Below are 115,343 nucleotides of genomic sequence, written 5' to 3'. Positions count from 1 at the left end.
ACGGATTACTGTATCTGATGGGCTAGACTGCGTTTGACGCAGTTTTCCGACGATTTCATGTCTACGAGCCCGGGGGGCTCCCGCCCGTTGTCGATGTCCCTATCGGGACACCTCATCCAGTTGGGCCCAGCCTCGCTCCGCTCGGTGATTGGCGATTGTCGCGAAACAGGCGCCCCAGGTGGAACCGCGCCGGGCTTTGCCCGGCGCCGAGCCCAAAGCCGCTAGCTATGCCGACAAAGTCGGGATCGCTCGGGTGCGGGAGCTTTGTGAATCCAGCCCTGGTTCATCATGGCAACAAAGGGGTTTCGTACCGCCAAATAGAGGTGATCAACCGCCCGCCGCTGCTTGAGCGTTTAACTTGGCGTTGTTCTCTGCCAAACCCTTTTGCAGGTCAGCATCATCGTTTTCGTAATACCGCTCAGTCTTCACGCCAGGCATCTGCTCGAACTGAGCCGACAGGCTGGCTGGCTGGAACCCCGATTTCACGCCCTCAAACCCTGGTACCTGCTGCAACAATTGCGAGGTCGCACTGGCGCAGAACGCACCCGGTACCGGTCCCATCTGCTTTGCCAGTTGATATGCAGTTTCAGCCTGCTCGGGCGTCACTTCGATCTGCTGCACCACGACGTGGTGGGTCGAGCGTGCGTGAGACTTGCGATAGGCCTGCTCAACACCCGGAGTGATGCCGTAGAGCACGTCATTGCGCTCGGGCACGAGGTCAGCCCGAAACGAGCCAGCGGGGTCAAAAATGATCCGCTCGCGTGCATTGATCATGAGCGAGGTGTGCGCCCCGCTCCCCGACCGATTATTAATCATGGTGTAAAGCGTCAGCGTCGCAGGGCCGGGATCACGATAGGATACCGCCGCAATTTGTGTATCGCTGGCCTGTGGGCCGCGCGTCGAAGCGCAGCCAGAAAGCCCAAGCGCGAGTGCGCCGACTAGAACAAGACGTAACACGCTTTGCACCGCAATCAGGTCAGGACGCGAAAACTGCGAGGAACAGCAGGATGCCGAGGATGACAACGCAAGACCAAGTACAGAACTTGATGAACGCGTTGTACATTGCGGTTTGATCGGTGATGTCCATTTCGCCGTGCTTGTGATCCGCCATGAGTCTTTTCCTATTCGTCAGAATTTTCCGTTGGATACTGGATTTGAATGCGCCTGTCACCACGTCATTCGCGCGCAGGGCTTATGGCGTCCAGAACCGTGCACCCCGGATAACCAAAGCCCCACCGCCACGGCAACCCTGAACAAGGGGCACCACCAAAGCGCACGGCCAAATACATCGCCTCGGCAATAGCCTCATAAGCGGTCGCCACAGCATCGGTGCCCACTTCGTAATGCGCCGCAACATCTTCAACACGCAAAGCACCCGTTCGTTTTACGCAGCTTTCCAAGGCTTTATCAGCCGTCAATCGCGCGTCATAACTGTCTTCGGCCGTCTCCGCGCCACCCGCGTTGTGATAGGCGCGATCGTGGATAACACAGCAATTTTCCCACGGTGGAATCTGGTCGTGAGCCTCGGCAAAGTCAGGGAAACTGCGCGCTACAACACGCCAACTATATGACAACCCGCCCGAACAACCATCAGTTTCAAACGCACTCAACTCTGCATCCGTGCGAATCGACATCAAGGCACGGTGAGTCGGAATTTCAAAGGCACGGGTCACGCCGCCGTCATCGGCGGCTACGGGCAGTGCTTGAACCAAAAGCGCCGTGATGATCAAGCTACGGGCTGGAATCACGATAATCTCCGGTCGACAGATCAAGACCCAGTTCCTCGCTCATCCAAAGCAACATTCGTTCCGTCGGTGTGAGGCCCGCGCGAAACTCCAACACTTGCCGCGCCAGTGCCGGCTCGTCCGTGATCAAACCGTCAACGCCAAGCGAAATCATTTTTGACATCTGCAGAGGATCATTCACTGTCCAAACATAAAGATCTTTGCCTGCTGCATCGGTGGCATTAACCATCGACACATTGGCCATACCCGCATTCACAGCAAGAAAATCACCCTCAAGCGCGGTCAAATCACCCACTGCCGTTGCCGCCAGTACGCCAGTCCGCCAGTCCGGGCGCAGCCCGCGCATCTTGAGCACAGCCGGGTATTTCAACGACATAAGCGCGATCTGGTCCTGCATCCCCAATTCTTCGACAATCGCGACCACGCGGTTTTCCAGATCCACATCATGGCCGTAGTACTTCAATTCGATCAACACCTTGGACGTGCCGCGCGCAGCTTGTAAAACCTCGTGCAAGGTGGGCGCGCGCTCATCCGAATACGCCGGATCAAACCAGCTGCCGATGTCGATCTCTGTCAGGTCCGCCATTGTCGCGTCCCAGATCGTCAGGTTGACGCCCGCCAGTTTCATGAAGTCGCTGTCATGCATAACGACAACTTCGCCATCTGCGGTTTCCTGCACATCAATCTCGACCCAATCGGCACCGTCCCCGATGGCCTTGACGACCGAAGCCATCGTGTTTTCGGGACGCGATCCCGCAGCCCCCCGATGGGCGATGATCTCGACTTCATCGTCTGCCTCGACGGCTTCGAGCAACCCGTTGCCCATCCAGATTCCACCGATCACCGCCACGGCCCCAACGCCGACAGTCACTGCCAGTTGCAATCGCAAACCCCCACCACCAGAGGTTTCGGCGGCTTGCATTCTCTGCCCGCCGAAAAACCCGTCAAGCAACACCGCAAGAGCGCCGAGCGCCACTGCGGACAGGACGATTCCAGCCAGCCCCCAAAGCAAAACGATAGCCATCGAAAAGGTCAGAGCCGACTTCAAATGTCCCTCGGTGATCGGTATCAGGTTGATGGCCAACCCCGCGACAAAGGCAATCGCAACCGAAATCGCCAACCTCAGGGCGACCCAGATCACCAGTTCGATCTTAAGTCGTGTCTGCTTGCCCTGCATCCGAGAACGGCTTTCAACAAAGGCCTCACTGGGGCGGATGCCTTCAAACAGAACAAGATGAAGTGCGAGCGCCCAACTCGACAGACGCAGCAACAACACCAACGCCAAGGCCAAAAGGATCACGGCGACAATACCAGCAGCAGCCAAGAACGAGGGCGGCTTGTACGTCAGATAATAGTTGATGTCATAGTCACCGGTAACCCACAGCATGATAACACCAGCAGCCAGCGCAAAGGGCGCGATCAACAGAAGCACCCGCACCACAAACAGCAGGCCAAAGACCAGCAATTCCTTGAAATGACTGACGACAAAACCAAAAGCCGCCCAGGAGGAGCGCCAACGGTCAGGGCCGTCATAGCGCAGACTCGTGCTCATGACCGCAAAGCTCATCACTTCCACTGCGAGCAGGATGCTTAGAACAATCAACGTCGCCAGAAACCCGACCGGGGTCAGGATGAAATAGGCAATGTCCTGATCTGTCAGCGCCGGTTGGTTCGAGAGCGACACCGCCAGATTTATGGTCGCTGCCATGCCCGGCGCGATCAACGCATAGGCCATCAGGCGCAGCGCCATGTAGAGCGGCACAAATACACGCCGCCTGGCCCAAGCCTGCGCATAAGCCTCTGTTACCGTGGAAAAATGCGACACGAAAAACTCCCTTCAATGCAGCCATTGAACGATGGGAAACGGCACAAGGCAAGGGGGCGTCAGAATGCCGACTGCTTTCCAACCTTAGCCTTTGCCAGACCCGAAATCTTCTGGCGCTTGAGCACAGCCCATTCTACGCGACTTTAAAGCGCCACCTTCACGTTCTGCGGTGCCTCGCCTCGCGTCAGCGAGGCGCCCGGCCCAACGGGAGGAAGGCATCTTTGATGCCTGCTCGACCGGCGGGAGCCTTCCGTGAATCGAAGGAGTGAAGCAATTCGAGCTGACCTCAAGTCACGCCTCGTCCGACGTCTCCAGGTCTGCGGCCAATCGAAACCCGATGCGCGCGGCTGGGGTGTCTTCTTTTGGTTTGGGCAACGCTCGCAGCATCACGTTCAACTGGCTGACATGCTGTACCAACTGAGTGCGCACGCCATTCGAATCCGAGCCATAAAAGGTGATGATATCCGGGTCAAAATACCCCATCCCCTCGATCCGCAGCACACCTGCGTCCCCGCCAGTGAACCCCATGGCAACCTCATGCTCGCCATCCAGCTGCTCTTCAAAGCTGCGAATGTAGACGATCAGCCGCTCATACGCCCAACGCGACGGGCTTTTTGCGCCCGCGGGCTTTTGCATCTGTGCTGGCACCGGTCCCAGTTTGGCCTTGCGCTCGGGATCTGCATGGACCTCGTGATGGCGTGGCAGCGCCGCTGCTTCGGTCGCCTCGGCCGTCGTTTCGATTTTGTCGTCCATGTTCTCGTCCATGTTCTCGTCCCTGATCTTAGTCTTTGCGCTGATAGAGCCAGGCCCCATCTTCGCGTCGGGTCCGGGTCACCGCACCGATATGGTAGAGATGGTTCACATGCGCAACGGCCTCGACCAGGGCCAGACCGTATTCCCCTTCACCAATGGTGCGTTTGAACAACGGTGCAAAGCATTCCGACGCTGCTTTGGGTACGTCCAAATGGTTCAACAGGCGCTTGAGCGCGCCGTGGTGATTGTCAATCAGTTGCCGCATCCGAATGGGCAAACCGGTAAAGGGCAACTTGTGACCGCCCAAAGCCAAATGATCTTCGCGCGCCAGCGGTGCCAGCCGTTCGCAGGCTTCCAGCCACTCCGCCAGTGGATCGGCCAGTGGTTCTGTAGCATAAACGCCGATATTGGGGCTGATCGAGGACAGAATTTGATCGCCGGTGATCACCAGATTATCGTCGCGGCTCCAGAACGTGGCATGCTCGGGCGCATGGCCGTTGCCCATGTGGATATCCCAATCGCGCCCACCCATGCGGAACACGTCACCCTGCTTGATCCGCCGGAAACCCAGCGGCATCGGGTACACCATGTCCGAGAAGTTGAACGGTCTATCGGCCACCCGCTTGGCAAGGATTTCAGGCGCCATACCAGCCGATCGGTAATAATCCAGCGTCTCTTCCGGCCAGTTTTCCTGCACATCCAGCGTCAGCATTCTGGAAAACAACCACGCGGTGCGGGTTGTCACCAGCTCGGCCCCATGCTCGGACTGGAACCAACCCGCCAACCCCATATGATCTGGGTGGTGGTGGGTGACGACCACGCGAGAGATCGGCTTGCCGCCAAGCGGACCCGCCATCAGCTGTTCCCAAATACCACGCGATTTCTTCGATGCGAATCCAGTGTCGATCACCGTCCAGCTGTCGCCTTCATCCAAAGCGTAAACGTTGACGTGGTCCAGTTTCATAGGCAGCGGCAGGCGCATCCATAGTACGCCTTCAGCTACTTCGATGGCTTCGCCTGGTGCCGGTGGTGTGTCCCAAGGGTATCTCATCGCAAGTGTCTGTGCCCCGTCCATCACGCGACCAACTCTTCGATGGTCAAACCGAATACATCCGCCGATCCGTTCTGAGCCTGCACCAGCAAGCCTGCGTGCTCAGGCAAAAGCGCGTTAATGTAAAAACGCGCCAGTTTCTCGCGAGGGCCGCCCGCATCGGCAAGCGCTGCCATCAGGTGGTAGTGCCCCCCCAACACCCGAGCAAAAGCGTTCAGATAAGGAACCGCGCCAGCGAAACGGTCGTTCATATCGCCTTGGGCCACCAGCCACTCTGTAGCCTCGCGCAATGTCTCAGTCGCTTCCCATACAGGGCCAGCCAATTCAGGAACCGTGGCACGCGCGCGTTCGGCGTGATCTTCGATCTCGTCCAGCAGCTTGGCCGCAGCCTCGCCGCCATCCATCATCTTGCGTGCCACCAGATCCATGGCCTGAATACCGTTGGTACCCTCATATATCGCGGTCACGCGAACGTCGCGGTAGAATTGCGCCGCACCCGTTTCCTCGATGAAACCCATGCCGCCGTGGACCTGCACCCCTGTTTCGGCCACGCGAATACCCGTCTCGGTGCCAAAGGCTTTGGCGATCGGCGTCAGAAAAGCTGCACGAGCCGCCCATTCCGCGTCTCCGGTTGCTGTCTGCATGTCGATGGCCACCGCGCAATTCAGCAAGATCGCGCGTGAGGCAAAAACATCGGCCTTCATGCTCATCAGCATCCGACGCACATCAGCATGATCGATGATGGTCCCGCTAGGTGTCTTGCCTTGCTTACGCTCCATCGCATAGGCCAGCGCGTGCTGATAGGAGCCTTCGGCCACGCCAACACCCTGCCCCCCGACACCCAGACGGGCGTTGTTCATCATGGTGAACATCGCAGCCATGCCACCGTGTTCCTTGCCCACAAGCCAACCCTTGGCACCATCAAACTGCATCACGCAGGTGGGCGAGCCATGCAGGCCCATCTTGTGTTCCAGGCTAACGACTTTCAGGCTGTTGGCCACGCCCGCCCCGCCATCTTCGTCTGGTAGATTGCGCGGAACAATGAACAGACTAATGCCTTTGGTTCCCGCCATCCCATCGGGCAGACGGGCCAGCACCAGATGGCAGACGTTGCTGGCGAAATCGTTGTCGCCCCACGAGATAAAAATCTTCTGGCCGGTCACCGAATAGCTGCCATCGCCATTGTCCAAAGCCTTGGAACTCAGCGCACCTACATCAGATCCGGCCTGTGGCTCGGTCAGGTTCATGGTGCCTGACCACTCGCCTGACATCAGCTTGGGCAGGAACAGCTCTTTGATCGCATCGCTGGCATGGTGTTCCATCGCTTCGATCTGGCCTTGGCTCATCAGTGGGGCCAATTGCAGCGACAGGCACGCGGCGCTCATCATTTCATTAACAGAGGTGGTCACCGTCATCGGCAATCCCATGCCGCCGTATTCCGGGTCGCCGCTCATGCCGATCCAACCTCCTTCGGAAATCGCTTTCCACCCGTCCGCATAGCCGGGCGAGGTGCGTACAACGCCGTTTTCCAGGCGTGCAGGCTGCAGATCCCCAGGGACCTGCAAGGGCGACATCACCTCTTCGCACATCCTACCGGCTTCGGTCAGGATTGCATCGACCACGTCGTCAGAAGCTTCCGAAAATTTCTCGGTTCCCGAGACTTGATCGAATGCGACGACATGGCGAAATAGAAATTGATAGTCGGTGACTGGTGCGCGATAGGGCATTGGTTCCCTCGGAAGGTTGACGATCCATGGCCTTGGCAACCAAGGCAGGCATCGGTAAAGACAGGGTTTGGACGATTACCTATCCAGCGCCCCCTTGCAAGCAACCAAAACGCCGCGTCACCGACCATGAATCGTAAGGACACAACCTATTTGACAGCCAAGCCGGGCGACATCGCCACGGCGGCTGATCTGCTGCGGGCGGGCGATCTGGTCGCCTTTCCGACCGAGACGGTCTATGGCCTGGGCGGTGATGCACGCAATGGTGATGCGGTCGCCGCGATTTATTCGGCCAAGGGTCGGCCAAGCTTCAATCCCCTGATTGCCCACGTCGCCAGTATCGCGGCAGCGAAACGTTATGTTGTTTGGTCAGATGAGGCGGATCGCCTGGCACAAGCATTCTGGCCCGGACCGCTAACGCTGGTATTACCTCTCAAACCCGATCACGGAATCTCGCCATTGGTCACCGCCGGATTGGACACCCTGGCAGTGCGGGTTCCGGCCCATGAAACGGCCCGCGCGCTTTTGACAGAATTCGACGGCCCGGTGGCGGCCCCATCGGCCAACCCATCCGGTCGGATCAGCCCGACCACGGCAGACCATGTCCGCGGCGGATTGGACGGACGTATTGCGGCCGTTCTGGATGATGGCCCTTGTGGCGTTGGCTTGGAATCCACCATTGTTGGGTTGGCGGACACCCCTGTTTTGCTCCGTCCAGGCGGCCTGTCGGCGGATCTGATTGAGGCTTGTCTGGGCCAACCTATCGGCGCTTACAAACAGGGCGATGCGCTGTCTGCACCAGGCCAGTTGCTGTCACATTACGCCCCCGACTCGAGCGTCCGGTTGAATGTCGTAACCCCGGCAGGCGATGAAGTTTTGCTGGGTTTCGGCAATGTGGCCTGCGATCTGAACCTGTCTGCCACGGGGGATCTGACCGAAGCTGCAGCAAATCTGTTTTCGGCCCTGCACCGGCTGGATGCCTCCGGACGACCCATCGCAGTGTCACCGATACCGGAAAAAGGGTTGGGATTGGCGATCAATGATCGACTGCGCCGCGCCGCAGCACCCAGGGGGATTTAATCAGGCGTGACCTGCGCTGGCTGATAGGGTCAATGGGTCAATGCCCAGTGACTTCAGCGCAGCTTCCCATTTGCCGCCGTCATCCAGATCAAAGACAATTCCCAGATCGGCATCTGCCGTTAACCAGCCATTTGCCGCAATCTCGTCTTCCATTTGGCCCGGGCCCCATCCGGCATATCCCAGCATCAACAACCCACGCTCCGGTCCTTCGCCATTGGCAATATCTTCGAGCACATCCAAGGTCGCTGACATGCTGAATCCATCACCGATTTCCAGCGAATGCAGGTTGGCCTCGTAATCTGATGAGTGCAGGACAAACCCTCGTCCGGTTTCCACAGGCCCGCCAAAGCGTACAGGCCTCGCACCGATCCGGCGCGAGGGGCAATCTATGTCCAGTTGGTCCAGCAGCGCCGACAGGGGCAAGTCGGCGGGTTTATTCACGATCAGGCCCATGGCACCATCATCGCCATGGCTGCATATGTAGACCACCGAATGAACAAAGCGCGGATCGCCCATACCGGGCATGGCAATCAGCAGCTTGCCGGTCAAATTCATCTTAGTGTTCTCTTGCTTCATCTACTTCAAGAATGGACACGCCCCAGCGAGGGCGCAAGACCCCAGGTCACAAACAGGGGAAATTTTCCTGGCTAACCCGAACGTGACTTGGATTTCAGCGTTGAAGAGAGCATCTAGTAGACATGCTTAAATTTGTTGCCTTGGCCGCTTGCCTGACTGTTCCTTCTCTCTCTTCCGCCCAGGTTGGTGGGTTGGATGACATTGTTCAGCTGGAAATTCTGGACGGCGGCCAAACTGAACGCGGCACATATATTGGAGCGATCAAGATGACCCTGGCCGATGGGTGGAAAACCTATTGGCGCGCGCCTGGTGATGCAGGCATCCCGCCACAGTTCGATTGGCGCGGATCGCGCAACGTGGGAGAGGTATCGTTCACCTGGCCCTCGCCCAAGGTCTTTGATCAGAACGGGCTGCGCACCATCGGTTATGAAAACCAGTTGATCCTGCCGGTCGAGATTACGCCAAAGCGCGCCGGCAAACCGGTGCAATTGAAAGGGCAGATGTTGTTTGGTGTGTGCAGTGACATCTGCGTTCCCGGTCAGCTGAAGTTCAACCACGATCTAAACGCGACTGCAGGTCGGAACCCGGCAATTGCAGCGGCCCTTGCCGCCCAACCCTATTCGGCACGCGAGGCAGGCGTGAAATCCGCTACGTGCCGCCTGTCCCCCACCAAGGACGGGATGAAGATCGAGGCCAAAGTGCGCCTGCCGTCGACCGGCGGGTCCGAGATGATGATCATCGAACCGGGCGACCCATCGCTTTGGGCGTCCGAGTCACAAACGCGGCGCGAGGGAAATGTTCTAACCTCAACCGCCGAGCTGATCAGCGACGGCGGCAATGCCTTTGCGATTGATCGGTCCGAGATTCGCCTAACAGTTCTGGGTGGGGCGCATAGTGTCGACATCCAGGGTTGCACGCCGGGCTAGCGCATGACCTCACCAATCCCCAAACTGGGCGCTTTGGCCGTCGTCATCCGAGACGGCCATGTTTTGTTGGCGCAACGCAAGAAACAGCCTGATGCTGGATTGTGGGGTTTTCCCGGTGGTCACGTCGAATGGGGTGAAACCGCGTTGACTGCCGCCACCCGTGAGCTGCGCGAGGAAACCAGCGTCATCGCTGATCCGGTGGAGTACCTAACGAACTATGATCTTATCCGGCAAGACAAGACGGGTCAGACCGTTACGCATTACCTGCTTGTAGGCGTGCTGTGTTCTTTTGTCGAAGGCACCCCGCGCGTGGTGGACGAAATTGCCGACGTGAAATGGGTGCCCTTTGAGGTGGTTCAGGCAGGCGACCTACCAATGAGCGCGCGTGTTGCCGACCTTTTGGATTTGGCGCTTAAGCGCGCGATGTAGACCCACGCGCAAGGATCACAAGGCCCAAAATCATGGCGACAATCATGATGATCAAAGCCCCCAAGAAAAACAGCACCATTCCGGCCTGCAGGACGGAGAATCCAGTTAACACAGGTGCGATTGCACTGAGTTGAGGTGGCAGCACGCCGTTAAACAGTGGCCAAACCATTGTTGTGCCCAGCCAAGCCAGCATCGCGGTCCACGCCAGATAAACCACACCGCGCACTCGGCGATCTGGGCCCCGCATCGCACGGCGCATCGCAGTCAGCGGACGAGAGACATCGCGCTGAATAGCAACCAGGGCCGGAACCACAAGCAAGACAAGGAACATGCCAAACCCTAGGCCATAAACCAACGTGATCACAGTAGGTTTTAGGAACTGCGCCTGTTGCGATTGCTCGTACATCAGCGGAGCGAGCCCCAACACGGTGGTCAATGTGGTCAGCATCACCGGGCGCAAACGGTCAGCGGCCCCATCAATGATCGACGGCGTCAGCCCTCGTTCCTGCGCGTACTCATCAATGGTCGTGACCAGAACAATCGAGTCATTGATGATGATCCCCGTCATGCCCAGCAGGCCCACCACGGTGAACATGCTCAGTGGCACTTCCCACAGGTAGTGGCCCCAGATCGTGCCAACTAGGCCAAAGGGAATGATCGCCATGACCACCAAGGGCCGCGTCCAGCTGGCAAAGACCCAAGCCAACACCAGATAGATGCCTGTCAGACACAGTATCAGGCCGGTGCGGGCGTCGTTCAAGAATTCGTCCTCCTGCTCGCTGAGCCCTGACATGCGCCATTCGACCTGACGTTCGCTGGCGATCTTTGGCAGAATCTCTTCACTTAGCGCTCGGTTGATCTCTTCGGCACGCGCCGGATCATCCTCGGAAATGTCGCCCGTCACTGACACCTGCCGCACGCCATTCTCGCGGCGCACGGTTGAAAAGCCGGTGCGCTGATCAACGCTCACGATGTCGGCCAGCGGCACATAGACGCCTTGTGGGGTACGCATCAAAGTACGCTCCAGGAAATCAGCGGTCAGCTCGCCTTCGGGCAGTTCCACGCGAATCTCGGCGCTGCGGGGGCCGTCGGGATAGGTCGCCGCCTCGATCCCGTTCAAGCGGGATCTAAGCGCCCGACCCAGCGTTTCGATGGTAAAGCCAAGAGCCTGCCCCTGCGCGGTCAGGTCCAGCACCACCTCTTCCTTGTCATAGGCCAGGTTATCCTCAACCGCCGACACTTCGGGATAGCGCAGCAATGCAGTTTGCAAATCCTCGGACGCCTTTTTCAGCGTTGTAACCTCGGCACCGTAAAACTGCACGTCCAGTGCATCGCCACCCGGGCCTGAACGCCAGCCCCGGAAGCTGACCGTTTCGACCAGCGGAAGCCGGGTTACGAAATCCTGTAGCTCGCCCACAAATGCAAAGCTGGAATAGGGCCGTAGGTCTGCATCAATCAATTCGATCGAGATGCCGCCCAGCAGGTCCTTGTCTTTGGTATCGACACCCGACAGACCCCGCCCTGCATTGCCACCAATTTCGGCCAGGACATAGTCCAGCGGATTGCGGCCATAACGTTCTTCGTACTGCTTGCCCAACTCCTCGGTCGCGCGCTGCATTTCGCGCATCATTTCCAAAGTGTCAGCCCGCGTAGCCCCTTCGACCATAGCAAAGTTACCGGTGACCGAGCCCCGTTCAGGTGCGTTGAAGAATCGCCATTTGACGTCGCCCTGAATGAACAAGGCGATTTGGCTGGCCAGAATAACCACCGCGCCCGCCAGCACCACATAGCGTGCCCAGACAACCCAGGCCATTAATGGGCGGAACAGGTGATCGCGCACCCAGCGAAAACCTCGGTTCACCACCCGGTTGGGCATGTCGTACCAATGTTCCTTGGCCGAATGCGCGATCGCGTGGCTCATGTGGTTGGGCAGGATCAGGAAGCATTCAACAAGCGAGGCTGCCAGAACGGCAATCACAGTGAAAGGAATATCGCGGATCAACTCGCCAAAGCGTCCACCGACAACCGTGAGCCCGAAAAAGGCAATGATTGTGGTCAGGGTTGCCGCAAATACCGGCATCGCCATTCGCCGCGCAGCGCGTTCCGAGGCGACAACTGGATGTTCGCCTAGCCGCCGCGCCCTGAAATCCGCATGCTCTCCGACGACAATGGCATCGTCCACCACAATCCCCAGAGTGATGATCAGACCAAAAAGTGAGACCATGTTGATGGTCAGGCCACCAATGTACATCAGCGCAATCGCGGCAAACATGGCCGCAGGGATACCCGCGGCCACCCAAAACGCGATACGCGCGTTGAGGAACAGGAAGAGCAGCAAGACCACAAGGCCAAGCCCCATCAACCCGTTGTCGACCAGAATGTTCAAACGCCCGGTGATAGCCTCGGCGCGGGTTCTGATCAGCTCGATCGTAACACCCTGCGGCAGGCTCAGCTGCATCTCGTCCACCACATCTTCGACAATGCGTTGAATGCGGATTGCGTCCCCCCCGTCCGAGCGGTCGATGCGGATCGACATGGCCGGGTGTTCATCAACGAAATAACTGCGGATGCGGTTCACGCCTTCGACCCGGATCGTGGCAACGTCTCCGATCGTCAACTTCGAACCGTCCGCATTAGACCGCAGCACGATCCCCTCGATGTCCTCGGGCGTGCGTTTGGCCACCCCGGTGCGCACCCGCGCATTGGCCCCGGCCACGTCGCCTGCAGGGTCCGCGTCCACCTCAGCCGAGATGGCCGATGCAATGTCGGTCATGCTGACGTCGTTCGAGATCAGCTGAGCCGATGGCACCTCGACAATCGTACGCGGTGCCGCAACGCCCCGGATCGTGGTGCGGGTCACACCGACCTCGAACAGGCGCACCACAAATTCATCAGTGAACAGCCCCAATTGACTGGGATCAATTGGCCCGGTGATGACCACATCTGTCACTCGGTCGCGCCAAGCGCCCCGGCGCACGGTCGGGTCTTCTGCATCATCGGGCAGGGTTGTGATCGCATCGACAGCAGATTGCACATCGTCCTGGGCGCGGGCCATTTCCCAGCCCGGCTCAAACTCCAGCCTCAGCGAGGCGCGCCCTTCGCGCGACGTCGATGTTGTGCTTTCAACACCATCCACCGCCAACATCGTCGGTTCCAGAACCTGAACAATGGCGCTGTCGACGTCTTCAGGGCCTGCGCCCTCCCACGTGACATCCACATTGACGTTCTCGACAATCACATCGGGAAAAAACTGCGCCCGCATATTGGGCATGGCAGCGGCCCCCAGCACCAGCAGCACGACCAACAGTAAGTTGGCCGCCGTGCGGTGGCGGGTGAAATAGCTGAACAGTCCGCTGGCGACTTCGGGGATCTCGCGGGCCATGACGGATTACCCCCCCATCCGGGCTTCGATCCGTTGCACCAAGGCGACAGGCACCTTGGCTTCGGCCAATCGCGCCAAGACGCGCTCCTTCATCTCGTTCGGCATGCGCTGGTTGTTCTCGACAAAGGCCACCAGCTTGGCACGGCGCTCGTCTGTCAGTTCCAGCATTGATGCAGCCGGTTCTGCCTCGGCCTCCTCGCGCAGCGGGCGGACCCGGATACCGGCGCCCAAAAGCGGCGTACGCCCGACAACCACTTCGCGTCCTTCCAGACCTTCGCCACGCAAGAGCACATGATCACCCTGACGCCGAACCAGTTGCACTTTAAGCGTTTCCAATCTGTCGTCGGCTCCAACAACTAACACAGTACGATCCGCTGCATAAGACGAGGCCGGCAGGCGCGCGACCCCATCCAACGGAGGTTCTTCGACGGACACGGTCACAAAATCCCCAGGTTTGAACCCAAGGGCCGCGTCCAGCCGAGCAAAAATCAAACGACCCGACTGCCCTTCTCCCGCAGCTGCGCTGTCACGGCTGATCGTTCCCCGCGCGAGCAGGTTCGATCCGGCGGCATCCAGAGAGGCGATCACCGTGGCATTGATCAAACGACCATCATCATCCAACAACCGCGCATATTGTGTCGTCGAGACACGAAACGCCACCTCTAACGCCTTGGGGTCTACAAGCTCGGCCAGTTTTTCGTTTGCCGATACAAGCCGCCCCTCGACAAGATGCACCCCGGACAGGGTGCCGTCGAACCGGGCCTTGATGGTGGTTTCAGTCAAGTCCCGCTTGGCTGCGTCCAGTGCGATCTGCGCGCGCGCCAGTCGCGTGATGGTCTGATCCACCCGCGCTTCGGCCTGTGCCTCGGCAATGCGCCGGGCCAGAACCGCTTGCCGGGCCGAGGCCGCTGCGAGCTCGGCTGTTTCTACGGCGGCTGCGGTGCCCACGCCACGCTCAGCCAGATCCTGTTGTCGCTTCAGTGCGCGATCCCTCAGTTCTGATTGATCCTTGGCAGCCTGCAATTCATTGCGCGCCAGATCCAGAGTTCGTTCAGCGTCACGCTCTTCGGCCTGAGCATCCAGCAAATCCGATTCTGTCCGGTCCAACGCCGATTGCGCGTCGGCCGGGTCGATACGGATCAACACCTCCCCCGCGTGGACAACACCGCCTTCTTCGACATTTTCGGCCAGTTCAACCACGCGACCAGCAGAGGCTGCGCGCAGTTCCAGCGTGCGACGACTTTGCACCTGACCAAAAGCCTCCAGCTCGGGCACGACAGTTCCAAACTCGGCCCGCTGCACGTTGACGGCAAACACGCGTTCTCGGGCCTGTGGTGGCTTTTTCTCATTGGTCAAGCGGCTTTGCACCGCGCCCATCACCAACTGTCCGGCATAAAGCAAAAGCGCCAGCGTCATTGACGCCAGAAATACCCCAACCAGGCTTTGTCGCAGAAAACGCATCTAGTTTACCCTGTCTCGGTCGCTTGTTGCTGTCATACCCATAATCTAGCAACGCCAACGGCATTGCCAAGCCACAAGGCAGTTATCCCGGGTGTAACGGGGTTCTAGTCTACTTCCGTCGCTGATGTTCGTCCAATCGTGGAAAAATCTCGACAAAGTTGCAGGGGCGATGACGGTAATCCAGTTGTTTGACCAGGATCTCGTCCCAAGCGTCCTTACAGGCCCCCGGACTGCCGGGCAGCGCAAACAGATAGGTGCCCCCGGCGACCCCACCCGTGGCGCGCGATTGCACTGCAGACGTGCCGATCTTTTGCATGGACACGATGGTGAATACCGTCCCGAAAGCGTCGATTTCCTTTTCATAGACATCCCGGTGCGCTTCGACCGTCACATCCCGCCCGGTCAGGCCCGTCCCACCGGTCGAGATTACGACATCAATTTCAGAGTCCGCCACCCAGGCCCGCAACTGATCAGCGATCTCGGCCCGTTCATCGCGCAAGATTTTGCGATCTGCCAGTACGTGACCAGCCTGGCCGATCCTATCAACCAGCACCTGACCGGACCGATCATCCTCTAGCGAACGGCTGTCCGATACAGTGAGCACTGCAATCCGGGTGGCGATGAAATCCGTGGTTTCGTCGATGCGCGACATTTAAGGGCCTTTCGGTAGTCTCGACTCAGCTGCCCATCAGCTTAGCCTTTAGTTCCAGCAGATCAGCCCAGGCTTGACGCTTGGCCTGCGGTTGACGCAGCAAATAGGCAGGATGGAACATGGGTATCGCGGGCAGGTTCAGAGCCGTATCCCATTTACCCCGTAGTCGAGTAATGCCGCGTTTTGCCAGCACCGCCTGACAGCTGATATTGCCCATAAGTACCAAGACTTCAGGCTTCACCAGTTCCACATGCCGTTCCAGAAACGGTTTCAACATGCCAATTTCATCAGGCCGCGGATCGCGATTCTGCGGCGGGCGCCAAGGCAACACATTGGTGACGTAGACCGAGCTTTCGCGGCTAAGGTCGATGGCCTCCAGCATTCGGTCCAACAATTGGCCCGCGCGACCAACAAATGGCCGACCTTCGCGGTCCTCATCCCGACCCGGAGCTTCGCCGATGATCATCACACGCGCCTCGGGGTTGCCGTCGGCAAACACCAGGTTGCGCGCGCCTTTCTTAAGCTCGCAAAGTTCAAACGCCGCCATCGCCGCTTGTAGGTGTTCCAGTGACGTCACCGCCTTGGCCGCGCGGCGCGCAATGTCGACCGGGTCAACGTCCCTGGGTTTTGCAGGTACGATCTGCTCTGCTTTGGCTTTCTTCGGTTTGGTCGCTTTATCTGGCAAGCTATATCGGTCCACCGGGCTGTCCCCGATGGTTTCGGACACGCCCAGTTCTACCTGCCATTCCAGCAGGGTCCGCGCCGTGTGATAGTCCAATGCCGATTCCATAGCGCACACTCTACCCTGCCCAGCGGCAGGGGAAAGCGGATTACCACTTGTCACCGATTGATCGTTGTCCGACCATCGCTGCGATGTTGCGGTTTCTGTTCCTCTGTCTGGCTATTTTCTTTGGCACTGCGGCCCAAGCTCAGTTGGGCAATCCATTGGGGGGCACCCGGTCAGAATGCCCCGTCGGCACACAACAATGCGGTTTTCGCAATTGCTGTCGTGTCGGCAGCACCTGCAGCTGGGACGGGCATTGCGTCCCACTTGGCGGCACCTATTGCGGCGGTGGCCGGTCCTGCCCCCGCGGGCAACTTTGCGTCAATGGCGGATTGAGTTGTTCGGCCCATGGATCAAGCCAATGTGGCAACGGTAAGATCTGCCCACCAGGAACGACCTGCACCGCGAGTGGCGACTGCCGTAGAAACACGGATCAGGAACAGCTCAAAGTTCCGGGCGCCGATCCCACAACGGGCTGTTTGCCGGGTGGCGGATGTTCTTCGCCGGGTTGGTATCAGTGCGAGGACACGGAATCCGAATGCCGCCCCGGTTTCAAATGCTCCAAGGCCCGCGGATGCGTCCCGATCAATGCAATCGACTGCGGCTTTGGCAAATGGTGTAAGCCCGGCGAACAGTGCTTGCCAGAGGGCGGATGTGCGTCTCAATAGCGCCCGCTTGCGTATTGCCCCGACCGAGCGACCTTTCTATAAGCGCTGAAAATGTCAGACCGGAGTCCAGCCCATGAGTTTTGCGCACCGTCACCTTCTTGGCATCGAACAGCTTTCCCAAAGTGACATCACCGCGATCTTGGATCTGGCCGAGACTTACGTGGATCTGAACCGGCAATCGAGCAAACACGCCGATGTGCTGGCGGGGCTAACGCAAATCAACATGTTCTTTGAGAACTCGACCCGCACGCAGGCGAGTTTCGAGATTGCCGGCAAGCGCCTGGGTGCGGATGTGATGAACATGGCGATGCAGGCCAGCTCGATCAAAAAGGGCGAGACACTGATCGATACGGCGATGACGCTGAACGCGATGCACCCCGATCTGCTGGTGGTGCGGCACCCGCATTCGGGCGCAGTGGACCTGTTGGCGCAAAAGGTGAACTGCGCCGTGTTGAACGCGGGCGATGGCAAGCACGAACACCCGACGCAGGCCCTGCTGGATGCATTGACGATCCGCCGCGCCAAGGGGCGTCTGCATCGATTGAACATCGCGATCTGTGGGGATGTTGCACATTCGCGCGTTGCGCGCTCGAACCTTTTCCTGCTGGGCAAGATGGAAAACCGCATTCGCCTGATCGGGCCCCCGACACTGGTCCCCGGTCAATTCGCCGAGTTCGGCGCCGAGATCTATGACGACATGCGCGAGGGTCTAAAGGACGTCGACGTGGTCATGATGCTGCGCCTTCAACGCGAGCGGATGGACGGGGGATTCATTCCGTCAGAGCGCGAGTATTATCATCGCTACGGGCTGGACGTCGAGAAACTCAGCCTCGCCAAACCCGACGCCATCGTCATGCACCCCGGCCCAATGAACCGGGGCGTCGAGATTGACGGCACTCTAGCCGACGACATCAACCGCTCGGTCATCCAAGAGCAGGTCGAGATGGGCGTCGCCGTCCGCATGGCCGCGATGGAGCTGCTGGCCCGCAACCTGACCACCGCCGCATGAGCAACCCGCTGCATATCCGCAAGGGTGAACAACGCATTCTGCGCCTGTTTGCGCTGGATATGCACCCCGAGCAGGCCCGATTTCTGCAAGAACCAGGCGCTGTGGCGCAGGTGTTGAAAATCGCGCCGCTGGATGACGAACAGGTCAAAGTATTTCCTGTCACAGACTTGGAAGACTTGGGGCTTTTTGGCTACCTGTCTGAAGGTTGCGGTGTTGACCCTGCGCAATTGGACAAGCTCGCGCTGGACGCAATCAAAGGTTGGGTTCTGCTCATGCGCAGCAAAGCATTTTGTGGGAACGAGGCCGAGCTTGCTCCGGGTGATGGTTTCAACTTGATCGGCATCTACACCGAAGACGGTACGGATTGGTCAGCCGAGCCGATCCAAACGTCCAGCGCAGCCCCCTACTCCGCGAAACAGCCCGCTGGCACGGCCGAGGGACGACGGACGCGACAATTGGCCCTGACCATTCTGGTTGGGCTTTCTCTTGTGATCACGCTTGTTCTGCTCAAGGTGCTGCTATGACCGAATTTCCCGCCAACCGCAGCGCCTATATCCGCAGCCACACCTGGATGGCCGCCGCAGCCATGGCTGGCGCGATGCTTGTGTTGTGGCTGATGGGCAACCCCTATGCCTGGACCGGCGCCCCGGCAGGTCTGGCCGCCATTGTCTTGCGCGGCTGGTACTTGGCCTCTGAAGAATTGAACTTTGTCTGGACCATCGAGGGCGATGACCTGGTCGGCCCTGGTCCACGCCGCGTGGCACTGAGCATTATAGATAAGGTCAACATCATGGGCAGCTACGTTCAGGTCGTGACCAAGCCCGGCGACAAACACCTGATAAAATACCAAGCCGACCCAGCGGCCACCAAGGCCGCCATCGAAAGGGCCATTCCATGAGCGACACACTCTTTACCAACGCACGTCTGATTGATCCCGAAGGCGGCAGCGACACGATTGGCTGGCTACATGTAACCGACGGGCGGATCATGGCAACAGGTGAAGGGGCAGCGCAGCAATCGGATACCGAAACCGTGGATTGTGGCGGCAAGTGTCTGGCCCCCGGTATTATCGACATTGGCGTCAAGGTTTGCGAGCCGGGCGAGCGGCACAAAGAAAGCTATAAATCCGCAGGCCGTGCAGCCGCAGCGGGCGGCGTAACAACCATGGTCACGCGCCCCGACACGACGCCCGCTATTGACACCCCCGAGACGTTGGAGTTTGTGACCCGCCGCGCCCAGGCGGACACGCCGGTGAACGTGCTGCCCATGGCTGCTCTGACCAAGGGTCGCGAAGGGCGCGAGATGACCGAGATCGGGTTCCTGCAGGATGCAGGTGCCGTGGCCTTTACCGATTGCGATCACGTGATCAGCGACACCAAGGTCTTTACCCGCGCGCTGACTTATGCCCGCTCGTGTGGTGCCTTGGTCATGGCGCATCCGCAAGAACCGATCCTGAGCAAGGGCGCTGCTGCCACCAGTGGCAAGTTTTCCGCACTTTATGGTCTACCCTCGGTCTCGCCCATGGCTGAACGGATGGGACTGGACCGCGACATCGCTTTGCTGGAAATGACCGGCGCCAAGTATCACGCCGACCAGATCACCACTGCCCGTGCCCTGCCCGCGCTGGAACGCGCCAAGCTCAATGGGTTGGACATCACCGCCGGAACGTCGGTCCACCACTTGACACTGAACGAGCTGGACGTCGCCGACTATCGCACCTTCTTCAAGGTCAAGCCGCCGCTGCGCTCCGAGGATGACCGTTTGGCGGTGGTCGAGGCTGTGCGCACGGGCCTAATCGACACCATCAGTTCGATGCACACGCCACAGGACGAAGAAAGCAAACGCCTGCCGTTTGAAGAAGCCGCAGCCGGTGCCGTTGCTTTGGAAACCTTCCTGCCGGCCGCGCTGCGACTGGTGCACGCCGAATATCTGGACCTGCCGACATTGTTCCGGGCGATGTCCCTGAACCCGGCCAAACGGCTGGGATTGGACGCAGGTCGATTGAGCGTCGGCGCGCCTGCCGATCTGGTACTGTTCGACCCCGATGTGCCCTTTGTGCTGGACCGCACGACGCTGTTGTCGAAATCGCAGAACACGCCGTTTGACGGCCAGCGGATGCAAGGTAGGGTGCTGGCAACCTTTGTTGGTGGTCACGAAGTCTTTCGGAGGAACTGATGCCCCCTATTGATACCCCCTTGGCGGGCCTACTCCTGTGGGCCGCAATCGGTTACGGCCTGGGGTCCATCCCCTTTGGCATGATCTGGGCGCGTGTGATGGGTCTGGGAAACCTGCGTGACATCGGTTCGGGCAACATCGGGGCCACAAACGTTTTGCGCACCGGCAACAAGACCGCCGCCGCCCTGACATTGCTGTTTGATGGCGGTAAAGGCGTGGTTGCCGTTTTGCTTGCCCGCGCGATGGCTGGTGAAGACGCAGTGCAAGTGGCCGCCCTTGCCGTATTTGTCGGTCACTGCTACCCCATCTGGCTTGCGTTCAAGGGTGGCAAGGGGGTCGCAACCTTTCTAGGTCTCTGGCTAGCCTTGGCCTGGCCAGTCGGCATCGCCTGCTGCCTGACGTGGTTGGCGGCTGCCGCCATCACCCGTATTTCGTCCCTTGCAGCCCTTGTTGCCGCAGCCAGCTCGACGGTCTGGGCCATCTTGTTCGGACACGGCACTGCGCTGTTGCTGGGCGTGCTGCTGACACTGCTGGTCTATTGGCGTCACCGCGCCAACATCGCGCGGATCAAGGCAGGGACAGAACCCCGGATCGGACAAAAGACCTGAGCGCCCTGGCCGAAGCGTTGCGCCGTCTAGCGGATTGGCCCGAGGGCACAACAAGGGGTATCTCGGACGGGCGTGGCTACATGGTATCCAAAACCTGTTTCGCAGGCGGGCGATCTACCAAACTGGTCGCGACCGAACTGGGCGGCACAGATTACATCAGCCTGAATGTCTATGATCTGCGGCGGGGTCCACTGTTGAAGCCCTGCGAAATGCCCGAACAAAAAGTCATCGCTTTTCTGGTTGATCTCAGTGCGGAAAAGTGACTTTACCGATCTGTAAACCCACATTTTTGCACAGTCAGTTTTCGCCTCCGCACAATCAAATTGAGTTGCTTTGAACGTGATTGGCGCCTGTCCCATGTCGGTGTCGTGACGGAATTACACGTCATCCAACATCGAAATTTCAGCACCTTGACCGCATTTGGCAGAAGGGTCTGAACCAGTGAGGAAAGCAACATGAACAAAGTAAAATCCCTGATCAGCGGCATCGCCCTGTCGGTAACTCTGGCCGGCGCAACTTTGGCAGCTGGTGTTGACGTTAATGCAAGCAACACCGGCCTGGCCCTGCAAGGGTTTGACCCGGTGGCCTATTTCACCGTAGGCGAGCCGACCAAGGGCGATTATCGCCTCACCTCGGTCTACAACGATGCCACCTATTGGTTCTCGTCTGAGGAAAACAAATTTGCGTTTGAAGCGAACCCCGAAGCCTATGCCCCGGCCTATGGTGGATTCTGCGCCTTTGGCACCGCGATGGGCTTCAAGTTCGACGGCGACCCGAACTATTGGAAAATCGTTGACGACACGCTGTACCTGAACCTGTCCGCACAGATTCAGGAACGTTGGCAGGAAGACGTTCCGGGTTTCATCGTATCGGCCGACACCAAATGGACCGACATAGAAGACAAGACCCCCGAAGAACTGCAAACTCAGTAATCTGATCTACCACGAAACCGGCAGCGCAGCGCGTTGCCGGTTTTTTCTTGCCCGCGCCACACATGTCAGTTATTTCTGTTATTACTGAAATTGCAAGCGAGTCGCGCGATGAACCTGACCCCGGCCATGCAGAACTTTGTCCTTCACTGGGGTGAGATGGGATCAAGATGGGGCGTCAATCGCTCGGTCGCGCAAATCCATGCTTTGCTGCACATTGCACCCGAACCAATGACCGCCGAAGAGATTTGCGAAACGCTCGATCTGGCGCGATCGAATGTGTCGAACGGGTTGAAAGAACTGCAAGGTTGGAAACTGGTGAAATCCAGCCGCCAGCTGGGCGACCGGCGCGATCACTTCACCTCTGTCCGGGACATGTTCGATCTGGTCGATACCGTGATCCAAGGCCGCCGCGAGCGAGAGTTCGCCCCGACTCTGGCGGCCCTGAAAGACGTGGAAAAAGAGGCCGCCGTCGATGGTACGCCCGACGTCGTCAAAACCCGCATGGCAGAAACCTTGCGCGTGATGCAGATGTTCGACGATTGGTATACTGATTTTTCCCGCCTGCCTCGCAGCGTGCATCTGGCCGTTTTGAAACTCGGCTCAAAACTCACGCGATTCTTGCCAAAGGGGTCGTAGTCAAAAAAATTTGCCTAGAGATCTCACAAATAACAGAAATAACTAACAAAACTGAATTGAATTCAGACATTGGGCTCGGCCTGGTCGCTGCCCCTTTCGTCTCACTGTCCGTGCTATTGGCTCTTTTGTGTTTCAACCTTTTGCTTGCCGTAGTCATCGAATGGATCCACGCCGCCCCGGTATTCTTGGTAAGCACCATCGAGTTCTTTGGGTCAGCCTCTTTCTTGGCCTTCTTCGCAATTCCTTTCGGATTCATCCAATTCAACATGGTCGGTGGGTGGGTGTTGCGTCTTTACCTCGCCCACCACTCTCCCAATCCGGCCATGATTGCCCTGTTGGCGCTTAGTGCGAACTCGCTCTTAGTCGGCATGCCGTTCGTCGTATTCAACGCGTCGGGCCTCGACGGCGTCAGCGCCTTTTTGATTATCTTTTTGGGCGTGGGCGGCATTTTTGCCCCGCTTTGGGGCTGCGTCGCTGCTTTGCTCATCCTTCACCGTCAAAAGCAAAGGAGCGAACGCTATGTCTGATGCCCGTATCAAAGAGACCCCACCCAAAGGCGTGAACTGGAGCGACCTGAACCCGGCCAGCAGTGGTCAGACCTTGATTGAACTCACCTTACCTTTGCCCTGGCTGGCGCTGTCGTGGTGGCTCTATGCCTCGGCCTTTTGGCCACTGGGCGCAATTGGCAGCTTTATGTATTTTCTCTGCGCCTTACGTCTGAACCACGAGGCGATCCATGGTAATCTGGGCCTGTCGCGGCGATGGGATATTCTAATTCTGCATATTCTGAGTGGGGCCATGTGCGGCTGCAACTGCTCGGTCGCATGGAGCCACATGCAGCACCATCGCCATGCCATGGGCCCCAAGGATCACGAGGGGAAATGCGGCGAAATGCGCGCGCTCGAAGTTCTGTTTTATGGTCCGCGCTTTCCTGTCGACTTGGCTCGGGCGGCCTGGACCAATGGGGGACCCAAGTGGCGCCGACGGCTGATCATCGACGGGTCGGTCGTGGCGCTTGTTGTCTTGGCAGTTCTTACCTCTGGCCTGACTTTTCTGCTGTTGCACCTGGCCGCGATGGCCGTTGCGCAATGCATGGCCGCCTTCTTCGCGGTCTGGATCACGCATCAAGGCACCGCACGCAGCGGATTGGCGGGACGCAGCCAGCGCGGCCTGTTGGCGCGGGTTGCCTATCTGATGTTCTACCACCGTGAACATCACCTGTTTCCCAAGGTGCCAGTCAGTCGCTTGCCAGAACTGGCCAAGCGATTGGATTCGCAAGTGCCAGGTTATGCCGACACCCGTCAACCAGTTGTCCCGTGGCTGGATGCAAGCGTCACGGCCAAGCGGGAACATGAGAGCCTAGATCGGTCTGTGCCAGGCGATTGAAACTATTGGTAAAGTGACACTGCGCAATTTCGGCAACGATTGCCACCAATAGCGCAGTGTCGAAACCATCGGCCCGGGCCTGTGCCAATTCTTCGTCGCTCCGCTGCCCGCCGGTTTCCGTCAGCCGCCGAGTGAGACGTTGCAGCGTGGGCCACGGGCTTTTGCACCGCAGTCCGCTAAGCGCTTTCGCTCTCAACCGAAGCGATACTTTGGTTCAATAGGCAAACTCGTCGTAGATCTTGGTCAGATCACCGTTCCAGTCGCCATTGTAGCGATCAAGTAGCTCGTCAGCCGGGGTCTTGCCGGTCTCGATACTGTCCTTGAGCGCGTTCAGGAAATGGGTCTCGTCCGGGACCATGCCGCCGGCGCCAGGTTTGGCGCGTGCTTTCAGGCCAGCCTCGGAAATCGCGACAATCTCGCGGGCAAGTTCGTGCATGTTGATGTCACCGACCTGCGCCTGCAGCGCCTGTTCGGACGCGGCAACCCGCAAGGCTTCGCGCGTTTCGGCATCCCACCCTTTGACCAGATCCCACGCCGCATCAAGCGAAGATTGATCATACATCAACCCAACCCAGAATGCAGGCAGCGCGCACAGGCGACGCCAGGGGCCGCCATCTGCGCCGCGCATTTCCATGAACTTCTTGATCCGCGCCTCAGGGAAGGCGGTGGTCAGGTGGTCAGCCCAATCGCTGAGCGTCGGAGTTTCCCCCGGCAACGCGGGCAACTTACCCTCAAGGAAGTCGCGGAACGACATGCCCAACGCGTCAATGTATTTACCATCGCGGTAAACGAAGTACATCGGCACATCGAGGGCGTATTGCACCCAGGCTTCAAAGCCGAACCCCTCGTGAAACACAAACGGAAGCATCCCGGTGCGCGCATCATCAAGGTGACGCCAGACCAGACCACGGGTCGATTTCACGCCGTTGGGCTTGCCGTCAAGAAAGGGTGAGTTCGCAAACAAGGCGTTGGCCACCGGCTGCAATGCCAAAGCCACACGCAGTTTCTGCACCATGTCGGCCTCGGTCGCGAAGTCCAGGTTCACCTGCACGGTGCAGGTGCGGCGCATCATCACCCGCCCCATCGTGCCGACCTTTTGCATGTAGCCGTCCATCAGCTTGTACCGACCCTTGGGCATCAACGGCATGTCTTCGTGGCTCCAGATCGGGGCCGAGCCCAGACCGATAAAACCAACACCGATCTTGTCGGCTATGTCCTTGACGTCGCGCAGGTGTTGATTCACCTCGTCACAGGTTTCGTGGATCGACTCGAGCGGAGCGCCCGACAGCTCCAGTTGCCCGCCCGGTTCCAGCGACACATTGGCGCCGTCTTTTTCCAAACCGATCAGCTTGCCGCCCTCTTCCAAAGGCGCCCAGCCGTGGCCATCGCGCAAACCTTCGAGCACGGCGAGAATCGAACGCTTGCCCTCATACGGCAGAGGTTTCAGCGTATCCTTGCAATAACCGAACTTTTCATGCTCGGTCCCGATCCGCCATTGATCCTTGGGTTTACACCCATCGGCCAGATATTCGGCCAGTTGTTCATGGCGTTCGATCGGCCCACCGCCGGACTGAGGAATGGACATGAGACGCGCTCCCGATCCTAGATTAGCTATGTCTGTTCGTCAGCAGTGAGACGAAATTGCCGGACTGTCAATGCAGCCTGAGCTCGGGCGGTCGCATCGAGCGACGTTCCCAGATCACGACCGGGTGAACGCCCTTGCCGCTCAACTCTGTCAGCATGCGCTCGGTCCGCAAGCCTGGAAGGGTAGCAAAGACATCAAACAACGCCTCGGCCCCTTCGGCATTGACCGGCACGTGCAACGGCGGTTGACCGGGTTGCTCCAAAACCCAATGCGCAGGCTTTGCGGTTGGGTCCAGCGCCAGCCGTTCGATGGCGTCTGTGGCGACGACACCACCGGTCAGTGGCCCGTAGTAGGTAATCTGTGCCTCGTCTACGAGGACCACCCCTGGTCCACCGCTACCCGTGCGAAAACGCGCGCGCTGAAAGCCAACGACTGCAAGACCAAGGCTGACGGCCATCGCGATCCAGCCCAATCCACCCAGCAATCCGCCTGGACCAACAACCCAGGTTGATCCGACAAAGGCCAACAGGCCAGCCGCGATGACTTCGCGCCAGCGCCAAAGGACGGCTTTAGCTTCGGGACGGATGAAACTCATTGCATGCCTCCTTTGGTAGGTTCGGCGCGCCACTCAACAACCAAGTCATTGTGCGCAAGTTCGAACTGTCGGCTAAGATCATGCATTTTTGCTCGTCGCAAAATTATCCCAATTCGTTTGGCAAACCCGGGTGCAGGCCAAGTTCCATATAGTTCCTGATCTTCGATCGCCAACGCCACATATTCACAATTGAGGGCTAAGTTATTTTTGAATTTCTTAGCAAAGTTGTCGCCGTACTTCTCCGTTAGCTTTCGGAAAGCGGCGCCTGAGTGAGTTAGCACAAACTGCTCCGACGCTTTGTGCCAATCTTCCAAATCTTGGTAGTCTCTGAGAGATGGCTTTTCTCGCAACGCCAGTACTCTTTCAATCTCAGGGCGTGGCCTCGCTTCAAGGTCAGTCAAGAAAGCCAAGAAGTCATTCAGTTCGTCTCCCCTGATTTCAAAACTCTCGTTCACCGCTTACTCCCAATCCCCCAAAGCCTGCTGCCAGACAGTCATCGCCGCCACGGCCGCCGTGTCGGCGCGCAGGATGCGGGGGCCAAGGCTGACGACATGAGTAAAGGACAGCGACGCAAGGCGCGCGCGTTCTCGGTCCGAGAACCCGCCCTCGGGGCCGATCAGGATGGCCCAGGGTTGACCCGGCGTGTTGGCGGCCAGACGTTTTGCCGCGCTTACCTCTGCCTCGTCGCAGAACATCAACTGGCGGCCTTCGGGCCAGAGATCCAACAAGCGGTCAAGTTTCTGTAGCTCGGCCACTTCGGGAACGTAAGTACCGCCGCATTGCTCAGTGGCCTCGACTGCATGGGCTTGCAAGCGGTCCTGTCGGATACGCTCGGAATTGGTGAATTCGGTCTGAACCGGCACGATCCGCGCAGCGCCCATTTCTGCTGCCTTTTCAACGATGAAGTCGGTGCGCGCCTTTTTGATCGGCGCAAAGAGCAACCACAGGTCGGGCGGCATTTGCAACGGCTTGGTCTGTTCGACACACGTTAGAAGCCCGGCGCGTTTCCCGGCCTGCACGACATCGGCCAACCATTCGCCATCGCGACCGTTGAACAGCAGCACCTGCCCGCCCGCCGCCAGGCGCATCACGCCAAAGAGGTAATGCGCCTGATCACGATCCAAAGGAACCGATTGCCCATCCCCCAAAGGGTGCTCTACATACAGTCTGATCTTTGCACTCATGAAAGCCTACATATGCAAGGCAATGCCCCAACACCAGATGGTCAGGTCGCCGACGCGCCACAAGACAACTGGGTCGACCTATATGCCCCGGCCTGGACCCGCCCATATTTACGGCTGAGTCGCGCGGATCGACCCATTGGGACATGGCTGCTCTTGATCCCTTGTTGGTGGGGTTTGGCTCTGGCGATCTTTGACGATCAAACACCGCGTCTGCTTGATTTGTGGATTGCTGTCGGCTGTGGCCTGGGTGCGTTCCTGATGCGCGGTGCTGGCTGTACCTGGAACGACATCACCGACCGCGATATTGACGGAAAGGTCGAACGCACACGCTCGCGCCCCATCCCTTCGGGCCAGGTAAGCGTAAAGCAAGCGCTGTTCTGGATGGTCCTTCAGGCGCTGCTGGGGCTGGCGATCCTGCTGACCTTCAATCGGGCCGCCATCGCGCTTGGCGTGCTGTCGTTGCTGCCGGTAGCGATTTACCCCTACGCCAAGCGGTTCACCTGGTGGCCGCAGGTGTTTTTAGGGCTGGCTTTTAACTGGGGTGCGCTGCTGGCCTGGACGGCACATTCCGGTTCCTTGGGTGTGCCCGCGATATTACTTTACGTGGCGGGCATCGCCTGGACGCTGTTTTATGACACCATCTATGCCCATCAGGATACCGAAGACGATGCCCTGATCGGGGTGAAATCCACCGCCCGCCTGTTTGGCACGGACACCGCCCGCTGGATGAAGTATTTCCTCGTCGCCACCGTCGGCCTTATGGGGCTTGCCGTGATCGAGGCAGGGTTGCCCGATGCCCCCTTGCTTGCGATGCTTCTAGCCCTTGCAGGACCCTGGGCCATGGGGTGGCACATGGCCTGGCAATTGCGCGGACTGGACATCGAAGACAACGCGAAATTGCTGCAACTCTTCCGCGTAAATCGCGATACCGGCTTTATTCCGCTCATCTTCTTTTGCGCAGCCATACTCGTGTGATTGCACATAACGCCTGGGGATTGTAAGACATCCGCCAAAGACCGGACGGAAAACGACCCAAAGACATGCGCCTTCCCCTTTCGATTGTGGTCGCTCTGACCTTTGCCCTGGCTGCGGGCCTATGCCTTGTTGCTGCAAGTTTTGCCGTAACAACTGTTGAAGAGAATTCGGAGATCGTGGTGCGCCGCGCTCTGGATCGCAACAGCCACGACTGGGCCGAAGTGCAGGCCAATGGCCTTCGGATCATCGTGACTGGTACAGCCAAGGACGAGGCAACCCGGTTCAACGCGCTGACCGTCGTTGGCGACGAGGTCGATCCCTCGCGCGTCATTGACGAGATGCAGATTGCGCCATCGGCCGACCTGGCCCCGCCCCGTTTTTCTGCCGAGATATTGCGCAACACCAGCGGCATCTCGATCATTGGCCTGATCCCGACGCAATCGGACCGGGATGAAATTGTCGCCGAGCTGAATTCACTGGCCGGAGAGGACAACGTCACCGATCTGCTGGAAACAGCGGATTACGACGTACCCGGCGGCTGGATTGATGCCATGGGCTTTTCGCTCAAGGCTCTGTCTATGTTGCCCCGGTCCAAGGTGTCCGTGGCCGCCGGTCAGGTGACAATCACCGCGATTTCCGACAGCGCTGAGGCAAAACAGCAGCTTGAAGATGCCCTCAACCGTGCTGCCCCTCCGGGCCTGCGGATCGGGATCGACATTGCCGCACCTCGCCCCGTGATCACGCCCTTTACGATGCGGTTCTTGATTGACGAAGCGGGTGCCCGCTTTGATGCCTGCTCAGCTCAAGATCGCATCGCCCAATCCCGCATTCTGGCGGCCGCCCGTACTGCCGGCATAGAAGGCTCGCCCATCTGCACCATCGGCATGGGCGTTCCCTCGCCGAAATGGGCGCGGGCCTCGGAATTGAGCATCGGCGCATTGGCCGAATTGGGTCAGGGCACTGTGACGATCGCGGATGCCGATATCACGCTTGTGGCCGCCCAGGGCACCGACCAGGGCCGGTTTGACCGTGTTGTAGGAGAGCTTGAGGCGGAGCTACCCGAAGTTTTTGCCCTGCATGCTGTGCTGCCGGCCCCCGAACTTGCCGACACCGCCGGCCCTCCCGAGTTCACCGCAACACTGAGCCCCGAAGGACTGGTACAGCTGCGCGGCCGTCTAAATGACGACAACCTGCGCCACATGGTCGACAGCTACGCCAAAGCCGCCTTTGGCACAGATGCGGTCTATACCGCTGCGCGCGTTGTGCCCGATCTGCCAGCGACGTGGCCCGTACGCGTGTTGGCCGGGCTTGAGGCGCTATCAATGCTGACCAACGGCGCGCTGACCGTCACCCCGGACAACGTCATGCTCAGCGGCGTCAGCCAACAGGAAGATGCCAGTGCCCGTATTGCCGGCGTGCTGTCCGACAAACTGGGGCAGGCGCAGACATATGACTTGTCGGTCACCTATCGCGCGCCACCTGAACCCGAAGACAAGGCGCCCGATCCCGAGGTCTGTGAGGCCGAGATTGCCCTAATTCAGGAAGCAGGCAAGATCGCATTCGAGCCTGGCTCGGCAACTATCGCAGCTTCGTCTTTGGATACCATGAATCGAATTGCGGATATTCTGGACGCATGTGGCCAGATTCGCCTAGAGATTCAGGGGCACACCGACAGCCAAGGCCGCGAAGAGATGAACCAGCAGTTGAGCCAGGCCCGCGCCCAATCGGTTTTGAACGAGCTGCGCTCGCGTCGCATTTTGACATCCAGCTACGTGGCCATAGGGTATGGTGAGAGCCAGCCCATCGCCGACAACAAGACCGAGGATGGTCGAGAAGCCAACCGTCGCATCGAATTCCGGTTGATCCGACCTGAAACGTCCGAAGAGGGGGCATCTACCCTGGACGCAATCGCCGAAGAAGCTCCGTCAGAGGTATTCGACGAGCGCGATAGTGATCAGGAAGAAGACACGTCCCAATCCACCGAAGAGGACCAGTGACATGAACCGCACCGAATTCATCATCACCACCGCGATCATCCTCTTTGTGGCTTTTGCCATGGGATGGTTCGCCAATTGGCTGGTGCACAGGTTCACCCGCGTCAGACAAAGCGACGTGGCCGATCTGGACCGGATGAGCCAAGAACTGCACGAGGCGGAAGAGACCCGTGATCAGGCGATCACCTATCTGCAACAGCGCGAGGCCGAGCTGACCAATCAGCTGACCCAGACCGAAGCAGAACTAAGCGCTGCCATGGACGGCCTGCGCGCGGCCCGGCAAGAGGCCGAGGAATTGCGCGCCCACGTCGGCTAAAGTGGTTTTTCTAGACCAGGCCGATACATTCAACTGCCGGACTATTTTTGAATTTCGTAGCTCTCCCGCCCGTCGTCGGTGTTTCTGACGAAACACCTCCTCCCGTTGGGCCGGGCCTCGCTGCGCTCGGCGCTCGATCCAAGCCTGGTAGCTATCGTGACAAAGCCCGACTCGTTCTGATATGGCCCTCAAAGGATTCTCGTGAGGTCAACGCCAGGAAGTGGTCGACAAGACACCGATCAAGTTATCCAGACCATCAGTCATCACCAGCGGTTCAGCGCCACCTCATCCTCGTCCTTGGCCGCAACCCAATCCGCGCTTTTGCCGGTGAATTCCTTTTTCCAGAACGGTGCACGGGACTTGAGGTAATCCATCAGGAATTCCGCCGCCTCAAACGCATCCTTGCGGTGCGGCGATGCCGTGGCCACCATCATAATCTGATCCCCAGGTGCCAGTCGTCCGTGGCGATGAATCACCAGAACATCACCCAGCGACCAGCGCTCTTGCGCCTCGCTCGCGATCTTGTTCAGCGCCTTTTCAGTCATGCCCGGATAGTGCTCGATCTCCATCACGTCGAGATCCCCATGCGCCAGATCACGCACAACGCCAGTGAACGTCACGATGGCCCCGTTTGACATGTCACCATCGGCAAAAGCGTTGGCTTCGGCGCCAAGATCGAAAGGCTCTTTCTGAACCGAAATCTTCACCGGTTCAGCCCCCGGTCATCGGCGGGAAAAACGCGACTTCGCGCACACCAGTCAGCGGGGCATCGAAATCGGACAGTTCCTGATCCAAAGCCACACGCAGGGCGCTCAGATCGGAAAAGGCGACCTCATAACGTTCCTCACGCGCGCGCAGCTCGTGCACCAGCTGAGATACCGTTTCCGCCTTTGTTTCGATCTTTTCCTTGGGCAAGCCAATGCGTTCGCGCACCCAGGCGAAATAAAGAATATCCATGGATTACCCTTCTCTTACGTGTGGCAGGGCCTTACGGAAATAGTCCAACCCAGTGATTGCGGTGAGGCCAGCGGCAACCCACAACAATGTCAGGCCGCCCCACCAGCACAGCTCCATCCCGTACAATTTCCACCGCAACCCCAGCAAATCGTCTTCGCGCCCTGACAGGATGTCGTCGATCATCTGAGGGTTCATTCCCCAAGCGCTCATACCGAGATAGTGTTCAAACACGCCCTGACCAAACAGAATCGCGATCGCCGCCATCTGGGCCGTGGTCTTCCACTTCGCTAGGTTGGTGACTTTCAGCGTCCCCGCGGTATCGCCCAGGTATTCGCGCAGACCCGAAACAAAGACTTCGCGAAACAGGATCAGCGTTGCCGGCAGCACCAGCCATGGCGACATTGAGGAATAGCCAACTATGACCATCAACGCGATCACTACCATCGCCTTGTCAGCGATCGGATCCAGCATCGCGCCGAGTTTGGTTTCCTGCTTCCACGCACGAGCCAAATACCCGTCGAACCAATCGGTAACGGCGGCCACAACAAACAACGTCAACGCAAACCAATCGGCATAAGGGCGGGTGAAATACAAAAACATCACCGCCACGCCGGGGGCGGCAACCAGACGAAGCACGGTCAGGATATTGGGCAAGTTCCACGTCATGAGCGGACACTACATCGCGGGTTAAGAACATGAAAGACAGGCAGCAAAAAATCTGCCAGCTGCGGCGGCGTATCTCAGTTCGGGACACTTTGATGTCGGCGGCAGACATGTTAGCGGCGCTAGACCGCCCTACACAGGACAACCGATGATATCCCACATTCGCACAGATCCTAAGTCCAACCTGATCGGCAGCTTTTGGATGGTTCTGGCAATGCTTGGCTTCGCATTGGAAGACGCCTTGATCAAGAGCGTCGCTATCGCCATGCCCGTTTGGCAAGTTCTGGTGTTTTTTGGGACTGGCGGTGCCATGCTCTTTGCCCTTTGGGCCCTGGTGACTGGAACACCCCTGCTGCATGCAGATGTTCTGTCCCGACCAATGAAAGTACGTGCTCTTTTTGAGGTTCTTGGGCGATTGTTCTACGTTCTGGCCCTTGCAATGACGCCTTTGTCGTCGGCCACTGTGATCCTTCAGGCGACACCTTTGGTCGTCGTCGCAGGCGCCGCACTGTTCTTTGGGGAAACCGTGGGGTGGCGTCGATGGTCGGCGATCTTGCTGGGCATGATGGGTGTCGTGATCATCATCCAACCCACAGGAGAGAGCTTTTCGATCCTGTCCCTGTTGGCCGTAGCAGGCATGTTGGGATTTGCGGGGCGGGACCTTGCAAGCCGCGCCGCGCCTGCAACTCTGAGCACTCAGACTTTGGGGTTCTATGGCTTTCTGTCGATTGTTGTCGCGGGCCTGGGGTATCAATTCTGGGAGGCAGCACCTGCAGTCGGGATATCTGCAGGCTCGGTAACTTACTTGGCCAGGGCCGTTGCCATGGGGGTCATCGCTTATGCCGCCTTGATGAAAGCGATGCGCACTGGCGAAGTGTCGGCTGTCACCCCGTTTCGCTACACGCGGCTGCTGTTTGGCATCGGGATGGGCATGGCTCTGTTCAACGAACGCCCGGATCAATCCGTTTGGTTGGGCAGCGCTTTGATTGTCCTGTCAGGGCTCTACATTCTTTGGCGGGGCCGTCCCCATCAATCCTAGAACTGAAACGACCTCAAAGCGCTCCCGCCCGTCGTCGGCATCCCTGGCGGGACGTCTCCTCCCGTTGGGCCAGGCTCATGCGGGCAAAGCCCGCATGAGCCTGGCCCCCGCCGTCCGCAGGACGCAAGGCCGCGCAGGTGACTAGCCCTTGTCGTGAAAAAAGTCGTAAATCGTTTCGGCCAATGCGTCCGAAACACCGTCAACGGCTTTTAGGTCAGACAGGTTTGCGCGGCTCACAGCTTTGGCGCTCCCGAAATGGGTCAGCAAAGCGCGTTTGCGCGTTGCACCAACACCTGGCACTTCATCCAGTGGCGTGGCGCCGATAGCTTTCGCACGTTTGGCGCGGTGTGTGCCGATGGCGAACCGGTGCGCCTCGTCCCGTAGGCGTTGGATGAAATAGAGCACCGGATCGTTGCGTTGCAGCGCGAAAGGGCGCTGGCCCACGCGGTGGAATTCTTCTTTACCGTGATCTCGATCAACACCCTTAGCGACACCGACCATAGGGATGTCCTCGACTCCGTGCTGCACCATGATCTCATGCACTGCACTCACCTGCCCTGCGCCGCCGTCGATCAACAACAGATCTGGCCACAGCCCCTTGTCTCGATCCGGGTCTTCTTTCAACAAACGGGTGAAACGACGATGCAGCACTTCTTTCATCATACCGAAGTCATCACCAGGAGTCAGATCATCGCCTTTGATGTTGAATTTGCGATAAGAGTTCTTCATCCACCCCTCGGGGCCAGCCACGATCATACCCCCTACCGCGTTGGTGCCCTGGATGTGCGAGTTGTCGTAGACCTCAATCCGGCCTGGCGGTCCTTCCAGATCAAGCGCCTCGGCCAATCCACGCAGCAATTTGGCCTGCGTCGCGCTTTCTGACATGCGCCGGGCCAGCGACTCGCGTGCGTTTCGCAGAGCGCCAGCCACCAGCTCCTGTTTTTCGCCCCGCTGTGGTACCAGAATATCAACTTTACGACCCGCCTTCTCAGACAACGCTTCTTGCATCAGATCAGCGTTTTCAATGGCATCGGATAGAATCAACTGCCGGGGCGGTTCCTTGTTGTCATAGAACTGGCCAAGGAACGCTTCCATTGCCTCGGCCGGCGACACATCCGGACCAACACGAGGATAGAAATCGCGGTTACCCCAATTCTGATTGGCCCGAATGAAAAACACCTGAACACAAGCCTGCCCGCTGTCCATGTACAGACCGATCACATCTGCCTCGGTCACGCCGCGCGGGTTTATGCCCTGGTTCGACTGTACCTGGGTCAGAGCCCGAATGCGGTCACGCAGCCCGGCGGCACGTTCGAACTCCATCGCCTCGGACGCTGCCGTCATCTGCTCGGCCAGCTCCTCTTGTACTTTGGTCGAACGGCCCGACAAGAACCGTTCGGCGTCCTTGACGCTTTCAGCATACGCCTCTTCCGAAATAAGCCCGACACAAGATCCCGAACAGCGTTTGATCTGAAAAAGCAGACAGGGCCGCGTGCGGCTTTCGAACATGGAATCCGAGCAATTGCGCAGCAGGAACGCCTTTTGCAGCTGATTGAGTGTGCGATTCACAGCCCCCGCACTGGCAAAGGGGCCGAAATAGGCGCCCTTTTGCTTTTTGGCACCGCGGTGTTTTTTGATCTGGGGAAAGGCGTGATCTTTGGCCACCAGAATATTGGGAAAGCTTTTGTCATCGCGCAGCAGCACGTTGTACTTGGGCTTGAGCTGCTTGATCAGATTCTGTTCCAACAGCAGCGCCTCGGTTTCTGTACGTGTGGTCAGAAACATCATTGATGCGGTCGCTGCGATCATGCGCTCGATCCGGCCCGAATGGCCTGGGCGGGAATAGTTGGATACCCGCGCCTTGAGGTTACGTGCCTTGCCGACGTAGAGCACGCGGCTATCGGCATCGAGCATCCGATAGACGCCAGGGGAATTGTCCAATGTCTTCAGATACCCCTGAATACAGGCATATCCGGTGGGCGTGGCTTCGTCGGTTGGGCTGTGCGCGTCGGTCATGTAACTGAAATATGATTCTCTGGCTCTGGCTGCAATCTCGGGACGGCTTATTCAAGAGAAAACAAATCCACGATTCCTGTGGATAAGTATGGAGATATCTTTCTCTCAGCTGCAAAAACTCGTTGAAAACTAGGCTTTCAGCGTGTTTGCACAAAAAATGGGCAGTTTCTTAACTCGTTGATTTTGCTTATAACTTTTTGCGATCCGTAGCAAGGCCATGAAAACAAAGGCAATTTTGTAACGCTTTGGTAACAGATTTGGGACCGGTGCAAAACTTGCACGCCAAAGGCTCATTCTGGGCCTAGAACATCCGGAGTTTTCCACCCCAGGTGCTGCCCACCATCTACGCAAAGAATCTGCCCTGTGACAGCTGGTGCATTTAGGAAATAGCCCAGAGCAGCCGTGATATCAGCAGGATTCGCCCCTCGCCCTGAAATCGTATTCGTTCGCTGCGCAGCGAAGTGCCCGGTCGATTGACGGTGCCCCTGCATGGTTGGGCCAGGTCCGATGGCGTTGACGCGAATGGCGGGGGTCAGTGCCTGCGCCGAGGTGCGCGTCAGCGCCCACAATCCCATCTTGGCCAGAGTGTATGTCATGAATTCAGGCGTCAATTTGTTCACCCGCATATCAACCATATTTAGGATCAGGCCCGTCGCAATGGGCTCGCCGTTCTCATCTATGTCCGCCTGCAACCCTTGGTCTGCCATCGCTTGTGTCAGAACAAAGGGCGCTCGCAGGTTGCTTTCCATGTGGCGATCCCATTTGGCGCGGGTCGCGCTGGCGAGAGTGTCATACTCAAAGATCGAGGCGTTGTTGACCAAGCACGTGATCGTCCCACCCAAGGCTTCGGCAGCGCGAGGCAACAAGGCTTGAACCTGCCCCTCGTCCAACAGATCCGCCTGCAAAGCGACCGCGTTTTGGCCTTTGGCGCGAATCTCGGCGACAGTATCAAGCGCAGGTTGCTCTGACGAGGCATAGTGCACCGCCACATCAAACCCACGATCGGCCAGATACAGCGCCATCGCGCGGCCCAGCCGAATGCCAGCCCCGGTCACCAAACAACGTTTCATCTCAGCTCCCTTTCGACAACCGGCTTACACGAGCACGGCGATCACATAGGTAAAATAGAGAAGCGACAGGATCACGCCCCAAATGCGCGTGATGTCGCGTTTGAAGAACACAAATGGAACCAACAGCAAAGACGCGCCCAGCATGACCCACAGATCGAATTCCAAGAATTCCTCGTCTACAGGGATATCCCCTACAAACAACGTTGTAAGGCCCACGATGGCCAGTAGGTTGAACATGTTCGATCCGATGACGTTGCCAAGCGCCACGTCGGCCTGGCGGCGTAAAGCAGCCATGACCGTAGTGGCCAATTCGGGCAACGATGTCCCGACCGCCACCAACGTCAGACCAATCACCGTTTCGCTGACACCATAGGTCCGCGCGATGATCGAGGCGTTATCTACCAGCAGATGCGCGCCCATGGGCAGGCCGATCAGACCAAGGACCAGATAAATCCCGATCCGCCAGTAAGGCATGTTCGGATCTGCGTCTTCCAGGCCATCCAGTTCTTCTTCATTCTCGTCGATGCAGCCCTGCTTGCGGTGAGCGCGCGCCTGACGAAAGGCATTGATAAGAACCAACGCCAATGCCGCCAGCAGGATCGCACCGCTCCAGACTGTGAAGGTGCCGCAGAACGCCAGTCCGATGAAAAGCACTGTGGCAATCAACATAAAGACATAGTTGCGGCGCGTGTTGCACTCACTTGTATGCAACGTCGCCATTATCGCCGGAATTCCCAACACCAGCAGAATATTTGCCGTGTTCGACCCAACAACGTTACCCAGCGCAATGCCCGGCGCGTTTTCCTTGACCGCTTTGATCGCGATCAGCAGCTCTGGTGCCGAAGTGCCAAAGGCCACGATCGTCAAGCTGACGATCAATGCAGGCACACCCAGACGCAAGCTGAGGTTGACAGCGCCACGCACCAGGGCGTCACCAGCCAGAAGCAGAATGACCAGGCCCAGGCCCGAGAGAATCCAGGGCATCATTTTGCGCCTCCACGGCCACAGGCACAGGGACCCTTGCCGATCTTGTAGCGACCGCATTTGCGGCATTTGGCCGAGGCAAGGCGTTTGCCGCCGGGCAACCAGTGCAACTTGCCGAACATGGCCAGCACGACCATGAACACCAGAAATATCGCAACGATCTTAATTATCATGTCAGAGGCCGAACCGCGCGTAAGCTGCGCGCTCCTCTATTCCCGCAACTGCGTCCTGCACGACCGAGGCACCGAAGCGCGACCAGAACGGTTTGCGCAGACCGTACCGGCGGAACCGCACCTTTTCGCCGAACCGCTCTTGCATCTTAGGTTTCAGATGCGCGATCCCGTCGATCAACCCAAGGTCCGTTGCCTTGCGTGCCAACCAGATCTCGCCCGTGAACAAATCTGCTCCAGTGCTCAGCTTGTTGCCTCGTCGAGATTTAACATGGTCGATGAAATTACCGTGGATGTCGTTCAACACGCCTTTTAGACGCTCGACGTCTTCTTTCTTTTCGGGGCTGAACGGATCGAGCATCGATTTGGACTGCCCTGCCGTGTGAACCCGGCGTTCAAAACCTTGTCGCGCCAGAAAGATATGCGCGCCAAACCCGGATGAAATCACGCCGATGGATCCCAAGACCGAACTGTCATCTGCCCAAATCTCGTCCGCTGCTGCTGCCAGCCAGTAGCCACCCGATGCTGCGACATCCTCGACAAAGGCATAAACCGGGGTTTCCAACTCGTCAGACAACCGCCGAATGCGCGCGCCAATCAGAGAGCTCTGAACAGGCGAACCGCCAGGTGAATTGATCTCAAGTGCGACGGCCGCGGGTTTGCCCTTGCGAAATGCCTTTTCCAGCATGGGCGCAAGCGAGGTGTCATTCAGCGCCCCACGTCCGGCCATTCCAATGGCACCAGACAGGCGAACAACGGCCACGAGCGGCGGCTTTTTGACAAACGGAAGGCTTAGTTTCATGACAGCCGATGTAGAATGCCGTCTGCCGACAAACAAGACGCTGGCAGGGACAGAAATGCGACGGCAACAAAGTTCCCACAGTTCGAGGGCAAAATTGCAACGACGCCAGATGGCGTCACTTGCAATTATTCCCTTGGTTTGTGGAGTTTGCACCCGACTTAACTACGGATGCGCCAACCTGTACGGAAAATCAGCCAGATGATCCCAAGGCACAACATCGTGAAGCCCAGAATTGCCAGCAGGCTCATCCCGATTGGCACGTCCGCAATTCCGAAGAATGACCAGCGAAATCCCGAGATCAGATAAACCACCGGATTGAACAAGGTAACGGTTTGCCAGATCGGCGGCAGCATGGAGATGGAATAAAACGACCCGCCCAAAAAGATAAGCGGAGTCACGATCAGTAACGGCACCAGCTGCAACTGCTCAAAGCTCCCAGCCCAAATCCCGATGATGAATCCCAGCAAAGCAAAGCTCAGGCACGTCAACACCAAAAAGGCGAGCATCGCAAATGGATGAGCGATCGTAACATCCACGAACAACATCGACGTTGCCAGGATCACCACCCCGATAAACAGCGCCTTGGTAGCCGCCGCACCTACATAGCCCATCACGATTTCAAGAAAGTTCACTGGCGCCGACAAAAGTTCAAACACCGTTCCGATGAATTTGGGAAAGTAGATGCCAAAGGACGCATTTGAAATGGACTGAGTGATCACCGACAACATGATCAACCCCGGTACAATGAAGGCACCATAAGACACGCCCTCGACCTCCTGGATGCGACTGCCGATAGCAGCACCAAAAACCACAAAGTAGAGCGAGGTCGAAACCACTGGTGAAATGAAGCTCTGTGCCAGGGTACGGAAGAACCGTGCCATTTCAAATCGATAGATGGATGCGATTGCGGTCCAGTTCATGCGTTTTCTCCTGAGACCAGATCGACAAAGATGTCTTCAAGGCTACTTTGGCGGGTTTGCACGTCGTTCAGAACTAGCCCCGCTTGCGACACGTCGTTAAGCAAAGAGGTGATCCCGGTTCGATCGGCCCGTGTATCGTAGGTGAATAGCAATGCCTGCCCATCCCGGATCAGGGTCAGACCATGGTCGGCCAAGGAGGCCGGAATTTCGGCAATCGCCTCAGTCAGCTCGACTTCAAGCTGCTTCTTACCCATCTGGGACATCAGCGAGTCTTTATCTTCGACCAGCAAAATTTGACCACTGTTGATCACGCCCACACGGTCGGCAATCGCCTCGGCTTCTTCGATGTAATGAGTGGTCAGGATGATCGTTACGCCGTCTTTTTTCAGCTCGGCCACGATTTTCCACATGTCCTTGCGCAGTTCGACATCGACGCCAGCCGTGGGTTCATCCAGAAACAGCACACGCGGTTCATGCGACAGCGCCTTGGCAATCAGAACACGGCGCTTCATACCGCCCGACAATTCCTTGATCGCGCTTTTGCGCTTGTCCCACAGCGACAGCTTGCGCAGGATGTCTTCGATCAGCGCATCATTGCGAGGCTTGCCGAACAGGCCGCGCGAGAAGCGCACCGTGTTCCAGACTGTTTCAAACGGCTCCAGATTGATCTCTTGCGGAACCAGCCCGATCATCTGGCGCGCTGCGCGATAGCCTAACTGAATGTCGTGACCGCCAACGGTTACGGAACCCGAAGTGGGCATTGTTATCCCACAAACAGTTGAAATCAGGGTGGTTTTCCCAGCGCCATTTGGCCCCAGCAGGGCCAGAATTTCACCCTCTCGAATGTCGAGAGAGACCCCTTTGAGCGCCTCGAACCCGCCTGCGTAAGACTTACGCAGGTTTGTGATGGACAGGATGTTGGACATATCTGCTCCGTTGTTTAGGCGGGAACACTAGTCGCCCAATACCCAAAGGAACAGAGCGCCCGTGCACAGCCCCCTGCGCGCGGACGCAGGGTCAGTCGCGACCGGTCAGCTTGCCCAACCAAGATTTCTTTTCTTCGGTTGCGCCCTCTTCCGCGTCGTCAGCGGGCCCTTCAAGCTGTTCCTGCAGATTGGCAAAGAACTGATCTGCCATTTTCTTGGCAAACCCATCAATCAATCGGCTGCCCAACTGGGCCAACTTTCCGCCGACCTTGGCCTCAACATCATATGCCAGCTCGGTTCCACCTTCTGACGGCGTAATGGTGACGCTTGCCCCGCCCTTGGCAAAACCAGCAGCCCCCCCTTTGCCTTCGCCCGCGATCGTCAGGCTTTGGTTTTCGACCAAATCCGACATGGTCACCGAGCCTTTGAACGTTGCCTTCACCGGGCCGACTTTTTGCACCACGGTCGCTTCGTATCCGTCCTGCGGATTGCCGTTCAGTTCTTGCGCACCTGGCACGCAAGCCTTGAGCACTTCGGGGTCCAAAAGCGCAGCATAAACCGCGGCGGGCTCTGCCTTGATCTGGCGCGTGTCGCTCATTTGCATGGATCGTGCTCCTTAGGCCGGGTCATTGGATCAACAATGTCTAATCCAGCCGAACATAACCGCCAACCCCACGAAGGTCAGCTATCAAAAACTGAGATAGACAAACGCCCATTCTGTGATAGCGGTGGCAACAGACGCAAGGCAATTAGTCGCCCCGGCGTATCGGAGCGCCACATGACAAGTATCACGCAATCCCGGCCCGGCACGGGAATCGCCTTTATTATCGCGGGTATGATCGCGATTTCGATCAACGATATGCTAATCAAGCAGTTGTCGGGCGACTACCCGCTGCATCAGATGGTGTTTCTGCGTTCCTCGATCGGGATCACGCTGTCGATGGTGTTAGTCTATTTCGAGGGTGGCGTCTCGCTGCTCAAAACCGGCCATCCGATGTTGCACAGTGTGCGTTGCATCATGGTTGTCGCGTCGAACATGAGCTTCTTTGTAGCCCTCGCCGCTTTGCCGCTGGCCGATGTCACCGCGCTTTTCTTTGCGGCGCCGTTGTTTATCACGGTGCTGTCGATTCCGATGCTCGGTGAAAAGGTTGGTGTCATGCGGATCACCGCTGTCGTCATCGGTTTTGCCGGTGTGATCTTGATGCAGCGCCCATGGGAGGGCAGCGATAGTGCTGCCGCTGACCGGATCGTGCTTTTGCTGCCTGTTTTGGCGGCGCTGACCTATGCCATTAACCAAGTGATGACCCGCAAGCTAGGTGCGACCACCAAAGCCTCGGCGTTGGCGGTATACATCCAGGGGATGTTCATTATCGTTTCTATTGGTTTCTATCTCATTGCCGGTGACGGGCGTTACGCCGAAGGATTGGAAAACCCCAGCTGGGTGTTCCTGCTGCGCGCCTGGGTTTGGCCCGAGCAAGGGGATTGGTTCTACTTCATCTGGCTAGGCTTGAATTCGGGCGTCGTCGGATATTGCCTGGCACAGGCCTATCGTCTGGCGGATGCTGCCACGGTTGCGCCTTTCGAATACGTCGGCTTGCCGATGGCGATTTTTTGGGGCTGGCTTTTGTGGGCGGAGATCCCCTCGCTCGAGGTCTGGGCGGGAATGGCGATGATCATGGGCTCGGGCCTATTCGTGTTCCTGCGCGAAAGGCAAAAGGCCCAGCGCGTGACCCGGACCGAGGTCAAAGGACGCTACTGACCAGACGCCACGTCGCACCATTGGAGACTTGCAATCGTGCAGCCGCGCGGAAACCCTGCGCCCAACCAGGGAAGAAGGAACACGAACCATGCTGAACGGCGTCCGCATCATTGAAATCGAAGGGTTGGGACCCGGCCCTTTTGCCTCCATGCTGCTGGCCGACTTGGGCGCTGATGTGATCGTCGTGCATCGCAAGGGCGGCGCTGTGACACCTGGCATGCCGGAACGCTCTCTATTGGATCGCGGCAAGCGTTCAATTGCTCTGGACCTCAAGGATGGCGACGACCTTGATACGCTCAAATCCCTGATCGCCACAGCAGACGGCCTGATCGAAGGCTTCCGCCCCGGCGTGATGGAAAAACTGGGCATTGGCCCGGACGTTTGCCAGAACTTGAACCCGCGCCTTGTATTCGGTCGCATGACCGGTTGGGGCCAGTCCGGGCCGCTGGAAAAAGTGGCTGGGCACGACCTGAACTACATCTCGCTGTCGGGCGCGCTTTGGTACAGTTCTGCCGCCGGCGACGCCCCGCAGACACCTGCCACGATGGTTGGCGATATCGGTGGTGGAGCAATGTATCTGGTGACAGGCCTCCTCGCGGGCATCCTCAACGCACGAACCACCGGCCAAGGCACTGTGGTGGACGCCGCAATCTATGACGGCTCGGCCCACATGATGAATTTGCTGATGAGTCTGCGACAGACCGGCAATCTGTCGGATGCACGTGGCCATAGCCTGCTTGATGGCCCACATTGGAGCCGCACTTATCGCTGTGCGGATGGCGGCTTCATGACAGTGCAATGCCTCGAGCCTAAGTTCTATGCGCTCTTCCTTGACCTCCTCGGTCTTTCGAACGATCCGGAATTCCAACAGCAGTACAACCCAAAGCTTTGGCAAACCCTCACGGATCGCTTGACTGGGATTTTCGCCAGCCATCCACGCGACCACTGGGCCAATATCTTTGTCGGAACGGACGCTTGCGTTGCCCCTGTTCTTAGCCCCGAAGAGGCCCTGACGCATCCAATGAACCAAGCTCGTCAAGCGTGGCAAGACCACGAGGGCACATTGCAAGCCGCAGGCGCGCCGCGCTTTTCGTCCTATAATTGGGAACCACGGCCCAGCCCAGCGCGCGGTGAACAAGACGAAGAAATTCGCGCCAGCCTCAAAGACTGATGCCTTTCGCTTCACACTTTTGAAATACTCTGGGGGGCGTCGCAAGGCGACGGGGACAGAGCCCCCTTATGCGCGCGCGCCTTCGCGCACGGTGTTGATCATCAACTGAACGTTCTCGGGGTCTGCATCTGGCGTGATCCCGTGACCGAGATTGAAGATATGCGGCCCGCCTGAAAACGCCCGCACGATCTCGCGTGTTTCATCGACCAGATCCTGCCCGCCAGTAACCATGTGGCGCGAGGCCAGATTACCCTGCACACAGCCATCCACCTGCACATTCGCCGCCGCCCATTCGGGCGAGACGGAATTGTCCAGCGCAACACAATCGACACCTGTCGCTTTCGCAAATCCCACGTATTTATCACCCGCCTCGCGCGGGAAACCGATGATGGGAATATTCGGGTGGCGCTCTTTCAGCGCCTTGGTGATCACGCGGGCGGGTTCCAGAGCGTATTTTTCGAACGCCTCGCCCTTGAGCGATCCGGCCCAGCTGTCAAATATTTTGACCACTTCAGCGCCCGCCTCGATCTGCATCGACAGATAATCAATCGTGGCCTCGGTGATCCGCGTCAGCAACGCCTCGAACAGCGCGTTGTTGCCTTCGCGCAGCAGATGGGCTGGCCCCTGATCCGGAGTACCGCGACCCGCGATCATGTAAGTCGCAACAGTCCACGGCGCACCAGCAAAGCCAATCAACGTAGCCTCGGACGGCAGTTCGCGCGACAGGATACGAACGGTTTCGTAGATCGGGTTCAGCGTTTCATGAATATCTGTGGCCGGTTTTAACGCATCAAAATCCGCCTGCGAAGTAATGGTCGACAAACGCGGCCCCTCGCCAGTGACAAACCACAGATCCGCGCCCAACGCCTGCGGCACCAAAAGAATGTCAGCAAACAGGATGGCCCCGTCAAAACCGTAGCGGCGGATCGGCTGCAGCGTCACTTCGGCGGCCAATTCGGGATTGTAGCACAACGACAGGAAATCGCCGGCTTGCGCACGGGTTGCGCGGTATTCCGGCAGATAACGCCCGGCCTGCCGCATCATCCAGATCGGCGGTACTTCCTGCGTCTCACCAGCCAATGCGCGCAGCAGTTTCTTCTGTTCAGCCATGCCCGTCTCCGAATGTGCCTCAGTTCCATTTCCACCATCGGTTCTGCCTTCGGCGGCAATTTGTCAAGCAATGCCCCCATTGTCAGGGCAATGTGACGCGATTAAAGCAAGAGCATGACAGCACAGCTTCCAACCCCCGCGTCCCCGCTCAAGATCGGCACCCGTGGCTCTCCGCTGGCCCTGGCCCAAGCGTATGAGACCCGCAACCGGCTGATGGCCGCGCATGATCTGCCCGATGACGCGTTCGAAATCGTGGTGATTACCACCACCGGTGACAACCGTGCCATGATCGACGCAGATAGGCCGCTCAAAGAGATCGGCAACAAGGGGCTGTTCACCAAAGAAATCGAAGAGGCGATGGTACGGTGCGATATCGACATCGCCGTTCATTCGACCAAGGACATGCCGACCGAGCAACCCGCCGGGCTCATCCTGGACACATTTCTGCCGCGCGAAGACGTGCGTGACGCATTCATTTCCTCCGGTGCAAGCTCGATTGGTGAACTGGCAACAGGCGCGGTTGTCGGAACCTCGTCCCTGCGCCGCCGTGCACAGCTGCTCAACCACCGGCCTGATCTGAAGGTGGTGGAGTTCCGTGGCAACGTGCAGACCCGGCTCAAGAAACTCGCCGACGGCGTGGCCGAATGCACGTTCCTTGCGCTTGCTGGCCTAAACCGCCTGGACATGGACGGCGTGCCAGCCACAGCCATCCCGCCCGAGGATATGTTGCCAGCCATTGCCCAAGGTGCCATCAGCATTGAGCGCCGAATTGACGACACACGCGCTGCCGACCTACTGGCTGCCATACATAACCATGAGACTGAGCAGCGCCTGAGTGCCGAACGCGCCTTTTTGGCCGCGCTCGATGGTTCGTGTGAAACACCCATCGCCGGGCTCGCCGAGTTGGATGGCGCCACCCTGCGCCTGCGCGGCGAGGTGCTGCGCCCCGATGGATCGGAAGTGATCCGCGACGACCAGTCCTGCGCCGTCGAAGATGGTGCGGAATTGGGCCGTTCCATGGCGGCCAAATTGCTTGCGCAAGCAGGCAAAGGATTTTTCGAGTGGCGGTCGTGACGTCACTTTTGTTGTGACGCCGCGCCCAATTTGACACAATGTGCATGTGTTGGAACCGTCTAAGACGGAGGAGGACCAACCATGACACCTGGAAAAGCGTATCTGAGCACAGAAGAAATTCGCCCCTTGGCCGAGCGATCGAATGCCATGGGTGTTTGGTTGGTGCTGCATTGCTGGGGAACGATTGCACTCGTTGTTGTGCTGTTCGGTCTCTGGCCGAATCCACTGACGTTTTTGCTTGCTGTCGTCGTGATTGGATCGCGCCAGCTTGGGCTCGCGATCCTGATGCACGAGGCCGCGCACAACGCTTTGTTCAAGAACCGTAGGCTGAATGATATCGTTGGTGAATGGCTCTGTGGTCGCCCGATCCTGGCCGAACTGGCAGCCTATCGCCATTATCACTTAACGCATCACCGGTTCACCCAGACGGACAAAGATCCTGATCTTGTACTGTCATCCAAGTTCCCAACATCTCACGCCTCGCTCAAGCGTAAGTTCAGCCGTGATCTGACTGGGCGCACTGGCGTGAAGCAGTTGATGGGACAGATCCTGAGGTCATTCCAGTTGGCGGGTGACAAAGAGGCGATGGAATCTGCGGCCTCGGATTTCGCGCAAAGCTTCAAGGCACCGCAGTTCTGGAAATCAATGCCGGTGTTTCTCGGCGTCATAGTCATTATGAGCGTGATTGGGGATTGGTGGTGGGGGCTGGCCTTTTGGCTGCTTCCCTACCTGACTTGGTTCCAGTTTGTTCTGCGTGTACGCAACATTGCCGAACATGGCGCGACGGAGCAATCCGAAAACCCCCTGCAAAACGTCCGCACAACAATGGCCGGACCGCTGGCCCGTTTGCTGGTGGCACCCTATTGGGTCAACTATCACCTTGAACATCACATGGTCATGCACGTGCCCTGCCATAACCTGCCCAAAATGCACAAAGTCTTACTGAACAAGGGGCTGGACTCGCAGATGAATACGGCAACCAACTATGGTGCCGCACTGCGTGAAGCCGGGTGGAGGTCGGCCTGAGCCAATAAACTCCGCTCACGATACCGAAGGCAATCTGGCCAAAGCCTCATTTCGGGTTATGCTTTTGCTGACGCACGTACTCAGTATTTTTGAAAGGTTACACCCATGCGTTGGAAAACACCCATGCTGTTGGCTGCCTCGCTGATCATCCCTACCGTGGCAGTCGGGTTTCAAGCGATCAATCGCTTCGAAGTCTATCCTGTCAACAAAAGCGGGGTGTTCGAGGTTGTGAATCGCCATGGTTCAGCGCCAAAGGATTTCTGGTGTGGCGCCGGTGATTATGCGATCCGCGTCCTGCGCAGCAGTGCAACACAGCGCATCTATCTTGTGCAGCCTGTAGGACCGGCGGTGACGGTGCAAGGGCGCAAGGGGGTTCAGTTCGCTCTGAACCCACCGCCAGGAGCAGACACTTCGACCGGCTATTCGGTAACTGTCAAAAAGGTCGGCGACAACATGCCCGCCCATATGGCCCAGAATTACTGCTACGACCGGATCGAAGACGAGCTTTGGCCTTGGTAAACCCTCGACTGTCAATTCGGGGAGCTCCCGCACCCGAGCGACGCCGACTTCGTCGGCACCGCTAGCGGCTTCGGGCCGGGCACTGCGCAAAGCGCAGTGCCCGGCCCGACGGGAGGAGATGTTTCGTCAGAAACATCGACGACGGACGGGAGCGCCTCCTTTACGGATTACCCCCAACTTAGTCTCGGACCAAAAGCAGCTGAAAGAGCTTACACCCACTTTGCCATAGGCGGCAGGCTCATGAGCACCGCATCGGGGTCGTGCCCCGTTTCCAGGCCAAATTTCGTCCCACGATCATAGACCAGGTTATATTCGGCATAGAGCCCCCGGTGCACCAGCTGTGCATCTTTGTCGGCCGCGCCAAACGCCATCTCAAGCCGACGTTCTATAAGCGGCACAAATGCTGGCAGGAAAGCTCGTCCGATATCTTGGGTCAGCTCAAAATCAGCCTGCCAGTCACCGGTGCAATAGTCATCCATGAAAATACCACCCACGCCCCGCGCGCGTTTGCGGTGCGGGATATAGAAGTATTCGTCAGCCCACTGCTTGAGCCGCGGATAATGTGCCAGCCCATGAAGATCAAGGTGACGCTTCTGTTCAGCGTGGAAATGTGCGGTATCCTCGTCGTACTCAAGACAGGGGTTCAGGTCCGACCCTCCACCAAACCACCAGGCATGCGGGGTCCAGAACATGCGCGTGTTCATGTGGACCGCAGGCACATGCGGGTTGCGCATATGCGCCACCAAAGAGATCCCGCTGGCCCAAAACCGCGGATCTTCTTTCATGCCCGGTATGCCCTTGCGTGCGGCCATGGAGGCTTGTGCACGTTCCCCCAGCGTGCCGTGCACTTCAGAGACATTGACACCGACCTTCTCGAACACACGCCCGCCGCGCATGACGGACATCAACCCGCCACCTGCGTCGGACCCATCATCAGCTGTACGCCGGGTTGGGGTTACTTCGAATTGGCCGGGTTCCATCTCGGAAAACGGGCCATTGGTGTGACTCGCTTCCAGCGCCTCAAACCGGGCAACAATCTCATCGCGCAGGCTGCGGAACCAAGTGGAAGCGGTGGTTTTCTCTGTCTCGAACATGAGGCTCATTTCTTAATGTGCGGCGGCGCCGACGGGGTCGAGCAATGTGCGCCCCCCATCGAGCGTCAGTATCTGACCAGTCATGAACGCGGATGCGTCGGACGCCAGATACTGCGCTGTTTCGGTCAGTTCAGTCGGTGAGGCAATCCGCGACAGTGGCGTGTGCTTTTCGATATCGGTGCGCGCGTCACGATTGTCCTTGAGCGCGCTCTGCAGCGAGGCGCTCATTACGGACCCAAGCGCGATGGAATTCACCCGGATACGATTGGGTGCCAGCGCCACGGCCAGCGAACGGGTCATCTGATCCAAAGCGGCTGATGACACAGAGTACCCAAGCAATTCGGGATGAGTGCGTCGCGCGGCAATCGACGACAGGTTGATGATCGACCCGGCAGTGCCATCGTCCTGATCCTCGACCTGTTTGATCATCCGATTGGATACAAGCTGACTGAGCCGCAGCGCCGGGAACAGGTTCTGATCCAACAAGGTCCGGACCGATGCATCATCCGCATCCAACGGATCTGAGGGTGCCACCTGGCGCGCGCCGTTCACCAGAACGTCGATCTGGTCAAAGGCGTCCAGCGTTGCCGAGAGCAGGTTGGCGATCGTCAGTTTTTCGCGTAGATCACCTGCGAAATAGCGCACGTTCCCTTCGTCCGCTTGTTCGCCTAACTCACTGACCAAACTTTTCTCGTCCATGTCGGCGAACATCACATTTGCGCCCACATCGGCAAAATGGCGTCCAATGGCCAGACCGATGCCGTTTGCGGCGCCCGTAATGATTGCGGTTTTGCCTGCTATGGAAAAGGACATGCGAATCCTCCTGATTTCGACACACGTTAACGGCGATCAACGCCGCGCGCGAGCAGGTCGTGTTGCCTGCAAGATTTTGAAGCGGTTGTCGCCGGCCACTTCTTTGACCTGCCCAAAAAGCTCTGCGAGCGCGGTCTCGTACGGTAGGTGCCGGTTGGCCACCAACCACAACTGCCCTGATGGGGCCAGAACGCGTGCGGCCGTGGCGATGAATGCGCGCCCAAGGGCGGGATCGGCTGCGCGAGAGGTATGAAACGGCGGGTTGGTTATGATCATGTCCACAGGTTCTGCGGCGGTCCAGCTTTGCGCATCCGCCCAATGAAATCGCGCGCGCGGGTCTGTGACATTGGCACGGGCACAGGTCAGCGCGGCATGATCAGCCTCGACCAGATCAAGCTGTTCGACCTTGGCGTTTTTCAGCACCTGCGCTGAAAGATACCCCCACCCGGCACCCAGATCGAGCACACGGCGGCCCAGTTTGTCGGGCAATGCTTGCGCCAATAGCGCCGAGGCCGGGTCAATTCCGTCAGCTGAAAAGACACCCGGCGCGGTTTGAAATCCGTCAACGACCTGCCCCTCAGGTGCCCGCCAGTCAGCGAAATCCGCCTCTTGCGCCCGAAACCAAAAAATCTTGCCATGCGCTTTGGAAATTGGCCCGGAAACGGCAACGCGTTTGCGGATGTCCTTAAACAGGCTGTCGATGCCATCTGTCTTGGCACCGTCCACCACGATCCAACCCGAACACCGTTGGCTGGCCCGTGCAACCAGATCCCGCGCCAGCGCCTTGGCGCGCGGCACGAACACGACGGCCAGATCGCACGGATCATCGCTGTTTGGTGCGCAGGGAAACCCCTGCCCCTGAAAATGATCGTGGAAGGGCTTGAACGGTTGTACGATCTGCGCGGTTTTTGGCAGTTCGCTCAGGTCATGTTCCGGGGTCGGCATGACAATGGAAACTGCATCGGACGGCAGCAGGTCGCCCGAATCGAGCGCCAGAGACAGACGGACAGACATCGGCGGCCTTACTCTTCTCGTTCCATGGTGCATTGCAGGGGGTGCTGGTGACGTCGGGCGAAATCCATCACCTGCCCCACCTTGGTCTCGGCGATCTCGTGACTGAAGACCCCGACAACGGCGACCCCTTTTTTGTGCACCGTCAACATAATCTCAAACGCCTCGGCGTGAGTCATTCCGAAAAATCGTTCCAAAACATGGACCACAAACTCCATCGGAGTGTAGTCATCGTTGAGCAGCAAAACCTTGTACAGCGGTGGACGCTTGGTCTTGGGTCGGGTTTCGACGATCACCGACGTGTCGTTGTCGTCGCCTGGGTTGTCCGACATCATCAAGGGTTGTAGCAACATCGCGCAGAACAGTCCGGTTGGGGAGTTGGTTTGGTATTGTGGCTTATATAACCTTCCGTCGGGTTTAGAAAAGGGAAAGCGAACAGGTGTCAACGGATCGCAAACTAACCACTGTCGGTTTTGATGCCGACGACACCCTGTGGCACAACGAACGCTTCTTTCGCTTGACCCAGGATCGCTTTGCCGAACTGCTGACTGACTATGCCGAGCCCAACCATCTGGCCGACCGCCTGCTGGAGGCCGAGCGCCGCAACATCGGGCACTACGGATATGGTGTGAAGGGGTTTGTCCTGTCGATGATCGAAACCGCGATCGAAGTGACCGAGGATCGCGTGCCCGCGTCCGTCATCCGCGAATTGATCGGGGCCGGTCAAGACATGCTGGCACATCCTATCGAGTTGCTGCCCCATGCTCAGGAAACGGTAAAGGCCGTGGCCGAAACGCACCGGGTTCTGCTGATCACCAAGGGTGACTTGTTGGACCAGGAACGCAAGCTTGCCCAATCGGGCCTAGGCGATCTGTTCTATGGCGTCGAGATACTTAGCGAAAAGACGCCCAAGTCTTATGCGGCGATCTTTGCACGCCATGGTCACGGGGCGGAACGGGCGATGATGGTGGGCAACTCCATGCGATCGGATGTTGTTCCCGCAATCCAAGCCGGCGGATGGGGCGTTTATATCCCGCACGGGCTGACCTGGGAAATCGAACACGCCGAAGCGCCCGCCCAAGCGTCACGCTTTCACGAGCTGCAGCAGCTTGGGGGCTTGCCTGCGCTTGTCAGCGAGCTCAGCTGATTTGGCAACTTCCCGCCGCCTCATTCTCGCCACAATCGCCGGTGTTGCGGGCTGTGCCGACGGTGCCCCTATATGTGGATTTCTCATTGCCTGAAAATCAACAATTGCCTGCAACCTGCGGGTTTATTTTGAGGAATCCCTATGCTAGCCTGCTAGCAATCAATCAATGAGTCAGCCGAAAAATCGGCGACCAGAGGCAGACAGAGGCAATGATCGTGCAGGTTCGGCGTACAAAGCCGGCCCGTTTGGGCCTTATTTTTTTGGCAGCCGTTTGGCTGTGCGTTCTGATACCACTCAGTGCGCGAGCGGCCCCCTATGCCGCAATGGTAATCGACGCACGCACAGGTGAAGTTTTGCACGCGCGCAACGCTGACACGCGATTGCACCCCGCATCTCTGACCAAAATGATGACGCTCTACATTGCGTTTGAAGCAGTGCGGAACGGCGAGATTACGCTCGACACTAAGGTTCGCATCACCAGCAAAGCCTCAAGCGAGCCGCCATCCAAGTTGGGCCTGCGGTCAGGCCAGCGTATCGCGTTCCGGTACCTGATCCGGGCTGCCGCCGTGAAGTCGGCCAACGACGCGGCCACCGCCATCGGCATCGCCATCAGCGGGTCCGAAGCCGCATTTGCCCGCCGCATGACACGCACGGCCAAAGCCCTGGGAATGACGCGCACAACGTTCAAGAACGCCCACGGCCTGACTGAAAACGGGCATATGTCGACCGCGCGCGACATGACCACACTGGGGCGGCATCTGCTGTATGATTACCCGCAGTACTACAACCTCTTCTCGCGCAAATCGACGAATGCCGGAATTAAATCGGTGAACAACACCAACCGCCGTCTTTTGGCTGCCTATCAGGGAGCTGACGGCATCAAAACTGGCTATACCCGCGCGGCAGGCTTTAACCTTGTGGCATCGGCAAAACGGGGCAACGAACGGATCATCGCCACCGTCTTTGGCGGCAAGTCCAGCTCGTCGCGCAACGCCAAGGTGGCTGAGTTGCTAGACCTTGGCTTTCGCCGGGCCCCATCGCGCGCACCGATCCGCAAGCCGAATCGTCCTGCTTACGTAGGCAACACCACGACCGGTGGCAGCGGTAAGACGATCCGCCTGGCCGGAGCACCCAAGACCAGCCTGCGCCCGCAGTCTCGACCCGCCGGTGGTGCTGTATTGGTGGCCGAAGCTGCGAAGCAAAACCAAGACACCATTCAGGCCAGCATCAACGAAGTTATCGCCGAAGTTGGGGCATCGACACTGTCCGCACCGGGCACACGCCCCGCTTTGCGACCCGAAAACCTGGTTCTGACATCGACCGAGCCCGAGCCCGCAGCCCCGCCACAACCCGAGCAAGAAGTTGTTACGCGGCTGTCGACATCCGGTGGCCATCACTGGGGCATCAACGTCGGGCGATATACAAACCGCTATCAAGCCGAAAAGGTCCTGTTGCGCACGGCGCTTGCAGAAATGGCAACGCTCGACGGCACGCTGCGCAAAGTTGATCAGTCTGCACGCGGCTTTGATGCTACATTCCAGGGCATGACTCGCGATCAGGCTGATCTGGCCTGTCGCCGCCTCAAGGCGCGCAACGTAACCTGTTTCATGATCGGCCCATCCTAGAAATTACCACCAGCACTACCTCGTAAGATTTGACCGCGGAGTTCCGCGGTCATTTCTTTTGTGGCTGCCCGTGGCGTGAAGGGGCGGAGCACTCCCGCCCGTCGTCGATGTTTCTGACGAAACACCTCCTCCCGTTGGGCTCGGCCTCGCTGCGCTCGGCGGTTGGCCCTTGTGGCAAAACAGTCAACCCAAGCGGGACCGCGCCGAGCCGAAGGCGAGGCGCCCGGCCCAAAGCCGCTAGCGATGCCGACAACGTCGGAATCGCTCGGGTGCGGGAGCGCTCCGAGAATTGGCCTTATCACCTTCTTCGAACTGGAGCGTGGCCTTTGCCGCGTCCATCGGTTACCCAAGTCGCACGCAGGGGGGTCCCACCTAGGGGACTGAGAGGCTGACGGTGCATGCGCACGGTGACGCGACCCTTTGAACCTGACCCAGTTGATACTGGCGGAGGAAGCTAGGGCGCCGCATGCCGGGATAAAGACCCGCCGCGTTGCCTGACACGAGGGGGCCGTACACCCTCTTTTGCGTCCAAGCCCACGTCACCTGTGTCTTTTTGAGTGAAACGCTTGAGGAGCACTGACATGAATGTCCCCAACCCAAAAATCACTACAGGTGGCCTGCCCGCTGCCCGCAAGATCTATGTGTCTGGCACGCAGCACCCTGACATCCGGGTGCCGATGCGCGAAATTTCGGTCCACCCCACCGCAGGCGAGCCTCCCCTACCCGTCTATGACAGTTCGGGTCCCTACACAGACCCTGACGTGCAGGTCGACATCAAGCAGGGCCTGCCAGCTCTGCGTCAAAACTGGATCGAAGCACGTGGTGACGTAGAAGGCTATGAGGGGCGCAAAATCACCGCTGCCGACAACGGTTTTGTCGAAGGTGACCGCCTGACACCCGAATTCCCGGTCAAACCGCGCCCCTTACGCGCCAAAGATGGTAAGCCCGTCACGCAGTTGGCTTATGCCCGCGTGGGTATCGTCACACCCGAGATGGAGTTCATCGCCATCCGCGAAAACCAGCTGCGCGAAGCCGTGACTGAAGACCGCGATGGCAACGATTGGGGTGCCAATATCCCCGACTATGTGACGCCCGAGTTCGTCCGGGATGAGGTCGCATCAGGTCGCGCAATCATCCCCGCCAACATCAACCACCCGGAGAGCGAACCGATGATCATCGGGCGCAACTTCCTGGTCAAGATCAACGCCAACATGGGCACCTCGGCCGTCACGTCCAGCATGGAAGAAGAGGTCGACAAAATGGTCTGGTCGATCCGTTGGGGGGCAGACACGGTGATGGACCTCTCAACGGGCCGCAATATCCACAACACCCGTGAATGGATCATCCGTAACTCTCCAGTGCCAATCGGCACTGTGCCGATGTATCAGGCACTGGAAAAAGTAAACGGTATCGCCGAAGACCTGACATGGGAGGTTTTCCGCGACACGCTGATAGAACAAGCCGAACAGGGCGTGGACTATTTCACCATCCATGCTGGTGTCCGTCTGCACATGGTGCCAATGACGGTGAACCGCGTGACCGGCATCGTGTCGCGTGGCGGTTCGATCATGGCCAAATGGTGCCTGCATCACCACAAGGAGTCGTTCCTTTATGAGCACTTTGAAGAAATCTGCGACATCTGCCGCCAGTATGACGTCAGCTTTTCCCTGGGGGACGGGCTGCGCCCCGGCTCAATCGCCGACGCCAATGACGAGGCACAGTTTGCCGAGCTGGAAACACTGGGTGAACTGACCAAGATCGCCTGGGCCAAGGATTGTCAGGTGATGATCGAAGGGCCGGGCCACGTCGCCATGCACAAGATCAAAAAGAACATGGACAAGCAGTTGGAGTGTTGCCACGAGGCACCGTTCTACACGCTCGGGCCGCTGACCACGGACATTGCACCGGGTTATGATCACATCACATCCGGTATTGGCGCAGCCATGATCGGTTGGTTTGGTTGCGCCATGCTTTGTTACGTAACACCCAAAGAGCATCTGGGCCTGCCAGACCGCGACGATGTGAAAACCGGTGTCATCACCTACAAGATCGCCGCCCACGCCGCCGATCTGGCCAAGGGTCTGCCTGGGGCACAACGTCGAGATGACGCCCTGTCTCGTGCCCGGTTCGAATTCCGCTGGGAGGATCAATTCAACCTATCGCTGGACCCGGACACAGCACGCGAGTTCCACGACCAAACTTTACCGAAACAAGCCCACAAGGTTGCGCATTTCTGTTCCATGTGCGGGCCCAAGTTCTGCTCGATGCGAATTTCGCACGACATCCGCACCGAGGCACAGAAAGAGGGGATGGAAGCCATGGCCGCCAAATTCCGCGAAGGCGGTGATTTGTACGTGCCCTCAAAAAAGCCCGCCGAGTAACGAGTGCAGGGGGTCGCAAGTGTTGCGGCCCCCTTTTCTCAAATCACTGGCTTCAGCGTTCGAACTTGGCCACCTCGACCCCACCATCGGTCAGGCAGCTTTTGACCGCGTGCGCGATCTGAAGCGCCGTCGCCCCGTCGCCATGCAGGCAGATGGTGTCGATCGAGGTCTCCAATCGCTTGCCGCTTGCGGTTATGATCGCGCCCTCTTTGACCATCTCCAGGATGCGCGGGCCTGCGACCTCTGGGTCATGAATCACCGCTCCCTGCAGTGAACGGTCCACCAGCGTGCCGTCGTCATTGTAGGCCCGGTCAGCAAAAATTTCGCCCACCCACTTACAACCTAGCTCGCGCACGGCTTCCTCTTGTTTGGTCACTGCCAACACCATCACGATGATGTTCGGGTCCACATCCAGCGCGCCTTGATAACAGGCCCGCGCCATGTCCAGATCGACCGAACACATGTTGGCCAGCGCCCCGTGCAGTTTCAGGTGCCGTACTTTGGTGCCCACCGCCTGCGCCATGCCGATGGCCGCGCCAAGCTGGTAGCGCACCAGATTGCGCAAGGAGGCATGCGGCACCTTCATGTTTCGCCGCCCAAACCCCTGCAGGTCCGGGAACCCCGGATGCGCCCCGATGCCGACCTCGTTTTCCGCCGCGATTTTCATGGTCTTGGCCATCACATCCGGGTCGCCAGCGTGGAAACCACATGCAATGTTGGCCGAGGTGATCACCTGCAACAGGTTTTCGTCGTCGCCCATATTCCAGGGACCAAAGCTTTCGCCCATATCTGCGTTCAGATCGACTTGGGTCATTTTGGGTCTCCTTTGTCAGCAGCCGATATCACACCGCTGATCAATTGGTAGGACAGCAGATCTGAAATGTCATGCGGGTCGCGCACCAAGGGCTCAACCTTGCTGGGCAGCATTGCCAGATCGCGCATGAAAGCGGCTTGCAACTCAACCGCCTCCTCCAAGGTTACAAACTGGAAGCGGATCGCGCCTCCAGCCGGGGTCTGCACCGCGCGCGGCAAATCGCAGGGCAGCACGGTCGCGATCCGGGGATAACCTCCGGTCGTCTGGCATTCGTTGAGCAAGATAAAGGGGTTGCCGGTTCCAGTCATCTGGATATCGCCGGGTGTGATCACCTCAGACAGGATGTTGAGCTGCCCTTTGGCGGAAAATCCACCCCCTCCGCTCTCAAGCTGCATACCCATGCGATTTGCCCGGGGACCGCGTGTGAAATCAGTCTGCTCAAAACGAGACAGCGTCGTGCCGTCGAACAGATCACTTTGGAAACTGCGCACGGCGCGCAATGTGCCGCCCTGAAACCGGTCGGACAACGTAACCTTTTTCCCTGTGCTACCAGTGCCTTGTCCAACGGGTAAAATGTCCCCAACTGCAACAACCTGCCCCACTTTGGCAGTCAAATGCACGGCGCGCGATCCAAGGAATGGATCTGTCGCAATTCCTCCGCCCACATGCAGATAGCCATAGCTGCCGCGCGATACTGCTCCCAAACTCAAGCGTTGCCCCTTCATCAATTGATGCGAGGCGTTCCAGGCCGCAGATGTCCCGTCGATGGCACAAGCCATCGGCGCGCCAGTCAGAGCGATGCACATGTCTTGCGACGCTTCGAATTCTCCGCCCATTCCCGCCATTTCCAACGCGGCAAATTGCGAGGACTGCCCGAGCAGCGCCGCACCCTCGTGCAAAGCGATAAGATCGGCCGCTCCGGCGCGCGACAGCCCATGATCCAGATAGCTGGCACGCCCCTGGTCCTGGATCGTGCAGGCGGGGCCGATGCGAAGAACACGCAAACTCATGCCTCGATCTCCTCAACTTGGGCGCCGCCAAAACCATCTTCGTTCCGGGCCCGGATCTCGATCAACTCATCAGGTGTGATCGACACGAACAGCATCTCGTCCCCGGGATTGAGCGCAAAGGTGGGCGTGCGTCCCGGCTGAAAACAGCGAAACGCCGTTTGGCCCACATGACGCCACCCGGTCGGCGTCGGCCCTGAAAACAGCACAAACTGCGAGATCGCCAGAACCAGCGCCCCTTCGGGAACCATAGGGTTAAGCTCCTTGAGGCGCGGGATGTCGAACCCAGGTTCCAGCGGCCCAAGATACGGCTGACCCGGAGCAAACCCGATGGTGAGCACCCGGACACGGGACACCGCGAGCCTTTCGACAGCGTCCAAGGCCGACAGGCCCGCGGCCGCAGCCGCATCTTCGAGTTGCGGCGCAAGGTCTGTTCCATAAACCGTGGGCACACGCCAGAACTTGCGCCCCTGTGGTAGACGTGCCGCGAACCAGTCGCGGTCGATCAGCAGTTGGTGCAACCAGGCCTCGCAGTCAATGTGGCTGAGCTGCAGGGGATCAAAGCGCACATAGGCCGACGCAAGAGACGTCGAGGTTTCGATGACGCCGGTCGGGCGCTCGGCCTCCATCATCCCGCGAAAGGCCAATGCCGCGCGGTTTGACGTCTCGGTCATCGTGTCCGCAAAGGTAACGAGCATCCCATCCAGCCCAACATTGCGCACCAGTGGAAAAGGATCAGCGTGGGTCATAAAGCCTCCGCAAAAGTGTTGGGGTCAGGTACATGGGAAACTGGTAACACCCCAGAAAAATCAGCAACGGTTCGGTTATCTCGGGCGAAAGCGCCACAAAGAAAAGAGCAAAGTTTCGGTTGCCCGCAACGATCGAGATTGGCACCGCATCCGGCCTCCCCCTTGCCCGCAACATCACAAAAGCTGCTATCTGCGCACCAATGTTGATGGCAAAGGCCGCGACCAGCCAGAATGCCAACTCTGCCGGATCGCGCGCAAAGGCCGGACGGATCGCCGACATCAGCGCAATCACGATCACTGCCAGCGCGATCACCGTCAGCCCGTCAACGGCGCTGCGGCTGTCATCTGACAGCTTCGGGAACCCGAACTGTCGCAAGGCAAAGCCCAGTGCCGCAGCGATCAGGATCACCACCAAAAGCCGCCCCGCCGCAAGAAGCGTCGCCTGCAACCCACCTAGCTCGGGCAGTAGGTACATCACCGGGACACAGGTCAGCGGCAGGATCGCCGTACCCAGGATCAAGAGCCGCAACGCCGGAGCGGGATCATGCCCCAGCAGGATCGAGAAGTTCGCCGATCCCGTCACCGAAGGCGCAGCCAGCATCAGCACGATGGCCAGTGCCAGAGGCGTCAAAGGCGCCCCGAAAACCCACAGGCCAAACAGGAAGAGCAATGGCAATCCCAGTTGCAGGCACAGCGCAGCCGTCGCCGTTGTCCGCAGATCGCCCAGGTTTCCCACCACCTCGCGCGGGCCAATCCGGAACGCGGTCAGAAAGAGCAGCAGAGCCACCATTTCCGGGATCCAAGGCCTGAGGATGATGGCCAGGTCGGGCAATGCCAACCCCGCCACCAATCCGATGATCAGGCCAAACTTTCCATGCCGGGCAGTGAACGTCAGCCCGTTGCCGAACATTTCAAAACCTCTGCTTTATCCACCCGGCCCTGATCGTAAGTTGTCTGGCAACCAAGTCGCAAGGTCCGGAAAGGCGATAAGGACAAAGACCATCAGCACCATGATCATGAACATCGGGAACGCTGCACGGGCGATAAAGCCCATCTCGTGCTGCGTCATCCCTTGCATCACAAATAGATTGAAGCCAATCGGCGGCGTGATCTGTGCCATCTCGACGACCACCACGATGAAGATACCGAACCAGATCAGGTCGATGCCCGCTTCGCGTACAACAGGCTCCAGCACAGCCATGGTCAGCACCACGGTCGAAATTCCATCCAGGAAGCAGCCCAGGATGATGTAGAACACCAGCAGGACCATCAGCAGCCAAAACTTAGTGAATTCCCAACCCGCAATCAGCTCGGCCAGTTCCTTGGGCAGGCCGGTCTTGGCCATCGCAAACTTCAGGAAGGCAGAACCCGCGAGGATCAGCGCAATCATGGCCGAGGTCCGTACCGCGCCAATGGTGCTGTCGCGGAAAGTCTGCCAATTCAAGGACCCCTGAATAAGCGCCAATGCCCACGCACCAACCACACCAATAGCCGCAGCCTCGGTCGGGGTGGCAAAGCCCAGATACATCGATCCGATAACCATCAGGACAAGCAAGATCACCGGGATCAGAAACCGAGAATTCTTGAGCTTGTCGACAAATGACATGCCCTCTTCCTGCATCGGGTTCCAGCTTTTCGAAACCTTGGAATAGACTGCCACATAAATCATGAACATCGACGCCAGTACGAGACCGGGCAAGATGCCGGCGAAGAACAGCTTGATGATCGAGACGCCATCAATGGTCACACCGTAAACGATCAGCGTCAGGGACGGTGGGATCATCAATCCCAGGGTCGCCGCCCCGGCCAGCGTTCCGATGGTCATCTGCTCGGGGTAATTACGTTTGCGCAGTTCCGGGATCGACATTTTTCCAACTGTGGTCAGCGTCGCAGCGGACGAACCTGATACGGCCGCAAAGACGGTGCAACCGACGATGTTGGCATGCACCAAGCCGCCGGGCAATTTCGCCATCCAGGGCGACAGGCCTTTGAACATGTCCTCGGACAGGCGGGTGCGAAACAGGATTTCACCCATCCAGATGAACATCGGCAGCGCCGCCAACTCCCAGGACTTCGAGGCCGACCAGATCTGACTGACCATGTCCTGCCCGATGGTGGTCGAGTTTGAGAACAGCTCAAGTGCCACCCAAGAAACGCCCATCATGGCGATGCCGACCCAGACACCGCTGCCAAGCAGCATGAACAGAACGCCGAGGAAGATTAGAACAAGAAAGACATAATCCATGATTTAGACCTCTTGCGTTTCGATGTCGTCGCTTTGAATGCGATGTTTGCCAGTAAAGACCAGGTGCAGCAGATGATCCGTCAACGCGACAGCCAGTATGACACCGCCAATGATCATCACCGATTGGGGAATCCACAGCGCTGTACGGTCTTGTGCCTGACTGACGTCATTGAATTTCCAGGACCAGAACACAAACTGGCGCGCGTGCCAGCAAAAGTACCAAACCACCGCGGCTGATACGGCAAAACACCAGATATCAACGTATCGCTTCATATTAGGACCCACTGCATTGAGCAGTAGGGACACACGGATGTGAGCGCCTCGGTTCAATGCGGCCGCAAAGCCCAAGAAAGACGCGGCAGCCATGAAATAAGCGGCATATTCGGGCGCTCCGGGGAACACTTCGGACGACCATCTGGCCAGCATCTGCAAGACAATCAAGCCAAGGATGGCGATCATGCAAAGGGCCGCCAAGAATTCAGAAAACCGGTAGATATAGTCAAGAACGGTCCTTAGACCACGCAGAACGCCCATAATGTCACCCTCCCATCGGATGTAGTTCGGGCGGCACGAAACGCGCCGCCCGGTGATTTAGATGTTACTGAGACGCCTTGAAAGCATCGACGATGGCTTTGCCTTCGTCCCCGGCGGCTTCGAGCCACTCGTTGGTCATGGTAACACCGATCTCTTTCAACTCGCCGACCATCTGATCCGATGCCGGACCAACAGACATGCCACCATCACGCAGGCCCTGAAGCGTGAAGCCCGTGTATTCCTTGGCGCGCCAGTTACCTGCGTATTCGGCCAGTTCAGCGCACCCCTTGATGACATTTTTGTGGGCGTCAGATGTGCCAGACCATGTGTCCGAATTCACCATAACGTAGTTGCGCGGCAGCCATGCATCCACTTCGTAGAAGAAGCCCAGGCTCTCCCACACTTTGCGGTCGTAGCCGGTCGAACCCGACGACACCATGGATTCCGCCACACCGGTGGCAAAGGCTTGGCTGATTTCAGCCGCTTCGATTGTGACCGGCAGCATGCCTGTCAGCTCGGCCAGACGCGAGGTGGCGTTGTTGTAGCTGCGGAACTTGATGCCCTTCATTTCAGCGACCGAGGTGACCTCGTCCTTGAAATACAAACCTTGTGGCGGCCACGGCACAGCATAGAGCAGTGTCAGGTTTTGCTCAGCCAGCAGATTTTCAATCGCGGGCTTGGCCGCTTTCCACAGCTTGTCGCTGTCGTCGAAAGAGGTGGCCAGGAACGGGATCGAGTCAAAGCCAAAGAGCGCGTTTTCGTTCTGGTGACCTGACAGCAGACGCTCGCCAATCGGGGCCTGGCCGGTCTGGATGGCTCGTTTGATGTCGGCGCCCTTGAACAGCGAACCCGACGGATGGGTAACGATCTCAATCTCGCCGCCTGTACCCGTGGTCACACATTGTGCGAACTCCGCGCCGGTCGCCGAGTGGAAGTTCGACGCCGAGTAGGCCATCGGCATGTCCCAGGTTTCCGCCGCTGCAGGCAGCACACTGGCAGCAGTCAGCGCCGTTGCGGCCATCAGGTTGGTAAAGGTTTTCATTGTCTTCTCCCTTGGTTGGACTGTCTTTTTTGGTTCTATCCGGCCTTCGTGTAGCGGGCCGGTGAATAAATGCTCAGGTCGACGTTGGGCCGCTTCCCCGAGATAAGCTGCGCTAGGATGCGCCCTGTTTTGGGGCCTCCGGTCAGGCCAATGTGGTGGTGCCCGAACCCGGTATAGGCCCCTTTGAGATGCGGCAGCTCGCCGATTACCGGGATCGAATCCGCAGGTGCGGGACGATGGCCGAGCCATTCCGTCACATGTGACGCCCGCAGCCCCGGAAACACCGCACTGGCGTTGCGGCGCAACAGATTCAGCGGTGCCTCGGACGGGCCAGCCTCTAGACCGCCGAACTCAACCGTTCCAGCCAGCCGCAAACGCCCCTCCATCGGGGTGGCCACGAACTTGTGGGCGGCGACCATCACGGGCGTCTTGGGCATCACCGAAGGGTCCCAGAATTCCAGATGATAGCCGCGCTCGGCCTCTAACGGAATGTCGATACCCAGTTTTTTTGCCAACTGCCCCGACCAAACGCCCAGCGCGATGACCGCAGTATCACATGCGATGGTGTCGCCACCGGTCCGTACGCCTGTCACCTGACCGTTCTCACGCGCGATGTCTTCGACATCGGCGATGATCAGTTTTCCGCCCTGGGTCACAAAGTGATCGGCCAGATCCTTGATATACTGCCCCGGATCGCGAATGCGCCCGTGATCCTTCAACCGCGCAGCAAATCCCAAGTTCGGGGAATACACATTGTCATATTCGCGAAACGCTTGGCCTTCGAGTTCATCCCACTGAAACCCGTTCTGCTTGCGCACGCCCCAACCAAAAGCATCGGTGCCAAAATGTTCGCGATCATTGTAGGCAAAGATATAGTCTGTCGGCACAATCCAGTGTTCCGCCCCTGTCCCTTCGGCCAGTGCGAGGTGATCCTGCAAGCTGTCGCCTACGATAGGGGTCAAAGCTTCCGCGATTCGCCGGGTGTCGTCTGCATTGGCATGGCTCATGTATTTGGTGAGCCACGGCAATAGCTTGGGAAGATAGCTCCACTTCAGGAACAGTGGTTGATTGGCGCTGAACAGCATCTTGGGCGCCTTGGCCAACAGGCCCGGTCCCGTCACTGGCACAACCGAGCACGACGCCAGGATGCCGCCATTGCCATACGACGTGCCCTCGGCCGGTCCCGCGCGGTCGATGATGACCACCTTGTGCCCTTCCCGCTGCAGCCAGATCGCGGTCGAGACACCAACGATGCCCGCCCCGATCACAACAACGGTCTTGCTATCCTGCATCACACCCCTCCTCCGGCTGTGAATTGACCTGTGCTTGATGATTCCAATGCCGTAAGCATGTCACCTTTTCGCGATACGTCAACAAATTGTTGACAAATCGTCATCGCCTGACATGATTTACCCATGATCAAAACCTCTGACATCCTTGGCCCTGTTGTTTCCTCGGCCCATCTGGCCGAAGGGAGCTTCCCTGAAGTTTCCGAGTTCGAATTTGGCCTGATCATTGCCAACAACGCTTTTTCGCGCTGGACCGAACGCGCCATGGCTGCGGCCGGTCACCCCGAATTGTCGGCGCTGGACGTTCTCGTCCTGCACACTGTGCGCCATCGCGGGCGCCCAAAGAAGCTGGCTGACATTTGCTTGGTGCTGAACGTCGAAGACACGCACAACGTCAATTACGCGGTCAAAAAGCTCAAGAAGTCCGGGCTTGTAAGCGACGGAAGGTTGGGTAAGGAAAAGACGGTCGAGGCGACGGAATTGGGTATTACTGTGTGCGACCGCTATCGCGAGATACGCGAAAGCCTGTTGCTGGAAGCGATGAATGAACTTGGGTTTGAACCTGAACAACTTAGCCGCTTGTCTGCGCTGATGCGTCTTATGTCTGGCCAATACGACCAGGCCGCGCGCGCTGCGACGGCTTTTTGATGCTCTGCCGGTCATGACGACGCCCTGACCGCAAAGCGTTTCATCTTGTCCAGATCAGGTCGCGCGCCCAGGCCCGGAGTGTCGGTCACAATCACTTGCCCGTTTTTCACCTGGAACGGCGTTTCCAGAATGTCTTCGGTCAGGAAGTAGCTGGCCTGATAGAATTCGCACCCCAGCGTGATTTCCGGCGTCGCGGCGATCATGTGGGTTCCCGCCAGATGGGCCAGCCCAGCCTCGAACATGTCCCCGCCATAGGCCATCAACCCGTTGGCTGCTGCGATCCGGGCAACTGACTGACCTCGGACCAACCCGCCAGACTTCATGATCTTGATCGACACCCCATCACAGATCCCCTCGCGGACGGCGCGTGTCATATCCTCGGGGCCGAACACGCTCTCGTCCGCCAGCAGGGGTACATCCATCATCCCCCTCAGCTGTGCCATCATGTCATAGTGATGGAACCTTACAGGCTGCTCGATGAAATCAGGTTGAAACTGCGCGACGTCCAGAACGCGCGGGATCGCTTCTTCGATCTCGAGCCCCTGATTGTAGTCCACGCGCACCCCGAATTCGGGAAAGTCTTGTGTGATCTTTTCCAGGCGCATCAAGTCAAATGCGTGGTCCTTGAACCCGGTCTTAAGCTTAATAAGGCCAACTCCATCCGCCCGCAAACCCTCCATCAAAGCGATATCGGCGTCGAAATCCGGGTTCGCAATAGAGCAACTTAGCGGAACGGTGTCGCGGCATTTGCCACCCAGAAACGCCCAGACCGGTAGGCCGGTAATGTGCCCCGCCAGATCCAGAAGTGCCGATTCCAGCGCTGCTTTCGCCTCTGTACAGTGGGCCACTGCGCGCTGCGCCTTGGCCATAATCGCAGCACGGTCCCCAACCTTTTGACCAACCACCAACGGTCGTAAATACCGATCCAACGCGGCATATGTCGCCTCAGGTGTACCGGTGAACACAGACCAGGGCGAAGCCTCGCCATACCCCTGGTCACCGCCTTCTGCAGTTAGGCGCAGAACAACGATTTCACACGCACCTTCGACCCGGCCGATCCCGTGATCTCGTGCGGAAACCACCGGTACGGCCAAATGCCAAACATCAAACCCCGTAATGGTTTGCGACAATTCCGACATAAAGCCCCCATTCTTTTTCGCGCCCGTGAAGTTTGGGCAAGCATTGACATCATTTCAAATACTATTTTCTACCCAACCCATAAGATGAAATGATATAGTGCACGCATGAACGCTTCTTTCCGCCAGTATCAGGCTTTTCACGCTGTCATCGAGACCGGAACTGTCACCGCGGCCGCAGCTCAATTGGGCATCTCGCAACCCGGCATTTCGAACCTGTTGAACCAGCTCGAACGCGCCACGCGCCTCAAGCTGTTCGAACGCAACCGGGGTCGCCTGGTGCCTACGCCCGAGGCCGCTTTGCTGTTCGACGAGATTGACACAGTCGTGCGTGGCCTTGATCACGTGAACCAAGCAGTGATCGATCTGCAGAACCAGCAGGCAGGACAATTGCAGATCGCCACCAATCATTCGTTGGCGTTTGGATTCATGCCGTCGCAGTTCCGAAAGTTTGCACAAACCCACCCCAAACTGACAATCTCGTTCCAGTCGCAGTTTTCGACCCGCGTGCAGGAATGGGTCATGGCTGGACTTTTCGAGATCGGGATTTGCGAACTGCCCCTGCGTCACGATGGGCTTGAAGCCCGCACTTATCACTTTGAAACGCTATGCGCCGTGCCCGAGGACAGCCCGCTGGCAGAACATGAGGTGCTCACACCCAAGACTTTGGACAATTACCCATTCATCGTAATCGGGTCTGAGCATATGGTGAATCGCCGCGTGCGAGAGGCGTTTCAAACCCACAATGCGAGATGGCGTATTACCTGCCACACAGACCTGTTTCGCAACGCCCTGAATCTGGTGAAACACGGGTTTGGCGCGACCCTTATTGATCCCTTTATTCTCTCCAGCGACGATGGTCAGGGCTATGTCCTGCGCCGGTTCGAGCCGCGCATTCTGCTCGACATCGTCATCGTAACGGCCCGAGACCGTCCGATTTCAGCCATCGGACGACAGTTCATTGAGCAGGTGTCAGAAGAAATGAAGCAGATGGCCGTGCGCGCCGATGGCAGCTAAACAAAAGAGGATTGACCACGAGTTCGCATAACTTGAAAATTCGCCCTTGTCCTTCGTTTCGGAAAACCATAAACGGGTCAGCGGAGACGTGGCCGAGTGGTCGAAGGCGCTCCCCTGCTAAGGGAGTAGGCCCGGAAGGGTCTCGAGGGTTCGAATCCCTTCGTCTCCGCCAGACACCCAAAATTTCCTGCGCAATATCAGATACTTGGGGGAGCTTGACGTTTTCCGCCCCCCAATTCACCCACCATTCTTGATGAGTCGGCTTTGCTGTTTGTTCACTCGAAAGCTGTTCAAACTGCGTTTATCCTAACTCGTCAAAATACTTCCGGCGTTCCTCTGGGCTAAGAACGTGAGCGAATCTTTCGATAAAGAGATGGTTCGCCTTTTGCTCACACCAATCAATCTCAAGTCGCTTGCGCTGGTACGTCTTATGCCACATGCCCTTTGGCCTTTCGGCGACCCAGCTTGCGCTTCCTGGTTCGCCGCCCAGCGCCCTACGCAACTTGTTGGCCCGGCGTAGCAACCGGTCATGCTGAGCTTCAGATTGACTGGAATATGAAACATTATAGCAATGACGGCACAGGAAATATTTGCCTCCCGCGAACAGCTTGCCGACACGCTGCCTACAGTGTTGACTGCTAACAACCCCGGGGCATAGAAAGTAGGGCCGCTGACCGCCGTAGTGGCACTGAACATAAGTAAATGGAACGGTTTGAGTTATCGGCTCCCATTCATCCCCATTTTGCCTGGCGCGATAATCCAAAATCAGACTTGAAGCCGTTGAGGTGTAGCCAATCCTCGCTACCTCTTTTCCTTCACGAGACCAAACCCAGCTGCCACGCTGTCCCGCCCGCAAACACCCCTCGCGATGCAAGCGTGACACCTCTAACGAGCGACAGTCTTCAGCCTTTAGTTTGTAAGATGGTCGGCCTAATCCATATCCACCCATTTAAGGCATTCCCGATTTTTTTCCGAAATCAATAAGCAAGTTTATCTTATCGACACTCAATGAATGTTGTGAACCTTTTTGCCCGCTCCGCGATTGTAACTGGTTCGACTTTGGTACTTGAAACACTCAATTTCGGGTCAATGCCATTTTGCGCCAAGAACAGCTTCGCAATCTCACCTCGAACAGCAAAATTCACATTCTGGGGCACATCCCCTAGTGCCCCTGCGACTTTGAATGCGTCCAGCTTCGAAACAACCACACCCACTACATTTCCACTTGGCCCAAGTAACGGCCCACCTGAGTTACCACTTTGAACCGGCGCAGTTACTTGCATAGTTGTCGCGTTTCCGCCCACACCTTTCAATGAGGAGACAGCACCCCGAGTGACGTTGAGGCCGCCGAGCATTCCGGCATAAGGAAAGCCAACTGCAGTTACGTCAGAATTCAGCTTGGCAGGTGCAGTAGAAAAAATTGCCACTTCCTTTTCTTCCGGCTTGTTAGCTTGAAGTAGAGCGAGGTCAAAGTCTTGAGAAGTATCAATCAGAGAGGCGTTGACCCCATCTACCAAGACTTTACCGCAACCATCGACCACATGAGCATTCGTTAAAACGTGGCCCCTGTCGGAAACGAAAAAACCTGAGCCTGAGCCGCCGCTCACTTTTGGCTTTCGCGCTACTGCGTTTGGCTGTGGTGACTCAGCGTTCCGCTCTTTACGTTTCTCTTCTTCTATGACGCTCAAAGTATCGTTGATTGCCGTCTCTAAGCGACCATTTGGGGTTATGCCAAGTTGAGCGGCCCTACCGATTGTCAAGCTAGAGGAAACGGCACTGAGCAAGGAGGCGTCACGTTTCTGAGCCGACAGCATAACTGTAGACCATGAGCCGTTGATGAAATTCGACCTTGTGTAAAGCAGCGAACCGTCTGCCTTTGTTACAGAAGAAACTGCAAAGTTCTTTTTGCGAACAATATAGGGCTGTGTTGCATGACCATCCGACTTAACCGTGAACTTATGAATTCTTTCCACGAAGGTTTGTCCATGTATGCCCAGTGAAATCGACAGGCTACTTCCAGCGTGGCGCATGTTCACGAAGTTCTCTGTGGGAGGGTCATTGATAGTCGATTTCATTGGCAACAATACGGACAAACCCAAGCTGGGATAGTACTGCATGTCCCAACCATCGCGCTCAAAACGGTCGAAAAAACCAAAGGCGAGCGCCGCCATATGCCACTCTTCAGAGGCTCTGCCAAACTCTTGGCGCGAATAACGCGTCATGGCTTCCCGACTCAAACGCCCCCAATCACCGTCCAGCAACCCATAGTAGTGCCCTTCGAAAGCTAGCGCTGCTTGTAGAAACCGCTTATCAGCCCGCGTTAAATCAACGGCACTGAAGCTTTGAATAAGGTGCTGGTAGCTCTGTGTCTGCGCTATGGCTGGGGAGAATGATGACAACGCCACCAGTAGCCACACAGAGAAAATCAATCGCATAACTATCACCTCGCCAATATCGCAACCGTGCCACACAACTGAGCTAGTTTGCAATTGGGGTGGCGGGTTGAACTGGACGCAAACCAAACACGCCCACGCCTTTGATTTCAGTCAGTCAAACCGCAGAAAGACTCCTCAAGTCACGAAAGGTAGTCGCTAGGTGCGGCACAGAACGATAGCTTTAGAATACGTTTCGTCTCGCCCTCTGAGCAGCCTCATGCCGGAACTGCGTGCCCAGTCCCGAAGCGAAGCCCATTCATCCGATCCGATTTCCGCGACTTTCGCCTGCGCCTGTAGTCCGTCCACCATGCGCTGATCGCGACGGCCTCTCGAAGAACAGCAGAACATCGCAGAATACTTGCAGCGAAAAGAGAGCGTCTTCATGTCCGTTTCGGACAAGACTAAGACGAGCATCGACCACCTCCGCGAATACCGCGCCGCCCTGATCACCGCAGCCGTCGCAGGCCAGATCGACGAGTCCACCAACGGCAACCAGGGTGCAACCGATCGCACCCTCGACCGGATCGAGGAGGAGATGGGAAATGGCTGAGATCACGGAACGAGAAGTCGAATGGTTTGCCAGATCAATCACCTAAGAACAGTGAGCAGTATTTCGATTGGGACCACTCGACGGGCACTATTCAAGACGTTGTTTATCCATTCTGTGGATCGTCTGTATCGATCACGGGCTCCGACACATCGAGAATATCATCAACCGGATCGGGCAGATTCGCTTCATCTGGATCTTGTTCAATGTCATTCACACTGGACGCTTCCAAAACATCAGGATCAACACTGTTTTCTGCTGCAATTGGTAAGTCAGAGTCATCAACGCCAACCGCATCCAAATAGGGATTATCACTTAACTGATTTTGAGAAGCCTGCCCATCTGATGAATGAGTAATACCAACGGCGTCGAAGTAAGGATTGGTTGAAGCACTCCCTATGTCATGATAAGACAACTCTCGATCTCCTACGCTTTCCTCCGCTACAACCGGATGTTCGATCTGGTGCGAGGGATCGATATTCTCACCCTGGTATCCGTCAAGTTGCAGAGTGTCCGGATCTTCTGAAAGAATTGTTACGGTTATCGCATCAAAACCACTGTCAGTCGGCTCGTCGTGGGACACAAGAGGAGTATCCACATGATCGACGTGGCCGTCTGAATGTTGCGTCGTTACGGTCTGCACTCCCATGCCAGAATTGTGCGAAGTCACCACCGTTTCGAAGCCAGGCGGATGCCTTGGGTCCAATTGATGATCCGACACTAAAGTAACATTCGAATGCGCCGGATCGATGGTGTAGCTGCCGTCTCTTGGATTTGCCGTAATCTCTTGCCCTTGCTCGCTCAGCAAACGCAAACCGGCCGGCAAATGACTGATACTAATGGCCGATATCTGACTTCCTGCGGCGTGGTTCGACACCTTGATGTCGATGTCATACTCATAATGGGGTGGCGGTGACGCTTGAAAATAGCTGGCGGCAAGACCATGTGGTGGCCCGCCCCGAACCCATACCCCATCATTGGTCATGATGTTTTCGACATCTTTGATCTCCGGGATGTTGCGCCAGGAATGAGGACCGTGCCGTGTACTGTCATAGCTTCCCAGAATCAGGGTATCCCGCCCCTCTTTGCCTTCGATCTTTTCATGGGTCGTTCCGCGTAAGTAGAAAAGGTCACTGCCCTTTTCCATATTTACTTCTTCATGTCCCATATCATCGAAAATGAAGACTCGATCGTTGTGCTCGCTGCCCTTCACTTCGTCATGAACCCGGGTAACCGTTCGACCACCGTGATCTTGTTGCAATTGATGCATCATCTGATCGAGATAGTTGTTGTAACCGCCGGCTGAATGACCACCGCTGCTGCTACCGGAAACCGTTTGGCCATGCGAGATGTCCACGCTTACAGCGACATCCGGGGGCACATAAGTCTGGATCACATCAATAGAGGCTCTCGCTTGTGTCGTCGTGGTTCCGTCAGACACACCAATATGAATCGGAATATCGTCGCGATGCACACCCGCGGCAGGATGGAAGGTCCAAGTACCTCCGGCCTGATTGTGGGTGACTGTTCCGAATTGACGATCGACCTGAACACTCGCAACGGACAAAGTGTCATGATCGATATCCTGAGCATGTACCAGCGAGAGAAGTTGGGACGCATCAAAGGTTTTAGGTTGTCCTGCGTCCGTCTGGCCCAGGTCTCCGGCTGAGACCGTTGGAGCATCGTTAACGGACGTAATGTTTACATTCGCTCGAGCCGGGTTCGAGTCGACATGTCCATCATTAGTCGTGAACCGGAAATATGTATCACTTCGATGCACATTTGGCGCCGGCTGGAACAATAGATGACCCGCGGAAATGTCTGCTGCCGAGATCTGATCATTGGAGGCCACTTTGACTCCATTTAGATACAGGTTGCCTTGTGAATTGGCATAGGGGACGTCAAGAATGGTGACGTGATCCAACGGATCGCCGTCAGGATCTGTGTATCCCAGATCCGCCAACCGAATTGTCAACGGCGTGTCTTCTGGCGTCGACAACCTTGGAACAGCCACCGTCAGTCTGGGGGCATCGTTGGTTCCAGTGACCTGGACCGTCAGATCAAAGGACGTCGCTGCATTCTCGCTGTCGGTGGCAACGAGATGTATGAGTACGTCCTTGGTATCGCCCTCTTTCATACCGTTGTAGGCTGCAACTCCTGCATCGAAAGAATAGGATCCGTCGCCATGCAAGGTAAATCCGGGCGGTAGTGTTGTTCCTGGGCTGGCCGTGAAAATATGGGTATCGCCGACGTCCGGGTCGGACACGGTAAGATGGCCTGTTGTTGCGCTCCCTTCTGCCACGCTTGCAGTTTGAGCTACAGCGACCGGTGCATCGTTTGCACCAGTTACATGTATCGCAATCGTGTGTTCGGTACCGTCTGCGCTGTGGACCCTGAAAAGGTCATCTTGAGTATCACCCACGTTCAAGCTTTGGGCATTGCTTCCGGGTATGTATTGCCAATCACCGCTGCCAGTGATCAGCAACGTGCCATATGACCCAGGCTGGACGCCGCCAACAAAGCTGGCGAGCGACGGGTCGGGTGCCTGAACATCAAGCTTGCCCCGTATACTGGTATCTTCATCGGTTGTGCGGTCATCTGCTCCGGTGATGACCGACCCATCATCCGCACCGGCAACATCGATAACGACGCGATGCGTCTCGGTTTCGCCGGCCCTGTCCGTCACCTGAACCAGAAAACCATCCCGCACGGTCTGCGAGGTCGCCAGCGCGTCCGTGGCCGGGCGACTGTTATCGAGCGTATAGGTCCATTGACCATTTTGATCGACACTCAACGATCCATAGGTTCCTGCACCGTTTCCAACAACAGACCATGTCTGAACATCGCCCTGATCAATATCGGTTGCTGTCAGGGTGCCAACAGTCGTTGTGGTCGCGGCGTCTTCGGTGACCGAACCTGTATCCGAGTCTCCGGATGCCACGCTGATCACGGGCAGGTCGTTGGTACCTTGAATGGTGACGCTGACCGTTTTCGGCGTGCCGTCAACTGTTGTGACGGTTAGTGTATCAGTGAGTTGGTCATAGTTGTTCAACGACTGGATGGCCGCCTGCTGATTGTTGGCGCTGTATGTCCAGTGACCGTTTGCGTCGATGTTGAATGTCCCGTAGCCGTTTGATCCCGCAACACCGCTTTGCGCAACAAAAGCCGCGTCGCCGTGATCCGGATCAGAGATCGTCAAATCTCCTGAAGTGGAAATAGTACCCAGTGTGGTATGGTGTCCTGGCCCTACGTCCTCGGTAACAGTGCCGGTAGACACGCCACCTATCACTGCCGCGTCGTCCGTCCCATGGATGGTGATGGTAACCCCATAGCTACGGCCACCCGTCGTAGTCACTGTGGCTGTATCGGTCAGTGTATCACCGGTTTTCAGACCCTGAATTGTCGCGTCCGTATTGTCAGCCGTATAGGTCCAGTGACCGTCGGCTGTCATTGCAAACGTGCCGTGCGAGCCGGCAACTGGCGCGGTCGGCAGCGGGTCGTTGGAAACAACACTTCCTAGCACACCGCTGGCCACCAGATCCTGCGTACCCGTCGCGGTTTGATCTTCGGTTACGTCACCGCTGTCAGTTGCGGCAACTGCCTGAAGTACGTTCGCCGAGCCTGTGCTGTCAACGGCCACACGCAGGGTTAGGCTGAGCTGGGAATGATCGCCAAGATTGATGGATTGCGCGACAAAGCTTTCTTCTACAGTCGCTCCGGCGGGGAGCGAGGCGGCCAGTGTAGGATCGACCGAATAGGTCCACGCACCCGTACTCTGGTCAACTTGAAGAGTTCCATACTGGCCCTGAATCGACGAAGACGGCCTGGCGGCGCCACTTAGCATAAACAGGTAACGCGGAGGGCTATCTATGTCGGTGACCTGAAGCTGACCTCCCACCACGGCTGCGGGTCCACGCACGCCCGATCCCGCGGCATCCGTCATAACGCCCGGGTCGTTCTGGCCGGCGATCTGGATCTGCACCTGCATCGTCGCGCCGTCGGTCGTGGTGACAGTCACGTTCTCGTTCACGCCTGCACCAATCAGCACCTGTGCTTTCGTTGTATCAACGGTGAAGCTCCAGTGACCATTGGTATCAATGTGGAAATGGCCATACGGCGTATCGGTGTTTCCGGCTACAAAGTCCGGAGCCACAGGTTTGTTTGTATCGATACCCAGGTCGCCTGTGATCGGTACGACCCGGTCTTCGTCGGTGTGCGCAATCGGTGAACCGGTAATCACAGAGTAAAGTGCACCGGTGGAATCGACGGTGACAGGCACCGGGCTGCTTTGAGCGGTATCGCCAGTTCCAGCGTCTGTGGAGATTGCGGTCACAGACAGGTGCTGCGTCTCCGCGTAAAGTACTGTGAGGCCTCTCGCCTCGGCCTGCGTCACAGTCCAGGACCCGTCCGGATTATGTGTACCTGCGGAAAGCTGCGCCTGGTTAAGCCCATCGATCCGCCAGGAGATGCTTTGATCTGTGTCGCTGCTGTCTGTCGTTGTTCCAGTCAGATCCAGTGCTGTTTCAAACCGGCGCAGTTCAGCCTGGAACATGGACAGGCCGACATTGGTGTTGAATTGCACCTGCGAGTGATGTGAACCCGGGATCGGGTCGGGCGCTTCTGCATGCAATGCGACAAAGGCAAAAGGCTGGCTGGACTGAATGGACAGGTCTTTAAGTCCGGTTGGATTGCTTGTGCTGTCTTCTGCCAAAACGCCCTGAGCGACCGGCGCCCCGTCGCTGCCATAAGCCACCCACCGCAACTTATCGCCTTGTCCACCCAAACCATTGAGTTGCAGAAATGCGCTGGTTGTCGTGCCATGCAGCTCGATCACAAGGGTTTCACCCTGCTGCACGGCTTTGTCGGCCGGATCGACCATGACACTGTCGATGTGACCCTTGTCTCCCAGGGATTGGCTGATTCCAGCCGCACCTGCAGGAACTGGACCATCGACACCGACTGTACCCCAGTTTACCCCAATTTGTGCCGTGGCCGTCGCAGGGTCCACCAAGTGACCGTTGGGCGTCTCATATTCCTGACCGGCCGCAAAGGCGTGGAAGATCAAGCCCGAAGTTGTAGCTGCACTGGCTGCGTACCCCGCAATAGTAGTGGATGCGTGGGTTGGAACGGCTTGCGTCGTACCGACCGACGCACCAACGGTGGGATCATCAATCGCGCCGTGTATCGCAACTGATATGTCATGTGTCGTCCCATCGGCGCTGCTCACGGTGAAGGTGTCGGTCAATGTCTGACCGGGACCAAGGTTTTGAATCGCGGCCTGTTGATTGTTGGCGACATACGTCCAGTGGCCGTTGGCATCGACGCTGAATTGGCCATAGCCATTCGAACCTGCGATGGAGCTCTGAGGGTTGAACACCGCTTCACCGGCGTCAGGGTCCGCAATAGTCAGATCACCACCAGTCTGGATTGTACCAAAGGTCGTGTGATGGCCCGGAGCCACATCCTCGGTCACATCGCCAGTAGAAACCCCGCCAATCACGGCGGCATCACCAGTCGCGGACAGCGTCGTCGTAGCCCCCGTATGCGTCACCCCACCATGGGCATCTTTGACGTCATAGGTGAAGTGGACCGTGCCGTTGTAGTCCTTCTCTGGCGTGAATGTGTAGGTACCGTCCTTATTGTCCAGGATAGAACCGTGATCCGGATGCAGGTTGGCAATGGCCAGCTTGCCGACATCGTTGGCATCCACGTCGACCGTGTTCCCGAGCAGTTGCACGGAGGTAAGCGTCTGGCGCGTGTCCTCGGCGCCGGGGCGCAACACGACCTCGGACGAGCAATAGGGCCGGTCATTGCTGCCATGGATCGTGATCACGATGTCATGGGGGGTACCGTCCTTGGAATGTACCGTGATCGTGTCGGTCAGCGTCTCACCGTCGCCCAACTGGTCAATCGCAGTGCCTCGCGTAGTGGGCCGTCCACCGACAAACCGCAAGCCACCAGCGTCCGCATTGTAATGCCAGGACCCATCAGGGTTCAGAAGAAGATCACCAAACTGGCCTTGATAATTGAAACCAATTCCTTTGCCGTCAAACTCGGCTTCCCCGACGTCAGGATCGATTATGGTTAACTGTCCGTCGACTTTCAGCGTCGCCATTCGAAGATGGGCCATGCCGGGTTGGGCATAATCAGGTGACATATCCTGACCTGCGGTTCCTTCGGTCACGCTTCCGGTATCCACTCCGCCGATCACAGCGGCGTCCCCAACAGCCGCGAGTGTCAGGCTTGCGGTCTGCGCCACAGTCCCGCCATGGCCATCGGTGACGGTGTAACTCAGGCTGACCGGGCCGTTGTAGTTCGGGTCGGGTGTGAAGGTGAACCCATGCACCGCATCGCCGCCGATGGTGCCGTTACTGGCGCTCAGGCCAGTGACCGAGAGCTGGTCCCCAGTGTCGATGTCCGTCGCGTGTTCCAGCAGTTGCGCTGCCGTGATCTGCACCGCCGTATCCTCAGTGCCGCCGGGCAAGGTGACCGGGCCGCTGACGGTTGGCCCGTCATTGGTGCCGGTGACGGTGATGACAAGATTTTCGGTGTCCGTGGCCCCAGCCTTGTCGGTGACCGTGACCGGGATGGTGACCTGCTGCGTCGCGCCCGCTGCGAGGTGCTGGTACGCCGCGTCGGTGGGATCAAAGCTCCACGAGCCATTCACGTTTAGTGCAAAACCTGCGGGTGCTGTTTGGCCGAGCGAATATTGCAGTGTGAAAGAACTGTCATCGACGTCCGTCGCGGACAATTGACCAGTAACGGAATTGCCATCCTCGGTCGCCGAAGCCGTCGCAGAGGACAGGACCGGAGCATCGTTCCTTCCAAGCAGCTGAACTCTCAGACTTCCTGTACTGTTCAGCCCATCCGAATCCGTGACCGTAATGGGTATAGAAATTATCGTATGGTCACCATTGTTAAGGTGGCTATATGCGGCGTTTGATGGATCAAAGCTGTAACTTCCATCGTTATTCAGGTGGAAGCCCGCAACGGGTGCATTGCTTGTGAACGTCAATGACGCTGAATCATCGTGATCCAAATCACCAGCAGCTATATGGCCATTGAAGACATTTTCGCCCTCGAACTTGGTTACGAGATTGCGATAGACGACAGGTGCGTCATTCGTGCCAGCGATGGTGAAATCTACTGGATGAGTTGTGCCATCTACACTGTGAATGACAAAGCTATCCTTTGCTTCTTCACCCGTCTTAAGATGGTCAACGATAGTGTTGGCGAGGTGGTAGATGTACTGCCCATCCGGATTGACCTGAAGGCTGCCCCCCAAAGATCCGGTGTAGGTTTGGAACCCCATATTTGGAAACTGGGATTCAGAGGCGCCATCCGGATCAGTGACATGAAATTGGCCATAAGCGCTCAGCAATCCATGGTCCCCGACACCGGTTCCAACTCCAACATCTTCCTTTAGGGACGCTCCCACACCTGTGATCACCGCCGCATCACCGGTCGCGGCCAGCGTCAGGGCGGCCGTTTGTGAAACTGTGCCGCCGTGGTTGTCGGTGACGGTGTAGCTGAGGCTGACCGGGCCGTTGTAGTTCGGGTCCGGCGTGAAAGTGAAACCAGTGGCCGCATCGCCGCTGATCGTACCGTGGCTGGCGCTGAGGCCAGTGACCGAGAGCTGGTCTCCGGTGTCGATGTCCGTCGCGTGTTCCAGCAGCTGCGTTGCCGTGATTTGAACCGCCGTATCCTCAGTGCCGCCGGGCAGGGTGACCGGGCCGCTGACGGTCGGACCGTCATTGGTGCCGGTGACGGTGATTACAAGATTGCGCGCGTCGCTTCCGTGCCCATCCGAAACCATCACCGGGATTGTGACCCGTTGGGTCTGACCCTCTGCAAGATGCTGATAGGCCGCATCGGTGGGATCAAAGCTCCAGCTGCCATCGGCGCTCAGGGAAAATCCTGCAGGGGCCGCCTGCGGCAACCCGAATCTCAGCGTATCGCCCGTATCCACATCCGTCGCCGACATCTGCCCCGTGACAGAGGATCCGTCCTCCGTCGCCGAGGCCGTCGCCGCACTCAGAACAGGCGCATCATTCGTCCCATGGATGGTGATCTGGATCTGGTGCGTGGTGCCATCGGCGGAGCGCACCGTAACCGTGTCGACCAGAGTTTGACCGGCGCCAAGCGCCTGAACGCGCGGGTCGTCATTATCGCCATCGTAGATCCACCCTCCCTTCGGTCCGATCACCAGAGAGGCACTTCCCCCGAGACTGGTCGGGTAGCTCCCGCGCATCGGGAACATCACGAAGCGGGCCTCCCCGGTGTCCGGGTCGGCGATTGTCAGCTGACCCCGGGTCTGTAACCACTGCATGCCCATAACATTGACATCCTCGGTGACATCGCCGGTATCGACGCCGCCGATTACCGCCGCATCGCCGGTCGCCGCCAGCGTCAGGGAGGCAACTTGTGCGACGGCGCCGCCATGTCCGTCAGTGATGGTATAGTTGAGCGCCACCGGGCCGTTGTAGTTGGCGTCTGGCGTGAAGGTGAAGCCATGGGCTGCGTCGCCCGTGATCGTGCCATGGCTGGCCGTCAGGCCGGTGACTGAGAGCTGATCGCCCGTGTCCACATCTGTCGCATGTTCCAGCAGCTGTGCCGCCGTGATCTGAACCGCCTTGTCCTCGGTGCCGCCAGGCAGGGTGACCGGCCCACTGACGGTCGGACCGTCATTGGTGCCGGTCACAGTGATTACGAGGTTTTGCGTATCTGTCGCGCCGGCGCTGTCGGCCACAGTCACGGGCACGGTGACCTGCTGCGTCGCGCCCGCGGCAAGGCTTTGATAGGCCGCATTGGTGGGATCAAACGTCCAGGAGCCATCTGTGTTGAGGGCAAACCCTGCCGGAGCCGCCGACCCAAGCGAAAAGGCCTGACTGTCACCCGTATCCACATCCGTAGCAGACATCTGACCAGAGACCGCACTACCATCTTCGGTCGCCGAGGCCGTTGCCGCGCTCAGAACAGGCACGTCATTTGTCCCGTTGAGAGTGACCGTGACGGCATGCGTGGTGCCGTCGACGGAGGAGACCTGGAATGTATCGGTCAGCGTCTGGCCCGGGCCGAGCGCCTGTACCGCGCCTTGGCTGTTGTCGGCGACGTAGCTCCATGTCCCGTCCGGCGCAATGGTAAAGCTGCCATAGTTGCCAGTTGCGCCACTCTGGCTCTGGAACGCCTCTTGGAAGCCTGCGAGATCAGGGTCGGAGATGGTCAGCTGTCCGCCAGTGGTCAGCATGCCCGAGGACGAGACATGGCTGTCCTCGGTCACCATGCCGGTGCTGGTCCCGGCGATCACTGCGCGGTCGTCGGTGCCGTTGATAGTGACGGTGATCGCCTGCCGGGTTGTGCCGCCAGACGGGTCGGTTGCCGTGGCAAAGAACTGTTCGGTATGCGTGTCTCCGGTAGTCATCGCCTGAACATCCGGCCGGGTGTTGTCCAGCGCGTAACTCCAGGTGCCATCCGCACCGATGGTCAGCGCCCCGTAGCTGCCGGTCTGCGTCTCTGCGGTAAACACTGGCTGACCGGAATCGATATCCGTTATGTCCAGCTTTCCGCCGGTCGTGGGCGACGTGTCCTCGGTCACGGAACCGGTATGCGCCCCCGTAACCACTGCGCGGTCGTCGGTGCCTGTTATGGTGACAGTGATGTCCTGGCGCACGCCGGGCTTGCCAGAGGAATCGACACTCTCGACGGTGAACTGTTCGATGCGGGTCTCGCCCTGGCCCATCGCCTGAACATCCGGCCGGGTGTTGTCCAGCGCGTAGCTCCAGGTGCCATTGGCATCGATGGTCAGCGCACCAAAGCTGCCGGTCTGCGTCCCGGGCGTGAAGTGCGGCGCCACCCCCGTGTCCGGATCGGTGATGTCCAGCTTCCCGCCGGTGGTGAGCGACCTGTCCTCGGTCACGGAACCGGTATGCGTCCCCGTAACCACCGTGCGGTCGTCGGTGCCTGTCACCGTGATGACAAGGGTCTCGGTGTCGGTGGCACCGGCTTTATCGGTGACGGTGACGGGGATGGTGACCTGCTGCGTCGCACCTGCCGCGAGATGCTGATAGGCCGCATCGGTGGGATCAAAGCTCCAGCTGCCGTCTGAGTTCAGAGTGAAACCCGCAGGGGCCGTCTGACCCAGCGAATAGGCCTGAGTGTCACCCGTATCCACATCCGTAGCAGACATCTGACCAGAGACCGCACTACCATCTTCGGTCGCCGAAGCTGTCGCAGCCGTCAGAACAGGGGCATCATTGGTGCCGTGAATGGTGATGCTGATCTGATGGGGCGTTCCGTCAACCGACCGAACCGTGACGGTGTCTGTGGCTGTCTGACCAGCAGCCAGGTGTTGAATGGCATCCAGACGGTTGTCGATGTAGTAGATGAATTTTCCGTCTTGTTGTAACTGAACATAGCCGCCCAAGCGGGTATCGTATCCCAACCCACGATATGTCTGCGGGCCATAGTTTATGTCGAATTGTGCCTCACCCGGGTCTGGATCAGTGACACTCAGCTTTCCGTAAACCTGAAGTTCGTAGTGTGTGTTGATGTAACCGCGATCCTCTGTCACCGAAGGAATGGTGACATCGGTGATGACCGCTGGATCGCCCACAGCAGCCAGCGAAAGGGACGCGGTTTGCCCAACAGTGCCTCCCTGGCCGTCAGTGACAGTGTAAGCCAGCTGAACCGGGCCATTGTAGTTCGCGTCCGGCGTGAATGTGAAGCCGTGTGCAGCGTCACCACTGATCACGCCATGGCTCGCGCTAAGCCCCGTAACCGAAAGACTGTCGGTTGTGTCGATATCTGTCGCATGGGACAGCAACTGGGACAGCACAATCGGGACAGCTTTGTCTTCCTGCCCAGCAGGGAGTGACACCGGAGCACTGATCACCGCCCGGTCATTGGTGCCGGTGACAGTGATGGTCAGGTTCTGTGTATCCGTCGCAGTGCCGTCTGTGACAGTGACCGGCACCGTCACCACCTGTGTCGCGCCCGCCGCCAGATGCTGATAGGCCGCATCCGTCGGATCAAACGTCCAGCTGCCATCGGCGCTCAGGGCAAATCCTGCAGGGGCCGCCTGGACCAGCGCATAGGCCAGCGTGTCGCCGCTATCCACATCCGTGGCCGTCATCTGGCCGGTGACCGCACTGCCATCCTCGGTTGCCGAGGCCGTCGCCGCGCTCAGAACCGGCGCGTCATTCGTTCCCTGGATCGTCACGCTCAGATCGTGCGTCGTCCCGTCAACAGATGTGATCTGCAACCGGTCCGTCAGACTCTGACCCGCGCCAAGACCCTGCACCAAGGGCTGGCCGTTGTCTGCCGTGTAGCTCCAGTGCCCGTCCCCCGACAGCGTGAAGCTGCCATACTGACCTGCGCCAGCTGCGCCAGACACTGGCGTAAACGCACCCTCGCCCGCATCCGGATCCACAATCGTCAGAGACCCGCCGACACTCAGATCACCGCCAGCAACTCCCCGATCCTCCGTAACTGATCCGACGGCCGTACCGCCAATAACTGCACCATCATCGCGACCATTTATGGTAATGATCACCGGGCGCGTAGATCCATCCAACGTACGAGCCTGAAACGTCTCTGATACGCTGTCAGTAGAGGCCAATGCCTGAACATCCGGCTTGCCATTATCCAGCACAAACCGCCACGCGCCATTGGCATCAATTTCAAATCGGCCATACGTGCCCTGTTGAGTCCCAACGATAAAGGCAGCCTCGCCAGGATCGGGATCCACGACAGTCAACTGTCCTCCAGCTGAAAGCGTCAAGTCTTCGGTTGTTGTACCTGTTGCCTGCCCGGATATCAGGGCTGCATCTGGCGTGTCGACCACATTGAAGGGCAATCGCGTCGACGTGCTTTGCCCATCTGGTTGCGTGGCTGTGATTGACAACGTGCCATGCCCAGACCAGTTCGGTCCGGGCATCATTTGCAATCCAGTCAAGGAGGTTCCCGCCGGGACAATCCAACCGCCCTTGGAATCAGGATGCCCAGCCGAGAGTGTCGCTCCTGGCGGCAATCCTGCAAAATGCGTCATGACGCCGCCAGCATTGGCATGATTATCAGTTACAGACACCAAGAGACTAAGAGGGTGTTCTTCGAATCCGGTCGACGTCAAAGCAGCGACAGCAGGACCACCCGGATGACCGGCAACTGCCAGATGCGACGCAACAGGAGGAACGGCTGATTGTTGACTGCCTGACGTAGGCGTTTGCGACAACTCTAGCGGAACGATCCAGCTGACTGAAGATCCCAACGACGAAAGAGGCACCTGAATTGCGCCACCGATACCACCAACATCGGGAAGGTGAATGGCGCCAGGAATGTTCCCAAACAATCCGGCCAAAGAAATGGCCGGTGCCGGCAGTGTTACACCACCCGAAACACCCGAAGACGGCAACGTGTCACCATCTGCACCCACTAAGTCCTTAATCATAGAAAGGGGAAGAACAAAGCTTCGAGCACCCGCGACATTCGCCTTCTCGGACGGATCTGGGGCACCGCCCTGCAACAAATCTGATTTTTCCTGTGTCTCGACAAACGGATCAGTAATCACCCAACCGAAGCCTTCCTCGGAAAGCTCATCCTTAGAAACTAGCTTCTTGGTGTTTTGGCCACCGGACGCAGGGCTATCAGACATAGAAACCTCGTGGTTGCAGGACCTCAGCGTTCAGTTAATGCGAGGTCGAGATTTGTGAAGACTGGCTTCCAGATATATTGGAAAACCGTCTTGTCACCCGTGATGATATCAGCCTCACCGGTCATGCCCGGCAAGAGGTTAAGTTGATCTTCCGGCTCTCGGAAGTAATCACGCGGCAGCGAAACCTGAACTTCATAAAAAGCCACGCCGCGTTCATCGATAATGGTTGTGGGAGAGAGCTCTTCGACAACGCCCTCTAATGCGCCGTAGCGGCTGAAATCGAAGCTTTCGATTTTGACGCGTACAGACTGGCCGACATCGACAAAGGCAATGTCCCTTGGTGGCAAGCGACCCATAAAGCGAACCCCGCCCTCGGCGGGCACAATCGTTGCAACCATTCCGCCTGCTTCAATCACATCTCCCGAGTTTTCATCAGGCAGGCTTTGAACAAGACCGGAAAGTGGGGCCCGCACTTCTGCTTCTTCGACGCGAGCGCGCAATGCTTCTGCTTCGGCCAAGAGCGCCCGGCGCTCTGCGACTGCATCAACAATCCGATTTCGTGCCGTTGAACTTTGATCCAATTCGACGCGCTCAATTGACGATTGAAGTTCAATAATTGCAGCCTCTGTGATAGTTTCACGACCACCCAGTCGCGACAGGTCGAACCTGTACTGTGCTTCACGTTCGATCAGCTCGACCATACGGGCGCGTGCCGACAATCCACGCTGCACCAGATCTTCTTCGATAGCTCGTTCTTCCTGGGCCACTGCGATCTGCTTTTTCAGCTCAGGGCGTTGTTCATTGATGGCTGCCAACTCCGCTCGTTTCTGACGGATTTGTGCCTCAAGAACATTGCGCTCTGCAGAAACAAAGCTCTCTTGCGATTGGATAGCCGCGTTCTCAAAGGCGACAAGTTCAGGATAGTCAGCTGCGTATTCAGAAAAGTCCGGAGAACGTTTTTCCACAAACGCAGTCAAACGCTCAACCTCCAATGTCAGCCCGGCAATCCGAACCTCTGTCGCAGACAATGCGCTTTGTGCCTCGGTTCGGTTCATCGTGACCAGAACATCTCCCGCTGCAACTTCTTGCCCGGTGCGAACCAAAACCTGTTCGATCTGACCGCCGTGGCGGCTTTCAACTCTTTGGACCAGGGCAATCGGTTCGACTGCGCCTTGCGCCTTGGCGACTTCATCCACCTTCGCTGTGAACGACCAAGCCACGACCGCGGCCAACCCAAGCACAGTCGCCCAAGCAGCTCGCTCTACCCACTTTGCCGTAGGGCCATCATCAATTTGAAATGGCTGTGGCGCCTTTTTATCACTCATGATGTTATCTCCTCGGCGGTCTCTGTGCCAGCGTCGGCAGTACTTTCAGGTGCAGCGACTGGTCCGGCATAAACCAGCGTGCCATGGTCCATTACCAGAGCGATATCTGCCAGCTGCACCAAGTCCGTGTCGTGGGTCGCAATCACGACCGTTGCGCGCCCTTTCTTACTTTCGGTGAAATCAGAAATCTCGGCCCGGGCTTCTGGACCGCTTACTGCAAGTGGATCGTCCAATACATAAATTGGTGCATCGCGCGACGTTGTTAAACGCCATGCGCGTTCTTCCGCTGCAACTTCGTCAATACTCGTCGCCTCTGCAGGAAGATCCGCGCTGTTCACACATTCGCGCGGATCCGAAGGCAAGTACGCAATCCGCTCTGCGAGGCTATCGGGGCTGAAATGGCTCATCGATCGGCCCCCTATCATCAACCGACCAGATTGCGTTTCCAACGTACCTGACAAAAGTCGCAACAACGTGGATTTGCCACAGCCATTCGGGCCGATCACCGCGACAACGCTACCTGCAGGAAGATCAAAACTGACACCGGTGACAGCAGGGTCCGCCCCCGAGGCGTAGCGCATGAACAATCCCTCGGCCTTTATGTCAACCGAGCTGGTCGGCGCAAGATCCTGAGCGTGGCCGGCTGAATGAACAACGGGCATGTTCAACAGCGCCTTCAGCTGCCCCCAAGCCTCGTGCAAAGCTCGCAGCCTGGGCATCGCAAGAAACAGACCTTGTGCCGGTCCAGTGATACGCCACGTAAGTAGCATTGTACCAATCAGCGTCCCCGGAGAGAGACGCCCCTGCAAAGCCAAATCAAGACCAACGACCAGTGTCACAAGAGCCGTGCCGGTGCCGAGCGATGTCCCGATACTCTGAACAAGTGCCGGACGCTGTTGTGCTGCGTGGGTCGCACGCGCCGACGCGCGGCTCAATTGATCAAACCGATCCAACCACGGTTTACTTAGGCCCTTGGTTCGAATGCTCTCTGCGTAAGGAAGATCCGAGACCATCGCCCGATGCTCCTGCGCCAATCCGGAATGTACCGGATTTGTTGCGGAACGAGTCCATCCGAGTACCACGCCGATAAAAAGAAATATGGCCAAATACAGCGCAGGTATCACAGCTAGAACGCCTCCGACCATCACAAGCGCGATCAGCGTCAACAGGATGAACGGCGCATCGTAGATCGCAACAGTGTTGCTGCTGGCAAACAAATCTGCCGTGCGTTCTCCAGTCCGAAGGCGTGCCATAGCTGTCTCAGAATCCAAGCGATCCCGCGCAAGAAAGGGCTGCCGAAACAGACGGTGCGTCAAAGCAAGGCTGACGCTCGCTCCGAAGCGCGCAAATTCCGAAGCAAACATTTGCGAACGCACCCGTCGCAAAACAAACATGATCGCAAGGACAAGTACCGCGCCACTAAGCAAAGCAGGAAGGCTGGACACAGCCGATCCACCGAGAACACGATCATAGACCGCCATAGTAAAGAAAGGCACGGTCAGAGCACAAAGGTTGATTGCAAGTGATTGCCAAACACCGTGGCGTACTGTGCGCCGCGCCCTTGCTGTTAGACTGTTGTATGTAAGGGCCGCTGCATCCTTGGCGGTCACGGGTTCAATATGCAATACGCGCTCACCACGGCGCGGGGAGAATTTGCCGGACTCACCCTCAATCGAAAACGAACTGAGGAGACCATCACGGCGAACCTGCGCGTATGCCTGGCCGTTCCTGATACAGACCAATGCGCCATCGCGCCCATCCCGCCATTCTACTGGTGGCCCGCTGGCAACATGAGCAGCCACCCCAAGCAGGGAAAACACCTCTGCCAATTCGAACACGTCTGGATCGACTGTGTATCCGGAACACGCGCTCTCTGCTGTATCAGGCGAGACAGTCCTACCCATGAGATAAAGGACTTCCACAACAAATGAAGACAAGGCGGCTGTCATACCCCTGCCCTCAGCGTCTTTGCTGCCACGCCAACCTTAACATGCCGCGTTGCGATATCCACGAGTGTCTGCGCCGAGGTAGTCATGATAACGACGGTCTCAGGACAGTGGGATTTCAGGACCACCGCTAGGCGATCCCGCCCATCCACATCAAGCCCTGCGGCCGGGCGCTCTAGCACGACCAATTTTGGACGTTGTACCAATGCCTGCGCAATCAGAGCTCTTTTTACACCGCCTGGCGAAAGGCCTCCGGCTTCGGTTCGACTGACTGAGGTTTGGTATCCCTGCGACAACCTCCCAATCATGGCATCAAGCCCAAGGCCTTTGGCCAATTGCAACGCATCCGGCTCGCTTCGCTTATGAAATCCGGACAGATTTTCCATAAGGGTCCCGCGCAAGAAGCGTGGCCGAGCAGACACAAGAACGGCTCCATCTACTGAGCCAACTTGCCCCCACACCGCCGAAACAAGGGATGCAAGTGCCTTGGCTTCATCTTGCCGGGACGCACCGTCAAGAACGAGAATGTCCCCGCCGTTGATCTCATCAATTGCAAGTGCGTTCGCGGCATCTTTCAAGCACTCAACAGATTCCTCTTCCTGCCGTTGTCCCAATTCACTCACGATTGAAGCCGCTCGGCGTGCATCTGACCGCCGGCCCAATGCAACAAACGCGCCGATACCCTGGCTAGCTGCCCGGCTACCCAAAAGCGTACATGCAGCGAGGCCACCTGTCGTCATTTCTCCGGAAAGCACCTGCGCTGCACCAAACCCAACAACCAAAACGGTAGTTGCCAAACCCGCAGTTTGCATCAAGTCCAGCTGCCGACCAGCGGTGTTTTCTGTCTCTTGTATTGCCTTTGCCCGCTGTCGAAGACCTGCACTGGCAGCTGACAGTGGCGCTCCGATCGCATGCAACGCGCTGGATTCCCCAAAAGAGAGCCTTGAAATCATGGTTTGAAAAGCAGCATTGAATTGAGCCAACTCTGACCGGGCACGTACATCCGACGAGCGCCACATAAGAAAAGCGAGGGTCACCACACAGATAACAACCAGTGGAGCTAGCACAACTCGACCGCCCAGGAACCAAATCAAAACCAGAAAAATGAAAGCAAATGGAGCGTCGTAAAGGCCGACACGCGCTTGACCGGCTTCAGCATCACGCGCTTTGACAGGCGTATCCAACAACAGTCGAGCTTCGTCAAACTTGGTTTTCCGTCCCAGCAGATTTTGCGCAATCGCAGTCCAGTTCTGGTAGTCCGACGTGGCACTGATGCGCGAGAATATGCGCATCCGTACCGCGCGCAGGAAACCACTAAGTAGCAAAGCCACCGCAACCGCTGAAAAAACGACGGCCGCCGTTCCAGCGCTCTGATTCGGCAAAATCCGATCATAGACCTGCAACAGCGCCAAAGGGAGGAGCAGCGCCAGTACGTTAATACCTACGGACAAAACAGCGAGACCGAAATTCATTTTTTGACAATCACCAAATTTGGCACCTCGGTCAACAATACAGAATAGTATAATGATATACGAAATTGTTGTTTCAATGCAGCCTTTAAGCGTCCAGAGGTCGCCTACGCCCATATTTCGACCACCACGCGTCGATCACGACGGCCTTCCAAGGCTCTTTCCTTACGTTCCACCATACCGGTCAGCATGCCTGATCTCACTGCGGGACTTGAAATCGGTCGCTCTCGCAGCGTCGACACATGCCTTCTTCTTTGCCCATTCCGTTGGATTACTACATCCACTTGGTGAAGACAGAAGATGCATGTCTATGGCTTTCCCGTATTGATCGAGAACATCGATCATCGTATCGGGTAGGTCTTGGGCATTCCAATTCTTCTTTGGATCGAACGACTGTTTCTGCCTTCCCTCGTCGCTAACGAGCTTCGCGGTTGCTTAGCAAACCGTATTTGCGCGGAGGCCTCCAGTATATCATGAACCGGCTGCATCGGAGACGATCCGTTCGTTCTTGCGAAAGAAAATCAACTTCGAGAATGCGTCATCGCGGGTAGCATGCCCTAGTAAACTGCGCGTGGTCTCGACAACAGATGAATCTCAACTAGACGAAGCTATGAACACTGAACGGAACCTTAATGCAGGTCGCCGCGACAAGGGCTCGGGGTCTCCCGAGGATGTCCAGTCTCAGTGCCCACGGTCGATCTTCTAGAGGCTTGAAGTCACCGCATTTCAAAAGGACAAAGAAGGCGGCCTTGAAGGAGAAGCTGATCAGGTTTTGCTATACAAAATGCTATACATTTCGCAAAGCGAAAGCAGAAATTTTCTATTGTTTACAATGACTACGTTACATCTCACTGACAATATGGAGGACTTCGTTTCCACCATTATCCTTTGATTCCATTGAAGAAATTGGCGAAATCGCCCCACAACCGGCCAACCTTCCCTCCAATCGAAAAAGCTACTATCGCTGAAAGTTCTAACAGACAGCAAGTGTAGTCGCTAATTCGGAGAGCTTGCCCAGCTCAACGCCATCGGACCAAATTACCGAAACCGTCACGACACGCTAGGCAGGGATGTCGCACCCCACCAATGATAAAGGGCGGCGAACCTTGTGGCTCCGCCGCCCTTTGCAATTTTTCTTGGCTTAGCGCTTTAGAAGTGCACCGACCGGGCACCTGCCGGTTTTTCAATTGGCGGCGCGAATTTGGTCAGGTCGATGCCTTCGACAGAAGTCTTGTATTCCTCAAGCGTGGGCGTACGACCCAGGATTGCCGACAGAACCACCAGCGGGGTCGAGGCCAGCAGCGATTCACCTTTCTTGGTTGCGCTGTCGGCTACAACACGACCCTGGAACAGGCGGGTCGAGGTCGCCAGAACAGTGTCGCCCTTGGCTGCCTTTTCCTGGTTTCCCATGCAGAGGTTACAGCCGGGGCGCTCAAGATAGAGAATATTCTCGTACTCGGTGCGAGCCGTTTCCTTGGGGAACAGATCGTCAAACTCAAAGCCGGAATAACGCTGCAGGATTTCCCAGTCGCCCTCTTCCTTCATCTCGTCAATGATGTTGTAGGTCGGAGCCGCCACAACCAGCGGAGCCTTGAATTCCACCTTGCCGTTGGCCGCTTCGAGGTTCTTAAGCATCTGAGCCACGATTTTCATGTCGCCCTTGTGCACCATGCACGAACCGACAAAACCCAGGTCCACTTTCTTTTCAGCGTTGTAGAAGCTGATCGGGCGGATAGTGTCATGGGTGTATCGCTTGGATACGTCGGCGTTATTTACATCCGGGTCTGCAATCATCGGCTCGACGATCTGGTCCAGATCCACAACCACCTCGGCAAAGTACTTGGCGTTATCGTCCGCCGTCAGCGCAGGCTTTTCACCCGACTTGATCTCAGCAATGCGTTTATCTGCAATCTCGATCAGGTTGGCGAGCATGCCGTTGTCATGCTCCATCCCCTTATCGATCATGATCTGAATGCGCGACTTAGCCAGCTCCAGCGAGCCAACCAAGGTCTCGTCGTTCGAGATACAGACAGACGCCTTGGCCTTCATTTCGGCGGTCCAGTCAGTGAAGGTAAAGGCCTGGTCGGCCAGCAGAGTGCCGATGTGCACCTCGATCACGCGGCCCTGAAAGACGTTGTCGCCATGTTGTGCCAACATCTGCAGCTGAGTCGCGTGCACGACATCGCGGAAATCCATGTGGTCCGCCATCTGGCCCTTGAACGTCACCTTGACCGACTCCGGGATCGGCATCGAGGCTTCACCAGTTGCCAGCGCCAGCGCCACGGTTCCCGAGTCGGCACCGAACGCCACGCCCTTGGACATGCGGGTGTGGCTGTCGCCGCCGATGATCACCGACCAGTCGTCGACTGTGATGTCGTTGAGCACCTTGTGGATCACGTCGGTCATGGCGTGGTATTCGCCTTTGGGGTCACGACCGGTAACCAGACCAAAGTCGTTCATGAACTTCATCAGACGCGGGGTGTTGGCCTGCGCCTTGGCATCCCAAACCGAAGCGGTGTGGCAACCCGACTGATACGCGCCGTCGACGATGGGCGACACAACCGTCGCAGCCATGGCCTCCAGCTCTTGCATGGTCATCAGGCCAGTGGTGTCTTGCGAACCAACGATGTTGACCTTCACGCGCACATCGGAACCGGCGTGCAAGGTCTTGCCAGGGGTGGTACCAACGGCGTTCTTGTTAAAGATCTTTTCAACTGCAGTCAGGCCCTGGCCCTCGTGGCTGATCTCTTTCGACGGCGCGAAAACCAGCGGTGCTTCGACGCCCAGAGTTTCAGCCGCAAATGTCTGCAGTTTCTTACCGAAGACGATAGCGTAAGAACCACCTGCCTTCATGAATTCCATCTTTTGCGGAGTGAAGGCCGACGACACGTCAGTCAGTTCTTCGCCGTCTTCGCTGAGCAGCTTATGGGTCTTGGTGTTGATCCGCAGAACGGTGCCAGTTTCGACCGAGTACTTTTGCTCGAGGATCGGGTTACCGTCATTATTGAGGATCGCCTTGCCGTCCTCATCAACCTTTTTGACCCAATTTTTAAGGTCCAGACCGATACCACCAGTCACGCCAACGGTGGTCAGGAAGATCGGGGAAATACCGTTGGTGCCGGCCACAACAGGGGCGAAGTTCACGAAAGGCACATATGGGCTGGCCTGCTTGCCGGTCCAGAGCGCAACGTTGTTCACGCCCGACATCCGCGACGACCCAACGCCCATGGTGCCTTTTTCGGCGATCAGCATGACGCGCTTACCGGGGTGCTGCAGCTTCAGCGCCTCGATCTCTTTCTGCGCGTCTTCGGTCATCATGCACTTGCCATGCAGTTCCCGATCCGCGCGCGAGTGTGCCTGGTTGCCGGGCGACAACAGGTCGGTCGAGATATCACCTTCGCCGGCGATATAGGTGACCACCTGAACCTCGTCATCAAGGTCGGGAAGCTTGGTAAAGAATTCGGCTTTAGCGTAGCTGTCCAGCACATCCTTGGCGATGGCATTGCCTGCTTCATACGCTTCAGCGAGGCGCGCCATATCAGCGTCATACAAATACACTTGGGTCTTCAGAACTTCGGCTGACAATGCAGCAACAGATTCGTTATCACCCAGAGCCAAATCCAGCAGCACCTCGACCGAGGGGCCGCCTTTCATGTGCGATAGCAGTTCGAACGCGCGTTCCGGCGCAATCTCGTCTACGGTGGCGTCGCCCAGAACGATCTCTTTGAGGAATTTCGCCTTTACACCTGCGGCGTTAGTTGTGCCGGGAAGCGTGTTGTAGATGAAAAACTTGAGCGAGTCCGCGCGGTGCTCGTTCCCGGTGTCCTTGATCTGTTCGATGACCTCAGCCAGCAGCGCACCATCGTCAATGGGCTTGGGGTTCAAACCCTGTTCTTTGCGTGTTTCGATCTCAGTGAGGTAATCTGTATACAGGCTCATGGCTATCCCGGCGATTTGGCGTTTAGACGAAGCTAGAGCCCCGTCAATCGGACTTGTCCGAGAGCCGGGAATGCTCTTTGTATGCGGCGGTATACCATTCAGGTGGGATTTGCAACACGTTCCGCCAGGCGCGCATTGTCCAGACCTTTAGGGTAACAGGATCATCAACACCGAACTGGCGCCGGGCGAAATAGGACCCATTGACGCTGTATGCCCTTGGATTAAGGCGATCAGCGGTACTTTGCAGCGGTGATGAACTCTCCGAATGCCTCGCACCAGATCAGAACTGTGTTGAATTCTGTAACGTCTACCCCATCGGGTATGTCCAGCATCACACCATCAAAGGTTTTGACCGGCCCTATCCTTTGCGCGCTATCCTTGACGGCCCAAAACCCATCCTCGTCTTCGACAAACTGGGGCACAAGATACATCATATAATCTGGTCCGGGCGCCAGTTCTCCTTGATGTACAATTTGAGTGTCGGTGATGCTGACAGTCCCCTCGCCCCAGTGCAGAAAATCGCTGCCCCGCAGATCACGAGTGAAGTCGGCAGTGAACAGCGCACCTTGTGCGTTTTGTTCCAACACGGCAGCATCCGGGGACTTGGGTGCGGTCAGAATGGGTAGAAAGTAGACACCGAGCGCAAATCCCAAGGCCAAAGTCGCAGCGTGCGTGGTAAGCAAGATAGCAGGGCGGAGCATGGTCGCTGGTCCTATCGAGAGACAAATCGTTGTGTTCTGTTTTACACCCCAAACACGCGAGCACCCAGTGCGGTCTCAGACTTTTTGCTGCGGCTTTGATCAATTGATCCGATAGTAGAATGACATCGTACGGCTCTTGCCGCTTGGTGGCTTTGGAAACGGGGCTGCAGCGCGTACCTGCGCCTTGGCTGCATTATCGATCTTGATCGACCCTGAACTGTCAACGATGTTAACCCTTCCCAACGATCCATCCGGATTGATTTCAAAATACACCTGAGCGTGGCCCCTGCCAGGCACATGAGTTGTCGGCGCATTGTTGAGATGGACCAGAACCCGGCCCGCATAATTGGTGGTATCTGAATTGCCCCCGCCACGCGCCCCGGGTTGCGCACCAACGTTGGCATCCGCAAAGGCATCCACACCTTTGCGCCGATAGGTCGTCAACGGCGACTCGATTGCCTGTTCAGGGAAACGCAGACTGTCAAAATTCCGGGCGCTGTTGAATAGAGAGTCTGGAGTAGTATCAATTGGTTTGGATTGTCGTGAAGGTGGACGAGGACGGATAGAGCTGGTCACGGCCAATGCCGAACCAACGCCTGTGTCCGGCTTTTCGGTTTCTTCGGGCTCCACCTGCTCGGCGCTTTCGGGGATTACCGGATCCGTTTCGACAGGAACGACCGGGACGGTGGACTGCTCGATCGGCTCTTGGGCCGCCTGCGGCTTGACCGCCGCCAGCTGCTCGGGCTCGGCGCTTTCACTTGGGTCGGGTGAAACGTCTTCGGTTTCGACCAATCTCTCGACCGGCGGAGCTACTGGCGCCTCTGCCACCGGTTCGGCCTCCAGCGGTGGGGTGACCTCTTCTTCAGCACCGGTCCCTTGCTGCGTGCCAACCTCATCAACGCTGTCGGTCGTCGGCTCGACTGGCTCGGCTGGTTCCGGGCTAACTTCGGTTGCGCTCCCGATATCTGGTGACTCCACCTGCTGGGGATCTGATGAGGCTACTTGGGCCTGACTGGTGGGAATATCGGCCTCTTCCGGCTCAGGCGATGTTTCGACCGGAGGTTCGGGTTCTTCAGCTGGCTCAGGCTCTACCGGTTCCGCGGCATCCTCGGCCAGTTCTTCGAATGTCGTACCAACTGGCACAGCGTCGCCCGCGGAATCGGGCGGCCCGTCTGGCCCGCCAACGCGAAACGTGAGTCCCAATCCAAACAGATGGATCAACATCGACAGCACCAGGGCCAAAGCCGCAATGACAAGCGAGCCGCGTCTCACCGCAGCGCCTGCTCGGTCACGACAAACACTGATGTCGCCCCTGCCCGGCGCAATTGCCCTGTGACCTGTATCAATCGTTGCCCGGACACATTCCGATCCGGAACAATGCGCACAGGACCCGCCTGATGTGAGTCCAAGTAAGCCGCCGGTTCTATTGTATCACCTCGAAAAGTCAGCGTTCCATCCTGCCGCAAAACCAAGGCGTCTGGCGGCTCCCTCCCTTCCAACTCTGACGTGTCTACAAGGGTCAGTTCCGGGTCCAAGGGCGGCGCAATCGTGCCGGTGATCAGGAAAAAGATCAGCATCAGAAAAACGACGTTGATCAGTGCAATCGTCGAATCCCGTTTGCGACGTTTGGCCGGTTGCCGGATCACAAGCTCACTCCAACACCAGAACGTTCAACCCAACACGGCCACGCAGTCGAACCAACAGATCAATCACAGTTTGCGCTGTTACGTTCTGGTCGAGGCTTACTAAGACCTGGCCCTCTTCAATGCTGTCGCCCAAAACATCCAAGGTCATCGGTGCTCCATTCACCAACAAACGCTCGGCCCCAAGTTGAACAAAGGTGCGTTTGACAGGCTCTGAACTGCTTTCTCCGCCAGTTGTGGCGTTACTCAGTTCAATCTCGCTGTATTTCGAAAAGGTTGATGACAGCATGAAGAACAACAACAACAGAAAGATAATATCAATGAGCGGCGTCATCGACAGGCTGCGGCGAACAAATGGGGCTGCGTTACGCATGTTCCGGCACAGCTGATGTAGCAGCGGTCAGTGAAATCGACGTCGGAACCAAAACAGTTCTAAGGGCTTTGTCCGCAAACACTCGTTCCTGAGCCGTTCGACTTTCCAACCAAGCCAAAACCATCGAAGTCGGCATTGCAACGGCCAACCCAACAGCAGTCGTGATCAGCGCAACCCAAATCCCCCCAGCCAAAATAGAAGGATCAACGGTCGACCCGGCCGTCTGTAGACTCTGGAACGCTTCGATCATGCCCAGAACAGTTCCGAACAGACCCAACAGCGGCGCAAGCTGAGCAATAGTATCGAGCAGGCGGAATCCTCGCTCAAGCCGGGCCAAGGCCAGGCCAGCTTCGGCATCCAGTCGCGCGTCCAGGCCCGGAGTATCAGGGGCTTGCATCGCGGTATCAACAAGTGGCGCCAGGTAGCTTCGGCTTTGACCGAGCCGAGCGCGCGCGCCCTGCCAATCGCCGGCTTCCCAGTAAGTCAGTGCATCCGACAGAACCCTGTGTCGCCCGACACCACAAGCCGCAAACTGCCAAATTTTATATAGGGTTACGGCCAAGGTGATGACTGACATCACGATCAGAATACCAACGACCGGACCACCGAGCTCCAGAAGCTCTCGCAAGACGGCAATTGGGCTCATCCCAGCAACTCCACGTCAACCCGGCTTTTGAGGATCAGTGCGCTCTGGCACAGATCGCTTTCCGCACCGCTGACCAGGCACGTGCTAGCACCGTTGATCAAAGCCTGTCCAACCTCCTGACAGCTCATGTTTGACAGATCAAATTGGCGAACGCGTGGACGTTTCATAGGAAGATCGCGGAAATCAAAAAGCTTGAGACTGACCACACCGCCGGTTCCATCAAAAATCACCGTTTCAAAGACAGCCTTGTCGATTGCTGTTCCCGTCATGTTTTTAGCCAAAAATGTCAACCGGCAGGCGGAGCCGACGTCCTGAACCGAGTTGAGCTCCAAAGACAGCGTGTCAATTGAATCGGCAACCGCCTGTGTTACAGATGCAAGCTGCAACGGTATGACCAACGCCACCGCATAAAATTTCATTGCTAACCGCATTCTTCCACCCCTAGCCTAATCGCTCTTGGCGGTAACCTAGGGATATGTCGTACAATATCCAAGCCGAAGGAGAGAAGCTCAACTGACATTCACAGCATTTGGCAAGATCAAGCCGATTAGAGATGAAATCTCCGATCCGGCTGGATGTACGTACATGGCAAATCAAGTTCGTTGAAACGATTTAGTGTGAATCTCATTTGAGATTGATCATCCGGCACCAAAATCTATCAGGTGCAGTACCGTAAAGGTGGACGCACCTGGCGGGCCTCTATTGGCCGCCATGGCAACATCACGGCTGAATATCCGCTGGCACGTTCAGCTTGTAGGTGGCATTGTGGTCATACATGTCGCCGTTGCTGTCGCGCAGACCGGTCAAGTAGAAGGTGCCACCTCCCAGATTCTTGGGCAGGTATGTGATCCAGAAATAGCTGCCGCCGGCGCGGTCATCGACCAATACCTCGGTGTCGGTTTCATAAGGAAAACCGATCTCGGCCTGACCTTCCGCAAAGTCCCAAACAAGCCACTGGGTTTCGAGGCTGCCGTCCTTGTCCTTCCACAGCGGAACTGTTGAAAGGCCCGGTTCCACGAAATAGCGCTGCATGGCGGCATAGGCCAAAACCAGCCCTTCATTCATGGCTTCGCGCTGACGCTCGGTCGGCTCAAACGGCTTGCCTTTTTCGATCCCCATATCTTTGAGGAAATTCACCATGATCTTGTCTTGCGGACGGATCGGGTTGTTCTGGACGTAATCGTTAATGTCCTCAAAGAAGGTGTGGTTGTAGTAAGGCAGCGAGTCGTACCCGCCGGTTTTTGCGCCACGGAGTTTCTCACGTTTGCTTTTGACTGTGGCCGTCTATCTTGGAGCGTTGGCTGGTTGCGGTTCGCTGAGAGGGCCGCTGCAATGTTGCCTGTTTGCTACGCTCTCAAACATCTCAGATTGCTTCCACGGGTTGGAAGCACCAACGCAAAAAGCCACCCGAGGGTGGCTTTTTGCGTTTGTTTTTCATGTAGTAAATTTGGTTGCGGGAGTAGGATTTGAACCTACAACCTTCAGGTTATGAGCCTGCGTGCCGAATACACCAAAACCTCATAAAACCGGCAGTTTTCCCTTTGATTTCCGGAAATTGACAGACTTCTGTTTGACACAGAGGGTCACGAAATGCCACTAACACCCCTCACTTTTCCGGACATAGCACGGACACAATATGCCAAAGATCAATGAGATCTTTTGTAAAGAAAGTCGCCACACCACCCGCTAGTCACAAGATCCATTATGATAGCGAGCACAAAGGATTTGGACTTCGCGTCACCAAAACTGGCACCAAGGCCTTCATTCTGAATTACCACCTCAACAAGCGAGAGAGGCGGATCACGATAGGACAGTCGCCTATTTGGAGCGCCGCTGCAGCCCGTGAGAGGGCCCGTGAGCTAAGTCGCCTGATCGATCAGGGAATTGACCCTCTAGACGAGAAAACTGAGCGCCGTGAAGCTCCCACCGTTGCAACGCTCTGGGTTGAGTATGAAAAAGTTCACATCCCGACATTGTCTCAGAGAAGCCAGGCTGATCAAAAAGGCATGTGGGCAAACTTCATTCTTCCCGAGTTAGGGACCATAGCTGTCAGGCAGCTAAGCAGTCGCCAGATTGACAGTTTGCACGCTAAAATAAGTGAGAAGCCCCCTACCCACGCAAATCGTGTCCTTGAGGTGCTCAGAAAGGCTCTCAACCTCTCAATCAGGTGGGAATGGATCACAAAAAATCCTGCTGATGGCTTCCGGCGCAATACGGAACATTCTCGCGAGAAGTATCTTACCATGGACCAGTATGAACGTGTCTTCAGCGCGCTGGAAATGATGCCGAACCAGAAAGCTGCCAACGCGATCCGATTGTTGATCTTGACTGGTGCCAGACGTGGAGAAGTTCTTGACCTGGAGTGGCAAGACTTGGATCTAGAACTAGGCATCTGGAACAGACCACCCCATAAGAGCAAAGACAGAAAACGAAAAAGAATTCCACTGTCCAACGAAGCGCTAATGCTGCTGCGGGTAATGCACGATGTGGCGGGGGTCGGTTTTCTATTTCCGACTTCTAAGGGAACACACTGCTGCAGAGGCCCTCGGCGTAGACATCGGACGCGGCCCAAAGGCTGACCGAAGTCACGAACAGGAAATTGTGCGGGTGAAAATGCGCAAACTGATCCGTGAAATGGAGAAATTCTCGTTCATCAAAAAATCCAAAATTTACGACAAACGAAACAGCCGAGACGTCCACGTTTACGAAGTTGGCAACAGCATTCACGACGCATTCAATTGCGAGGAACAACCGCAATCGGCTGAGTAGTACGTCTGGCGGCGGGCGGGTGCGAAGCACCGCCGCCGCAGTAGTTTACTATAAGGGCCTGCAGGTGCGGCGGAAGCCAAAGGAAAATAATGACCAAGACTTCTGGCGCAAATCTCTTCAAAGAACCCACCAAATGGCCTCTCATGCCCCCTTGGTGGCTCCTCTCAGCCCCTCAGGCAGCAGCACTACTCAATGTGTCGCCAGCCACCCTCCACACCTGGCGTGTGCTCGGAGAAGGCCCTGAGCCTGTGCCACCGATGTACCTTCGCAAAACCCAGGGCAATCCGATCTAATACCGCTACAGCGACGTCCGGGCATGGGCAGCAACGCGGATCGGGCTCGAGTATTCCCTTGAAGACCAATGTCACGACTTCTTCGAGCGGGTGTTCCCCACAATGAATGGATTCACTGGCTCTCTGAAAGGAGTTTTGAAAATATTCGACGATTTGTTCGCGAAGGAACGCTCAAAGATAAGATCGGGCAACGACCCTTGGCAGTTGGCGTTGACAGATGTTGAGGCAATGGATGTCTACTATTCAAAACAGCCGAGGTGAGTAGGAAAACCCGCGCTTGGCCCTCTGTTATAAGGCAGCTTCTGGCCCAGAGCTGCCATTCATCACGGTCGCGCACGCCGCATCGCAGCTTTCAAAATGGACTCTCAGTGTGTGATAGAAGTGGTCAAACGAGGTCTGCGACGGAGTTGCGCCAAAATTTATTCTATCGCCGCAACAATTCGGACTTTCCGCCTAAATGATCGCCGGCCCCGCCGGGACCATCATGCGGCCAAAATAAAGCGATTGGAAATCTCAGGCGGAAGATGCGCAGATCTGTTGGAGGCCTTCAACTCGAGCGGTTGTCGTTCAATGGCGCCAGCCGCGATGAAAATACAAACCGAGCGGTAGCGAATGCCGTGGCCAATTCGTAATCTACCTTTTTAGATATTCAAGTAGGCACAACTTAGTTTGTTCCCAAAGCGATAGAAGGCGCTTGGGCAGTTCAACTTCAAGGGGCAAGGCAGTCTTTAAGCGCGCTTCCAGGGCCTGCAGCTCAATTCGGAGCGCGGCAGCCCCCACTAGGGCAGCAGACCCAGCGGTGTGGTGGATCAAGGAGACCAAATCCGTGTCTGTGTTGCCCAAATAAAGATGTCGGCATATCTGATCAATTGCGGATTCGGTTTCTTGAATGAATTCTTGGGCCAGTGCGGTCAGCTTTTTGCGGCCCAATGTATGACTCAACTCTTGGATTTGGCTGAAATCCAGAACGGAACTCGTCACACTAGTGCGGTTTCTTTCCTTTCCGTCAGACACGGTCGAATTCTCCAGGCACAACCGACTAAGAGTTTGACGCAATGTCGTTCGTGAAATTGGCTTGACTAACACGTCATCCATTCCTGCTGCGCGAAAGCGGTCGGCTTCGGCCGGGTCAGCATGTGCGGTTACCGCGACGATCGGCAAATGTGCATCGGGTGCTTCGAATGCACGAATTGTTCGGGTGGCTTCGCTCCCATCCATCCCAGGCATCGAAATGTCCATGAACACCAAATCATAGGGGCCTGCGTTTTGCACCCGCTCCACACCCTGTTTGCCATCAAACGCAGCCTCCACTGAATGCCCGTCCAACTCCAACATATCGCTCAGCACGACCCGGTTGTTGCGGTTATCTTCGACAATAAGGATCCGAAGGCCGCTGCCTCCTGCGGCCTTCGAAAAATCAGCGCTGGAATGCTCAAAATACTCAGCTTCGGTGTTAGTCACGTTGGGCAAAGGAAGTGTGACACGGAATATGCTACCTTGGCCTAGGGCGCTGTCCAGAACTATGCGTCCGTTCAGCGCTTCAACAAATCGCTTCACGATGGCCAGGCCGAGCCCAGTGCCGCCAATTTCCCGACTGTAGGTCGCGTCCAGCGTCACAAAATCTTCAAACACCCGTTCTTGATCCGCCGGAGCAATGCCAATACCCGTATCGACGACCTTGATTTCGACTTCGTCGCCTGCCTCGATCCGGGTCACATAGACAGAGATACGACCATCACGCGTGAACTTGGTGGCATTGCCAACAAGGTTCATCAGGATCTGGCGCAACCGCATTGGATCGCCCAGCACACGGTCGCCGCACCCATGGCTGACCGAAACATGCAGCGTATTCCCCCTGTGCTGCGCCACGCCCCGCTGACCCTCCACCAACTCTCGCACCAGTTGGGGCAGATCAAACACCTCCTTTGCCGTCTCTATCTGCCTCGCCTCTGCCCTCGACAGTTCAAGAACGTTGTCGACGTGATGCAGCAGCAGCCTGCCCGAGGCGCGGATGATCTCCAGATATTCCTGTTCCTTTGCGCTGCGCGTATAGGCGTCCATCAGGTCCAACGTGCCCAACATGCCATTCAACGGCGTGCGCATTTCGTGGCTCATTACGGCAATGAACTCGGCCTTGGCACGGTCCCCCGCCACCGCATCGTCGCGGGCCTTGACCAGTTCCTCCTGCGCTGCCACGCGGGCCGAGATATCGCGAATGAAAGAGACGAAGATTTCACCATCATCGGCCTCGGCGGTCGAGATGGACAGTTCCACCGGAAACACCTCGCCCGATTTGCGCTTGGCTTCCAGCTGGACGAGGCCAGTGCCGACCACCCGCTTTTCTCCGGTAGTCAGGTAGCGGGTCATGCCAGCGCGATGAGCGTCACGGAAATGATCCGGGACAATCAGTTTGGCCAGATCACCGCCAATGGCCTCGTCCCTTGAATACCCAAAAACCCGTTCCGCCGCGCCGTTGAAATCCATGATCCGACCCTGCCGATCCACTACAAGAACCGCGTCCAGAGAGGTTGACACAACGGCGGCCAACCGCGACTGCACCAAGCTCTGTTCCTTTGCAATCACGCGTTCGCGACGGAAATGACGCAATAGGAATAAAAGCATCAGAACCAGTATCAACACAACGCCAAGCGTCAACGCGGAAACCCACGACAGCGTTTGCGCGGTGGCCAACCTTTGGGTATCAGCGGTTTCCGCCAGGATTGACACGCCCTCTAACGTGACTGTCCGTACATGACCGCGTACTTGATCGGTTCGGGCGGCCAGGTCAGACAGTGCCCCGCCCAGCGCGTCATCCGAGCCGTCGATAATCGGCACTGCCTCGGTCAAAAAAACGTCGATGTGTTCTAGTGCAGCGGCGACTTCTGGATCTTCACGCAGTACGGCATACTGTGGGCTGATGATCAACGTCTGCGCGCGACTGTAGAAAATGTCGAACCGGCTGCGCAGTTGGGCCAGCGATGCGGGTGGGTCTAGCGTGGCGGCCAGAACCTCGGCATTTAACGCTAGTAGTTCCACATCCGCCTGTGCCAGCGACCATTGCACGCTGTCCGACTGGGCCGTGGCCAGCGCGTCGATCTTGCGTCTGATGTCTCCATTCAGCAGGAACGCAGCAAACAATGCAAGTGCCAGAACAGCCACAAACGTCACGGCGGAAATGATCCGCCCGCGCCGGTGCGTACCTTCTGGATTTTGGTTGATGTCGTTCAGCGCTGAACCTCAATGCGATTAAGTTGCCAGATGCTTCGGGAATAGATCAATTCCGACTGGTAGTCCGATTTGCTGTCATAGGGGTACACGATCCAGAGCGGCCCTTTGTTGCGAAGACTCATTGGCTCGCCATTGTGCAGAAACGCCACGATGGGTCCACCGTCCACCGCATCACTTACCGGGATTTCGATAGCATAATCGTTTACAGCAAAAGCCTTGAGCGTTTCACCCTCCGCGCCGACCAGTGTAAGTAAGTCATCCAGTTCGATACCGGTGAATGTTTGAAGGCCATCGGTCCATATCGTCGAGGTTTCGAACGTGACCGCATCCAGCGTCCCGAGCATGTCGAAATCGAACTCAGCCACGCCATCGGCGTTGGTGTTTTGCACGTCACCAGTCACAGTGAGGATAGGTGTTCCGGTTACGGCGTCCAGCGCCGCCGCCGGGCCGGTAGCGATCGCGCACGACATGGCAAAAAAACCCAAGAAGTTTCGGAGATTAGAGAATAAGGATACCATGGGCAGACCTTTCAATGAAGCTATCCTCGCATCGCACATTCTCCGCCGCACGTCATCTGGCCATGCGTATACTGCCTAATACTTTGGGATAGGTTTGGGGGTCTCAAATGGAGTGCTCGGCTGTCCGCTTGGAAGAAATACGGCAGTCAAATGCATGTGGTAATCCTTGAGAAACGCAATAGGGTTAGAGATGTGTGAGCGGTATATATCAGTGACCAGACGTAATTTGTGGTCTGAGGAAAGGGAATTCATGCGGATACTTGTTGCAGATGATCACGATTTGGTCCGCGAAGCTATCGCCGCGTTCTTGATTGCTGAAGGGAACGCAGAAGTTGAAACCGCCGGAACCCTGGGTGCGGCGTTGGAAGTAGTCAAAGCCACCGGTACGTTTGATCTGGTTCTTTTGGATTACAACATGCCGGGAATGAATGGGTTGGACGGACTGGCGCAGATGCAGGAAGCGAATGAGGAACGTCCCGTTGCCATCTTATCGGGCACCACCACGCGCGCTTTGGCGGAAGAGGCGATCGCCGCCGGGGCGGCGGGGTTTGTGCCGAAAACGCTAGGGTCGAAGTCCATGATCAGCGCGGCCAACTTTATGGCTGCAGGCGAAACATATGCGCCGTTCAACCTTATGCAGCAACAAGACGAAGCCGAACCCGGGTTGCTGACCAAACGCGAGATGGATGTGTTGCGTGGCATTTGTCAGGGCAAGGCGAATAAGGAAATCGCGCGCGACTATAATCTGCACGAAGCCACGGTGAAGCTGCACGCCAAAACACTGTGTCGCAAGCTGAATGCTAAGAATCGTACGCATGCGGCCATGATCGCCCGGGATCGCAATCTGGTCTGACCCAGCCTTTTTCCTTCCATGGAACCGCGACCTATCCCTTTGAATAGGTCACCCCCTCCATCAGGAGCCGGACCTTACCTGACGCGCAGCGGACAGAGGTAAGGCCACCGGGTTAACGTCCTTGCAACAGTCGCGAGGACCGCCATGATCACCTTACTGAACGCAGCACCGGATACTGGAAATCAGGGCGTCAGTGCGCTGTGCCATGCGGTTGTGGCTGGATTGGCGCAACGCGGTGCTACACAAATGACGGTTGCCGATCACGGGCGCGGCCTGCGTCAAGCGGATTGGGGCTACGTAAACGTCAATCTGGTCGGACTGACCCATCACCGCCGGTACTGGCGCGGGGACAGCCTGCGCACCGCCCACGCGATTGCCCGCGTCAAAGGCAGGTTCAACGCACCCGCCCGCGTCGTTCTGGGTTCACGTGCTGTGCTCGACATCTCGGGCGGGGACAGCTTCACCGACATCTACGGAACCAAGCGATTTCAGGCCATGGCCCTGACGAAACGGCTGGCGCTGGATGCGGGCGTGCCGCTGATCCTGCTGCCGCAAAAGCTAGGCCCGTTTCGAGACGATGCCACGCTGGATGAGGCCGTGTCGATCTTGCGCCGGGCCAAGGCGGTTTGGGTAAGGGATGCGCAAAGCTTTGAGTTCCTACAAATGGCGCTGGGGGCGTCGTTTGATGCGGACCGCCATCGTCTAGGAGTGGATGTCGCGGTGGCCCTTCCCGCAGCTGAACCCGCCCACTTGCCTCTTCAGGTGTCGAACTGGCTTGCGCCGGACCGAGGCGTGCCTGTGGCAGGCCTTAACGTGTCGGGCCTATTGTGCAACGAAGATGACACCGCGCGGCAGGCCTTTGGTCTGAAGACCAGTCACCGGGATCAGTTGGATGCATTGGCACAAGCCCTGTTGCGGGCCGACCCCAATCTGCGGCTTCTTTTGGTGCCTCATGTGCAGCGCCCGGACGGTGATCCGGAAAGCGACCTCGACGCTGCGCGGGCCTTGCGGGCACGGTTGGGGGAGCGGGAGCGTAACCGCGTTCAGGTTCTGGAAGAGCGGTTGAGCGCGATGGAACTGAAATGGGTCTTGTCCCGGCTAGACTGGTTTGCTGGCGCGCGGATGCACGCCACTATCGGCGCGTTTTCCTCGGGGGTTCCGACACTGGGGCTGGGATATACCGACAAGGCCCATGGCGTCTTCGCACAATGCGGTATCGGGGACGAGGTTGTCGATCTGCGTCGCGCAGATGCACGTCATTTGGCGGGGCGGGCGGTTGCGTCTTTCACCCAACGCAGCGCTATGAACACCATTCTACAGCATCGCTTGACCGGTGTGAAATCCCGCGCGGCAGATGAAATGGACGTGATAGCGCAGCAGGCCGGAGTGGCCGCGTGACTTCTGGCCGCTGGATTCCCTGGGCCGTGCCGGTTCTGGCCGAGGCTGCGGCATTGGCGCGATCGGTGACTTTTGCATGGATGCTTGGTCCGGAACAACTGGGGCAAGCGATGATACTGGCGCTGGTTGTCCGGTTTACCGAAATGGCAAGCGATCTGGGCATCGACCGTCTGATCCTGCAAGCACAGGACGGCAACACCGCCCGATTGCAGGCGGAATTGCAGGGGGTCGCGGTGATCCGGGGCGTCGTCGGGGCATTGGGACTGATGGCACTGGCCCCGATACTGGCGATGATCTTCGCGAATGGGCCTGAGGCGGCGACGTATGCCGTGTTGGCGATCATCCCGTTGCTGCGTGGGCTGACTCACCTTGATTTTCGCCGCGCCGAACGCCGATATCGGTACCACTCGCTGGCAGCGGTCGAAGGCAGTGCAACTCTGGTCATGGCGGCATGCGTCCTGCCCGCAGCGGTGCTGTTGAAAGACCACCGCGCCATGGCGTTGGTGCTGATCTCGCATGCTGTGGCCTATGTCAGTCTTTCTCATCTGGTGGCGTCCCGCACCTATCACCTGCACCTGTCCCGACAAGCGATCGGGCGCGTTTGGCGATTTGGCGCACCGCTAATCCTGAATGCGGGGCTGTTGTTCCTGACCTTCTATGCGGATCGCCTGATCGTGGCGCGGTCCTATGACTGGGCCACACTGGCAGTTTACGGTGTGGTTCTGCAACTGGCCCTGCTGCCTGCGCAAATTGTCGGGCGTGCGGCTGCCTCGCTGTTTTTGCCCCGCCTGCGCGACGCGCTGCGCCGGGGCATGCTCTCCTCGGTCTGGCCTCCTGTCCTAGTCACGCATATCAGCCTTGGCGTGACGGTTACTGTCGGCTTCGCCGTACTGGCCCCCGTGGCCATCCCGCGGATCTACGGCCCGGATGTCCACCCAGATCTCGCGCTAGCCATCGCCGTAGGCGTCGCCGCAGGGCTCCGCATCCTGCGCACGCCCTATTCGCAACTTGCCATCGCCACGGGGCGCACCGGCGATCCCGCCCGCGCCAATTTGATGCGCGCCGCTGCCCTGATCCCTGCTGCGGCCTTTGCTGCTATTGGGATGCCGCTGGCCGCCATCGGGGCTGCCGCCGCTGTGGGCGAGGCTGCGGCTACTCTACGGGCCATGTCCTTAGCACAACTGTCTTTCACAACTCCCATTTCCAATGAGGTCTACTCATGAGTGCCGATCCAATTACCTCGGTTGTCGAACGCAACCTTTGCACCGGATGTGGGGGGTGCGCCGGTGCTTTCCCAAACGCTATCCGCATGCTGGAAGACCCGGTCCATGGCCGCCGTCCGGTTGTGGCGCGTAACGACGAGGGGCGCGCAGCATCTAAAGCAGCAATGGCAATTTGCTCGGGCGCAAACAGCGATTGGTCTCAGCTTCAGATTAGGGACCAGACAGAAGCGGATTGGGGGCCGATCCTGTCCACATGGGAAGGCTGGGCCGCCGATCCGGAGATCCGTCTCAAAGGATCGTCAGGCGGCGCAGTTACAGCCCTGGCAACCTTCGCGTTGCACTTTGGTCAAGTTGACGGCGTCGCTCATGTCGCCGCCCGGCAGGACGACCCACGTCTGAACGAGGCTGTTATCAGTCGCGACCGGGTTGGACTGATGCGCGGCTCCGGCTCGCGCTATGCACAGGCCAGTCCTGCGGAATTGGTGGGAGAGATCACGCGTGGCGCGGATCAGGTCGCGTTCATTGGCAAGCCCTGCGATGTAGCTTCGGTCCGGCGAGCGACGGGGCAAGACAATGAGCTCGCAGCCAAGATCCCGCTGACAATCGCGATCTTCTGCGCTGGCGCACCGAACTTGAAGGCCACAGACCGGCTACTGGATCGGTTAGAGGTACCCAAGGGCGGCGACCTGATCGACCTGCGTTATCGCGGCAATGGCTGGCCGGGACTGATGCAGGCCACGTGGCGGGACAAGTCGGGAGTGGAACATCTGTCCAAGGGCATTCCTTATGCCGAAGGCTGGGGCACCATCCTGCAAGGCGAACGCCGCTGGCGCTGCAACATCTGCGCGGATCACACCGGGGCCTTTGCCGACATCTCGGTCGGTGACCCATGGCACGCGCCGCCCCAGGGGGATCAGGACGCCGGACGCTCCCTGATCGTTGCGCGGACAGCCAAGGGCAGGGCCGTGGTCGAGGCTGCCATTCGTGCGGGCGTTCTGATCGCTGAACCACGTTCGCGAGATGTCATTGAAGACGCACAACCGAACCTGAAGAAAACCCATGGCGCGGCATGGGGGCGGATCGCTGCGATGCGGGTTGTCGGTTTGCAGACCCCGCATTTGAAGGGACAGCGCCTGTGGTCACTGTGGCTGCGACTGTCGACAAAACAGAAGTTGCAATCCGTGCTGGGAACCTGGAAACGCATTCTGCGTAATCGCCTGTGGCGGAACGTGACCATCGCCAGGATTGGCCCATGACCCTGGCCGATGCATTTCGTACTGGTCGGTCCGGCAATCTGGACGCGCTGCGGCTCGCACTGGCGGGCTGTGTGATCGTTAGCCACGCGTGGCCGCTTGCCCTAGGCCCCGGAACAACCGAGCCCTTGGAGCACCTCACCGGACGGTCCTTGGGAGGTTGGGCTGTTCTACTCTTCTTTTTCCTGTCCGGCCTGTTGATTACGGCCAGTGCAGAGCGCCGCCCGACCATCGCGTTCTGGCGGTCGCGGGTGCGTCGCATCTTTCCCGGGCTGGGCGTGGCCCTGATCCTTACGCTGTGTCTGGCCTATGCCTGTGGGGCAACGGCCACCCAGGCAGAAGCCGCGCGCTGGTGGCTGCGTGCTTTCACGCTTGTGTCCATCGAATACCGGATCACTGACGCATTTGCCACCAACCCCTATCCCGGCGTCGTCAATGGCCCATTGTGGAGCCTGTTTCACGAGGTGCTGGCTTACGGTGTCTGCATGGCTCTGGTGTCGCTGGGCGTTCTGCGTCGGGGCGTTTGGGTCCTGAACCTTGTTACGCTGGCCGGGATCGCGTCCCTCTGGCCGGGCACGCTGTCACCCCGGTTCGCCACCTTTGTGCCGTTGTTTTTTGCGTTTTCCATCGGCATGGTCGTGCATCATCTCAGACAGAGCCTGCGCCTGAGCCCATGGGCCGGGATCGCCGCGATCTGCGCCGCCGTCCTGCTCCCGGCTCCTTTCTCCGTCCCGGCGCTGTGCTATGGCGTTATGTCCATCACGCTCTGCGCCCGCCCGATCCGCCTGAGCGCGGATCTTTCCTACGGCCTCTACATCTATGGCTGGCCCGTTGCGCAAACTGTCGTCTATCTGCTGCCTAGCATCGCCCCGGTCCCCTTGGCGGCCCTGTCCCTCGTCCTCACAATTCCCTTCGCGGTCTTCAGCTGGCACGGGGTCGAACATCCTACGCTGACCCGCCGCAAGACCGTGGCTGTACAATGATCCGTGCCAAGACCTTCTCTCCCACGCTGTTCGGTGTCCCGGCGGTCATCGCTGTGTTCTTTTTAGCCATCATGTTGCCCACCCCCGTGTCCATCAACTTGGGCGGGCTGCGGATGTCGGTCTATCGCGTAGTTCTGATCGTGATGATCCTGCCTATGATGTTCCAGCTTTTTACCGGGCGGCGGGGCAAAATAAACCTGTTCGACATGCTGCTGTTGGCCCATTGCGCCTGGGTGATCCTCGCGCTGATCAAATGGGGTGGGTTGAGCCAGGGCATCGAATCCGGCGGCATATACTTCGTGGAATGTTTGGGGGCGTACCTTGTCGGACGTCTCTACATCCGCAGCTACGAGGATTTTTCCGCCATGACACATGCCTATGTTGGCGTTGTTGTAGCCATGCTGTTGTTCACCATCCCCGAGGCGTTGACGGGCGTGCATATCCTCTACGACACGATCTCGGGCACGGTAGGTGGACCGCGCGCGCCGTTCATCGAATCCCGCATGGGAATCGAGCGGACGTTTGGTCCGTTTGATCATCCGATCCTTTGCGGCATTTTTAGTGCGTCGGCCTTTTCGCTGGCCTATTTCGTGGTCGCGCAGAAGCGGCTCGACAATTACACAGGCATGGCCAAGGTGTTCGGCGTGGGGTTGGCGACGTTCATGTCAGCCTCTGGCGGACCGTACCTGGTGCTGATGATGCAAGGGTTCGTCGCCGCATGGGAGTGTGTGCTGGGCAGGATCCAAGGCCGTTGGGCCGCGCTGTTTTCGCTGTTCGCGTTGGCCTATGTGGCCATCGACCTGTTTTCGACCAAGACGCCGTTCCACGTGTTCGTCAACTATTTCACCTTTTCCAAGCAATCCGCCTATAACCGCATCCTTCTGTTCGAGTACGGCACGGCCGAAGTCGCACGGCATCCGATCTTTGGCATTGGGTTGGGCGATTGGGAACGCCCAGTCTGGATGTCGGACAGCATGGACAATTTCTGGCTGCTAACGGCCATGCGCTATGGCATTCCCGCCTTCCTGTTGTTGCTGGGCGTTTTGCTAGGGTTGGTCTGGGCGATAGGGCAACGCAAGCGCATGCCCGACACATGGCGGCGGGCGCGGCATGCCTGGGCGTTCACGCTGTTCGGGATCGCAGTGGCAGCAGCGACGGTTCATTTGTGGAACGCTCTGTTTGTACTGTTCTTTTTCCTCATTGGGTCTGGCGCATGGATGCTGGATGCCAGGCCTGGGCGTCCTCAGGCGGTTAAGCCTGCGAGACGCAATCCAGTCGTACTTCGACCTGCACGTTTATTTTGATTTGCTAAAAAAGGTTACTTTTCATGGATCTCTCTATTGTCATCGTGAACTGGAACACCTGCGATCTGTTGCAGGATTGCCTAACTTCCGTGCGAGCGGGACTTGGCGACTTGCAAGTCGAGGTTCTTGTGGTGGACAACGCCTCGTCCGACACATCCGTCGCCATGGTCCGCGCGGAGTTTCCGAATGTTACTCTGATCGAAAGCGTTGATAACCTGGGCTTTGCGGGCGGCAACAACGTCGCGTTGCGGCGGGCGTGCGGACGATATGTTATGTTGCTGAACACCGACACGCTGGTGCATGGCACGGTACTGCAAGACGCGGTGGCATGGCTGGATGCCCGCCCCGAGATCGCCGTGATGGGGCCGAAAGTCCTGAACGCAGACGGCACAATCCAATCATCTTGCAGCGCATTCCCCTCGCTCAAATTCCTGACCATGCAGGCGCTAGGACTGACGAAACTGGCACGGCTGGACAGCTATCGCATGACCGGCTGGGACCGGTCGACCGAGAGGCAGGTCGACGTAATCTCTGGCGCAGCGATGTTTGTGCGCCAGGTAGCGATGGAACAGGTGGGACTGCTAGACGAGGCCTTCTTCTTTTATGGTGAGGAAACCGATTGGTGTCACCGGTTCGCGAGCGCGGGTTGGGATATCATGTTTGCCCCGCTCCCAGAAGTCACACATTTTGGCGGCGGGGCGGTCGCGCGACTGAACCATCGCCGCGACGTGATGTTGACCGAAGGCACCACACGCCTGCATCGCAAACACGGCGGCTTGCTGGCCGGGATGGCCTGCTTTGCAGTGCTCAGCTTTCACAACGTAACACGCGCAGCCCTTTGGACAGTGCTCAGCCCGTTGCGGCGCGGGGCCGCGCGCGCCAGGGCCCGGCATTTCCGTTGTGTAACCGCTGATCTGTACAAAGCCTGGCCCACGGAAGGTGCCCGGCCATGAAGGTTCTGCTGATCGCCCCAAACCTGGACGGCACAGATGTGGGTGAGGCGTTTGTCGCCTTCAAATGGGCCGAAGCGCTGGCGGACAGGGTGGCGTTGACAGTCCTGACCTTTCAGCGTCCGGGCCGTGCTGATGTCGCCTCGCAACTGCCCGGCGCGCGGGTGGTGACGTGGCCCGAACCCGCGTGGGCGACGAAACGCGAGCGGTTGAACGCGATGCTGAAACCCGCTTGGCCGGTCTTTGCCACACATGTGCGACAGTGGATCGGTCAAGCCCTGAGCAGAGGTGAACGCTTCGATCTGGCCCATCAGTTGATGCCGCAGGCGGCGCGCTATGCCTCTCCCCTGCGCCATTTCGAGATACCTTACATCATTGGCCCGCTCGGCGGCGCGCTGGATACCCCCTCTGCGTTCCAGTCCGAGGCGACCAGCGCCCCGCTCTTCACCCGTCTGCGCGCTCTGGACTCGTTCCGGTTCCGCAATGACCCATGGCTTCGCGCCAGCTATGCCGGGGCGGCCTGCGTTCTGGGTGTGGCGCCCTATATGAAAGACGTGTTGGATGACATTCCGTTGCAACGGTTTGAACCGGTTCTAGAGCTGGGCATTGATTCCGTTGCGCCAACGGTTGAGCGCTCCTCCCGCCCTGGCGCTTTGCGCCTGTTGCATGTTGGCCGGGCCGTGCGCACCAAAGGGCTGCGCGATGCAGTTCGTGCCATGGCACATCTGCGCGACTTGTCGGGCGTGACCTTGACCAGTGCTGGGTCAGGTGAAGAATTGGACCTTTGTCGGGCCGAAGCACAGCGACTGGGCGTCGCGGATCGTGTGTGTTTTCTGGGTAAGATCCCGCGTGATCAGGTCGAGGAGCTATACGCCAGTCACGACGCCCTTTGCTTCCCTTCTTTCCGCGAGCCAGCGGGCGGGGTCCTGTACGAGGCAATGCGCCATGGTCTTCCCACCATCACTGCAGATCGTGGCGGGCCGGGCTGGATTGTCGATACCACATGCGGCGTCCGTATCCCGGTCACATCACCCGACACCTTCGCCGCCAATATCGCCGATTCTGTGCGGGCCTTGGCGAGTGATTCCGTCCTGTGCCAGCGGCTGGGACAGGGCGCACGGACCAAGGTTTTGCGTGAAGGATTGTGGAGCGTGAAGGCCGACAAGTTGGTCACCCTCTACAAAGACTTACTGATCCAGCAGAATGCGCCCACCGCTATCCGAAAGGATAGCTAACCCCACCCACTTGCGAGCTCAAATTCGCTTTTTGCGCATTAACATCAATGAGTTAAATCGCGGTATTTTCTTCCCAGGAACAAACAAAACCTTGGGAGATTGCAAGATGCCTGTCCGCCACCACTCACGTCCCGTCGTTCTTGCCGTCTCCTCTGGTGGTGGCCATTGGGTCCAGATGCAGCACCTAACGCCCGCTTTCGACGGTGCCGAACTGCATTTTGCCACCACCGACCCTTCCGCCGCAGACCGCTCCCCGTCAGAGCGCATTCACACCTACCCGGACGCGAACAAGGACACACCACTTCGGTTGCTAGTCTGCGTGCTGCGCATGGCGTGGATCTTACTCCATATCCGCCCGGATGTGGTGATCTCAACTGGAGCTGCTGGCGGGTTTCTGGCCATCCGATTGGCCCGCCTGATTGGCGCACGCACAATGTTCATCGACTCGATTGCGAACGCGCGAAAGCTGTCGATCTCCGCTCGCCTTTCGATAGGCGTCGCCGACCGCGTCCTGTCCCAATGGCCAGAGGTCGCCCAGTCCACTGGAGCCGAATACCGCGGCGCAGTCATCTGACCCTTATCCAGGAAACCACATCATGATTTTTGCAACCGTAGGCACGCAACTGCCATTCGACCGTCTGCTGGCTGGGCTTAACAACTGGGCAGCCCGAAATCCGGTCGTTCCTGTATTCGCCCAGACAGGGGCGAGCCAGCGTAAGTTCGACCATATCGACACAGTTGAACATCTCAGCCAGTCAGAGTTTGCGACCCGTTTCAGCGCCGCGCGACTGATCGTATCGCATGCGGGCATGGGCACGATCCTGTCGGCTGCGGAACTGGGAAAGCCGCTGATCCTGATGCCCAGGCGGCTGAAGTTTGGCGAACACCGCACCGATCACCAGCAGGATACCGCCACCGAAATGGCGCACCTCAGCAATGTCACCGTGGTCGCAGATGGCGAAGCCCTGCACGAGGCGCTGGACCGCGCATTGGTCCAAGGGTTCCCGGTCGCCAAATCCGAGGCCGATACGGTTAGTCCCAAGCTAGAGCCATTGCTCAACGTCATCCGCGATTTCGTCTGGGAGCAACCGACCGCGCAGCGAGGCGCGTAATGAGCTGCACAACGATCCTGATCCCCGCCCATAACGAGGCTGCAGTCATCGGGCGCACGCTGTGGTTTCTGTCCCGTGGCTTACCGCAAAACGCGTTCGAGGTGATCGTCATCGCAAACGGCTGCACCGACGCGACTGCCGCGCGCACACGGGCGGCAGTGCCACAGGCAACGGTCATCGAAACGGAACGTGCAGGCAAATGCCACGCCCTAAACCTGGGCTATGCTGCCAGTGCCAAAGGTGGCCCGGTCATCTTTCTGGACGCAGACCTTGATGTGACCTCGGACTCGATAAAGGCACTGATAGCGCCACTGACAACTGGCACAGCACAGGCCGCATGCGGCCAAATGGATGTTGTGACAACCCACGCCTCCCCGTTGGTGAAAGCATTCTATAGGGGTTGGCGCACCAATCCATACTTCACTCGCGGCAAGTTCGGAGGCCTGTTCGCCCTTTCTGCAGCCACCGCCGCGCGGCTTCTCCCTTTGCCCGAGATCACTGCAGACGACGAATTCATTCGCCGCAGCGTTCCCGTGCCGGACATCGCCCTTGTCAACGGCTGCAACTTCTCAGCCCGCGCTCCCGCGAACCTAAGCGACCTGATCAAAGTGCGGCGCCGCAGCATCCGGGGCGCGCGCCAGCTCGGCAAAATGGGCCTGTTCCGCCCGGACCCCAGCAGCCTTCCCAGGATGATCCACCAAGCACTTACCAAACCGTCGGAGTTCATCCCTGTATTGGTGTTTCTAACAATCATGATTTGGGTTCGCGTCGCGTTGGCCTTTGAAGGGGAAAACGCCAAGGCACGCTGGGAACGCGATCTGTCTTCGCGCGCGGTGGGCTAAGCCATGTCGCTGGTCGCTATCCAACAGGATTTCGTGGATGAGCAAGACGCACCGCTCGCGCAGCCTGCTGAAGGGCCAGAACCGAATCCCGTGCAGAACCTCGCCCGGGCTATGCGCGGGCGGTGGAAACACGCCATTGGCGGCGCAATGTTGTTGGGCCCTGCATTGGGGGGCATCGGCTACCTGTCAGGCGCCCAACTCTATGAATCGCAGGCGATTTTGCGGGTCTACCCCCAGGAATCCAACATCCTCTACGCGACCGGCGAGGCTTCGGTCCTCAAAACTTTCGACAGTTTCGTCAAGGCGGAAACGACCTATGTCGCCTCGCACCCCGTCATGTCCCGCGCCGTGGACACCATCACCGCAAGCCAGCCCGAAAAACGGGGCGACCTATCGGCCAAAGACCTGTCAGGCTCCATCGAAATCAAACGAAGGGACAGCCTGATCGTCCTCAAAACCAAGAGCCGCGAGCCTGGGTTTGCACAGCAAAAGCTGGACGCCGTTGTTGTCGCCTACTTGCAGTTGAAGGTCGAAGCGGAAGACGCCCGGTCCGCCGTGCGTCTGTCCGAATTGTACAACCGTGAACAGGAACTGGTGCAACGCCTGGCCCAATTGCGCGCGACACAGCTGGAAGTCGGTGGTGAGTTCGGCATGAACGCGATTACTAAGGCGCATATCGAAAAGATCGCGCAGATTGACTCTCTGGCCGCCCGGAAATCGGAGGTCGCGGCGACCCTGACCGCGCTCCAGGCAGACCGGGGTGGGGCATCTGCGGATACGTCAGACGAAGAGATCATGCGCGCTACACTGTTGGACCGCGCAATGGCGGATCTGAATTTCGAACGCGCAAAGCTGATGGCCGAACTGGCGGGCCTGCGTGCAGGGTATGAGGGGCAAAGTAACGCCCGATTCCGGTTGAAGGTATCTGCGAAACTGGACGAGATCGCGGTGATCGAAACCGCGTTGGCGGATCGGCGCGAACAGATCAAGGTGCTGGGTCAGACCGGCGCGCTGACGAATGCATCCGCAGACGGCAATGACACCAGCGTCGTAGAAATCCGCAGCCTCTATTCCAAGATAGAAGGACTGCTCGACGCCGCCCGGGCAGAAGCACGCGACCTGAACCGCCGCCGGATCGAGCTGGACCAGGTTGAACAGGACATAGACGAGGCGCGCGACTTGCTCGAAGAAACTCGCCATGCGCTAGAGGTTATCCGCCTGGAATCCGGTCGCTCGCTGCCGGGTTATGCCGTGGTGATGTCACCGGCATCGCTTCCGATTGATCCGGTCAGTGACAGCCGCAAGATGCTGGCGGCCTCCGGCATGATGGGCGGTGCAGGTTTGGCCCTGATGCTGGCACTAGCCATGGGCCTGACCGAGCGTCGCATGCGGTTCGGTGAAAGTCTGACACCGGTGGAGCATCAGGTGCCGGTTTTGCAGGTGTCTTCCGCCGGGCTGACGGACGCCCATGCGGCCGATCTGCTGCGCAACGAACTGCAACTGCATCCTTTGCGCAAACCGCGCCTTGTCGGGAAGGCGCCGGTGATCGCGGTAACCTCTGCCGATGACAGCCAGACCACAGATTTGGCTCGTGCACTGGCCGAAAGCCATGCCCGGGCGCAGATGAAGACACTGTTTATTGACGCCGACATCGGCGCGGCGAATTCATCGGAATCAGCGAACAACTGGCGAAGCTTCATAACCGACACACTGTCCGGACCGACGTATGCGCAGGGTGCAAATGGCATCTGGGAGTTGCCGCAGGGGCCCACCTGCGATCTGGAAGACTCAGGTGTGTCCGCCCCCATGGTGCGCGATGCACTGGACGAGGTCCTTTATGATTTTGACGTCGTAATCGTGTCCGCGGGCAGCCTCTGCGATCGTTTGTCCTGCCAGTTTGTCCTGCCAGCCGCTGATGTCGGCGTTTTGCAAATAATTCCCAGCACCCGCAAGGACGCCGTTTTCGCCCAGATCAATCGCCTCGACGGCCTGCCGCGCAATGGCAGCGTCGCCGTGTTGCGCGACGCCCTGCCGGGGGATCCCTGGCTGCGCTTGCGCACATGAACTGCTGCCAAACCTTCTGCCACTTGGGGAGACACACAATGATCATGCTATCCATCAACGCCGCCAACGAACGGCGCACCTTCCCCGCCCGGATCGCCACTCGATTGCTGGACCTCAGCCTTGGTCTGTTGGCACTGTCCCTGCTCTGGCCCGTCCTGCTGCTCATCACCTTGGCAGTGGCTCTGACCTCGCGCGGGCCGGTGTTCTTTGTGCAAACCCGGATCGGGCAACATGGCATCCCCTTCCGGATGATCAAGTTCCGCTCCATGTACGCGGATGCCGAAGCTCGCCGCGCGGAGCTGATACATCAAAGCGACCGCGAGGGATTGTGCCTGAAGATCCGCAAAGACCCCCGTATCACACCCATTGGTCGGATCCTGCGGCGCTGGTCGCTTGATGAACTGCCACAGATCTTCAACGTGCTGAAAGGTGACATGTCGCTCGTCGGGCCCCGCCCCGCGTTGCCGCAAGAGGTCGCAGAGTATTCCGAAAATGCCCATCGCAGGCATCTGGTCCTGCCGGGGATCACCGGCCTCTGGCAAGTTTCAGGCCGGGCTGAGATTGGCTTTGATCAGATGATCGAGCTTGATCTGGAATATGTACGCGACGCGTCTGTGATTACTGATCTGGCTATCCTGTTGCGCACTTTCACCGCCGTTTTGACCGGAAGAGGCGCGTACTGACACCGCACGGTCAGAACTTGACTTTTTCCTTCACAAAAAGTCACAGAGTCGGAAACGATCATGGACAATCTACTTCAAGATACCGACGACAGGCTCACATTTGACCAATACACGGTCTCAGATCACTGGTCCGGCGCAGTGACGGCCGACGGTTTGCCGGTGCTTACAACCAGTGTCCAGACCACCGAAGACGTTCTGTATGAGTTGGAGTTCAGCCTCGCAGCCAACCTTCTGGCTAACGTTACCAGTGTCACGATAGAGGTCGTGTTTGACGGTCGAAGCATTGGCCAATTCGCGCATGACGGAGCTGTTTTTGAAACCTACGTTTTTGAACTTGTTGGAACTGGTGAAGTCGCGCAGATCGAGTTCCGCATACTTGATGTCGGCAGTGATTCCGACAACACAATCGACACGTCTGGCCTAATCCCGTCCATAGAGCAGACAATGACATTTATGGGCAGCACTTTAACGGTGGATGCTTTTGCGCCGGGTCAGAACTTTGTTTACCAGGTTCTGAACGGCCAGTTGGTCAAATTTGACTTAGAAACAAATTCATACACCGAGACAGAGAACCCTGCTGCGGTGAACGTCAACGCCATTGGATATTCCACTGAAACAGACTTGATCTATAGGTTGGCCCGATCAGGGGGAACTGATGCCACAGGTCTAGCGATAAACAAAAATGACGTCATCGCAATGGATGCCCCGGGCGCCACTTACAAAGTCGCCAGCGGTGTAATGGGATCCTACATTGGCGATGTAGATGATACAGGTCAGCTCTGGACCTTCAGAGGGAGCCTCAGTCAGGCAGTCGTATATGATCTTTCGGAGACGGGTCCCAATGGGGAGTTGATTTCGCAGACGCTCGATATTCCAGCATCTGGTGCTGTGACAAAAGGTTTAGCCGATCTGGCCTACAATGCCGATCTACAAACCTTCTTCGGCGTTGCCCATAGTGGGGCGAACGGGCAACCAGGCACCTTGGTTTCCATTGATGTTTCGCAAGTTGCCCTGGGTGGAGATCCTATCGTCACAACACAGGTCATCGTCGGCACTATTGTCAATGGCGACATTCGATCCGGTGTGCCGGCAAGCGCTTACTCCTGGTTCTTTGCCGCAAGATGTCTCGGTTGAAATTACATATGGAATCGAAAATGAAAGTGGAGGGGCTGACGCTGCAACTCTGACCATTAATACTTCTCCGGTTCAAGGAACCGCCGCCAATGATCACATTGTGGGTTTCCCCTTGCTTTCTCTTTTGATGATCTGATAGCGGAGTCGAATCCGGACACTGGTCGGACACGAGTCCTGACCCTCAAACACAAGAAGCGCCCCATGGAGCGCTATCATATTTTAATAATTCAGTCTTTCTGGTTGCGGGAGTAGGATTTGAACCTACGACCTTCAGGTTATGAGCCTGACGAGCTACCGGGCTGCTCCATCCCGCGACAGAAGCTAAATGTTGTCGTTTATGAGAGTTTGTTTGGATTTTACTAGGTTTGGCGGTGAGCTACTCTCCCACGCCTTGAGACGCAGTACCATTGCCGCAGCAGTGCTTAACTTCCGGGTTCGGGATGGGACCGGGTGTTTCACTTGCGCTATGACCACCAAACCAAGAAAAATCCAAGTTCCGAAGGCATTTGGATTTTCTTGGTTCGCGGCAGGCAGGATATTTGCAAAGCAAATGCCCGTTGCCGCACCTGAGTTATGTCACGAGGACATTGGCCAAATGCGTTCGGAGATCAATCAACAC

At 57.8% G+C, this 115,343-nt stretch carries 100 protein-coding genes, 2 tRNA genes, 1 rRNA gene and 1 riboswitch (1 of these 104 running past the window's edge); of the genes, 45 read left to right on the top strand and 58 right to left on the bottom strand.

What is annotated here, in order from left to right; translation table 11 throughout:
• Positions 1 to 26 carry the 3' portion of an AzlD domain-containing protein gene (locus G6R15_RS08195; RefSeq protein ID WP_164659384.1) on the top strand. It extends 307 nt beyond the left edge of the window, so 26 of the gene's 333 nt are visible here — the last part of the coding sequence; its start codon lies beyond the left edge, outside the window; the stop codon is at positions 24 to 26.
• 301 nt (positions 27 to 327) lie between these two features.
• On the opposite strand, the gene G6R15_RS08190 is transcribed toward G6R15_RS08195, so the two are convergent.
• The 7 genes from G6R15_RS08190 to G6R15_RS08160 all read right to left on the bottom strand — a co-directional run bounded on the left by G6R15_RS08190 (position 328) and on the right by G6R15_RS08160 (position 7,101).
• Positions 328 to 957 carry a hypothetical protein gene (locus G6R15_RS08190; RefSeq protein WP_164659383.1) on the bottom strand — a complete coding sequence of 210 codons (630 nt, stop codon included), beginning with the start codon at positions 955 to 957 and terminating at the stop codon, positions 328 to 330.
• A 19-nt stretch (positions 958 to 976) separates the two neighbouring features.
• Positions 977 to 1,111 (bottom strand): aa3-type cytochrome c oxidase subunit IV, encoded by a 135-nt coding sequence (locus tag G6R15_RS08185; RefSeq protein ID WP_164659382.1) that lies wholly within the window; start codon positions 1,109 to 1,111, stop codon positions 977 to 979.
• Between the two features lie 64 nt (positions 1,112 to 1,175).
• Complete coding sequence (locus G6R15_RS08180) at positions 1,176 to 1,748, bottom strand: hypothetical protein (protein WP_240336705.1); 573 nt, start codon at positions 1,746 to 1,748, stop codon at positions 1,176 to 1,178.
• On the bottom strand, positions 1,732 to 3,570 hold the full coding sequence (locus tag G6R15_RS08175) for a glycerophosphodiester phosphodiesterase (RefSeq protein ID WP_164659381.1): 1,839 nt from the start codon (positions 3,568 to 3,570) through the stop codon (positions 1,732 to 1,734). Before G6R15_RS08175 ends, G6R15_RS08180 begins: the two co-directional genes overlap by 17 nt.
• Positions 3,571 to 3,861: 291 nt before the next feature.
• Positions 3,862 to 4,323: a DUF6173 family protein gene (locus G6R15_RS08170; RefSeq protein WP_164660243.1), complete on the bottom strand. Its 462-nt coding sequence runs from the start codon at positions 4,321 to 4,323 to the stop codon at positions 3,862 to 3,864.
• 28 nt (positions 4,324 to 4,351) lie between these two features.
• Positions 4,352 to 5,398 (bottom strand): MBL fold metallo-hydrolase, encoded by a 1,047-nt coding sequence (locus G6R15_RS08165; RefSeq protein ID WP_164659380.1) that lies wholly within the window; start codon positions 5,396 to 5,398, stop codon positions 4,352 to 4,354.
• On the bottom strand, positions 5,398 to 7,101 hold the full coding sequence (locus G6R15_RS08160) for an acyl-CoA dehydrogenase (protein ID WP_164659379.1): 1,704 nt from the start codon (positions 7,099 to 7,101) through the stop codon (positions 5,398 to 5,400). Before G6R15_RS08160 ends, G6R15_RS08165 begins: the two co-directional genes overlap by 1 nt.
• 126 nt (positions 7,102 to 7,227) lie before the next feature.
• On the opposite strand from G6R15_RS08160, the gene G6R15_RS08155 reads away from it, so the two are divergent.
• Positions 7,228 to 8,178 (top strand): L-threonylcarbamoyladenylate synthase, encoded by a 951-nt coding sequence (locus G6R15_RS08155; RefSeq protein ID WP_164659378.1) that lies wholly within the window; start codon positions 7,228 to 7,230, stop codon positions 8,176 to 8,178.
• Here the strand turns inward: G6R15_RS08155 and G6R15_RS08150 are convergent, their stop codons facing one another.
• A complete protein-coding gene (locus G6R15_RS08150; protein ID WP_255456158.1) occupies positions 8,179 to 8,754 on the bottom strand; it encodes a YqgE/AlgH family protein in 576 nt (191 codons plus the stop codon). It lies immediately after the preceding gene.
• A gap of 122 nt (positions 8,755 to 8,876) precedes the next feature.
• Here G6R15_RS08150 and G6R15_RS08145 point away from each other — a divergent pair, with 122 nt between their 5' ends.
• Together G6R15_RS08145 and G6R15_RS08140 are read left to right on the top strand one after the other, a co-directional pair.
• Entirely contained in the window at positions 8,877 to 9,680 is an 804-nt protein-coding gene (locus G6R15_RS08145) for a protein-disulfide reductase DsbD domain-containing protein (RefSeq protein ID WP_164659377.1), read from the top strand.
• Between the two features lie 3 nt (positions 9,681 to 9,683).
• Positions 9,684 to 10,109, top strand: a complete 426-nt coding sequence (locus G6R15_RS08140; protein WP_164659376.1) for an NUDIX hydrolase — start codon at positions 9,684 to 9,686, stop codon at positions 10,107 to 10,109.
• Here G6R15_RS08140 and G6R15_RS08135 read toward each other — a convergent pair.
• The 4 genes from G6R15_RS08135 to G6R15_RS08120 all read right to left on the bottom strand — a co-directional run bounded on the left by G6R15_RS08135 (position 10,093) and on the right by G6R15_RS08120 (position 16,394).
• The gene (locus tag G6R15_RS08135) at positions 10,093 to 13,491 is read right to left on the bottom strand and encodes an efflux RND transporter permease subunit (RefSeq protein WP_164659375.1); all 3,399 of its coding nucleotides are present in this window, start codon (positions 13,489 to 13,491) and stop codon (positions 10,093 to 10,095) included. The two genes, G6R15_RS08140 and G6R15_RS08135, sit on opposite strands and share 17 nt — an antisense overlap.
• 6 nt (positions 13,492 to 13,497) lie before the next feature.
• The gene (locus G6R15_RS08130) at positions 13,498 to 14,952 is read right to left on the bottom strand and encodes an efflux RND transporter periplasmic adaptor subunit (protein WP_164659374.1); all 1,455 of its coding nucleotides are present in this window, start codon (positions 14,950 to 14,952) and stop codon (positions 13,498 to 13,500) included.
• A gap of 109 nt (positions 14,953 to 15,061) precedes the next feature.
• Positions 15,062 to 15,604 carry a molybdenum cofactor biosynthesis protein B gene (gene moaB / locus G6R15_RS08125; protein ID WP_164659373.1) on the bottom strand — a complete coding sequence of 181 codons (543 nt, stop codon included), beginning with the start codon at positions 15,602 to 15,604 and terminating at the stop codon, positions 15,062 to 15,064.
• 25 nt (positions 15,605 to 15,629) lie between these two features.
• On the bottom strand, positions 15,630 to 16,394 hold the full coding sequence (locus G6R15_RS08120; protein ID WP_164659372.1) for a uracil-DNA glycosylase family protein: 765 nt from the start codon (positions 16,392 to 16,394) through the stop codon (positions 15,630 to 15,632).
• A 735-nt stretch (positions 16,395 to 17,129) separates the two neighbouring features.
• On the opposite strand from G6R15_RS08120, the gene G6R15_RS08115 reads away from it, so the two are divergent.
• From G6R15_RS08115 to G6R15_RS08070, 10 genes are all read left to right on the top strand, one after another.
• Positions 17,130 to 18,065 (top strand): aspartate carbamoyltransferase catalytic subunit, encoded by a 936-nt coding sequence (locus G6R15_RS08115; protein WP_164659371.1) that lies wholly within the window; start codon positions 17,130 to 17,132, stop codon positions 18,063 to 18,065.
• The gene (locus G6R15_RS08110; RefSeq protein WP_164659370.1) at positions 18,062 to 18,589 is read left to right on the top strand and encodes a hypothetical protein; all 528 of its coding nucleotides are present in this window, start codon (positions 18,062 to 18,064) and stop codon (positions 18,587 to 18,589) included. The genes G6R15_RS08115 and G6R15_RS08110 overlap by 4 nt, the downstream gene beginning before the upstream one ends.
• Positions 18,586 to 18,963 (top strand): hypothetical protein, encoded by a 378-nt coding sequence (locus G6R15_RS08105; RefSeq protein WP_164659369.1) that lies wholly within the window; start codon positions 18,586 to 18,588, stop codon positions 18,961 to 18,963. Before G6R15_RS08110 ends, G6R15_RS08105 begins: the two co-directional genes overlap by 4 nt.
• Positions 18,960 to 20,240, top strand: a complete 1,281-nt coding sequence (gene pyrC, locus G6R15_RS08100; protein WP_164659368.1) for a dihydroorotase — start codon at positions 18,960 to 18,962, stop codon at positions 20,238 to 20,240. The genes G6R15_RS08105 and pyrC overlap by 4 nt, the downstream gene beginning before the upstream one ends.
• Positions 20,240 to 20,848, top strand: coding sequence for a glycerol-3-phosphate 1-O-acyltransferase PlsY (gene plsY / locus G6R15_RS08095; RefSeq protein ID WP_164659367.1), 609 nt, complete (start codon positions 20,240 to 20,242; stop codon positions 20,846 to 20,848). Before pyrC ends, plsY begins: the two co-directional genes overlap by 1 nt.
• Before the next feature lie 17 nt (positions 20,849 to 20,865).
• Positions 20,866 to 21,111 (top strand): hypothetical protein, encoded by a 246-nt coding sequence (locus G6R15_RS08090; protein WP_164659366.1) that lies wholly within the window; start codon positions 20,866 to 20,868, stop codon positions 21,109 to 21,111.
• A gap of 192 nt (positions 21,112 to 21,303) precedes the next feature.
• On the top strand, positions 21,304 to 21,780 hold the full coding sequence (locus tag G6R15_RS08085) for a YHS domain-containing (seleno)protein (protein WP_164659365.1): 477 nt from the start codon (positions 21,304 to 21,306) through the stop codon (positions 21,778 to 21,780).
• A 108-nt stretch (positions 21,781 to 21,888) separates the two neighbouring features.
• On the top strand, positions 21,889 to 22,416 hold the full coding sequence (locus tag G6R15_RS08080; protein ID WP_240336704.1) for a GbsR/MarR family transcriptional regulator: 528 nt from the start codon (positions 21,889 to 21,891) through the stop codon (positions 22,414 to 22,416).
• A 56-nt stretch (positions 22,417 to 22,472) separates the two neighbouring features.
• Positions 22,473 to 22,943, top strand: a complete 471-nt coding sequence (locus tag G6R15_RS08075) for a hypothetical protein (RefSeq protein WP_164659364.1) — start codon at positions 22,473 to 22,475, stop codon at positions 22,941 to 22,943.
• A complete protein-coding gene (locus tag G6R15_RS08070) occupies positions 22,936 to 23,802 on the top strand; it encodes a fatty acid desaturase (RefSeq protein WP_164659363.1) in 867 nt (288 codons plus the stop codon). The genes G6R15_RS08075 and G6R15_RS08070 overlap by 8 nt, the downstream gene beginning before the upstream one ends.
• 214 nt (positions 23,803 to 24,016) lie before the next feature.
• Here the strand turns inward: G6R15_RS08070 and G6R15_RS08065 are convergent, their stop codons facing one another.
• The 4 genes from G6R15_RS08065 to G6R15_RS08050 form a co-directional block, all read right to left on the bottom strand.
• Positions 24,017 to 25,387, bottom strand: a complete 1,371-nt coding sequence (locus G6R15_RS08065) for a glutamate--cysteine ligase (RefSeq protein WP_164659362.1) — start codon at positions 25,385 to 25,387, stop codon at positions 24,017 to 24,019.
• Positions 25,388 to 25,454: 67 nt separating this feature from the next.
• Positions 25,455 to 25,982 (bottom strand): hypothetical protein, encoded by a 528-nt coding sequence (locus G6R15_RS08060; protein ID WP_164659361.1) that lies wholly within the window; start codon positions 25,980 to 25,982, stop codon positions 25,455 to 25,457.
• Positions 25,979 to 26,437 (bottom strand): hypothetical protein, encoded by a 459-nt coding sequence (locus tag G6R15_RS08055; protein ID WP_164659360.1) that lies wholly within the window; start codon positions 26,435 to 26,437, stop codon positions 25,979 to 25,981. The genes G6R15_RS08060 and G6R15_RS08055 overlap by 4 nt, the downstream gene beginning before the upstream one ends.
• 3 nt (positions 26,438 to 26,440) lie before the next feature.
• The gene (locus tag G6R15_RS08050) at positions 26,441 to 27,166 is read right to left on the bottom strand and encodes a 16S rRNA (uracil(1498)-N(3))-methyltransferase (protein WP_164659359.1); all 726 of its coding nucleotides are present in this window, start codon (positions 27,164 to 27,166) and stop codon (positions 26,441 to 26,443) included.
• 12 nt (positions 27,167 to 27,178) lie between these two features.
• On the opposite strand from G6R15_RS08050, the gene ubiA reads away from it, so the two are divergent.
• The 3 genes from ubiA to G6R15_RS08035 all read left to right on the top strand — a co-directional run bounded on the left by ubiA (position 27,179) and on the right by G6R15_RS08035 (position 30,451).
• A complete protein-coding gene (gene ubiA, locus G6R15_RS08045) occupies positions 27,179 to 28,141 on the top strand; it encodes a 4-hydroxybenzoate octaprenyltransferase (protein ID WP_164659358.1) in 963 nt (320 codons plus the stop codon).
• 65 nt (positions 28,142 to 28,206) lie between these two features.
• Positions 28,207 to 30,138, top strand: a complete 1,932-nt coding sequence (locus tag G6R15_RS08040; protein WP_164659357.1) for an OmpA family protein — start codon at positions 28,207 to 28,209, stop codon at positions 30,136 to 30,138.
• 1 nt (position 30,139) lies between these two features.
• Positions 30,140 to 30,451: a hypothetical protein gene (locus tag G6R15_RS08035; protein WP_164659356.1), complete on the top strand. Its 312-nt coding sequence runs from the start codon at positions 30,140 to 30,142 to the stop codon at positions 30,449 to 30,451.
• Positions 30,452 to 30,714: 263 nt separating this feature from the next.
• On the opposite strand, the gene G6R15_RS08030 is transcribed toward G6R15_RS08035, so the two are convergent.
• Genes G6R15_RS08030 through pgsA form a run of 3 tightly spaced genes read right to left on the bottom strand, consistent with a single transcriptional unit; the run spans position 30,715 to position 32,074 of the window.
• On the bottom strand, positions 30,715 to 31,158 hold the full coding sequence (locus G6R15_RS08030) for a molybdenum cofactor biosynthesis protein MoaE (RefSeq protein ID WP_164659355.1): 444 nt from the start codon (positions 31,156 to 31,158) through the stop codon (positions 30,715 to 30,717).
• A 4-nt stretch (positions 31,159 to 31,162) separates the two neighbouring features.
• A complete protein-coding gene (gene moaD, locus G6R15_RS08025) occupies positions 31,163 to 31,408 on the bottom strand; it encodes a molybdopterin converting factor subunit 1 (protein ID WP_164659354.1) in 246 nt (81 codons plus the stop codon).
• A gap of 3 nt (positions 31,409 to 31,411) precedes the next feature.
• On the bottom strand, positions 31,412 to 32,074 hold the full coding sequence (gene pgsA / locus G6R15_RS08020) for a CDP-diacylglycerol--glycerol-3-phosphate 3-phosphatidyltransferase (RefSeq protein ID WP_164659353.1): 663 nt from the start codon (positions 32,072 to 32,074) through the stop codon (positions 31,412 to 31,414).
• Between the two features lie 145 nt (positions 32,075 to 32,219).
• Here pgsA and G6R15_RS08015 point away from each other — a divergent pair, with 145 nt between their 5' ends.
• Positions 32,220 to 33,110 (top strand): DMT family transporter, encoded by an 891-nt coding sequence (locus G6R15_RS08015; RefSeq protein ID WP_164659352.1) that lies wholly within the window; start codon positions 32,220 to 32,222, stop codon positions 33,108 to 33,110.
• Positions 33,111 to 33,251: 141 nt separating this feature from the next.
• Here G6R15_RS08015 and uvrC read toward each other — a convergent pair whose 3' ends face one another.
• The 8 genes from uvrC to G6R15_RS07980 form a co-directional block, all read right to left on the bottom strand.
• Complete coding sequence (gene uvrC, locus G6R15_RS08010; protein ID WP_164659351.1) at positions 33,252 to 35,126, bottom strand: excinuclease ABC subunit UvrC; 1,875 nt, start codon at positions 35,124 to 35,126, stop codon at positions 33,252 to 33,254.
• A gap of 290 nt (positions 35,127 to 35,416) precedes the next feature.
• On the bottom strand, positions 35,417 to 36,196 hold the full coding sequence (locus G6R15_RS08005) for an SDR family oxidoreductase (protein WP_164659350.1): 780 nt from the start codon (positions 36,194 to 36,196) through the stop codon (positions 35,417 to 35,419).
• 24 nt (positions 36,197 to 36,220) lie between these two features.
• Entirely contained in the window at positions 36,221 to 37,183 is a 963-nt protein-coding gene (locus G6R15_RS08000; protein ID WP_164659349.1) for a calcium/sodium antiporter, read from the bottom strand.
• A complete protein-coding gene (locus tag G6R15_RS22720; RefSeq protein ID WP_205520495.1) occupies positions 37,180 to 37,353 on the bottom strand; it encodes a hypothetical protein in 174 nt (57 codons plus the stop codon). The genes G6R15_RS08000 and G6R15_RS22720 overlap by 4 nt, the downstream gene beginning before the upstream one ends.
• A gap of 1 nt (position 37,354) precedes the next feature.
• A complete protein-coding gene (locus G6R15_RS07995; protein ID WP_164659348.1) occupies positions 37,355 to 38,152 on the bottom strand; it encodes a S49 family peptidase in 798 nt (265 codons plus the stop codon).
• A 158-nt stretch (positions 38,153 to 38,310) separates the two neighbouring features.
• Positions 38,311 to 39,072 carry an ABC transporter permease gene (locus tag G6R15_RS07990; protein ID WP_164659347.1) on the bottom strand — a complete coding sequence of 254 codons (762 nt, stop codon included), beginning with the start codon at positions 39,070 to 39,072 and terminating at the stop codon, positions 38,311 to 38,313.
• Entirely contained in the window at positions 39,069 to 39,998 is a 930-nt protein-coding gene (locus tag G6R15_RS07985; RefSeq protein WP_164659346.1) for an ABC transporter ATP-binding protein, read from the bottom strand. The genes G6R15_RS07990 and G6R15_RS07985 overlap by 4 nt, the downstream gene beginning before the upstream one ends.
• Positions 39,999 to 40,089: 91 nt before the next feature.
• Positions 40,090 to 40,602: a CoxG family protein gene (locus G6R15_RS07980; RefSeq protein WP_164659345.1), complete on the bottom strand. Its 513-nt coding sequence runs from the start codon at positions 40,600 to 40,602 to the stop codon at positions 40,090 to 40,092.
• A gap of 174 nt (positions 40,603 to 40,776) precedes the next feature.
• Here G6R15_RS07980 and G6R15_RS07975 point away from each other — a divergent pair, with 174 nt between their 5' ends.
• Positions 40,777 to 41,757 (top strand): DMT family transporter, encoded by a 981-nt coding sequence (locus G6R15_RS07975; RefSeq protein ID WP_164659344.1) that lies wholly within the window; start codon positions 40,777 to 40,779, stop codon positions 41,755 to 41,757.
• An 88-nt stretch (positions 41,758 to 41,845) separates the two neighbouring features.
• On the top strand, positions 41,846 to 42,928 hold the full coding sequence (locus G6R15_RS07970; RefSeq protein WP_164659343.1) for a CaiB/BaiF CoA-transferase family protein: 1,083 nt from the start codon (positions 41,846 to 41,848) through the stop codon (positions 42,926 to 42,928).
• 66 nt (positions 42,929 to 42,994) lie between these two features.
• Here G6R15_RS07970 and hemE read toward each other — a convergent pair whose 3' ends face one another.
• On the bottom strand, positions 42,995 to 44,038 hold the full coding sequence (gene hemE / locus G6R15_RS07965) for a uroporphyrinogen decarboxylase (protein WP_164659342.1): 1,044 nt from the start codon (positions 44,036 to 44,038) through the stop codon (positions 42,995 to 42,997).
• Positions 44,039 to 44,152: 114 nt separating this feature from the next.
• Between hemE and hemC the strand changes: the two genes are divergently transcribed.
• The 3 genes from hemC to G6R15_RS07950 all read left to right on the top strand — a co-directional run bounded on the left by hemC (position 44,153) and on the right by G6R15_RS07950 (position 46,657).
• Positions 44,153 to 45,112, top strand: coding sequence for a hydroxymethylbilane synthase (gene hemC / locus G6R15_RS07960; RefSeq protein WP_164659341.1), 960 nt, complete (start codon positions 44,153 to 44,155; stop codon positions 45,110 to 45,112).
• A gap of 81 nt (positions 45,113 to 45,193) precedes the next feature.
• Positions 45,194 to 46,138 (top strand): fatty acid desaturase family protein, encoded by a 945-nt coding sequence (locus G6R15_RS07955; RefSeq protein ID WP_164659340.1) that lies wholly within the window; start codon positions 45,194 to 45,196, stop codon positions 46,136 to 46,138.
• A gap of 105 nt (positions 46,139 to 46,243) precedes the next feature.
• The gene (locus G6R15_RS07950) at positions 46,244 to 46,657 is read left to right on the top strand and encodes a hypothetical protein (protein ID WP_164659339.1); all 414 of its coding nucleotides are present in this window, start codon (positions 46,244 to 46,246) and stop codon (positions 46,655 to 46,657) included.
• A 209-nt stretch (positions 46,658 to 46,866) separates the two neighbouring features.
• Here G6R15_RS07950 and hemF read toward each other — a convergent pair whose 3' ends face one another.
• The 4 genes from hemF to clpS are packed head-to-tail and all read right to left on the bottom strand — an operon-like array spanning position 46,867 to position 49,928.
• On the bottom strand, positions 46,867 to 47,760 hold the full coding sequence (hemF, locus tag G6R15_RS07945) for an oxygen-dependent coproporphyrinogen oxidase (protein WP_164659338.1): 894 nt from the start codon (positions 47,758 to 47,760) through the stop codon (positions 46,867 to 46,869).
• Between the two features lie 3 nt (positions 47,761 to 47,763).
• Positions 47,764 to 48,564 (bottom strand): SDR family NAD(P)-dependent oxidoreductase, encoded by an 801-nt coding sequence (locus G6R15_RS07940; RefSeq protein ID WP_164659337.1) that lies wholly within the window; start codon positions 48,562 to 48,564, stop codon positions 47,764 to 47,766.
• Positions 48,565 to 48,600: 36 nt separating this feature from the next.
• Entirely contained in the window at positions 48,601 to 49,578 is a 978-nt protein-coding gene (locus G6R15_RS07935) for a class I SAM-dependent methyltransferase (protein ID WP_164659336.1), read from the bottom strand.
• An 8-nt stretch (positions 49,579 to 49,586) separates the two neighbouring features.
• Entirely contained in the window at positions 49,587 to 49,928 is a 342-nt protein-coding gene (gene clpS / locus G6R15_RS07930; RefSeq protein WP_164659335.1) for an ATP-dependent Clp protease adapter ClpS, read from the bottom strand.
• Positions 49,929 to 50,014: 86 nt separating this feature from the next.
• On the opposite strand from clpS, the gene G6R15_RS07925 reads away from it, so the two are divergent.
• From G6R15_RS07925 to thiC, 3 genes are all read left to right on the top strand, one after another.
• Entirely contained in the window at positions 50,015 to 50,722 is a 708-nt protein-coding gene (locus G6R15_RS07925) for an HAD family hydrolase (RefSeq protein WP_164659334.1), read from the top strand.
• Positions 50,723 to 50,931: 209 nt separating this feature from the next.
• Positions 50,932 to 52,347 (top strand): D-alanyl-D-alanine carboxypeptidase family protein, encoded by a 1,416-nt coding sequence (locus G6R15_RS07920; RefSeq protein ID WP_164659333.1) that lies wholly within the window; start codon positions 50,932 to 50,934, stop codon positions 52,345 to 52,347.
• A gap of 349 nt (positions 52,348 to 52,696) precedes the next feature.
• Positions 52,697 to 52,817, top strand: a riboswitch (TPP riboswitch).
• A gap of 111 nt (positions 52,818 to 52,928) precedes the next feature.
• On the top strand, positions 52,929 to 54,728 hold the full coding sequence (gene thiC, locus G6R15_RS07915; protein WP_164659332.1) for a phosphomethylpyrimidine synthase ThiC: 1,800 nt from the start codon (positions 52,929 to 52,931) through the stop codon (positions 54,726 to 54,728).
• Positions 54,729 to 54,780: 52 nt separating this feature from the next.
• Here thiC and G6R15_RS07910 read toward each other — a convergent pair whose 3' ends face one another.
• The 8 genes from G6R15_RS07910 to G6R15_RS07875 form a co-directional block, all read right to left on the bottom strand.
• Positions 54,781 to 55,542, bottom strand: coding sequence for a LamB/YcsF family protein (locus G6R15_RS07910; RefSeq protein ID WP_164659331.1), 762 nt, complete (start codon positions 55,540 to 55,542; stop codon positions 54,781 to 54,783).
• Positions 55,539 to 56,552: a biotin-dependent carboxyltransferase family protein gene (locus G6R15_RS07905; RefSeq protein WP_164659330.1), complete on the bottom strand. Its 1,014-nt coding sequence runs from the start codon at positions 56,550 to 56,552 to the stop codon at positions 55,539 to 55,541. Before G6R15_RS07905 ends, G6R15_RS07910 begins: the two co-directional genes overlap by 4 nt.
• On the bottom strand, positions 56,549 to 57,298 hold the full coding sequence (locus G6R15_RS07900) for an allophanate hydrolase subunit 1 (RefSeq protein WP_164659329.1): 750 nt from the start codon (positions 57,296 to 57,298) through the stop codon (positions 56,549 to 56,551). The genes G6R15_RS07905 and G6R15_RS07900 overlap by 4 nt, the downstream gene beginning before the upstream one ends.
• Positions 57,285 to 58,208, bottom strand: a complete 924-nt coding sequence (locus G6R15_RS07895; RefSeq protein WP_164659328.1) for a hypothetical protein — start codon at positions 58,206 to 58,208, stop codon at positions 57,285 to 57,287. The genes G6R15_RS07900 and G6R15_RS07895 overlap by 14 nt, the downstream gene beginning before the upstream one ends.
• A 15-nt stretch (positions 58,209 to 58,223) precedes the next feature.
• Positions 58,224 to 59,543, bottom strand: a complete 1,320-nt coding sequence (locus G6R15_RS07890; RefSeq protein WP_164659327.1) for a TRAP transporter large permease — start codon at positions 59,541 to 59,543, stop codon at positions 58,224 to 58,226.
• Between the two features lie 3 nt (positions 59,544 to 59,546).
• A complete protein-coding gene (locus G6R15_RS07885) occupies positions 59,547 to 60,077 on the bottom strand; it encodes a TRAP transporter small permease (RefSeq protein ID WP_205520494.1) in 531 nt (176 codons plus the stop codon).
• Between the two features lie 64 nt (positions 60,078 to 60,141).
• Positions 60,142 to 61,119, bottom strand: a complete 978-nt coding sequence (locus G6R15_RS07880; RefSeq protein ID WP_164659326.1) for a TRAP transporter substrate-binding protein — start codon at positions 61,117 to 61,119, stop codon at positions 60,142 to 60,144.
• Between the two features lie 35 nt (positions 61,120 to 61,154).
• On the bottom strand, positions 61,155 to 62,411 hold the full coding sequence (locus G6R15_RS07875; RefSeq protein WP_164659325.1) for an FAD-binding oxidoreductase: 1,257 nt from the start codon (positions 62,409 to 62,411) through the stop codon (positions 61,155 to 61,157).
• Positions 62,412 to 62,534: 123 nt separating this feature from the next.
• Here G6R15_RS07875 and G6R15_RS07870 point away from each other — a divergent pair, with 123 nt between their 5' ends.
• Positions 62,535 to 63,056, top strand: a complete 522-nt coding sequence (locus tag G6R15_RS07870) for a winged helix DNA-binding protein (RefSeq protein ID WP_164659324.1) — start codon at positions 62,535 to 62,537, stop codon at positions 63,054 to 63,056.
• Between the two features lie 11 nt (positions 63,057 to 63,067).
• Here the strand turns inward: G6R15_RS07870 and G6R15_RS07865 are convergent, their stop codons facing one another.
• Positions 63,068 to 64,195 carry an enolase C-terminal domain-like protein gene (locus G6R15_RS07865; RefSeq protein ID WP_164659323.1) on the bottom strand — a complete coding sequence of 376 codons (1,128 nt, stop codon included), beginning with the start codon at positions 64,193 to 64,195 and terminating at the stop codon, positions 63,068 to 63,070.
• Positions 64,196 to 64,300: 105 nt separating this feature from the next.
• Here G6R15_RS07865 and G6R15_RS07860 point away from each other — a divergent pair, with 105 nt between their 5' ends.
• Positions 64,301 to 65,209: a LysR family transcriptional regulator gene (locus G6R15_RS07860; protein WP_164659322.1), complete on the top strand. Its 909-nt coding sequence runs from the start codon at positions 64,301 to 64,303 to the stop codon at positions 65,207 to 65,209.
• A gap of 82 nt (positions 65,210 to 65,291) precedes the next feature.
• Positions 65,292 to 65,381 (top strand) — tRNA-Ser (locus G6R15_RS07855).
• 823 nt (positions 65,382 to 66,204) lie between these two features.
• Here the strand turns inward: G6R15_RS07855 and G6R15_RS07850 are convergent.
• Positions 66,205 to 67,644 (bottom strand): serine protease, encoded by a 1,440-nt coding sequence (locus G6R15_RS07850; protein WP_164659321.1) that lies wholly within the window; start codon positions 67,642 to 67,644, stop codon positions 66,205 to 66,207.
• A 382-nt stretch (positions 67,645 to 68,026) separates the two neighbouring features.
• Between G6R15_RS07850 and G6R15_RS07845 the strand changes: the two genes are divergently transcribed.
• Positions 68,027 to 68,194, top strand: a complete 168-nt coding sequence (locus tag G6R15_RS07845) for a hypothetical protein (RefSeq protein ID WP_164659320.1) — start codon at positions 68,027 to 68,029, stop codon at positions 68,192 to 68,194.
• Positions 68,195 to 68,297: 103 nt separating this feature from the next.
• On the opposite strand, the gene G6R15_RS07840 is transcribed toward G6R15_RS07845, so the two are convergent.
• The 12 genes from G6R15_RS07840 to G6R15_RS07785 all read right to left on the bottom strand — a co-directional run bounded on the left by G6R15_RS07840 (position 68,298) and on the right by G6R15_RS07785 (position 94,022).
• The gene (locus tag G6R15_RS07840) at positions 68,298 to 80,840 is read right to left on the bottom strand and encodes a VCBS domain-containing protein (protein WP_164659319.1); all 12,543 of its coding nucleotides are present in this window, start codon (positions 80,838 to 80,840) and stop codon (positions 68,298 to 68,300) included.
• A gap of 23 nt (positions 80,841 to 80,863) precedes the next feature.
• Positions 80,864 to 82,165 (bottom strand): HlyD family type I secretion periplasmic adaptor subunit, encoded by a 1,302-nt coding sequence (locus tag G6R15_RS07835; protein ID WP_164659318.1) that lies wholly within the window; start codon positions 82,163 to 82,165, stop codon positions 80,864 to 80,866.
• Positions 82,162 to 84,069, bottom strand: coding sequence for an ATP-binding cassette domain-containing protein (locus G6R15_RS07830; protein ID WP_164659317.1), 1,908 nt, complete (start codon positions 84,067 to 84,069; stop codon positions 82,162 to 82,164). The genes G6R15_RS07835 and G6R15_RS07830 overlap by 4 nt, the downstream gene beginning before the upstream one ends.
• A 41-nt stretch (positions 84,070 to 84,110) precedes the next feature.
• Positions 84,111 to 85,697, bottom strand: a complete 1,587-nt coding sequence (locus tag G6R15_RS07825; protein WP_164659316.1) for a hypothetical protein — start codon at positions 85,695 to 85,697, stop codon at positions 84,111 to 84,113.
• A 1,032-nt stretch (positions 85,698 to 86,729) separates the two neighbouring features.
• On the bottom strand, positions 86,730 to 89,519 hold the full coding sequence (locus G6R15_RS07820; RefSeq protein ID WP_164659315.1) for a bifunctional aconitate hydratase 2/2-methylisocitrate dehydratase: 2,790 nt from the start codon (positions 89,517 to 89,519) through the stop codon (positions 86,730 to 86,732).
• A 230-nt stretch (positions 89,520 to 89,749) separates the two neighbouring features.
• On the bottom strand, positions 89,750 to 90,220 hold the full coding sequence (locus tag G6R15_RS07815) for a DM13 domain-containing protein (RefSeq protein ID WP_164659314.1): 471 nt from the start codon (positions 90,218 to 90,220) through the stop codon (positions 89,750 to 89,752).
• Between the two features lie 99 nt (positions 90,221 to 90,319).
• Positions 90,320 to 91,492, bottom strand: a complete 1,173-nt coding sequence (locus G6R15_RS07810) for a TonB family protein (RefSeq protein ID WP_240336703.1) — start codon at positions 91,490 to 91,492, stop codon at positions 90,320 to 90,322.
• Positions 91,489 to 91,866: a biopolymer transporter ExbD gene (locus G6R15_RS07805; RefSeq protein ID WP_306432342.1), complete on the bottom strand. Its 378-nt coding sequence runs from the start codon at positions 91,864 to 91,866 to the stop codon at positions 91,489 to 91,491. The genes G6R15_RS07810 and G6R15_RS07805 overlap by 4 nt, the downstream gene beginning before the upstream one ends.
• Positions 91,867 to 91,870: 4 nt before the next feature.
• Positions 91,871 to 92,236, bottom strand: coding sequence for a biopolymer transporter ExbD (locus tag G6R15_RS07800; RefSeq protein ID WP_240336702.1), 366 nt, complete (start codon positions 92,234 to 92,236; stop codon positions 91,871 to 91,873).
• Positions 92,229 to 92,882: a MotA/TolQ/ExbB proton channel family protein gene (locus G6R15_RS07795; RefSeq protein WP_164659313.1), complete on the bottom strand. Its 654-nt coding sequence runs from the start codon at positions 92,880 to 92,882 to the stop codon at positions 92,229 to 92,231. The genes G6R15_RS07800 and G6R15_RS07795 overlap by 8 nt, the downstream gene beginning before the upstream one ends.
• Positions 92,879 to 93,313, bottom strand: a complete 435-nt coding sequence (locus tag G6R15_RS07790; protein WP_164659312.1) for a hypothetical protein — start codon at positions 93,311 to 93,313, stop codon at positions 92,879 to 92,881. The genes G6R15_RS07795 and G6R15_RS07790 overlap by 4 nt, the downstream gene beginning before the upstream one ends.
• A gap of 289 nt (positions 93,314 to 93,602) precedes the next feature.
• A complete protein-coding gene (locus tag G6R15_RS07785) occupies positions 93,603 to 94,022 on the bottom strand; it encodes a hypothetical protein (RefSeq protein ID WP_164659311.1) in 420 nt (139 codons plus the stop codon).
• Positions 94,023 to 94,531: 509 nt separating this feature from the next.
• Between G6R15_RS07785 and G6R15_RS07780 the strand changes: the two genes are divergently transcribed.
• Positions 94,532 to 95,461 (top strand): integrase arm-type DNA-binding domain-containing protein, encoded by a 930-nt coding sequence (locus tag G6R15_RS07780; protein WP_164659310.1) that lies wholly within the window; start codon positions 94,532 to 94,534, stop codon positions 95,459 to 95,461.
• A 1,116-nt stretch (positions 95,462 to 96,577) separates the two neighbouring features.
• Here the strand turns inward: G6R15_RS07780 and G6R15_RS07775 are convergent.
• Positions 96,578 to 99,112, bottom strand: a complete 2,535-nt coding sequence (locus G6R15_RS07775) for a PAS domain-containing hybrid sensor histidine kinase/response regulator (RefSeq protein ID WP_164659309.1) — start codon at positions 99,110 to 99,112, stop codon at positions 96,578 to 96,580.
• A 56-nt stretch (positions 99,113 to 99,168) separates the two neighbouring features.
• Complete coding sequence (locus tag G6R15_RS07770; RefSeq protein WP_240336701.1) at positions 99,169 to 99,642, bottom strand: molybdopterin-dependent oxidoreductase; 474 nt, start codon at positions 99,640 to 99,642, stop codon at positions 99,169 to 99,171.
• Between the two features lie 298 nt (positions 99,643 to 99,940).
• On the opposite strand from G6R15_RS07770, the gene G6R15_RS07765 reads away from it, so the two are divergent.
• The 14 genes from G6R15_RS07765 (at position 99,941) to G6R15_RS07700 (ending at position 114,724) form a co-directional block, all read left to right on the top strand.
• The gene (locus G6R15_RS07765) at positions 99,941 to 100,543 is read left to right on the top strand and encodes a response regulator transcription factor (protein ID WP_164659307.1); all 603 of its coding nucleotides are present in this window, start codon (positions 99,941 to 99,943) and stop codon (positions 100,541 to 100,543) included.
• Between the two features lie 144 nt (positions 100,544 to 100,687).
• Positions 100,688 to 101,941, top strand: coding sequence for a polysaccharide pyruvyl transferase family protein (locus G6R15_RS07760; RefSeq protein ID WP_164659306.1), 1,254 nt, complete (start codon positions 100,688 to 100,690; stop codon positions 101,939 to 101,941).
• Entirely contained in the window at positions 101,938 to 103,164 is a 1,227-nt protein-coding gene (locus G6R15_RS07755; protein WP_164659305.1) for an oligosaccharide flippase family protein, read from the top strand. Before G6R15_RS07760 ends, G6R15_RS07755 begins: the two co-directional genes overlap by 4 nt.
• Positions 103,161 to 104,420, top strand: coding sequence for a Coenzyme F420 hydrogenase/dehydrogenase, beta subunit C-terminal domain (locus tag G6R15_RS07750; protein ID WP_164659304.1), 1,260 nt, complete (start codon positions 103,161 to 103,163; stop codon positions 104,418 to 104,420). Before G6R15_RS07755 ends, G6R15_RS07750 begins: the two co-directional genes overlap by 4 nt.
• On the top strand, positions 104,417 to 105,400 hold the full coding sequence (locus G6R15_RS07745; protein WP_164659303.1) for an acyltransferase: 984 nt from the start codon (positions 104,417 to 104,419) through the stop codon (positions 105,398 to 105,400). The genes G6R15_RS07750 and G6R15_RS07745 overlap by 4 nt, the downstream gene beginning before the upstream one ends.
• Positions 105,397 to 106,704 (top strand): hypothetical protein, encoded by a 1,308-nt coding sequence (locus tag G6R15_RS07740; RefSeq protein ID WP_164659302.1) that lies wholly within the window; start codon positions 105,397 to 105,399, stop codon positions 106,702 to 106,704. Before G6R15_RS07745 ends, G6R15_RS07740 begins: the two co-directional genes overlap by 4 nt.
• Before the next feature lie 23 nt (positions 106,705 to 106,727).
• The gene (locus G6R15_RS07735) at positions 106,728 to 107,657 is read left to right on the top strand and encodes a glycosyltransferase family 2 protein (RefSeq protein ID WP_164659301.1); all 930 of its coding nucleotides are present in this window, start codon (positions 106,728 to 106,730) and stop codon (positions 107,655 to 107,657) included.
• Positions 107,654 to 108,889 (top strand): glycosyltransferase family 4 protein, encoded by a 1,236-nt coding sequence (locus G6R15_RS07730; RefSeq protein ID WP_164659300.1) that lies wholly within the window; start codon positions 107,654 to 107,656, stop codon positions 108,887 to 108,889. Before G6R15_RS07735 ends, G6R15_RS07730 begins: the two co-directional genes overlap by 4 nt.
• A gap of 106 nt (positions 108,890 to 108,995) precedes the next feature.
• On the top strand, positions 108,996 to 109,463 hold the full coding sequence (locus tag G6R15_RS07725) for a hypothetical protein (RefSeq protein ID WP_164659299.1): 468 nt from the start codon (positions 108,996 to 108,998) through the stop codon (positions 109,461 to 109,463).
• Between the two features lie 22 nt (positions 109,464 to 109,485).
• Entirely contained in the window at positions 109,486 to 110,001 is a 516-nt protein-coding gene (locus tag G6R15_RS07720; RefSeq protein ID WP_164659298.1) for a glycosyltransferase, read from the top strand.
• Positions 110,001 to 110,843: a glycosyltransferase family 2 protein gene (locus tag G6R15_RS07715; RefSeq protein WP_164659297.1), complete on the top strand. Its 843-nt coding sequence runs from the start codon at positions 110,001 to 110,003 to the stop codon at positions 110,841 to 110,843. The genes G6R15_RS07720 and G6R15_RS07715 overlap by 1 nt, the downstream gene beginning before the upstream one ends.
• Before the next feature lie 3 nt (positions 110,844 to 110,846).
• Positions 110,847 to 112,907 (top strand): hypothetical protein, encoded by a 2,061-nt coding sequence (locus G6R15_RS07710; RefSeq protein WP_164659296.1) that lies wholly within the window; start codon positions 110,847 to 110,849, stop codon positions 112,905 to 112,907.
• A 38-nt stretch (positions 112,908 to 112,945) separates the two neighbouring features.
• Positions 112,946 to 113,590, top strand: coding sequence for a sugar transferase (locus G6R15_RS07705; protein ID WP_240336700.1), 645 nt, complete (start codon positions 112,946 to 112,948; stop codon positions 113,588 to 113,590).
• Positions 113,591 to 113,650: 60 nt separating this feature from the next.
• A complete protein-coding gene (locus G6R15_RS07700) occupies positions 113,651 to 114,724 on the top strand; it encodes a hypothetical protein (RefSeq protein WP_164659294.1) in 1,074 nt (357 codons plus the stop codon).
• Positions 114,725 to 114,961: 237 nt separating this feature from the next.
• Here G6R15_RS07700 and G6R15_RS07695 read toward each other — a convergent pair.
• Positions 114,962 to 115,038: transfer RNA gene (locus G6R15_RS07695), tRNA-Met, on the bottom strand.
• A gap of 49 nt (positions 115,039 to 115,087) precedes the next feature.
• Positions 115,088 to 115,202: ribosomal RNA gene (gene rrf / locus G6R15_RS07690) — 5S ribosomal RNA — on the bottom strand.
• Positions 115,203 to 115,343 lie beyond the last annotated feature (141 nt).

Origin of the sequence: Tropicibacter sp. Alg240-R139 (assembly GCF_900537075.1) — a bacterium.
Taxonomy (GTDB): domain Bacteria; phylum Pseudomonadota; class Alphaproteobacteria; order Rhodobacterales; family Rhodobacteraceae; genus Falsiruegeria.
The sequence above is the reverse complement of the archived record's forward strand: the minus strand, read 5'-3'. Positions and strand labels throughout refer to the sequence as shown.

Bases quoted from the DNA above. Each gene is read 5' to 3' on its own strand.
- G6R15_RS08000 (WP_164659349.1), bottom strand. From the start codon at position 37,183: ATGATGCCCTGGATTCTCTCGGGCCTGGGCCTGGTCATTCTGCTTCTG.
- G6R15_RS07895 (WP_164659328.1), bottom strand. From the start codon at position 58,208: ATGTTCGGCAACGGGCTGACGTTCACTGCCCGGCATGGAAAGTTTGGC.
- G6R15_RS07880 (WP_164659326.1), bottom strand. From the start codon at position 61,119: ATGAAAACCTTTACCAACCTGATGGCCGCAACGGCGCTGACTGCTGCC.
- G6R15_RS08155 (WP_164659378.1), top strand. From the start codon at position 7,228: ATGAATCGTAAGGACACAACCTATTTGACAGCCAAGCCGGGCGACATC.
- clpS (WP_164659335.1), bottom strand. From the start codon at position 49,928: ATGTTGCTACAACCCTTGATGATGTCGGACAACCCAGGCGACGACAAC.
- G6R15_RS07860 (WP_164659322.1), top strand. From the start codon at position 64,301: ATGAACGCTTCTTTCCGCCAGTATCAGGCTTTTCACGCTGTCATCGAG.
- G6R15_RS07980 (WP_164659345.1), bottom strand. From the start codon at position 40,602: ATGCAAATGAGCGACACGCGCCAGATCAAGGCAGAGCCCGCCGCGGTT.
- G6R15_RS07845 (WP_164659320.1), top strand. From the start codon at position 68,027: ATGTCCGTTTCGGACAAGACTAAGACGAGCATCGACCACCTCCGCGAA.
- G6R15_RS07830 (WP_164659317.1), bottom strand. From the start codon at position 84,069: ATGGGTAGGACTGTCTCGCCTGATACAGCAGAGAGCGCGTGTTCCGGA.
- G6R15_RS07940 (WP_164659337.1), bottom strand. From the start codon at position 48,564: ATGTCCTTTTCCATAGCAGGCAAAACCGCAATCATTACGGGCGCCGCA.
- G6R15_RS07760 (WP_164659306.1), top strand. From the start codon at position 100,688: ATGATCACCTTACTGAACGCAGCACCGGATACTGGAAATCAGGGCGTC.
- G6R15_RS08140 (WP_164659376.1), top strand. From the start codon at position 9,684: ATGACCTCACCAATCCCCAAACTGGGCGCTTTGGCCGTCGTCATCCGA.
- G6R15_RS07955 (WP_164659340.1), top strand. From the start codon at position 45,194: ATGACACCTGGAAAAGCGTATCTGAGCACAGAAGAAATTCGCCCCTTG.
- G6R15_RS07780 (WP_164659310.1), top strand. From the start codon at position 94,532: ATGAGATCTTTTGTAAAGAAAGTCGCCACACCACCCGCTAGTCACAAG.
- G6R15_RS08080 (WP_240336704.1), top strand. From the start codon at position 21,889: ATGAACCTGACCCCGGCCATGCAGAACTTTGTCCTTCACTGGGGTGAG.
- G6R15_RS07705 (WP_240336700.1), top strand. From the start codon at position 112,946: ATGATCATGCTATCCATCAACGCCGCCAACGAACGGCGCACCTTCCCC.
- G6R15_RS07720 (WP_164659298.1), top strand. From the start codon at position 109,486: ATGATTTTTGCAACCGTAGGCACGCAACTGCCATTCGACCGTCTGCTG.
- G6R15_RS07740 (WP_164659302.1), top strand. From the start codon at position 105,397: ATGATCCGTGCCAAGACCTTCTCTCCCACGCTGTTCGGTGTCCCGGCG.
- G6R15_RS08120 (WP_164659372.1), bottom strand. From the start codon at position 16,394: ATGGAATCGGCATTGGACTATCACACGGCGCGGACCCTGCTGGAATGG.
- G6R15_RS07710 (WP_164659296.1), top strand. From the start codon at position 110,847: ATGTCGCTGGTCGCTATCCAACAGGATTTCGTGGATGAGCAAGACGCA.
- hemE (WP_164659342.1), bottom strand. From the start codon at position 44,038: ATGGCTGAACAGAAGAAACTGCTGCGCGCATTGGCTGGTGAGACGCAG.
- G6R15_RS07885 (WP_205520494.1), bottom strand. From the start codon at position 60,077: ATGGGCGTTCTGCGTGGTCTAAGGACCGTTCTTGACTATATCTACCGG.
- moaB (WP_164659373.1), bottom strand. From the start codon at position 15,604: ATGTCGCGCATCGACGAAACCACGGATTTCATCGCCACCCGGATTGCA.
- G6R15_RS08145 (WP_164659377.1), top strand. From the start codon at position 8,877: ATGCTTAAATTTGTTGCCTTGGCCGCTTGCCTGACTGTTCCTTCTCTC.
- G6R15_RS07870 (WP_164659324.1), top strand. From the start codon at position 62,535: ATGATCAAAACCTCTGACATCCTTGGCCCTGTTGTTTCCTCGGCCCAT.
- G6R15_RS08070 (WP_164659363.1), top strand. From the start codon at position 22,936: ATGTCTGATGCCCGTATCAAAGAGACCCCACCCAAAGGCGTGAACTGG.
- G6R15_RS08115 (WP_164659371.1), top strand. From the start codon at position 17,130: ATGAGTTTTGCGCACCGTCACCTTCTTGGCATCGAACAGCTTTCCCAA.
- G6R15_RS08160 (WP_164659379.1), bottom strand. From the start codon at position 7,101: ATGCCCTATCGCGCACCAGTCACCGACTATCAATTTCTATTTCGCCAT.
- G6R15_RS07825 (WP_164659316.1), bottom strand. From the start codon at position 85,697: ATGGGCGTAGGCGACCTCTGGACGCTTAAAGGCTGCATTGAAACAACA.
- G6R15_RS07875 (WP_164659325.1), bottom strand. From the start codon at position 62,411: ATGCAGGATAGCAAGACCGTTGTTGTGATCGGGGCGGGCATCGTTGGT.
- G6R15_RS07800 (WP_240336702.1), bottom strand. From the start codon at position 92,236: ATGCGTAACGCAGCCCCATTTGTTCGCCGCAGCCTGTCGATGACGCCG.
- G6R15_RS07900 (WP_164659329.1), bottom strand. From the start codon at position 57,298: ATGACCCACGCTGATCCTTTTCCACTGGTGCGCAATGTTGGGCTGGAT.
- G6R15_RS07715 (WP_164659297.1), top strand. From the start codon at position 110,001: ATGAGCTGCACAACGATCCTGATCCCCGCCCATAACGAGGCTGCAGTC.
- G6R15_RS08135 (WP_164659375.1), bottom strand. From the start codon at position 13,491: ATGGCCCGCGAGATCCCCGAAGTCGCCAGCGGACTGTTCAGCTATTTC.
- G6R15_RS07785 (WP_164659311.1), bottom strand. From the start codon at position 94,022: ATGGTGAATTTCCTCAAAGATATGGGGATCGAAAAAGGCAAGCCGTTT.
- G6R15_RS08150 (WP_255456158.1), bottom strand. From the start codon at position 8,754: ATGAAGCAAGAGAACACTAAGATGAATTTGACCGGCAAGCTGCTGATT.
- G6R15_RS07795 (WP_164659313.1), bottom strand. From the start codon at position 92,882: ATGAGCCCAATTGCCGTCTTGCGAGAGCTTCTGGAGCTCGGTGGTCCG.
- G6R15_RS07790 (WP_164659312.1), bottom strand. From the start codon at position 93,313: ATGCGGTTAGCAATGAAATTTTATGCGGTGGCGTTGGTCATACCGTTG.
- G6R15_RS07865 (WP_164659323.1), bottom strand. From the start codon at position 64,195: ATGTCGGAATTGTCGCAAACCATTACGGGGTTTGATGTTTGGCATTTG.
- G6R15_RS08170 (WP_164660243.1), bottom strand. From the start codon at position 4,323: ATGGACGACAAAATCGAAACGACGGCCGAGGCGACCGAAGCAGCGGCG.
- G6R15_RS08050 (WP_164659359.1), bottom strand. From the start codon at position 27,166: ATGAGTGCAAAGATCAGACTGTATGTAGAGCACCCTTTGGGGGATGGG.
- G6R15_RS08005 (WP_164659350.1), bottom strand. From the start codon at position 36,196: ATGAAACGTTGTTTGGTGACCGGGGCTGGCATTCGGCTGGGCCGCGCG.
- G6R15_RS07750 (WP_164659304.1), top strand. From the start codon at position 103,161: ATGAGTGCCGATCCAATTACCTCGGTTGTCGAACGCAACCTTTGCACC.
- G6R15_RS07970 (WP_164659343.1), top strand. From the start codon at position 41,846: ATGCTGAACGGCGTCCGCATCATTGAAATCGAAGGGTTGGGACCCGGC.
- G6R15_RS08130 (WP_164659374.1), bottom strand. From the start codon at position 14,952: ATGCGTTTTCTGCGACAAAGCCTGGTTGGGGTATTTCTGGCGTCAATG.
- G6R15_RS07770 (WP_240336701.1), bottom strand. From the start codon at position 99,642: ATGTCGTGCGCGATCGCTACCGGCCCGGCGGCGGCGCTGGACGCCGTA.
- G6R15_RS07730 (WP_164659300.1), top strand. From the start codon at position 107,654: ATGAAGGTTCTGCTGATCGCCCCAAACCTGGACGGCACAGATGTGGGT.
- G6R15_RS07840 (WP_164659319.1), bottom strand. From the start codon at position 80,840: ATGTCTGATAGCCCTGCGTCCGGTGGCCAAAACACCAAGAAGCTAGTT.
- G6R15_RS07850 (WP_164659321.1), bottom strand. From the start codon at position 67,644: ATGCGATTGATTTTCTCTGTGTGGCTACTGGTGGCGTTGTCATCATTC.
- G6R15_RS07765 (WP_164659307.1), top strand. From the start codon at position 99,941: ATGCGGATACTTGTTGCAGATGATCACGATTTGGTCCGCGAAGCTATC.
- G6R15_RS08040 (WP_164659357.1), top strand. From the start codon at position 28,207: ATGCGCCTTCCCCTTTCGATTGTGGTCGCTCTGACCTTTGCCCTGGCT.
- G6R15_RS07725 (WP_164659299.1), top strand. From the start codon at position 108,996: ATGCCTGTCCGCCACCACTCACGTCCCGTCGTTCTTGCCGTCTCCTCT.
- G6R15_RS08110 (WP_164659370.1), top strand. From the start codon at position 18,062: ATGAGCAACCCGCTGCATATCCGCAAGGGTGAACAACGCATTCTGCGC.
- pgsA (WP_164659353.1), bottom strand. From the start codon at position 32,074: ATGACGTGGAACTTGCCCAATATCCTGACCGTGCTTCGTCTGGTTGCC.
- G6R15_RS07835 (WP_164659318.1), bottom strand. From the start codon at position 82,165: ATGAGTGATAAAAAGGCGCCACAGCCATTTCAAATTGATGATGGCCCT.
- G6R15_RS22720 (WP_205520495.1), bottom strand. From the start codon at position 37,353: ATGATAATTAAGATCGTTGCGATATTTCTGGTGTTCATGGTCGTGCTG.
- plsY (WP_164659367.1), top strand. From the start codon at position 20,240: ATGCCCCCTATTGATACCCCCTTGGCGGGCCTACTCCTGTGGGCCGCA.
- G6R15_RS08185 (WP_164659382.1), bottom strand. From the start codon at position 1,111: ATGGCGGATCACAAGCACGGCGAAATGGACATCACCGATCAAACCGCA.
- pyrC (WP_164659368.1), top strand. From the start codon at position 18,960: ATGAGCGACACACTCTTTACCAACGCACGTCTGATTGATCCCGAAGGC.
- G6R15_RS07995 (WP_164659348.1), bottom strand. From the start codon at position 38,152: ATGAAACTAAGCCTTCCGTTTGTCAAAAAGCCGCCGCTCGTGGCCGTT.
- G6R15_RS07950 (WP_164659339.1), top strand. From the start codon at position 46,244: ATGCGTTGGAAAACACCCATGCTGTTGGCTGCCTCGCTGATCATCCCT.
- hemC (WP_164659341.1), top strand. From the start codon at position 44,153: ATGACAGCACAGCTTCCAACCCCCGCGTCCCCGCTCAAGATCGGCACC.
- G6R15_RS07920 (WP_164659333.1), top strand. From the start codon at position 50,932: ATGATCGTGCAGGTTCGGCGTACAAAGCCGGCCCGTTTGGGCCTTATT.
- G6R15_RS08165 (WP_164659380.1), bottom strand. From the start codon at position 5,398: ATGGACGGGGCACAGACACTTGCGATGAGATACCCTTGGGACACACCA.
- G6R15_RS07745 (WP_164659303.1), top strand. From the start codon at position 104,417: ATGACCCTGGCCGATGCATTTCGTACTGGTCGGTCCGGCAATCTGGAC.
- G6R15_RS07815 (WP_164659314.1), bottom strand. From the start codon at position 90,220: ATGCTCCGCCCTGCTATCTTGCTTACCACGCACGCTGCGACTTTGGCC.
- moaD (WP_164659354.1), bottom strand. From the start codon at position 31,408: ATGGATATTCTTTATTTCGCCTGGGTGCGCGAACGCATTGGCTTGCCC.
- uvrC (WP_164659351.1), bottom strand. From the start codon at position 35,126: ATGACCGACGCGCACAGCCCAACCGACGAAGCCACGCCCACCGGATAT.
- hemF (WP_164659338.1), bottom strand. From the start codon at position 47,760: ATGAGCCTCATGTTCGAGACAGAGAAAACCACCGCTTCCACTTGGTTC.
- ubiA (WP_164659358.1), top strand. From the start codon at position 27,179: ATGCAAGGCAATGCCCCAACACCAGATGGTCAGGTCGCCGACGCGCCA.
- G6R15_RS07820 (WP_164659315.1), bottom strand. From the start codon at position 89,519: ATGAGCCTGTATACAGATTACCTCACTGAGATCGAAACACGCAAAGAA.
- G6R15_RS07735 (WP_164659301.1), top strand. From the start codon at position 106,728: ATGGATCTCTCTATTGTCATCGTGAACTGGAACACCTGCGATCTGTTG.
- G6R15_RS08035 (WP_164659356.1), top strand. From the start codon at position 30,140: ATGAACCGCACCGAATTCATCATCACCACCGCGATCATCCTCTTTGTG.
- G6R15_RS07905 (WP_164659330.1), bottom strand. From the start codon at position 56,552: ATGAGTTTGCGTGTTCTTCGCATCGGCCCCGCCTGCACGATCCAGGAC.
- G6R15_RS07985 (WP_164659346.1), bottom strand. From the start codon at position 39,998: ATGTCCAACATCCTGTCCATCACAAACCTGCGTAAGTCTTACGCAGGC.
- thiC (WP_164659332.1), top strand. From the start codon at position 52,929: ATGAATGTCCCCAACCCAAAAATCACTACAGGTGGCCTGCCCGCTGCC.
- G6R15_RS08065 (WP_164659362.1), bottom strand. From the start codon at position 25,387: ATGTCCATTCCTCAGTCCGGCGGTGGGCCGATCGAACGCCATGAACAA.
- G6R15_RS08085 (WP_164659365.1), top strand. From the start codon at position 21,304: ATGAACAAAGTAAAATCCCTGATCAGCGGCATCGCCCTGTCGGTAACT.
- G6R15_RS07890 (WP_164659327.1), bottom strand. From the start codon at position 59,543: ATGGATTATGTCTTTCTTGTTCTAATCTTCCTCGGCGTTCTGTTCATG.
- G6R15_RS08105 (WP_164659369.1), top strand. From the start codon at position 18,586: ATGACCGAATTTCCCGCCAACCGCAGCGCCTATATCCGCAGCCACACC.
- G6R15_RS07975 (WP_164659344.1), top strand. From the start codon at position 40,777: ATGACAAGTATCACGCAATCCCGGCCCGGCACGGGAATCGCCTTTATT.
- G6R15_RS07935 (WP_164659336.1), bottom strand. From the start codon at position 49,578: ATGTCTGTCCGTCTGTCTCTGGCGCTCGATTCGGGCGACCTGCTGCCG.
- G6R15_RS07990 (WP_164659347.1), bottom strand. From the start codon at position 39,072: ATGAACTGGACCGCAATCGCATCCATCTATCGATTTGAAATGGCACGG.
- G6R15_RS07700 (WP_164659294.1), top strand. From the start codon at position 113,651: ATGGACAATCTACTTCAAGATACCGACGACAGGCTCACATTTGACCAA.
- G6R15_RS07910 (WP_164659331.1), bottom strand. From the start codon at position 55,542: ATGACCCAAGTCGATCTGAACGCAGATATGGGCGAAAGCTTTGGTCCC.
- G6R15_RS08060 (WP_164659361.1), bottom strand. From the start codon at position 25,982: ATGAGTTTCATCCGTCCCGAAGCTAAAGCCGTCCTTTGGCGCTGGCGC.
- G6R15_RS08015 (WP_164659352.1), top strand. From the start codon at position 32,220: ATGATATCCCACATTCGCACAGATCCTAAGTCCAACCTGATCGGCAGC.